This is a genomic window from Streptosporangium canum (assembly GCF_900113865.1).
Classification (GTDB): Bacteria; Actinomycetota; Actinomycetes; order Streptosporangiales; family Streptosporangiaceae; genus Streptosporangium; species Streptosporangium canum.
In genome coordinates, this window is record NZ_FOQY01000012.1 from 115,344 (window position 1) to 228,940 (window position 113,597).

The following is a 113,597-nucleotide window of genomic DNA, read 5'->3' on the forward strand; positions in this document are numbered from 1 at the left end:
CGCCGCGACACCACGCCGGAGAAGATGGCCGCGCTCAGGACCCTGGTCGACGGCGGACGCCTCACCGCCGCGGTCTCCTCCCAGATCTCCGACGCCGCCGCCGCCCTGCTCATCGCCTCCGAGGAGGCGGTCCGGACCCATGGCCTGACCCCGCGCGCCCGCGTCCACCACATGTCCGTCCGCGGGGACGACCCGATCATGATGCTCTCCGCCCCCATCCCCGCCACCGCGCACGCGTTCCGCAGGACGGGCATGTCGATCGGCGACATCGACACCGTCGAGATCAACGAGGCGTTCGCCTCCGTTGTGCTGGCCTGGCTGAAGGAGACCGGCGCCGACCCCGCCAGGGTCAACCCCAACGGCGGCGCCATCGCCCTCGGCCACCCGCTCGGCGCGACCGGCGCCCGGTTGATGACCTCTCTCCTGCACGAGCTGGAGCGGACCGGCGGCCGGTACGGCCTGCAGACGATGTGCGAGGGCGGCGGCCAGGCCAACGTGACGATCATCGAACGGCTCTGAGAGGGCGCCCGGCGCGGGTGGGCGCCTGGCGGGCGTGATCTCGGACCGGCCGCCGGTGCCCCGGTCCCCGAGTCTCCGGGGGCGTCCGGGCCGCCGCCGGGTGCCGTTCAGGCGGGGGAGTCGCGCCTCCAGCGTTCGGTGAAGAGGTGCTCGCCGGGCGGCGGGCCGGGCAGCGGTCCGCGGTGGACGGCGCGCAGGCCGTCCAGGGTGATGGCGATGAGGCGCCGCCGGGCGGCCACGGCGGCCTCGACGAGATCCTCGCGGCCCTGCTTGCGGATCTGATCGAGCATCGGCGAGGAGCCGAGCTGCTCGATCAGGAGGGAGACGTCCGTGGGGGTGATCTCCGGCCGCAGGACCCCCGCTCCACGGGCTCGGGCGACGATCGCGGCCAGGAGCTCGTCGCCGCGCGCGCTCTTGGCCCACATCTCCGGGGTGACGTCGATGGTCCCCGCGATCGGGGCCAGGGACCCCTGGCCGAACTCGACGCAGGCGGTGACGAAGCCGGCCAGCCCGGCCCACGGGTCCTCGTGGGCGAGCCCCGCCTCCGCGGCCTCGTTCCACTGGTCGAGGGACAGTTCCGACAGGCGCTGGAAGAGCTCCTCCTTGGTGCGGTAGCGGCGGTAGAGGCTGCCGATCCCGACCCCGGCCCGGGCGGCGATCGCCGCCACCGAGGCGTGGGCGCCGTCGGCGGCGAGCACCTCCCGGGCGGCCCGGAGCAGCGCGTGGTCGTTGCGTTCCGCCTCGGCCTGCCTCCTGCCGCGCTTCCTGCCGTCGCTCATGCCCGCATCCTACCAGTTGCGGAGCGAATCGCTCCGGTATAACTTTCATAGCGGAGCGACTCGCTCCTTTTTGAGAGAAGGTGCGGACATGCGTGCTGTGACGATGGACCGGTTCGGCGGGCCCGACGTTCTCCAGGTCCGGCAGGTGGCGGACCCGGTGCCGGAGGCCGGCCAGGTGCTGGTGGCGGTCGAGTACGCCGGGATCACCTTCATGGAGACGCAGGTGCGGGCCGGGCGCGGTCCCGCGGCCAAGCAGCGGCCACCGCTGCCGCGCGTCCCGGGCAACGGCGTCGGCGGCCGGGTCGTCGCCGTCGGCCCCGGCGTCGACCCGGCACTGGTGGGCACGGTCGTGGTGGCGACGACGGGCGGCACCGGCGGTTACGCCGAACTCGCCGTGGCCCGGACCGAGGACGCCGTCCCCGTCCCGGCGGGCGTGAAGTTGCGCGACGCGGTGGCGCTGCTCGCCGACGGCCGTACCGCCGTGCTGCTGCACCGGCGGGCCGAGGTGGGGGCGGGCGAGTGGGTGCTGGTGGAGGCGGCCGGGGGTGGCGTGGGCAGCCTGCTGGTGCAACTCGCCGCGGCCTCGGGCGCCAGGGTGATCGGCGCCGCGCGCGGCGCGGGCAAGGGCGGGCTCGTCCTCTCCCTGGGCGCGGTCGCCTACGTCGACTATTCGCGGTCCGGCTGGGAGCGCGAGGTCGCCGAGCTGAGCGGGGGCGTCGACCTGGTCTTCGACGGCGTGGGCGGCGAGGTCGGCGCGCAGGGCATGCTGGCCGTACGGCCGGGCGGCAGGGCAAGCGTGTACGGCATGGCCTCCGGCTCCTGGACCGAGCCCGCCGGCCACGTGCGGGCCGTCCCCGACGGCGGGGTGCCGAGCGCCGCCGAGATCCGCGCGTTCACCGAGGAGGCGCTCGCCCTCGCGGCGGCCGGTCGGCTCCGCCCGACCATCGGTCAGACCTACCCCCTGCACGAGGCCGCCGAGGCGCACCGCGCGATCGAGGCGCGGGCCACCACCGGCAAGACCCTGCTGATCCCATGAGCGCGCCGACCGTGACGAGGGCGCCGGACGGGAGCATCGTCCCGCTGGCCGCGACGCTGCTGATCGGCGCGATCGCGGCGCTGCTCGACACCACGATCGTCGCGGTGGCCCTCGACGGCCTGGGACGGGAGCTGGCCGCGCCGGTTTCGACGATCCAGTGGGTCACCACCGCGTACGTGCTGGCGATGACCGCGGTGATCCCGCTGGTGGGCTGGTCGGTCGGCCGGTTCGGCGCCCGTGCGATGTGGCTGGCCGCGCTGGGGCTGTTCCTGCTCGGGTCGGTGCTGTCCGGCCTCGCCTGGTCGGCGGGCTCCCTGGTCGGCTTCCGGGCGCTGCAGGGACTGGGCGGCGGCATGATCCTGCCGTTGACGCAGCTCACCCTGGCCCGCGCCGCGGGACCGGACCGCCTGGGCCGGGTGATGGGCGTCGTCGGGCTCGTCGGCCAGCTCGCGCCGATCTCCGGGCCGATCCTGGGCGGTCTGCTGATCGACGGCTGGGGCTGGCGGTGGATCTTCTTCGTCAACGTGCCGATCGTCCTGGTCTCCATGGTCATGACCTGGCGGTGGTTCCCCCGCGAAGAGGAACGCGCCGACCGGCGACTTGACCTCGGCGGGCTGGTCCTGCTGCCGGCCGGACTGGTCGCCCTGCTGTACGCCCTGACCGAGGGCGGGGCGCCGGTGATCGCGGTGGCGGGGGCGGCGCTGCTGGCCGTGTTCGTCGTGCGCTCGCTCCGCCGTGCCGGAGCGGGCCTGCTGGACCTGCGACTGTTCGCCGACCGCTCCTTCCGGGGCGGGACGGTGATGATGTTCGTCATCGGCGTCACCACCTGGGGTCCGATGTTCCTTCTGCCGCTGTACTTCCAGCAGTCCCGCGGATTGTCGGCGTTCGACGCCGGGCTCGCGCTCGTCCCGCAGAGCGTCGGCCTCGGCCTGGCCGCCCTGCTGGTCGGCCGCTACGCCGACCGCGTGCCGCCCCGCCCGCTCGCGGTCGCCGGGCTGGCTGTCGCCGTCGTGGGCACGATCCCGTTCCTGCTGACCGTCGATCCGCCGCTGCTGGGCGCGGCGCTGTTCGTCCGGGGCGTCGGGTTCGGCGTCGCCGGCCTGCCCATCAGCGTGGCCATCTACCGGACGCTGAGTCCCGCGGCCATCCCCGGCGCCACCAGCGCCTCCAATGTCGTTCAGCGCGTCGGAGCCGCCACCGGCACGGCGCTGATGGCCGCCATCCTCCAGACGAGCGGCTTCGGCGACGCCCTGACCTGGATGCTCGTCCTCACCGCACTCGGCCTGGCCGGGACCGTGTTCCTCCCCTCCTGGGAAAGAAGAGGCAAATCATGATCAAAGTAGCAATCGTCATCGGCAGCACCCGCCCGGGCCGCAACGGCGAAGGCGTGGCCCGCTGGGTCCACGACCTCGCCACCCGGCGCGACGACGCCGTGTTCGAGATCGTGGACCTCAGGGACTACGACCTGCCGCACCTGGATGAGCCGATGCCGCCCGCGATGGGACAGTACGAGCATCCGCACACCATGGCCTGGGCCGAGAAGATCGCCTCCTTCGACGCCTACGTGTTCGTGACCCCCGAGTACAACCGCTCGATCTCCGGCGCGCTCAAGAACGCCATCGACTTCCTGCACGCCGAATGGGCCAACAAGGCGGCCGGTTTCGTCGGCTACGGCTCCGTCGGCGGCACCCGGGCGGTCGAGCACCTGCGCCTGGTGCTGGGCGAGCTCCAGATCGCCGTCGTGAGCAGCCAGGTCGCGCTGACGCTGGCCGCCGACTTCGAGCACTTCAGCGTCGTCCGCCCGGCCTCCCACCAGGCGGGCAGGCTCACCGCCATGCTCGACCAGCTCATCCCCTGGGCGGGCGCGATGAAGGCACTGCGGAGCGAGGCCGTCCCGGCATCGTGACGAGGGCCTCTCCCGGCCGGGGGTTCCGGCCCCGTCGGGATTCTCCTGTTCCATGAACGACTCTGATGTGTAAACCTGGAGTCAAACCCCCATGGTCAGCCCACTAGCAATTAGGAAAGTTTCCTATTAGATTGGCGCCCAAGCCTCTGAGAGCGCTTTCACGGGGGTGCCGGAACAACAGTTTGTCTGCGTGTCTTCGGCCGGTGAGGCCGGCCGGCCGTCAGGCGAGGAGGGTGCATGGAGCGCGGCCCAGAGCTGCTTCGTCTGGCGGACACGGTAGTTCTTCCGGGGTTCGAGGGAAAGTCTCCGCCTGACTGGATCCGTCGGCGTCTCGCCGACGGCCTGACCGGGGTGGTGCTCTTCTCCCGGAACATCGCGACCCCGTCCCAGGTCGCCGACCTGACGGCCGCGCTCCGCGCGGAGAACCCGCAGGTCCTCGTCGGCATCGACGAGGAGTCGGGGGAGGTCACCCGTCTGGAGGCGGCGGCCGGGAGCACCCGGCCGGGCAGCTTCGCCCTCGGTGTCGTCGACGACCTCGACCTCACCGAGGAGATCGCCAGGGACCTCGGCCGCGACCTCGCCGCGGCGGGGATCAACCTCGACTTCGCCCCCTCGGCGGATGTCAACTCCAACCCGGACAATCCGGTCATCGGTCTGCGTTCCTTCGGTGCCGACCCCGACCTGGTCTCCCGGCACACCGCCGCCTGGGTCCGGGGCCTGCAGTCCTCCGGCGTCGCCGCCTGCGCCAAGCACTTCCCCGGTCACGGTGACACCTCCGTCGACTCCCACCACGGCGTCCCGCTGGTCGCGGCCACCGCCGAGGAGCTCCACGAGGTGGCGCTGCGGCCCTTCCGCGCGGCCATCGCCGAGGGCGTGCGCACGGTCATGACCGGTCACCTGCTGGTCCCCGCCTTCGATGACGCGATGCCCGCCACGCTCAGCGGCCGGGTGCTGCACGACCTGCTCCGGGTCGAGCTGGGCTTCGACGGCGTCATCGTCACCGACGGCATCGAGATGGCGGCCGTCTCCGGCCCCTACGGCATCGGCGGCGCCTCGGCGCGGGCCATCGCCGGGGGCGCCGACGCGATCTGCGTGGGCGGAGAGCACGCCGACGAGCACACCGCCCTCGCGGTCCGCGACGCCATCGTGGACGCCGTGATCGAGGGGTGGCTCCCCGAGGAGCGGCTGGCCGACGCGGCCCGCCGGGTCTGCGAGCTGGCTCTGTGGGGCGCGTCCACGGGGCACGTCCGCCGCTCCGCGCCCGCCCGCCCCGATGACGTCCCGATCGGCCTGGCCGCCGCCCGGCGCGCCCTGCGGATCACCCGCCGCTCCGCGTCGGCGGTGCTCCCGCTGCCCGCCCCGCCCCACGTGGTCGAGCTCGCCCCGGAGATGAACCTCGCCATCGAGAAGGACACCCCCTGGGGTGTCGGCGAGCCGCTCGGCAAGCTCCTGCCCGGCACCACGGTGACCCGCCTGAGCGTCTCGACCGCCACCGGCGGGGCGGTCGAGTCCGTGCTCGCCTCCGCGGTGGACCGCCCCCTGGTCGCCGTCGTCCGCGACGCCCACCGCCACCCCTGGCAGACGGACGCCCTGAACCACCTCCTGGCCGCCCGGCCGGACGCCGTCGTGGTCGAGATGGGCCTGCCCGGCCGCTCCGACCTCGGCGCCGTCCATATCGCCACCCACGGGTCGGCCAAGGTCTGCGGTCAGGCCGCCGCCGAGATCCTCGCCGGGGACCTCCGGCTCTGACGTCCGTACGGCCCGCGCCGGCCGGCCGCGCCTGGCGGCGGGAGGGCCCGTCACGGCGGGCCGGGGCAGGCGGTCGCGGGTCAGTACTCCTAAAACGGGTTGATTCATCCAAAAAACAGACATACTTCGTAAAGGCGATCCCCGGCCCGGTCACGGACGCGGCAGGCGGTCCAGTACGGCGTGCGCCTCGGACATGATCCGGCCGATCAGCTCCGCGCAGCTCGGCAGGTCGTCGATCAGTCCGACGACCTGTCCCGAGGCCATGACGCCGAGGTCCGCGCGCCCGTCCACCATGGCGGCACGCAGCAGCATCGGGGTGTTGGCGGCCTGCAGGACCTGGGCCCAGGTCAGGTCGCGGCCGTGTCTCATCCGGCGGCCCTCGCGCACCATCCCGGCCCAGGACATGCCCGACAGCCGCCTGAACCGGGCTCCGTTGGCGACCGCGCGGAGCAGGCGCAGGCGGGAGCGTTCGAGGGAGTCGACGAAGGGGGTGCGCAGGACGCGGTGCGGGACGCCGTCCACCCGGGTGGTGACCACGGTGTCGGACATGCCGAGGTAGACCTCCTTCACCTGGTCGCCGACCGTGGAGTCGGAGGTCAGCAGGAAACGGGTGCCCATCGCGATCCCGCAGGCGCCGTACGACAGGGCGGCGACCAGCCCGCGCCCGTCGAAGAAGCCGCCCGCCGCGATCACCGGGATGTCCACCGCGTCCACGACCTGGGGGAGCAGCACCGTGGTCGGGACCGCACCGGTGTGCCCGCCGCCCTCGCCGCCCTGCACGATCACCGCGTCCACCCCCCAGGCGGCGACCTTCTCGGCGTGCCTGCGCGCGCCGACCGAGGGGATGGTCACCACCCCGGCGTCCTTCAGCCGGGCGATGAGCTCCTGTTTGGGAGCCAGCGCGAACGACGCGACCCGGACCCCCTCACGGATCATGACGTCGATCCGCTCGCGGGCGTCGTCGGCGTCGGAGCGGATGTTCACCCCGAAGGGGGCGTCCGTCCGCTCCTTGACCGCGCGGATCGCGCCCGTCATCTGCTCGACCGTCATCGTGGCCGCCGCGATGATCCCCAGCCCGCCCGCGCCGGAGGTGGCCGCGGCCAGCCGTGCCCCGGCCACGTATCCCATCCCGGTCTGCACGACGGGATACCTGCAGCCGACCAGCTCGGTCAGCCGGGTGGCCAGGGTGGGCGGCGAGGCGGCAGCGGGGGCGTCGGACGGGTCCGGGGCGCCGGCGGAGGCGGCCGGTTCCGGGCCGGAGGTCATGCCGGGGTCTCCCGGCCGGACCGGCGACCGGCGTCGGGGCCGGGAGCCCCGGGGGTGCTTGGGCCGGGGTCGGGGACCTCGCGCTCGCGCAGGGAGCCGGGATCGAGGACCTCGCGGAGGATACGGAGCTCCTCGGCGGTCGGCATCCGGGTCTGGGGCACCGTGTCCGGCACGGCGAGCGGGAAGCCGGTCCTGTCCACGACCTCCGCCACGGTGACCCCCGGGTGGACCGAGGCCAGCCGCATCGAGTGGTCGGGGCTGTCGAAGTCCAGAACCGCCAGGTCGGTGACCACCCGGCGCAGGTCGTGGTGGCGGTAGGCGCTCGGCCCCGCCTCGGCCGCGCGGTCGTGGCCGACGCCGCTGACCATGTCCACCCTCGGGACGAACACCCGGGGCGAGTGCCGGGGGATCCAGTAGCTGGTCGGGTCGCACACGGTGTTGCCCGGCGCGCCCCGCACGCCGAGGAGCTGGGAGCGGGGCCGGGCCCAGTCGCCGATGCAGGAGATGTTGCTGTTGCCGTACCGGTCGATCTGGCTGGCCCCCAGCATGACGTGCCTCCTGCCGTTGAGCACCAGCCACAGATGGTCCCGGAACGGCAGCCAGCCCTCGACCACCTCGGGCGTCCCGCCCAGCGGCGGCACGTCCCCGGTCAGCAGGCAGGTCCCGTCGTGGGTGATCAGGTCGGGCTCGAACGTGAGCCGGGCCAGCCGGGCGGCCAGCACGGTGATCGCGCCGCCGATGCCCGCGGCGAGGATCTCCCCGTCCCCCCGGAACGCCTCCGCGCACGCGACGACGCACACCTCGGCGCGCGTGGCGGTGATCGTCGTCACAGGTCCCTCCTGAGATCCGATGTCGTGTGCGCGGCGCCGGAGCGCCGCGGCGGCCGTGGCCCGGCGCTCACGCGCTCTCCCGCGACAGCCGTACGGCCTCCTGGTAGGCGGCCTCGTCGCCGGACAGGTAGCGCTCCCGGAACGCCTTCCACGCCTCCGGATCGGAGGCCGCGGCCACGTAGGCCCGCTGGAAGGTCTCGTCGCGGTCGTAGTCGGGCTCGCAGCTGGAGAAGTGGGCGCCGCCGGGCGTCTCCACCACGCCGGTCACCATGGACCTGCTGATCAGCAGCGACTGGACCGGCCCCTCCTTGAGCAGGTCGGCGGTGTCCACCAGGCGCTCGCAGGAGACGTAGCAGCGCTCGGCCGCCTTGGCGTAGAGGTCGTCGAAGTAGGGGTCGGGGCCCAGATACTGGGCGTTGCCGCGATGGTCGGCCCGGTTCAGGTGGACGAGGGCGACGTCCATGGTCAGCGCGGGGACCGCGATCAGCTCCTCGCCGTCGGGGTAGGGCGAGCGGACGGTCCGCAGGCCGGGGTTGACCCGCGTCACGTCCGAGCCGAGGCCGGCGCGGGTCGGCAGGAACGGCAGCCGGTGCGCGGCCGCGAGCAGGCCGAACATGAACATGCCCTCGTCGTACTCGGTGAAGTCCACGGCGGCGCTCTGCCGGGCGATCCGGAAGTGCGGTTCGAGAGGGATCGAGTCGAGCGTGACGAACGGCGCGATCACCCTGCGGACCTTGCCGTGGGCGCACAGCAGCCCGACGTCCGCGCCGCCGTAGGAGACGATCGTCAGGTCGTCGAGCGGGGAGCGGCAGATCGCCCGGACCAGGGCCATCGGCTTGCGCCGCGAGCCCCAGCCGCCGATCCCGACCGTCATGCCGCTCCGCAGTGACCCGACGACCTCCTCGACCGTCATCACCTTGCCGGTCATCGCCCCTCCTCGCCCGGTGTCCCGTCCGTCCCGGAGACGAACGCCTCGCGGTGCCTGTCGCCGGCGCCCATCAGGTTGAGCTCGAAGGTGAAGCCCTGCTCGAACCGGTAGCTGCGCCTGACGTCGACCGGGTCGATGCCGTTCAAGGATTCCTTGGCCCGGCGGATGACGTAGGGGTCCTTGCCGGCTATCACGGAGGCGACCTCGAAGGCGGCGTCGCGCAGCTTGTCGCGGGGGACGACCTCCAGCACCGAGCCGAAGGCGTGCAGTTCGGCGGCGGTGACGTTGCGGCAGGTGTAGACCATGGCGCGCATCAGGTGCTGGGGGACCAGCCGGGCCAGATGGGTGGCCGCGCCCAGCGCGCCGCGGTCCACCTCCGGCAGGCCGAAGTAGGCGTCCTCGCTGGCCACGACGATGTCGGCGTTGCCCGCCAGGCCGACGCCGCCCCCCAGGCAGAACCCGTGCACGGCGGCGATCACGGGGACCTCGCACTCGTACACCGCCGCGAACGCCGCGAAGCACCCCCGGTTGGCCCCGACCAGCGCGGCGTGCCCGGGGGTGGCCTGCATCTCCTTGACGTCCACCCCGGCGTTGAATCCCCGGCCCTCCGCGCGCAGCACCACGGCGCGGGTGCCGGGGTCGTGCCCGGCCTCCCGCACGGCACGTGCCAGCTCGAACCAGCCCGAGACGGTCAACGCGTTGACCGGGGGCACCTCCACGACCACCTCGGCGACCGGTCCGCCGCCGTGCAGAGTGATTCCCATCGCGCCTCACTGTTCGCACCTAACGCTTGCTTGGTACGGTAGCACGCGACGGGCCGGGCGGAAGATGGTGAGGCGTCATGCGGATCTCCTACGACTACGCCGGGTCGGTCGTGCTGGTGACCGGCGGGACCAAGGGGCTGGGCGCCGGGATCGCCGGGGCCTTCCTGGCCGCCGGGGCCCAGGTGGTCGTGTGCGCGCGCAAGGAGCCGCGGGCGCTGCCCGAGGGCGCCCGGTTCGTCGCCGCCGACGTGCGGGACCCGGCGGAGGTGGACCGGCTGATCGGGGAGATCGAGGAGCGGCACGGGCGGCTCGACACGGTGGTCAACAACGCGGGCGGCTCGCCGTACGCGCCGCTGGCCGGGACCTCGCCGCGGCTGCACGCCCGGATCGTCGAACTCAACCTGACCGCCCCGCTGCTGGTCGCCCAGCGCGCCCACCCGCTCCTGGAAGCGGCCGGCGGCTCGGTCGTCATGATCGGCAGTTCGAGCGGCGCGCGCCCCTCGCCCGGCACCTCCGCCTACGGCGCGGCCAAGGCCGGCCTGCACCATCTGGCCGCCTGCCTGGCCGCCGAGTGGGCGCCGCGCGTCCGCGTCAACACGGTGGTCGTCGGCCTCGCCGAGACCGAGAGCGCGGCCGGTCACTACGGCGGCCCCGAGGGGGTCAGGCGGATGGGCGCCACCATCCCCGCCGGCCGGATGGCCCTGCCCGGCGACGTGGCCGGGGCGTGCCTGTGGCTGGCCGCCCCCGGCTACGTGACCGGGGCCGAGATCCTCCTGCACGGCGGCGGCGAGATCCCCGCCTGGCGGGAGATCGCATCTGGACACGACGGGTGAACTCCCGGAAAACTCTGCATGATCACGACGAAAGGGACCTGCTTGACTCCCTCCCTGAGGCTGACGCCCGGGGTCTCCACACCCAAGGAGATTTGATGAGCGGTATCTGCGACGGACGTGTGGTGATCGTGACCGGGGCCGGGCGCGGCATCGGGCGGGAACACGCCCTGGAGTTCGCCAAACAGGGGGCGAAGGTCGTGGTCAACGACCTCGGCACCGGACCCGGGGGAGACGGCCGGTCCGGCGGGCCCGCGCTGGAGGTGGTCGAGGAGATCCGCGACCTGGGAGGCCGGGCGGTGGCCAACAGCGACGACGTCGCCGACTGGGAGGGCGCGGAGCGGCTGGTCAAGGTGGCGCTGAGCGCCTACGGGCGGCTGGACGTGCTGGTGAACAACGCCGGGTTCCTCCGTGACCGGATGCTCGTCTCGATGACCGAGCAGGAGTGGGACGAGGTGATCCGGGTCCACCTCAAGGGCCACTTCCTGCCGCTGCGGCACGCCGGGGCGCACTGGCGGGAGCGGGCGAAGGCGGACGGGCCCGTCGACGCCCGCGTGATCAACACCTCCTCCGGCGCCGGACTGCTCGGCAGCGTCGGACAGGGCAACTACGCCGCGGCCAAGGCGGGCATCGCGGCCCTCACCCAGGTGGCCGCCGCCGAGCTCGGCCGCTACGGCGTCACGGTGAACGCGATCGCCCCGGCCGCGCGGACCCGGATGACCGAGGAGGTCTTCGCCGCGACGATGGCCAGGCCCGAGGGCGGGTTCGACGCCATGGACCCGGCCAACGTGGCGCCGCTGGTGGCCTGGCTCGGCTCGGCCGCCTCCGCCCACGTCACGGGGCGGGTGTTCGAGGTCGAAGGGGGTGTCGTCTCGCTCGCCGACGGCTGGCGGCACGGCCCCCGCGTGGACAGGGGCGCCCGCTGGGAACCCGCCGAGATCGGCGAGGCGGTCGCGAAACTCCTGAGCGAGGCGGCCGACCCCGAGCCGGTCTACGGAGCGTAGTCACCGACCGGACCGCAGGAGCGGCCTTCGGTGAGAGGCGAGCGCTCAGCTCATGTCCTCCGGATCGAGCAGTCCGAGGCGGAGCGCCGCCCGCTCGTAGACGTCCATCTGAGCGCGTGGGCCGACGGCCAGCACCTGGATCACCGGAAGCGCGCCCGGACGGGCAGCGGGAAGTTCGCGGTAGACGATGCGCCAGCGTGCGAGCCTGGGGATCTCATCGAAATAGAGGCGGCGGCACCCGGTGAGATCGGGGTCGGCCGTACCCATGAGTTCCGTTCCGCGTTCGTCGCCGTAGACAAGATTCTGAATGCGGAGAATCGCGATCTTTTGGAGGCGATGCGTCGGAAGGTTCTTGAGGTCGTCGTGGACCTCTGGTCTCAGGCGTGCGTCGAAGGTTCGTTCACGAGGGGACATATGTCGAAAAGTAGCGAGGCAACTACTCTTCGGAGTTGATGTTTTGGTTTTGCGTCATGCGGCCGACCCGCGCTCTTGTGAGGCTGGGGGCGCCGGCTCCTCGATGTCGATTCCGAGCGATTCGGCGACTTCTTCGAGGCTCAGGTCCTGGTCTGTCGCCGCCTTGGCGAGGCGCTCCCGGATCAGTGGGGCAAGTCGGATCTCGTCGATGAGGTCCGCGAGCTTTTCGTAAAGCTCAAAACTGATGAGAACGGCCTCGGGCTTATATCGACGGCCGATGACGACCGGCTCGGCCTGGACGCCCTGCTCGCCGATGCGGGCGACGGTCTCGCTGAGCTGGGCGCGGGCCGATGAGATGGGCTCGACGCGTACGAACTTCGTCATGCTGTGAGGTTAACACTACCTACAGTGACTGACGCAAGAGTTGTACGGATACTTGTACAAGTTGTCTCTCGTGTCGTGAGCCGAGCGACGACGATGCGACTGATCCTCGGGCTCGACCATCCCCTTGCGGGCACGGCGTTGATCGGCGGCGTCCCGTACCGTGAGATCGGGAACCCGCTGCGGACGGCGGGCGCGGCGCTGGACGCACGGGCACCGCACCCCGGACGGGGGTGACGGGCCCTCTCCGGCGATCAGGGGCGCGTGTCGAAGTCTCCGGCCTTCACCCGGCCGAGGAAGGCGGCCCAGTCCGCCGAGGAGAAGACGAGCTTGGGCCCGCCGGGGTCTTTGGAATCCCGGACGGCTACCACATCGTCCATGTCTGCGACTTCTACGCAGTCCCCGTTGCCTCCGCTGCGCGAGCTCTTGCGCCACACGGCGTTCGTCAGGTCTACCGGGTCGGACATCGCGGTTTCCTTCCAATGGACACTCACGACAGATTCTTCGACGCGTCCATCAGCATAGCTGTGGTGTCCGCCGGGCTGAGGGCCGCTGCTCGGAGGTAATCGAACACCGTCACGTACCGTCGAACATCTGCGGCATCCTCCAGATACAAGCCGCTGGACATGTTCTCCAGGTAGATGACGTCCAAGTCGCTCGGGGCCGGAAACCCCACGATGGTGAACGATCCCGTCATCGCCGGATGCGCCCCGGCTCGGTAGGGGAGTATCTGAATCATGACGTTAGGGCGCCGGTTGGCTTCGGCGAGATGGTGGAACTGGTCGGCTGTGATCTGAGCTGTTCCCACGTGCTGATGTACCACCCCTTCGCCAAGAATGACGGACAGTTCCAACGGATCTTGACCTGTGAGTCGTTTTTGACGCTCCATTCGTACGGAGGCCCTGCGTTCGACGTCTTCCGGAGCGTCTCCGGGACGTGAGGCCGCAATCACCGATCGTGCGTACTCTGCGGTCTGCAGCAGTCCGGGAACCAGTGTCTGCTGGTAGGTCCTTGTGGATGCGGCTTCGGCTTCCAGCCCGATGAGCGTCGCGTACTCGCCTGGCAGCACGTCTCCGTAGTTCTGCCACCATCCCCGCTGCCGCGCCTCCTTGGCCAGAGCCAGCAGCGGTTCCCGGCCAGTCTCGACAACGCCGTACATGTCCAGGAACGCGCGGAGGTCTCTCGGCCGGATGCCCCTGCGGCCGGTCTCCATCCGGCTGATGGAGGCCGCCGTGAGATCCATGCGCTCGGCGACTTCCTGCATGGACAGCCCGTGCTCGATGCGCAGCCGTCGCAGCTCCGAAGCCAATCGGCGTCTACGCACGGTGGGGCTCGTGTCGGCGGCCATGGCCGTACCTTCTTTCGGCTCTCGGGTTTGGAAACTGCCGATGGAAACTTCCTGAGGTAACTACCAAAGAGATGCGGCCTGCGGTAGCTTCCACGGAGTGTAGCCGAATGATTACGAAGGGGGAGTGGTGATACCAACGCCGATACGAAAGCACGACTCGCGAGAAGCGGGGTTCATCCACCTGGTGCGGCTCGGCCTGGATCTGCGAGGTCTCGGCGTCCGTACCTCGCTGGCGGTGCCCGTCGGCGGGCGGCCGGTCCTGGAGATCATGTCGGCGGGTGAGACCCGCACCCGCATCACGGTCATCCGCCGTGCCTGCGGATGGGCCTTCACCTGGCGCCCCTGGTGGGCGCGGCTGTGGCGGCCGGGCCAGTGGATATGGGCCGAGGCGGACAACGCGGCCGACGTCATCGTCTCGGCGGTGATCGCATGAGCGGGTCTCAGCGGACCGTCTGCCGGCACGAACGTCAGCGAGCGACCTCCACCCGATGGGGCGCCCTGCGGCTGCTCGGCCACGCGGAGTTCCCCGGCACGCCGTACTCGGTGTCCACGGCACGTCTGTGGGTGCGCGACCTGCTGTCCGGGAGGATCGCCGACGCCGTCCTCGACGACGTGGTGCTGCTGCTGAGCGAGGTGGTCACCAACGCCGTCGTCCACTCCGACTCGGGACGCGCGCCCGGCGGCTCGGTGATGGTCTGCCTGGGCGTCGGCGGCGGCCTGGTCCACGTCGAGGTGATCGACGACGGGTCCGCGACGAGCGTTCCCTTCATCCACGCCGCCAACGCCGACAGCGACGGCGGGCGCGGTCTGTTCCTGGTGGAGGTGATGGCGGCCGGGTGGGGCACGCACCACGACGACGAGGCGGGCAACGCGGTCTGGTTCCACCTGGCCGACGCCACGTCGGGCACGTCCGCGCCCGCCGAAGGCCGCCTGCCGGGAAGCGCGTGCCGCTGAGGCACTCCGGCGACACGTTCCCGGCGAACGATCGCGGCCGTCCCCCTACGGCGGCCGGCCCTGCGCTCCTTCCGGCAGTGACGCGTCAGCAACGGTGGCCACTCCGAACGGCCCCGCCGCGATCGCTTCAGCGTCACCGAGCCCGCCGGGCGGCCGGAAAGGGAGCGGCTACGGCCCGCACGCCGTACGGCGGAGCAGAGAGGCGCGGAGGTGGGCGGGTGTTCCGGCCGGCGTATAAAAGCCCGCAACCATCGCGCCCGCCAGGCCGGAGGCCTGAACCACGAGACGGTGACTGAGACGGCCGGCCGGAACACCCGCCCGCCGCAGCGCGCGCCGGGCGGTGGCGGCGGCACCGTTCAAACCCGCTCCGGCCCAGGACCGCTCCTCCGTGCGATGCCGTACGGGGAAGGTCAAAAGCGCGGCGAGGGCCGGTGGGGGGTCAGGACCGCGCATCCGTGCGATGCCGTACGGGGTGGAAGGTCAAAAGCGCGGTGAGGGCTGGTGGGTGGTTCAGGACCGCTCATCCGTGCGGCCCCGTAACGCCTGCACTGACGATCCGCAGGATGTGGTTAATGTCTAGGTATGCACCTTGTGTAAGGTCCCTCCTATTCAGTTGGTACTGACATAAGAGGCATTCCATGAGCGTTTCCGCAGCCTACGTGACCTTTGCCGACCCGGACGGGGTCGACGACGAGCAGGAGGCCGCCCTCGCCGCCTGGGCCGGGGCCGGGGTCACCGGACATGTCGTGCGCTGGGACGACCCCGAGGTCGACTGGGCCGCGTTCGACGCGGTCGTGGTCCGCAGCGTCTGGGACTACGTGGACCGGCGGGCGGAGTTCCTCGACTGGGCCCGCCGGGTCGAGTCCGTCACCCGGCTGCTCAACCCGGCCGCCGTGCTGGAGCGCAACACCGACAAGACCTACCTGCGGGATCTGAAGGCACCGGCCATCCCCACCTACTGGGTCGGCCCGGGCGAGGCCGTGGACTTCCCGGTCCTCGACGAGTACGTGGTCAAGCCCACGGTGTCGGCCGGGGCCCGCGACACGATCAGGACCGGGGACCGGGGGGAGGCCGAGGCCCACGCCGCCCGGCTGGCCGCCGAGGGGCGGACCGCGATGATCCAGCCCTACCTGGACATGGTCGAGACCGAGGGGGAGACCTCGCTGCTCTACTTCGGCGGCCGGTTCAGCCACGCCATCCGGCGCAACCCGATGCTGGCCGGCACCGCCACCGCGCCGGGGGAGGGGGACGGCCACGGCGAGCTCCGCACCCCCGACCCGGACCAGGTCGCGCTGGCCGAGCAGGTGCTCGCCGAGTTCCCCGGCGTGCTCTACGCCCGTGTCGACCTGGTCCGCCTCCCCGACGGCAGCCCGGTCCTGATCGAGCTGGAGCTCACCGAGCCCTACCTGTTCCTGCGTTACGCCCCCGACGCGGCGGCCAACCTGGCCCGCGCGCTGGCCGAAGCGCTCTGACCGCAGGGTCACCATACGACCGGCCGGAGCCGCCCGCCGGAGACCACCCGCGTGCGGCGCCGTACGGCACGCGGATGTGCCGTCACCTACGGCACACGGATGCATCGGTACGGCGTGCGCCCCGTTTCCAGGGCGCACGCCGCGCCGGTCACTGCGGCAGGACGACCGCGAGCGGGGACACTCCGGCGGTGCGCAGCGCGCCCGGGAGCCTGCCCGCCCAGGGGTGCTCGTGCAGGCCGAGGCCGCCGGGGTTGGCGACCGTGAACCGGACCGCGCCGCCGGTGGCGGCCTGCTCGGCCCAGGTGGCCCCGAAGCCGTTCAGGGCCGTGCGGACCTTGTCCCCGTCGGCGGCGGGGACCGTGAGGCGGATCGGCGACTCCCGGTCCGGGATGGCCGCCGCGGCACGGGAGGCGTCGGGCGCGGGGACGAGCGCCCGCGCCCGGGTGGCGGGCAGGTCGGCGGTGATCGCGTTGGCGACGATCTTCGCCGTGCCGTCGGTGAAGGCGCGGAAGTTCGGCTCCGCGGCGAACAGCACCGCGTGGCCGCTGCCCACCGGCTCGTCCACCACGGCCGCCGTCCCGCCGAGCTCCCCGGCGCCCAGCGCGAAGCCGGACAGGAACCAGTCGGGCGAGTCCGCCGCCGGGTAGGACGCCACCACGTGCGCGGGGTCGGCGGCCCGCATCACCAGGTCGTAGGCGTAGAACTGCATGACGCTCGACCCGACGCCCTCGCTCAGCGGCCCTCCGGCCACGGTGGTCCGCAGGAGCGAGCCGGGCACGTCGGAGGAGGGCTCGGCCAGCGTCACGCCGGAGACTCCCGCCAGCGCGGCGAGCTGGGCGCCGCCCGACCAGCCGACGTACCGGCCGCCCCGGCCGACCCAGTCCTTCAGCGCGGTGCGGCCCGCCTCACCGAGGGCGGTCGCGGCCGCGTTGGCCGGGCCGTCCGGCACCAGCAGCACGTCGACGTCGCCGAGCTTGCCCGCGGCGACGTCGGCCGGGACGAGCACCTGGTAGGGCAGCTTCCAGTCGCGGTCCAGGCGGTGGCGGAGCCAGCCGCTGGACTCGCCGGCGTTCTGCGCAGCGCTCGCCATCTGCAGCACGCCGACCCTGCGCGGGGTGGTGAGCCGGGTCGAGGGGGCGTCCACCGGCCGGACCGGGGTGGCGGCGGGCAGCAGCACCTGGCCGGAGGAGCCGCCGGAGACGTTGCCCAGCAGCGGCAGGCTCCAGGCGGTCACGTCGTAGAAGTAGGGGAACGGGGTGTAGGTGTCCTCGTTCAGCATGCCCTGGATCCAGTGCTTCTGGCCCTGGGCCAGCGGGATCCAGTAGGTGCCCCGGGGCAGGGTGGTGCGCGCCTCGGGCCTGCCGTACGCCTTGAAGTCCTTGACCGTCAGCGGCCTGGCCAGTTTGTACACCTGGACGTCCATGCGCTGCAGGCGACGGACGACGAGGTCGGTCTCGGCCTTCTTGGCCGGGTCGTCGGCGCGCAGGAAGTAGTGGCGCACCCTGCGGTCGGGCACCTGGGTGATGACCTCGTTGCCCGGGTTGTAGACCTGGTTCGGCTCCAGCCGGCCTTCGAGGCCCTGCTTCAGTGCGTCGGCGTACATGCCGTGCCAGGTGGTGAGGATCTCGGTCTTCCTGGCCGCCGCCGCCGACAGGGAGACCCACTGGGTGAGCCACTGCTCGAAGGTCCGGGCGGCGATCGGCGAGGCGTTGCCCTTCTCGAAGGTCATGCCCGCCGCGTTGAAGCCGGTCGTCGGGACCGTGTCGCCGTAGCCCATGTAGAACATGTCGTAGACGTCGCGGTTGAAGAACGGGATCCCGCGCCGGGTGAACTCGCCGATCATCGCGGCGCCGTAGGTGTTGTTGATCCAGTCGACGGCCGGCTCGGCGATGTCGTGGTAGATCGGGTCGGCGTTCGGCGGGAAGAAGTATTCGGTGCCGCCCATCTCGTGGGCGTCGATGAAGAGCTGCGGCGGATACTTCCGCATGAGCTCGATCTTGCCGTCGGTCTCCGGCTGGGTGCGGGCGAACCAGTCGCGGTTCATGTCGAAGGCGTAGGCGTTGCGCCGGGTGTCGGCCTCGCGGCCGTCGGGGTTCTGCGTCGGCAGGATCACCACGACGGCGTTGTCCAGGATGCGGCCGGCCGCGCAGTCGTCCCGTCCGGCCAGGTCGTAGAGGGTCTTGAGGGCGGCGTCGGTGCCGCTCTCCTCTCCGCCGTGCACGTTTCCGGCGACCCAGAGGATCGCGGGCGTGTTCCTGGCGAGGGCCCTGGCCGCGGGGGCGGGGGTGAGCGGGTCGCGCAGCAGTTTGATCGAGGTCTCGATCGCGCGCAGGTTGCGGATGTTGCGCGGGGTGCCGACGATCGCGTACTTCAGCGCGCGTCCCTCGGCGCTGGTGGCCAGCGTGCCGGAGGTGACCCGGTCGCTGGCCCGGTCGATCGCGGTCAGCAGGGTGTCGGACTCCGCCGTGGTGACCTCGCGTTCGCCGAGGTCGAAGCCGAGCACGCTCTTGGGCGTGGGCACCTTGCCGTGGTAGACGGGGGTGGTCCGGGTGGCGTCGCAGGTGGTGGTGGGGGATGTGACCGGGGCGGGCTCCGCCTGAGCGGCCCCGGCGGGAAGGGCGATGGCGACGGCCATGACGGCCGGTGCGATCACCTTGAGGCGGTTCACCATGTGATCACGCTGTCATCTGGGACGAATGACAACAAGATATGAAATTTTACACTTGTGTTACGGGTGAGGCTTCAAGGGCACAGCGCAGAGGTCAGCAGGGTCATGGCCGCCTGATGAGGGTCCCCGGAGAACGGGGTGATCGACAATGTGACCTGGCGCGAACCGTCGGCCGAGCCGGCCTGGTGATGCCGACCATTGGGCGCGATGACGCGCTGACAGCGGCGGGGGCGTTCCGCCGGAAGCCTGTTCCGTGGATCGGCTCAGTCAGGGCTGTGATCGTTGATGGGACGAGGGCCGATCTGGCGCGCTGCTCGGGCGAAGGCGCGAATGAGCGGGCTCTCCGCCCCGGTGCGCCAGACGAGTACCCATTCGGTCAGCGGGGCGTCCAGGATCGGCAGCAGGACGATGCCGGGGTGGGTGTAGTAGCGCGCCACATGCGCGTTGAGCGGGCACATGCCCTGCCCGGAGGCGACGAGGGCGAGAACCTCGTGAAAGGTCTTGGCGGCGGGACCGCGAGGTACGGGGCGTCCGCTCGGCGTGTGAGCGGGCGCCATGGCCTCGATCCAGTAGTCCGGCGGCCCTGCCGCGGGAGCGATGGTGGGGTGGTCGCCGAAGTCCTCCATCGAGGCCGCCTCCTTGACGGCCATCGGATGGTCGGCCGCGATCGCGAGCACGCGGCCCTCGGTCAGTGTGACGGGGCCGACAGTCATGCCGGGTTCGCGGACGGGCGACCACATCAGTTGCATGTCGACGGCATTTTCGCGCAGGGGGGTGAAGGCGTCGGCGAAATGGAACTCCTGGAGCTGGACGTCGCAGTTGAGATGGCGGGCGCGGAACGCGTCGATCACCGGGCGCAGTTCGTTCCCCAGCGCGCCCATGACACCCAGCCGGAGTGTCCCACTCGCTCCGAGGCCCGAGGCGGTCGCGCGGGCGAGGCCGGCCTGGATCAGGTCGTATCCCTGCCGGAGGTCGTCGCGTAGCCGGCAGCCGATCGGGGTCAGGGTCACCGTACGGCTGGTGCGGTCGAACAGGGCGGCGCCGATGCGTCGCTCCTGTCTTTTGATCGACTGGCTGACCCGCGCCGAGGACACGTGCAACCGCTCGGCGGTCCGGCCGAAGTGCAGCTCCTCGGCCAAAGTCAGGAAGATCTCGATGTCCCGAAACTCCATGAACGCCCATATTTCGTTAAGTGCCAGGTTACGGAACGCTACCTGATCTGGCATTGATCCCGATCAGGGTGATGCCCGACGCTGGGGGCTGCCTGAAAACACCTTTTCGGCTTGCTTTGTAAGGAAACCGCAGATGTCCCTGATCGTTCCGGACTTCGACGAGTCCGTGATCGTCCGCTCCGCCGAGGCCGAAGTGATCGGCCGGGCCCCGACCACCATCCGGCTGCTGGCCGACAGCGGCTCCACCGGCGGCGCTCTGTCCGCGCAGCGGGTCACCCTGCTCAACGGCGCCGACGGCGCCAAGCCGCACCACCACGCGGGCTCGGCGGAGCTGTTCTACCTGCTGGAGGGCACCGCCCAGCTGCTGTCCGGCGACCAGGTCGTCACCGCCGAACGCGGCGACCTGGTCATCGTGCCGCCCGGCCTGGCGCACGCCTTCGCGGCCGCCCCGGGTGAGGACGCCGACATCCTCATCGTCATCACCCCCGGCGTCGAGCGGTTCGAATACTTCCGCCACCTGGAGCGCGTCGCCTACGGCAAGGTGCCGCCGGAGAGCCTGCTGGAGGTCCAGGAGCTCTACGACACCTACTTCCGGGACAGCGCCGCCTGGAAGGACCGTCCTTCGGCATGAGGAAGATCCTTCACACGGCCCACATCTACATGATCGTCGGTGTGGTCAGCGGCCTGTACTACCGCGAGATCACCAAACTGAACGACTTCACCGGCGACACTCAGCTCGGGGTCGTGCACACGCACCTGCTCACGCTCGGGATGTTGTTCTTCCTCATCGTGCTGATGCTGGAAAAGACCTTCACCCTGACCGCCGGCAAGCTCTTCACCTGGTTCTTCTGGGTCTACAACGCGGGCCTGGCGCTGACCGTGCTCATGATGACCGTCCACGGCACCCAGACCGTGCTCGGCGTCCAGACGAGTCCAGTGATCTCCGGTATCGCCGGACTCGGCCACATCCTGCTGACCGTCGGCCTGATCCTGCTGTTCACCGACCTGGGCAAGCGGCTCCCGGCCAAGACCGGCTGACCGGGACCCTAGGACGTCGTCCCGTGGGCGGAGATGCCGCCGTCCACCGGGATGATCGCCCCGGTCACGTAGGCGCCGGCCCGTGACGACAGGAAGATCGCGGTTCCCGCCATGTCCTCCGGAGTGCCGATCCGGCCCAGCGGCACGTGGGACTCGATCGCCGAGCGGGTGGCCGGGTCGTCGAGCGCGAAGGCCATCATCTTCGACTCGAACGGGCCCGGCGCGATGGCGTTGACCGTGATCGACTCCCGGGCCAGCCGCTGGGACAGGTGCCGGGTGAGCATGTGCACGGCGGCCTTGGCGGCCGAGTAGGCGTAGTTCTCCATGGAGGGCACCCGGATCCCGTCGATCGACCCGATGTTGATCACTCTGGCCGGGTCGCCGGGGCTCGCGGCGGCGCGCAGCAGCGGCAGGAACCGCTGGGTCAGGTGGAACACGCCCTTGACGTTGATCCCCCAGAGCTTGTCGAAGGCGTGCCCGGGATAGTCCTCCAGCGGTGCGCCCCAGGTCGCTCCGGCGTTGTTGACCAGCACGTCCAGCCGTGACTCCCGCGCGGTGACGGCGTCGACGAGCGCGCAGACGCCCTCCTCGGTCGACAGGTCGGCCGGCACGGCCACGCATCCCAGCTCGGCCGCGGTCTTGCCGACCTCGGCGGCCTTGCGCGAGGAGATGTAGACCGTCGCCCCGGCCGCCACGAACCCGGCCGCGATCATCCGGCCGATCCCGCGCGATCCGCCGGTGACGACGACGGTCTTGCCTTCCACCGAGAACAGAGTCATGTTCCGCAGCATGCCGCACCTCCGGCGACCCGTCCATACCGAGCGGTTGGTTGAAAAATAATGTCATGTAAAGAAACGAGAATGAAACAATCTTCCATCACTCGTTGACATGCCCCGTCTCTATGGTGTGCCTTCATCTACAACGGTTCACCGGCTCGAAGATGGGGCACCACCATGACGAGAATGGGCGCGCGGCTGGCCGCGCTTGGACTGACGCTGCTGCTGGCGATACTCCCGGCGACGCAGGCACTGGCCGGAAAGGCGCCCGAACCGGGGACGCAGGCACTGGCCAGACAGGCGCCCGAACCGGGGAAGAAGACCGTGCGGCTGGGCGTGACCCAGGCCGTCGACTCGATGAACCCGTTCCTGGCGGTCCGGATAATCTCCTCGTCGATCCACCGCTGGATGTACGGGTTCCTCACCGTCCCCGACCCCAAGACCCTGCAGCCCAGCCCCGACCTCGCCGAGTCGTGGGAGACGTCGGACGACAAGCTGACCTGGACCTTCAAGATCCGCGCCAACGCCAAGTGGTCGGACGGCAAGCCCGTCACCGCGCAGGACGCGGCGTGGACCTTCAACACGGTCATGACCGTCGACGCGGCCAAGCAGGCCAACGGCCCGGCGGTGGAGAACTTCGAGAGCGTCACGGCGACCGACGACCGGACCCTGGTCATCAAGACCAGGAAGCCGCAGGCCTCGATGCTGGAGAACCCCATCCCGATCGTGCCCAAGCACGTCTGGGAGGCCGTCGGCGACATCGGCAAGTTCGAGAACGACACGTCTCCGGCCGTCGGCGCCGGCCCGTTCATCGTGGCCGAATACAAGAAGGACACCTACGTCAAGCTGAAGGCCAACCCCGGCTACTGGCGCGGCGCCCCCAAGATCGACGAGCTGCACGTCCTGTTCTACGAGAACCCCGAGGCCGCCAACGCGGGCCTGAAGAAGGGCGAGATCGACCTGATCGGCCGGCTGGCCGCTCCCCAGTTCGAGGCCCTGGCGGGCGACCCGAACATCGTGCAGTGGAACACCCAGGGCCGCAGGGCCGTCTACCTGCAGCTCAACCACGGCGCGCAGACGATCGACAACAAGCCGGTCGGCGACGGGCACCCCGCGCTGAAGGACCCGAAGGTACGGCAGGCCATCCACTACGCGATCGACAAGAAGGCCCTGGCCGACCAGGTGCAGAGCGGTCTGGCCGTGCCGGCCGACGGGTCGATCGTCCCGCCGATGTACCAGGAGTTCTTCTGGAAGGCCGAGGGCGACGACCTCGTCACCCACGACATCGCCAAGGCCAACGAGATCCTCGACGAGGCCGGCTACAAGAAGGGCGCCGACGGCGTCCGGACGACGCCCGACGGCAAGCGCAAGCTGGAGATGCGCTTCAGCATCCACACGGACACGCCCGTCGAGGACAAGATCGCGCAGTTCCTGACCGGCTGGTTCAAGGAGATCGGCATCCCGCTCTCGACCAGGAAGCTCGACGCCAACAAGTTCACCGAGGAGACCGGCTTCACCGGCCTGTTCGACATCGCGATCAGCGGCTGGTCGGTCAACCCCGACCCCGAGGAGGTCCTGGCCACCCACCTGTGCAGCCGCAGGCCCACGGCGAGCGGCGAGGGCGGCGGCACCGAGTCGTTCTACTGCGACCCGGAGTACGAGAAGCTCTACCAGGAGCAGCTGAGCGAGCTCGACCGGCCCAAGCGCGCCGAGATCATCAAGCTGATGCAGAAGCGCCTCTACACCGACGCCCCGGTCATCGCCGTCTACTACCCGAACAACCTTGAGGGCTACCGCAAGGACCGCATCACCAGCATCACCCCGATCCCCGAGGACAAGGGCATCCTGTACGGCGGAAGCGGCTACTGGCCCTTCTACTCCCTGGACGCGGTGGCGGCCCCGGCCGGCTCGACCGGCGGCGGCTCCGGCACCGGCCTCGCCGTGGGCGTCGCCGTGGCCGTGGTGCTCGTCGGCGCGGGCGGGTTCCTCCTGGTCCGGCGGCGTCGCTCCGTAGCGGACGAACGCGAGTGACGTCCCGATGACAGTCCCTCCCGACACCCTCCTCGACCCCGGGCCCGCCGCCGACCCGGCGGCGGGCCCGGGGAAGGGGCGCGGCGCCCGCCGGCCGGTGCTGCGCTACGCGCTGGCGAAGATCGGCGGGGCCGCGCTCAGCATCGGCATGGTCATCGTCGCGACGTTCTTCCTGTTCCGGCTGATCCCGGGTGACCCCGCGATCGCCTACACGCGCGACGTGCCGCTCAGCCCCGAGCAGCTCGACCTGCTCCGCCGCCAGATGGGGCTCGACAAACCCCTGACGCAGCAGTTCCTCGACTTCGTGACGCGGACCCTCCGGCTGGACCTCGGCACCTCCTACGAGTACAAGCGCCCGGTCACCGAGCTCATCGCCGACCGGGTGGGCCCCACCCTGGTGCTCGTGGGCACCGGGCTGGTCATCGCGGTCAGCCTGGGCCTGTGGCAGGGCACGAGGGCGGCGTGGAACCACGGCAGCCGGTTCGACCGCTTCTCCACCGGCCTGTCGCTCGTCCTGTGGTCGGTGCCGACCTTCTGGCTGGGGCTGCTGCTCCTGATGGTCTTCGCCGCCGGGGTGGGGCCCATACCGGGGATCTTCCCCACCCGGGGCATGGAGGACGTCGACGCGCCCGGCGGGCCGATGTACCTCCTCCACGTCGCCCACCACCTGGTGCTGCCGTGCCTCACCCTGGTCGCCGTGGTCTACGCGCAGTACCTGCTGGTCATGCGCTCCTCGCTGCTCGACGAGATCGGCCAGGACTACGTGACCACCGCCAGGGCGAAGGGATTGCGCGACGACGAGGTGCGGCGGCGTCACGCCGTGCCCAACGCGCTCCTGCCGACCGTCACGCTGGTCTTCATCCACATCGGGTTCGTGGTGGGAGGGGCGGTGTCGGTGGAGACCGTCTACTCCTGGCCGGGCCTCGGCCTGCTGTTCTACGAGGCGATCAAGGGCCCCGACTTCGCGGTCATGCAGGGGACGTTCATGGTCGTGTGCACCGCGGTGATCGTCATGAACACGCTGGCCGACGTGGCCTACCACGTCCTGGACCCGAGAGTGAGGTCGGCGTGAGCGTCACCCGGACCCGCCGCAGGGCGGCGTTCTCGCGCTTCCGGCGGGAGTACCGCCGGCAGCGGGCCGGACTGTACGGCGCGGCGATCCTCGTCGCGGCCGTCGTCCTGGCCCTCCTCACCCCGCTGATCACCGACCCGGCCGGCATGGACGTCACCAAGGCGACGGGCGCCAAGATGTCCCCCCCGAGCCTGGACTTCCCGATGGGCACCGACGAGTCGGGCCGCTCCGTCCTGCTGATGGTCCTGTGGGGCTCGCGCGTCTCCCTGCTGATCGGCTTCATGTCGGCCCTGCTCAGCATGACCATCGGCACGGTGATGGGCATCGCGGCGGGGCACTTCCGCGGCTGGGCGTCGGCCGTGCTCATGCGGATCACCGACTGGTTCCTGGTCCTGCCGTCGCTCGTGCTGGCCCTGGTGCTCGCGGCCATCCTCGGCGGCGGCACCTCCACGATCATCCTGGCGATCGGCGTGACCTCCTGGGCGTCCACGGCGAGGCTGATCAGGGCGCAGACCCTGTCCGTCGAGGCCAGGCCGTACATCGAACGCTCCAGAGCCCTCGGCGCGGGGCACTGGCACATCATGACCAGGCACGTCCTCCCGAACGTCGCCCCGCTGGTGCTGGCCAACACGACCCTGCAGGTGGCCAGCGCCATCGTCGCCGAGTCGACCCTGGCCTTCCTCGGCGCGGACTCGGGCAGCGTCTCGTGGGGCGGCATGCTGCGCGGCTCCTACGACTGGGGAGCCGCCACCTCCGGCGCGTGGTGGTACGTCCTCGCGCCCGGCCTGTGCATCGTCGCGGTCGTCATGGCGTTCACGCTGTGCGGCCGGGCGCTGGAGGCCGTACTCAACCCACGCCTGCGGGGGGCCTCCCGATGAGCCTGCTTCAGCTGCGCGACGTCGCGGTGACCTACCGGGCCGCCGCGGGCGAGGTGCCCGCCGTGCGGGGGATCTCCCTGGACCTGGCCGCGGGCCAGGCCCTCGGCGTGGCGGGGGAGTCGGGGTCGGGCAAGTCGACGCTGGCCATGGCCCTGCTGCGGCTGCTCCCCAAGGACGCGCGGGTGACCGGGGAGATCCTGCTGGACGGCGAGGACGTCCTCACGATGAAATGGGGGCGGCTCCGCGCGGTGCGGTGGGCGTCGGCCTCGGTGGTCTTCCAGGGAGCCCAGCACGCCCTGAACCCGGTGCGGCGGATCGAGGACCAGATCGCCGAGCCGCTGCTGGTCCACGGGCTGGCGACCCCGGCCGCGGCGCGGCGGAAGGTGGCGGAGCTGCTGGAGCAGGTCGGCCTGCCCGCCTGGCGCGCCCGGAGCCACCCGCACGAGCTGTCCGGCGGGCAGCGCCAGCGCGTGATGATCGCCATGGCCCTGGCCTGCTCGCCACGCCTGATCATCGCCGACGAGCCGACGACCGCTCTGGACGTGATGATCCAGGCGCAGGTGCTCGCGCTGATCCGCTCGCTCATCGCCGAGCACGGCATCAGCCTGATCATGATCTCTCACGACCTGTCGGTCCTGGCCTCGATGTGCGACCGGCTGGCGGTCATGTACGCGGGCCGGGTGGTCGAGTCGGGGCCCTCGCACGAGGTCTTCCAGGCCCCCCGGCACCCCTACAGCCGGGCGCTGGCCGCGGCCTTCCCCACGGTCGGGGACCCCGCCTCCCGGCTGGCGCCGAAGGGGCTGGGCGGCGACCCGCCCGACCCGATGCGCCTGCCGGGGGGCTGCTCCTTCCACCCCCGGTGCCCGGTGTCGCTGCCGTCGTGCGCGTCGGCGGACGTCGAGCTGTGGCCCGCGGGCGAGAGCCGTACCGCCGCCTGCGTGCACGTCCTGCCGGCGGAGGAGAAGACCGAAACCCCCGGCATCTCGGTCATGCGACCGGCGAAGGAGGACGCATGACCCTGCTCGAAGCACGGGAGCTGCACATGGAGTTCGCCTCGCGCGGGCGGCGCGCCCGCGCCGTGGACGGGGTGAACCTCACGGTGGGGGAGGGGGAGATCGTCGCGCTGGTCGGCGAGTCCGGCTGCGGCAAGACGACGCTGGCGCGCACCCTGCTCGGCCTGGAACGGCCCACCTCGGGATCGGTCCTGTACGGCGGGACGCCCCTGTCCTACTCCTCGCGCGCGCTGAAGGCCTACCGCCGCGAGGTGCAGCTCGTGCTGCAGGACCCGACGGGTTCGCTCAACCCCCGCCACACCGTCTACGAGGCGGTGGCCGAGGGGCCGCGCATCCACGGCATGCCGGACGAGGAGGAGCGGGTCGCGTCGGCGCTGTCGCGTGCCGGGCTGCGCCCGCCGGAGCGGTTCTTCCACTCCTACCCCCACGAGCTGTCCGGCGGCCAGCGGCAGCGCGTCGTCATCGCCGGGGCGCTGGCGCTGGACCCCCGGGTCCTGGTCGCCGACGAGCCGGTGGCCTCGCTGGACGCCTCGGTCCGCGGCGAGATCCTCGCCCTGATGCTGCGGCTCCGCGACGAGCTGGGGCTGTCCGCCCTGGTCGTCACCCACGACCTCGGCCTGGCCTGGAACATCGCCGACCGCGTCGCGGTGATGTATCTCGGCAGGATCGTCGAGTCGGGGCCCGTCGAACAGGTCCTGACGTCGCCGTCACACCCCTACACGCGGGCGCTGCTGTCGGTCCTGCCGGAGTCGCCGTCGCCCGTGGTGCTGGGCGGTGAGCCGCCGGACCCGACCCGGATCCCCCAGGGTTGCCGCTTCCACCCGCGCTGTCCGGTCCTCGCCGCCGGTGCGGCGGCCGAGGCAGGGGTCGACGGCCGGTGCAGGTCACAGCGGCTTCCGGTGCTTCCCGCCGCGGCCGGCCCCCAGGTCGCCTGCCACTACGCCGCGGTACGCCAGGGGTAACCGTCGTCCGACCTCCGTCCCGACGCCCGGACCCACGGGCGCGATGGGCGGTTCATCCGCACATCGCAACTTTGTCGCCACGCCGCGCATCCAAGAGGGGGAAGATCACAAGACGGGGAGGACGACGTGGCGACGGCGTTGATCGACGGGGATCCTCAGCGGCTGGGGAAGTACTGGCTGGCCGGCCGGCTCGGCGCGGGCGGTCAGGGGGTCGTCTACGAGGCCTACGGCGAGGACGGCCGCCGGGTGGCGGTCAAGGTGCTGCACGGGGACCCGGCGAGCGATCCGGAGCTGCGGGACCGGTTCGGCAAGGAGGCCGCGGCGGCGCAGCGGGTGGCCTCGTTCTGCACGGCGGGTGTGATCACGGCCGATCTGGACGGGGACAGGCCGTACATCGTCAGCGAGTACGTCGAGGGGATGAGCCTGCGCCAGGCGGTCGCCGGCGGTCGCAGGTTCGCCGGGGACGACCTGCACCGCCTGGGCACGGCGATCGCCACCGCGCTGACCGCGATCCACGACGCCGGGGTGATCCACCGGGACATGAAGCCGGACAACGTGCTGCTCGGCCCGGACGGTCCCCGGGTGATCGACTTCGGGGTGGCCCGCACGCTGGAGATGTCGCTGACCGCCACCGGACTGGTGACGGGCACGCCGACCTACATGGCGCCCGAGGTGTTCACCGGGCAGCGGGCCGGCACCCCGGCGGACGTGTTCGCCTGGGGCGGCATCATGCTGTTCGCCGCGACCGGCCAGGACCCGTTCGAGGGGGAGAGCCTGGGCGGGGTGATGCACCGGGTGCTGTCGTCGGATCCCGACCTGAGCGTGCTGCCCGGCTCGCTGCGCGGCCTGGTCGGCGCCGCACTGGACAAGGACCCGGCCGCCAGGCCGACAGCGAGGCAGCTGCTGCTCGCGCTGATCAGCGGCGACGGACGGCTGGACACGGTCCGGCTGCTCGCCGAGGGCAGCCGGGAGGGCGGCCGCGTCCACGTGGCCACCGACGACCCGGGGCTGGGCATCCTCGCGGAGGAGTCCTACGCGATGCTCGACCCCGCGGAGCGGGCACTGGCCCCCGAGGTGTTCCTGCGGCTGATCACCGTCGACGACGGCGGACTGCGGGCACGGCGGGCAGGGCGGGCCGAGTTCCCCGACGGGGCCCGGCGGCTGCTGGAGGTGTTCGCCTACCTGATCACCGGTGACGGCCGGGAGGTCTGGCTGACCAGGATCGCGCTGCTGCACGCCTGGCCCCGGCTGCGCGCGTGGGTGGAGGCCAACCGGGACGGCCTGGCCGCGCACCGGGAGGTCTGGACCGCTATGCGGCGTTGGGAGACCCGCGGGCGCAGGGACGCCGACCTGCTGCAGGGCCACAGCCTGCGGGCGGCCGTCCGGTGGGCCGCCACCGAGCGCCGCGACATCGTGCTCAGCCCGGCCGAACGCGACTTCCTCGACGAGGGGACGGCGCTTGCCCGGCGCCGGTCCAGGCGGGCCCGCCTGCTGACCGTCGCGCTGGCCGGACTGCTGGTCGTCGCGCTGGCCGCGGGGGCGCTCGCCGTACGGCAGAGCGGGGTCGCCGACGAGCGCAGCGCCACGATCGCGGTCCAGCACGACCGGTCCGAGGCCAGGCGGGTCGCGACGCTCGCCGACACCCTGCGGGTCACCGAGCCGGTGAAGGCGATGCTGCTCAGCGTGGCGTCCTGGCGGATCGCGCGGGTCCCGGAGGGCAGGGCGGCGCTGAGCGGCTCGCTGACCCAGCAGGAGACGGCGGCCTTCCAAGATCCGGCGACGGTCGCCCAGACCCTCAGGGCGCTCAGCCGCGACGGTCGCACGCTGGTCAGCGTCGGCGAGGATTCCGTACGGGTGTGGGACATGCGGACCGGCCGGAAGACCGGCGGTTTCACCGGCGTCGGGAAGAACGTGCGCGCCGTCGCGCTCAGCCCGAGCGGACGGACCCTCGCCGTGCTGGGCGGCGGAGGGGTGCGGGTCTGGGACGTGCGGACCGGCAGGGTGAGGGGTGCGCGCCTGCCCCTGCGCGTCCTGGAGATCGAGACGGTCCCGACCGGCCTCCTGTTCGGGCATGCCGAGGACCTCCTCGTCGTCACCCACGACGAGGAGCAGACGATCTGGAACCTCAGAACGGGAGAGAGGAGGAGACCGCCCGTCCACGTGCTCGACACCGCCCCGGACGGGCGGCACATCGTGGGTGACAGCCCGGCCCGGGAGATGGAGATCCGGGACCTCGCCGGCCCGGGGAAGATCTCGCTCGGCAGGGTCTGCGACGCCTGCGCGTTCAGCGGCACCTACAGCGCCGACGGGAAGCTCGTCGCGGTCACCAAGGGCAGCTCCGTCGAGGTCAAGGAGACCGCCACCGGCGGGACGGCCGCCGACACGCTCAGTGACGGCAGCCGCGGTGAGCTGCTCTTCAGCCCCGATGGGCGGCACCTGGCCTCGTATACCGGCAGTTCCATCACGATCTGGTCGGATTTCAACCTCGTCCCCGTCCTGGTCCGCAAGATCGACACGATCACGCCGTCACTCGCCTTCGACCCGGACGGGCGCACGGTCCGCTATCTCGACGAGAACACGGTCGTCACCCTCGACCTCGGCGCCCTGCTCAGACCCGTCCGGCTCAAAGGAGCGGACGGCGGGGCGGTGCTCAGCCCCGACGGCCGCCTGCTCGCCACCCGCCAGGAGGGGACCCACCGGGTCACGCTCTGGGACGTACGGCTCCGCAGGCCGGTCGGCGCGCCGCTGGACGTCGGCCGGGGTTCCTTCTTCCACCTGGCCTTCACCCCCGACGGCCGGAGGCTCGCCGTGAGCAGGCAGGGCGGCGGCGGGGGCGGCTCCATCATCGGGATCTGGGACACCTCGTCCCTCAAGCGGGTCGCCACCGTCTCCGCCAAGGGGCAGGGCGGGGTGACCGCGATGGCGTTCAGCCCGGACGGCACGGCGCTGGCCGCCTCCGTGGAGGAGACCGCCGCGACCTCGGACAGCGCCGTCCACCTGTGGGACCTGCCCGGTGGCAGACAGCGCTGGGTGCTCCGCCAGGATGCCGTGACCGGCCTCGCCTTCCATCCCGACGGCAGGTCCCTCGGGGTCGCCGGCGGCGAGAACAGGCTGGTGGACGTCGCCACCGGCAAGGCTGCCGGCCGCCCCTACGGCGCGCCGGGGCCCAACGTCCGGGTCGCCGGCCTGGCGTTCAGCAAGGACGGTTCCCGCATCGCGGTCGGCGCAGGCATCGGCTCCGGCGGCGATGTCGACGCGGGACGGCTCTCGGTCTGGGACACGGCCACGCGGAGCAGCCGGGGCGAGCAGCTCCGCGCGGGTACGGCCGGGGTCTTCCTGCTGGCCTACTCGCCCCGTGGTGACGTGGTCGCGGCCGTGGTGGACAACAAGAAGGTGCTGCTGTGGGACGTGAACTCCGGGAAGCGCCTGGGCCAGGCGATCGCCGTGCACACGGACCGCATCGAGTCACTGGCCTTCACCGCCGACGGCTCGCGGCTGCTCAGCGTCGACGCGACCGGCACGCTGGCCGAGCATGCCGTCGACCCCGACCAGGTGGCCTCGGCCGTCTGTGCCCGCGCGGGCAGGACGCTGACCGGGGCCGAGTGGCACGCCTACCTGCCGTCCCTGGCCTACCGGGACGTCTGCCCGCGGTGACGGTCAGAGACCGGGCAGGCGGCCGTTGCGGAACAGGTCGACGAAGAGCTGGTGGTCGGTCCTGGCCTGCGCGCCGTAGGCGTGGGCGAAGCCGACGAGCATGCCGGTGAAGCCGTCGGCGTCGCCGTCGATCACGGCCACGATCGCGTCCTCGGTGGAGAAGTCGACCAGGTCGTGGCTGGACTCGTCGTCGGCCACCGAGTGCATGCGGGCCACGGCCCGGCCGAGGTCGCCGATCACCGAGGCGAGCTCGTCCGGCTCGTTGACGTCGCCCCAGTCCAGGTCGGCGGAGTAGGGGGACACCTCGGCGACGAGCTGGCCGACGCCGTTCAGCGTGGTGTAGCCGAGCCAGGGGTCGGCGTAGGCCTGCAGGGCCCGCTGCGACTCGGCGGTGCGGTGGCCCTGGTGCTTGAAGTAGCCGTGCACCTTCTCGTCGGTGATGTGCCGGGCCACGGCCGGGACCTGGGCCTGCTTCATGTAGAGGATGACGTCGTTCTCCAGGGCCTGGGTGTGGCCCTCCAGCAGCATGTTGTAGGAGGGCAGTCCCGCCGAGCCGATGCCGACACCCGTGCGGAGCGCGAAGTCCTTGATCTTGTGCTCGATCTCGGAGACCGCGGGGAGAGTGGTCAGGTAGTCCTGGAAGGCCGCCTCGACCGTGTGCCGGGTCTCCTCGTCCACCGGGAAGCGGCCGTCCATGGCGGCGAACCTGCGGTCGAAGTTGTCGATCGTGGTCTCGATGTCCAGCAGCGCCACCCGGGTGTTCAGCCGGGCCACCTGGAGCACCCGGTGGAGCACGCCGGTGGTGGTCTCCAGGGTCAGCGAGCCGATCGCGTCGTCTCCGCCCTCCGAGATGGCGGTCAGCTCGGCGAGGTAGGCGTGGGCGAACCCGGACACCAGCTCGGTGATCACTCCGTCCGACAGGGCCTTGGCGTACCCGATGAGCGCGACGCTGGCCGCGAACCGCTTGAGGTCCCAGACGTAGGGCCCGACGTAGGCCTCGTCGAAGTCGTTGACGTTGAAGACCAGCACGCCCGAGGCGTTCATGTAGGTGCCGAAGTTCTCGGCGTGCAGGTCGCCGTGGATCCACACCCGGCCCGTCTGGCCGTCGAGGAAGGCGTCGTCGGCGAAGGCCCCGGTCATGTCCGCGTAGAAGAGGCTGGCGCTGCCCCGGTAGAAGGCGAACGGCGAGGCCGCCATCTTCCGGAACTTGCGCCGGAAGGCGGCGGGGTCGCGCTTGATGGAGTCACCGAACTCGGTGATCAGGACGTCGAGAATGTGCGCCGAGCGCCCATCGGTGGTCATGATGCGCACGTTAGAGGTAAAGACCGGAATTCCGCCAGCTGTGGGACGTCACGGATGTGGAACGCGCCAACGAAGAGAGATCGTCCGACGGCCGTGGGGGTGCCCTGACCTTCACAACCCCCATCGCCACCGGCCGGCGGGTCACACGGCGATCACCGGGAAGTCCTGCGGAGCGATCCCCGGCAGCTGCTTGCCGGTGAAATCCTCGCCCACGTCCGTGAAGATCTTCCAGGCCATGACGGCGGCGATGACGCCGTGAACGGAGGCGATCGCCATGGCGAGGCGCCGGCCGGTGATCTCGGCCCCGAGCCGCGCCCCCGGATGGAACGCCTTCAGGAGGCTCAGGGCCAGCATGAGGCAGACCTCTTTGACCACTATCGCGAAGGCGAGGTCGTGCGCCCGGTTGAGATGCCGGACCGCCTCCTGAAGACCGTGGGCCTTGGCCACCGCACGGTCGGCGAGCTGGATGCCCGCGGTGACGAAGTCGCGGAGCTTGCGGTCGGCGGCGTTCTTCGCGTCCCCTTCCCAGGCCCTGGCGAGGGCCTCCCGGCCCGTGGGGTCGCCGGCGCCGAAGATGACGCCGAGCCGCTCGGCCCTGTCCCGCCAGGCCGACATGACACGGTTGACGCTGTCGTCGTCGAAGGTCATCGCGGTCATCCAGACCACGCAGGCGATCGCGGCGTTCCAGCTCGTCGTGGAGGCCACCCTGAGCATCGCGTGGGTCCGCCCGCTCATCTTCTGCAGGCGGGCCAGCTCGGTGGAGCCCGGGCTCCACCTCTTCATGTCCTCTTTGAACGCCCGCGACAGTCCGGACGCCCCCACGGCGAGGCCCGCCGAGGCGACGCCCCCGACCACCAGCGCGCCCCCTTTCCATGACTGCCCTTCCGGCCGGTGGTCGGGGTGGAGCCGCCGCCTCATCTCGTCGGAGTAGACGTCGAGCCTGCCCGTCCGGCCGGCGCGTTCGAGCAGGGCCTGGATGGCGGCGTCCTCCGCCGTGACGTATCCCTCGGCGGTGGCGCGCATCCCCGAGGAGAGGCTCCGCGCCGACTCCGCCCCCCTGCCGACCCTGCGGTGGAAGTCTCCCTGGCCGAGGTTGTGGCGCAGCACGGCGGGGAGGCCGATGATTCCCAGTGCCCCGGCGGACAGCCCGGCGAAGTCCGTGCCGCCGAGGGAGCTCAGGTCGGTTTGAACCTCTTTCGCGTTCAGGCCGGCACGTCGGATCGCATCCTGGCTGACGGAGAGGAAGGCGTCTGTCATAGCGCCAATTTGTAACGCAGTTCCCGGCGGGCCTCCGGGAGCACCGAGGGTGTTATGGATTCGTATCGCAGGATTTATCAACCTGTTCACGTCGGAGGCGGTGCGGCGGGACCGCTCCCGGCGCCGGTACGGCGGGCAGGGGAGCCGGAGGCGGGTCCGGCGACCGGGGTCTCCGCCACGGCGCCGGTCACCCGCTAAGGATGCCGGCTGGAGACCGAGACGACCTCGCCCGTCATGTACGTGGAGTACTCGCTGGCCAGGAAGACGATCACATTGGCCACCTCCCACGGCTCCGCCGACCGGCCGAAGGCCTCGCGGGCGGTGAGCTCGGCGAGCAGCTCGTCACTGGTGACCTTGGCCAGGAAGGGGTGCATGGCCAGCGACGGGGCGACGGCGTTGACCCGGATGCCGTGCGGGGCGGCCTCGACGGCGGCGCACCTGGTCAGGGCCATCACCCCGGCCTTGGCGGCGGCGTAGTGGGCCTGGCCCTCCTGGGCCCGCCAGCCGATCACCGAGGAGTTGTTGACGATCACCCCCGAGCCCTGCGGGATCATCCGCCGCAGGGCGGCCCGGGTGCAGCGCATCGTGCCGGTGAGGGTCACGTCGAGCACCACGTCCCACTGCTCGTCGGTCATGTCGACGAGCCTGGCCGTACCGCCCAGGCCGGCGTTGTTGACCACCACGTCCAGCCGCCCGTGCGCCTGCTCCACGGCCTCGAACAGGGCCTGGACCTCCGTCTCGGAGGTCACGTCGCACGGCACCGCGAGCGGCTTGACGCCGGTCAGCTCGGCCAGCGCCTCGGCGGCCTCACCCAGCCGCCGCTCGTGCCGGTCGGAGACGACCACGGTCGCGCCCTCCTCGGCGCAGCGCCGGGCGGCGGCGTAGCCGATGCCCGCCCCGGCCGCCGCCGTCACCAGCGTGACCTTCCCGTCGAGCAGGCCGTGGGCGCGGGGGTAGGGGGGAGGTGTCGCCATCTGGGCTCCATTCTCGCGACGGCGTTCTCGCGGCGGCGGGACAGGCGGGCATGACCGTCTCAGCCCTTGGGCAGGCCCAGGGTGCGCTCGGCGATGATGTTGCGCTGGATCTCGCTGGACCCGGCGTAGATGGTGTCGGCGCGGCTGAACAGGTAGAGCCGCTGCAGGTCGTTCAGCTCGTACGGCGGGCCGTCGGCGACCAGGCCCTCCCGGCCCTGGACGGCCTGGGCCAGCTCGCCCAGCCGCCGGTGCCACTCCGACCAGTAGAGCTTGCCGATCGACACCTCCGGACCCGGTTCGCCGGCCGACAGCGAGGTCATGGTGCGCAGCGCGTTCAGCCGCATGATCTGCAGCTCCAGCCACGACTGGACCAGCCGGTCGCGCAGCACCGGGTCCTGGGCGGCCCCGGTCCGTCTCGCGGTCTCCACGACCATGGCGTACTCCCGCTGGAAGCCGATCTGCTGGCCGAGGGTGGAGGCGCCGCGCTCGTAGCCGAGGGTGGCCATGGCGACCCGCCAGCCCTCGCCGGGAGGGCCCAGGACGTTGGCGGCGGCGGTGCGGGCGCCGTCGAAGAAGACCTCGTTGAACTCGCTGGTGCCGGTCATCTGGACGATGGGCCGGACCTCGACGCCCGGCTGGTCCATCGGGACCAGGAGGTAGGACAGGCCCCGGTGCCGTTGCGAGCCGGGCTCGGTCCGGGCGATCACGAAGCACCAGTCGGCCACGTGGGCCAGCGAGGTCCACACCTTCTGGCCGGTGATCACCCATTCGCCGTCCTGGAGGCGCGCGCGGGTCTGGACGCCGGCCAGGTCGGAGCCCGCGCCGGGTTCGGAGTAGCCCTGGCACCACAGCTCCTCGCCCCGCCGGATGGGGGGCAGGAAGCGCCGCCGCTGCTCCTCGGTGCCGTGGTCGATGACGGTCGGCCCGATCAGCCCCTCGCCGATGTGCCCGACCCTGGCCGGAGCCGCCGCGCGGGCGTACTCCTCGTGGAAGGCGACCTGGTCCTCCAGCGTCGCCTCCCGCCCGCCGTACTCCTTGGGCCAGCCCAGGCACGTCCAGCCGGCCTCGCCGAGCCGCCGCTCCCAGGCCAGGCGGATGTCGTGGCCCTCGTGCTCGCGGCCCGGCCCGCCCAGCCCCCGGGCGGCGGAGAACTCGCCGCTCAGGTGCTCGGCCAGCCAGGAGCGGATCTCCTCGCGCAGGGTCATGCGTGGAACCGGCCGTAGCCGCCCCGGAAGAACAGCAGCGGACCGCCGTCGCCGTGGACGCCGAGCTGGTGGACCCGTGCGACGACGATGACGTGGTCGCCCGCCGGGTGCTCCGCCTCGATCGAGCAGTCGATCCAGGCCAGCGCCTCGTGGATCACCGGGTTGCCGCCGGGGGACTCGGTCCAGTGCAGGTCGGCGAACTTGTCGCCGCCCCTGCTCGCGAGCGCGGCGCAGACCGGCTCCTGGTGTTCGGCGAGCACGTTGACGGTCTGGGTCTTGGCGGCGCGCAGGCGCGGCCAGCTCGTGCTGGTGTGCGCCACGCAGAAGGCCACCAGGGGCGGGTCCAGCGAGACCGAGGTGAAGGAGTTGGCGGCCAGGCCGCATGGCTCGCCGCTTTCGGGGTCGACGGCGGTGATGGCGACGACGCCGGTGGCGAAGTGGCCGAGCACGGAGCGGAACCACTTGCCGTCCACGGCCTGGACGTGGTTCTCGGATCCGTCGGACAGGCCCTGGGGAAGGCCACTGTGCATGGCGACTCCGTTGGAGATGATGCCGTGCCCGTCGCGGGTGACGCGCAGGTGACCGTCCGGCTCCAGCAGCCGGGCCGCATGGGTGCTCATGGTCGCACTCGCCTCCTCGCTCGCGCCAGGTCGGCCCCCGAGGGAAGTTCGGCGGCGGACGGTGGTTCCCACCGTCTCGCTTCATATTACCAAGCGCTTGCTTGGATGACAGGGGAGCGCCGGAAAAAGTGACGGATCACCCGCTCCATTGACACCCGGGACCCGCCCCGCCTAGCCTTTGGCCAAGCGCTTGCTTGTATTCAGGGGGTGCGCGTGCGCGGTTTCCGGGACCGTACGGCTGTCGCGGGGGTCGGATACACGCGGCTGTCCAAGAACTCCGGGGTCAGCACGCTGACCCTGGCCTGCGAGGCCGTCCTGGCCGCCCTGGAGGACGCCGGCCTGACCGCCGACGACGTGGACGGCATCGCCACCCACCGGGTCGGCGACTCCGCCGCCCCCTCGGTGGTCGGCCCCGCGCTCGGCATCCACCGGCCGAGCTGGTACCTGGACCAGTTCGGCGGCGGCAGCGTCTCGCACGCGGTGGTCGGGCAGGCCGCGCTCGCGGTCGCGGCGGGGATGGCCGAGACGGTCGTCTGCTACCGGGCGATCAACGCGCGTTCGGAGTTCCGGATGGGCGGGACGGGCCGGGGCCTGCCGGCCGGCCCGGAGGTGCAGTACCAGGCGCCCTACGGCTACTTCGCGCCGCCGCAGCAGTACGCGATGTTCGCCCGCGCCCACATGGCGAGGTACGGCACGCGGCCCGAGCACTTCGGCCGGCTCGCGGTCACGCAGCGGGCCAACGCGGTGAAGAACCCCCGCGCGCTCATGCGCACCCCGATCACCCTGGACGACTACTTCGACAGCCGGTGGATCGCGGAGCCGTTCCGGCTGCTCGACTGCTGCCTGGAGACCGACGGGGCCTGCGCGCTCGTCATCACCCGCGCGGACAGGGCCCGGGACCTGAGACGGCCGCCGGTGCTGATCTCCGCGGCGGCGTGGGGCGGCGGTGACTCCTTCATGTCCGGCGGCGGCGCGGACACCACGGTGACCGCCGCGGCCGAGCTGGCCCCCCGCCTCTACCGGCAGGCGGGCGTCGGCCCCGCCGAGATCGACGTGGCCGAGATCTACGACTGCTTCACCTACTCGGTGATCGTGCAGCTGGAGGACTACGGGTTCTGCGCCAAGGGCGAGGGCGGGCCGTACGTCGCCTCCGGCGCCACCGAGCCCGGCGGCGAGCTGCCGGTCAACACGCACGGCGGGTTCCTCTCCGAGGGATACGTGCACGGCGTCAACCACATCGCCGAGGCCGTCTCGCAACTGCGCGGCGACGCCGGTGACAGGCAGGTCGACGGCGCCGAGGTGGCCCTGTCCACCGCCCAGCCCGGCTACATCCTGCCCGCCACCTCGGCCCTGATCCTCCGGAAGGGGTGAGCATGCGCCCGGTGACCGATCGCGACTCGGCGGAATGGTGGGAGCGGGTCGCCCGGCACGAGTTCGTCGTCCAGCGCTGCGACTCCTGCGGCACGCTGCGGTTCCCGGCCCGGGCCTACTGCCACCGCTGCCGGACCTGCCGGTGGCACTGGCAGCCGATCGGCCCCACCGGCCGCGTCGAGAGCTGGATCGTCAGCCACCAGCCCTTCCTCGCCGGGGTGACCGAGCCCTACGTCGTGGTGACGGTACGGCTGGCGGACGCGCCCGAATGCGTGATGTACGGCAACTGGGAGCGGCGGGAGCCGCCGGTCGCGGGCCAGGCCGTCCGGGCGGTCTTCACCGTCGTCGACGAGGAGCTCTCCCTGATCAACTGGCGGCCGCTGGAGTGACGCGGCCCCGGCGGGCCCGTGCCCCGGCGCCTGCGCGCCCTGAGCCGTGCGGACGGTCCCGCGTTCGGGCTGTTCCGTGTTCCGGCGGGTCCGTGTCCTGACGAGAGCGTGTTCCGGCGGGTCCGTGTTCTGACGAGAGCGTGCCCTGACGGGTCCGTGCCCTGGCGGGCGTGGGGGACCCGCCAGGGCACGTTCCGCCCCGGCGCGGCGGTGTGAGGACCCCGGCGAGGGTTGGGGTCCTGGCACCGGCTAGTCGCGCACGGAGTCGGTGGGGGGAGAGGCGTGGGCCTGGGGACCCGTCCTCTCCCCGGAGGGGCCGTCGCCGGCCGCCGGTCCGCGGTGGTGCCGTGAGATGAGGCGTGCCGCCCCGGCCGGGTCGTCGGCGGGGTGGACCGTCTCCCGGCCGTTCTCGCTCCACACGAAAAGGCCGCTCTTGCACCACACGGTCAGATCGGTCAGCACCGACAGCACGGACATGCCGTTCCCGTCGCTCTGGTAGGTGTGGGTGAATCCCTGGCGATGCAACGCGTAGCGCAGTAAACGTGTTGCCTCACAGGGGTCGCGCCAGGGCAGATATGGCGTGTCCGTGCGGACCGACAGCACCGGTCTTCACCTCCTACCGACCTTTCGATGGATTTGTACCAACGATTGGATAATGCGGCTCGCGGGAGGTTGGGTCAAGGGGCTGTTCCCCGCTAGAACCAGATCGTCTAGTTTTGTTGGCACAAAGGGGACTAAATGGCACGGTCAACGCTGTATCAGTTGGTGGCCTCCGAGCTTCGGAGAACCATCTACTCCGGTGCGCTCGGGCCGGGAGATCAGCTGCCGACCGAGGCGGAACTCATGCTGTCGCACCAGGTCAGCCGGAACACCGTGCGGCTCGCCCTCGGCGAGCTGGTCAACGAGGGCCTGGTCACCCGCACCCCGCGCCGGGGGACCGTGGTCAGGGAGCGCCGCCCGCTGCTCATCCACCCCCAGCGCGAGCTCCGGCCGCAGCGGGAGACCAGGGAGGCGTTCGCCTGGGCGGTCTCCCAGGAGGGCCGCGCCCCCAGCCAGGAGATCGAGGTCGCGATCGTCCAGCCGGTCGAGGAGATCGCCAGCAGGCTGGAGCTGCCCGACGAGGAGCTCGCCGTGGTCCGCCGCCGGCTGCGGTTCGTGGACGGCCAGCCGTACAACACCAACGACTCCTACTTCCCCCTGGCGCTGGTCGCCGACTCCGAGATCGCCCGCCCCGGCGACATCACGCGCGGCGCCAACAGGGTGCTGGAGGAGCTCGGCCATCCCCAGGTCCGGGTGGTCGACGACATCTGGGCCCGGATGCCCACCAGCTCGGAGACCGAGCGGCTCCAGCTCCAGTCGGGAACCCCCGTGGTCGTCTACGTCCGGGTCGGATACGACGAGAGCGACACCCCCGTACGCGTCGCGGTGTCGGTCCTCCCCGCCGACAAGCACCTGATCAGATACGAGCTGGAAAGCCGTTGACGTCCCCGTGGCCGCCCTGACGGGGCGGCCCCGTTCACGTCCGCGCCGCGGGCGGCCATCGGGTCGCACCCGCCGGACGGGCAGGCACGGCCTCTTCCCTCGCCCCGCCTCAGACCCCTAGGCGCCCCGCCTAGCCCGGCATGGATACCGTGCGCCACCGTTCGGCCACGCTCCGTGTCAACTCGCGCACCCAGTGCAACGAAGGGATGAACCATGCACTCGAACACCGTCAACCCCACCACGCGCCGGCTCACGCTGCGCGCCGCCACCGCCGCCGACCTCCCGGGAGTGCTCGCGCTCCTCGCCGAGACGGCCGGCTGGCTGAACGGCCGCGGCGTGCGGCAGTGGCCCGCCGGAGGCTTCCCCGCCGAGCGCATCGCCCCGCTGATCGAGGAGGGGACCATGTATCTGCTGGACGGCGAGGAGGGGCCCGCCGCCACCCTCGCCCTGGACGGTCAGGCCGACCCCGAGTTCTGGGCGGCCGGAGACGACCCGGGCTCGGCGCTCTACGTCCACAAACTGGCCGTGGCGCGCGCCCACTCCGGCCGGGGCCTGGGGGAGGCGCTGCTCGACTGGGCGGGCCTGCGGGTGCTGGGGATGGGCAGGAGATGGCTCCGGCTTGACTGCTCCAAGGACAACACGCGGCTGCAGGACTACTATCGGGACCAGCGTTTCGCCCACCTCCGCACGGTCGATCTGCCGCACCGTGCCTCGGGGGCGCTGTTCCAGCGGGCCGGTGGCCTGCGGGGCGGCGCTCTCGGCGCCGCGATGCCCTTCGTGGACTGGCGTGGATCTTCGGTACGGCAGCATGTCTGAACCACGGCGATCCTGGGACAAAGTCATCCGATAGCCTCACCCCATGACCGGATCCTTGCTTGAGGTGATCGCGCTCGACGTGCGTGACGCCGTCGCGGCGGAAGAAGGCGGCGCCGACCGCCTGGAGATCGTCGTCGACATGGCGTCCGACGGGCTCACCCCGGCGGTGGAGACGGTCGCGGCGATCTCCAAGGAGTGCGCGCTGCCGCAGATGGTGATGCTGCGCGGCGAGGCCTCGTTCCTGGCCACGCCCGAGTCGCTGGAGGGCCTGCGGCGTGACGCCAGGGCCCTCTCCGAGGCGGGCGCGGCCGGGTTCGTGTTCGGCTTCCTCGACTCCGCCGGAGTGGTCGACCTGGCCGCCACCGAGGCGCTCATCCACGCCGTCGCCCCGCTGCCCTGGACCTTCCACCGGGCCGTCGACCACGCGGCCGACATCCAGGCGGGCTGGCGGGCCGTCCGGCTGCTGCCCAACCTCGCCACCGTGCTCACCTCCGGCTCGCCCGACGGGGTGGGCGACGGCCTGCCGCTGCTCAAGACCCGCTGCGAGGCCGGCGACGGCCCGCTGATCATGGCGGGCGGCGGGCTCAGGCCGGGTCACGTCCCGGCGCTGCTGGAGTACGGCGTGCGGGCCTTCCACGTCGGCAGCGCGGTGCGGCACTCGTGGTCCGACCCGATCGACGCGCGCCTGGTCCGCCAGTGGCGGGCCCTGATCGACTGACGCGTACGGGGGACCCGCCGGTCACGCCTTCCCCAGGGCCAGGTCGGCGCGGCGGAGGGCGGCGGCCATCGTCCGGACCGTGGCGGGCTCGTCCATCACGCCGCCGGCCGCCTCGCGCCGCTCCTCCCAGGCGCGCACCCGCCGCGCGTACTCCTCGTAGCGCGACAGGTGGAAGTGGTAGACCGCGGCGTAACGGCTGACCAGGTGTGAGGGGTGCATGTCCCAGCCCTGGTAGAAGCCGTTGCTCAGGGAGTGCCTGACCAGCTCCGCGTGCCGCCGCCACAGCTCCCGCACGGCGTGCCCGTCGCCGGAGGCGGGCGAGGCGGCCAGCGAGCCGTCCGACAGCTCCACCCCGGTCCCGGCGAACGCCGTCCGCATGACGTGCCGGGCGTGGTCGCAGACCGGATGGTCCAGCCGCTGCTCGTGCGGGGGCAGGGAGCAGCTCGCCGTGTAGTCGAAGACGCCGAAGTGCGCGGCGGCCAGCCTGCCCCCGAGCGAGGCGGCCAGGGAGGGGGCGAGGAACAGCACCGTCTGGGGGGCCTCCACCTGCATCTCGAAGCGGAGCGTGCCGCCGGCGAGGCCGAGCCCTCCCTCCAGCGCCTCCAGGCAGTCGGCGAACTGGCCGAGATAGGCCCTCATCAGGACCTTGGGGAAGGTGACCACGAACCCCGCGGGCAGGTGCCCGGCCCGCTCCATCACCCCGGTCAGGAACCCGTCCAGCGTCCGGACGCTCCGGGCCGGATCGCCGTCGGCGAACGACTTCACCCGCAGGCCCCAGCGGCGGGGGAGCGTCCCGTCCGCGTGCAGGGCGGCGACGGCCGCCGCGGCCCGGACGGCGTGGCCGTCCTCCTCGCCGGGGCGCAGGCCGTAGCCGTCCTCGAAGTCCACCCGCAGGTCCTCGACCGGCTCCGTGGCGAGCTTCGCGGCGACCTTCTCGTGCACGGCCCCCGCCAGCCGCTCGTCCATGCCGAAGAACCTCGCCATGTCCTCGGCGGGCAGGTGCCGCCCGAACAGCTCCAGCGCCGCCCCTCCCCACTCCGCCACCGTCCCCGCGCCGAACCGGTCGGCCGGCACGTAGACGGTGTGCACCGGCTGCCACCGCGGCGCCGCCGCCGGATAGGCCGCCGACTGCTCGCGGTGGGTCTCCCCGAAGCCGGGGATCAGGGCCAGCGGGTCGGTGAGCGTGACGCGCATCGGGTGCTCCTCATGGAGGATCGGCGGCCGGAGGCGGTGGGCGGGCCGGCGGGGCGTGCCGTCCGGAGGGGCGGAGGGGCGTGCTGTCCGGAGGGGCGGCGGGCCGGAGGCGGTGGGCGGGTCAGCGGCCGGAGGCGGCGAGCATGGCGGCGAGGCCGAGGAGCTTGACGCGTTCGCCGCGGCCCAGGGTCCTGGCCAGGGCCGCCTCGGCCGCCTCGATGGCCAGCCAGTGCCGGTAGGTGATGGGCGAGACGCCCCGGGACGCGAGGACGGCGTCCAGGTCCGCGCGCCGTACCGGCTCGCGGCCGGCGAGGTCGGCCAGGAGGGTGCGGACCGTCTCGGCGGCGTCGGACTTGTTGGTGCCGATCACACCGGTCGGGCCGCGCTTGAGCCAGCCCGCCACGTACTCGCGGTCACGGACCCGGCCGGCCTCGTTCGGCACGGTCATGGTGGCGTCGGAGAAGGGGACGCCGGGCAGCGGCACGCTCTGGTAGCCGACCGAGCGCAGGACCATGCCGACCGGAAGGGTCTCGAACTCGCCGGTGCCCACGACGCGGCCCTCCACCAGCCGGGTGCGTTCGAGCCTGAGCGCCTCCACCCGGCTCTCGCCGAGGATCTCCACCGGGCGCATCCAGAACCGTACGTCCAGCCGTCTGGGGCGGCCCACGGGGCCGCGGGCGGCCCAGCTCTGCAGCACCTCGACGTTCCCCCGGATCTGCCGCGACGCCTCCGTGACGTCCGCCACCGCCTCCTCGGGCCGCACGCACACGTCCGCGTTGGTCAGCTCGCCCAGCTCCCGCAGCTCCTTCAGGGTGAACTTGGCGTGCTCGGGCCCCCGGCGGCCGATCATGTGGATGGCCTTGACCTGGCTGCCGGCCAGCCGGGTCAGCACCTCCTCCGGCACGTCCGTGGCGCGCAGCTCCTCGGCGGTCTTGGCCAGGACGCGCACCACGTCGACCGCCACGTTGCCCACGCCGATCACCGCGACCTCCGGGCTGTCGAGGACGAAGCGGTCGGCGGGAGTGTCGGGGTGGCCGCAGTACCAGTTCACGAAGTCGGTGGCCGCCACGCTGCCGGGCAGGTCCTCGCCGGGGATGCCCATCCGCCGGTCCACCATCGCGCCGGTGCAGTAGACCACGGCGTCGTAGCAGTCCAGCAGGTCGGTGACGCCGACGTCCTTGCCGAGCTCGACACCGCCCAGGAACCGCACGGCCGGCAGCTCCAGCACCCGGCGCAGGTATTGCGCGATCGACTTGATCGAGGTGTGGTCGGGGGCCACGCCGTAGCGCACCAGGCCGTAGGGGGTGGGCAGCCGCTCGATCACGTCCACCTCGACGGATCCGGGGGCCTGCTTCGTCAACGCCTCGGCCGTGTAGACCCCGGCAGGTCCCGACCCGACAATCGCGACTCGCAGTGACACGTCGCCTCCTAGGGCGCTGGCTGTCGTGAACGCGATTCTGTATCAACGGGGCCCGCCCTGCCAGCCTCGACAGGCCGAGATGATCCAGATGATCCGCGTGACCGGTGCGTGCCCCCGTTCCCGGCGGGGGATTCCAGGCTGCGCCGGATATATCCGTCGTACCCACTCGTGGCGGTTATCCCGTGGTGTCCCGCCCTCCGAGGCCGCTCCCGTCCCGCGTCTCCTGTCCCGCGTCAGGCCTCCCGCGCCCGCAGGACCCGCTTGGACCCGCCCGCCCGCGCCCGCAGGACCCGCTTGGTCCTGCTCGCTCGCGCGCAGGAGCCGCTTGGACCTGCCGGCTGACGCCGGTCACCTCTCCGCGGCCGCCCGCGCGCGCAGGACCCGCTTGTCCGTCTTCCCGTTCGCGTTGGCGGGCAGGCCGTCCACCACGATCACCCGCCGGGGCACCTTGTAGTTGGACATGTTCTCCCGGGCCCAGGCGAGGATCCTCTCCGGATCGACGGCGGCGCCCGGCCGGGGGACCACGAACGCCCACCCGGCCTCGCCCGACCTCTCGTCCGGCATCCCGACCACCGCGGCCTGGGCCAGCGAGCCCTCCCGCAGCAGCAGCCCCTCCACCTCGGCGGGGGAGACGTTGAACCCGCCGACGATGAACAGCTCCTTCTTGCGGTCCACGACCGCGAGGTTGCCGCCGGCGTCGAAGGTGCCGATGTCGCCGGTGTGGAGCCAGCCGTCCCTGATCACCTCGGCCGTCCTGTCCGGGTCGTTCCAGTAGCCGCGCATGACCCCGTAGCCCCGCATGACGATCTCCCCGCGCTCTCCGGCCGGCACCTCCGCGCCGTGGTCGTCGACGATCCTGACCTCGATGCCCGGCACCGGGCGGCCCGTGCTCGTGGCGACGACCTCGACGGGGTCCTCCGCCCTGGTCATGGAGACGACCGTGCCCTCCATCAGCCCATAGGCGTTGATCATGCGTTCCAGGCCGGTCCGCTCCAGCAGCCTGCGGATGAGCTCGGCGGGCACCGAGGCCGCGCCGCAGATCGCCACGCGGAGCGAGTGCTCCCCGACGTCGCCCTCCAGCAGCCGGTGGAACAGCGTCGGCGGACCGGCCAGGACCGTGATCCGCCTGTCGTGGATCAGCTCCGCCAGCAGCTCCGGGCCGAACACCGGGATCGGCATCATCGTGGCCCGGCGCATCACCGAGGCCAGCAGCCCGGCGTTGAGCCCGAAGCCGTGCGCGAACGGCGCGACGATCGGATAGCGGTCGCCTGGGCGGAGGGTGACGATCTCCGCCCAGTCCCAGTAGCCCCGCAGCGTGTGGCCGTGCTCCAACATGACGCCCTTGGGGGTCCCCGTGCTGCCGGAGGTGGACATGATCTCGCACAGGTCGTCCGGCCGTACGGCCAGCGCCCGCTCCTCCGCCTCGGCGTGGCCGACCCGGGACCCGGCCGAGAGCATCCGCGAGCGCCGCACCGTCCCCGGCCGCTCCAGCCCGTCGGGCACGACCGAGCACCGCAGCTCCGGCAGGCCCTCGAAGGGCCGATCCGCCGCGGGGCCGCCCGCCGCGCCGGCCAGCAGATCGGTGAAGACCGTGCCGTCCGGGCCGTGGCCGGTGATCAGCACGCTCGCCCCGGTCCTGCCGAGCGTCGCGGCGGCCTCCATGCCCTTGTAGCGCGCCGACAGCGGGACGAGCACCGCCCCGGCGTCCCAGACGCCGAACGCGCCCACCACCCAGTCCGGGTCGTTCAGGCCCCAGATCGCGACCCGGTCCCCGGGCCGCACGCCCAAGGCGATCAGGCCGCGGGCGACGGCGCCGGCCCGGTCGCGCAGCCCGGCGAGCGACAGCCGTACCCCGCCGCCGGCCACCACGACGTCGGAGGGGTGGCCGGCGGCCCGGTCGCGGAGCATCCGGGGGATCGTCCCCCAGTCGGGTACTTCCATGGCTGTCGCGCCTCCGGAGGGGGTCAGCGGGCGATGGCCGTACGGTCCCTGCCCAGGTGGTGGCCGCGCGCGTCGTTCACCACGCCCCGGAGGGCGGTCTCCGACGCCTGCGGGGAGATCTCGACGTCGATCGTGATCGGGGTGAGCGCCTGGAGCGCCTGCCGGACGCGCGCCTTCCACATGGGGTTGCCGACGAGGCTCTCCCGGTTGAACGTCACGGTCAGGGTCGCGGCGTCGAGCGTGCCCTGCCGTGACACGCCCAGCTCCCAGCCGGAGACGCCGTCGATCTTGCCGAGCGCCCTCTCGATCCGGTTCAGCGACAGCCACACCCCGCGGACCAGCACGTGGTCGCCGACGGTGTGCTCGGGCGCGGGGACCGCGTCCCCGGCGGCCAGCCGGACGACCTGTCCGGTGCGGAGCGTCGCGCCGGCCACCGGGTCGGCGACGACCACCTCGGCCAGGCCGGCGGCGTACGGAGGGACCAGCGACTCGTCCTTCTCCAGCGAGGCCAGGCCGACCGATCCCGGATCGAACAGGGTGAGCGGAGCCGGCTCCGAGGACCGCCAGCCCAGCGGCACCGCGGTGAACGGCGAGCAGTAGACCTCCGTCACCTCCGCCTCGAACTCGGCCGCCAGGTGCGGCATCGTCCGCCGTGAGGCGATCTCCCCGGTCAGGATGATGTGCCGCAGGCCCAGGTCGAGCGGGTCGAGCAGGAACTCCAGGTGCAGCCGGGCCAGCAGGTCCATGGCCCCGGTCGGCGTGATCACCAGGGTGGTCGCCCTCAGGGAGTCCAGCGCGTGGTGCAGCCGGAGCCGGCCGCGCGGCCCGACGGAGGCCGCCGCCCGGGCCACCTCGGCGGCGGCCTGGGCCCACTGCGCGCCCGCGAGCTCGCCGTCCCCGGACAGCGCCACCACCACCCGGTCCGTCGCGCCCACCCCCGCCGCCTCCAGCGCGGCGGCGTACGCCCCGGCCCGCTCGGCGTGGCCGCCCGCCGCGGCCACGCTGTCGGCGTCCGCCGAGACCAGCAGCAGGCCGGTCGCGGTACGGCCCGCCGAGGCGAGGTCGCTCCGGGTCCGCCACGCCGCCGCGTTCCCGTCCGCCGCCCCGTCGCCCCGGTCGCGGATCCGGGTCTGGGCCGGACCGGCCGTCATTTCGCCACCTCGGCCATGAACAGCCTCATCGACGCGCAGACCTGCTCGTGGGCGAGGCCGCCGACCTGGGCCTGGAGGATCAGGTCGGTGGCCCCGGCCTCGGCGATGCGGGCCGCCGCCTTGCGCGAGCCCTCCACGTCGTCCACCACGACCATGTGGTGCTCGCGGAGGGTGGCCATGGCCTCCTCCGGGGGCATCCCGGCCGCGAGCTGGCCGAGGACCTTGTGGGTGGCGTGCCGGGCGTCGTAGTAGCCGGGCGGGGTGACCAGGTTGACCTGGCGCCGGATGTACCACAGCACCGGGTCGGCGGCGATCTCGAACGCCTGCTCGCGGGTCTCCGCGACGTACCAGGGGATCATCAGCGCGACCCGGCGGCTGTCGGGGTCGAATCCGTTGTCGGCCAGGCACCGCCGGTACGCGGCGATGTCCTCGGCGACGTCGTCGATGCCCTTGAGCATCGTCATGCCGAGCAGGTTGTAGCCGTGCTTGGCGGCGGCCAGGTATCCCTCCAGGGAGGTCGACGCCACCCACACGGGAGGGTGCGGCACCTGCGCGGGGCGCGGGTAGACGGCGACGTCGGGGATCTCGAAGAACTCGTTGGACCGGCTGATCGGCTCGCCGTCGGCCTGCCAGATGGCGAGGGTCGCCTCCAGGGAGTCCTCCCAGATCTGCCGGGACTTCTCGAACGGCTTCTGGAAGGCCTGGTACTCCAGCGGGGAGGCGCCGCGGCCCGTGCCGAACTCCACCCGGCCGCCGGAGAGGACGTCGAGGGTCGCGACCCGCTCGGCCGTGCGGATGGGGGACTGGAACGGCAGCAGCACCACGCCGAGGCCCAGGTGGATGCGCTCGGTGCGCTGGGATATCGCGGCCAGGACCAGATCGGGCGCCGAGGAGTGGGAGAAGCCGCGGGTGAAGTGGTGCTCGACGAACCACGCGGTGTCGAACCCCAGCCGGTCGCCGAGGGTCACCTGCTCGATCACGTTCTGGAACGCCTGCTGTTCGACCTCGCGGGAGCGCCCGCGGACCTCCAGCTCATATCCCAGGCTGATCCGTAGGGACGTCATCCACGCCTCCGTTGTGTCACATCCGGTCCCCGGTCACGAGCCCTTCACTTAACCAAGCGCTCGCTTGGCGAGATTACCAGCCTGGTGGGACGGCAACAAGCCGCCCCCGTCCGGTGAAGCTCGGCGGGCCGGCGGCGTGGGTCAGGCGGGTGCGGTGCGCGTGCGAAGGGCCGGGCGCCGGGTCAGAGACCGGCGGCGAGGGCCAGGCGGGTGCGGTGCGCGTGCGGGGGGCCGAAGAGCTGGGCGTCGGCGGTGGCGCGCTTGAAGTGGCGATGGGCCGAGTGCTCCCAGGTGACGCCGGTGCCGCCGTGGATCTGGATGTTCTCGCCCGCGGCGGTCAGGTAGGCCTCGGTGCAGTAGGAGCCGGCGATGGCCGCCTGGACGGGGAGGTCCTCCGCCGGGGCCCGGGCGGCCGCCAGCGCGGCGGAGCGCGCGGACTCGGCCAGCAGGAGCAGGTCGGCGAGCTTGTGCTTGACGGCCTGGAAGGAGCCGATCGGGCGGCCGAACTGGTGGCGTTGTTTCGCGTGGGCCACAGCCGTCTCCAGGCAGCGGGCGGCGCCGCCGGCCTGCTCGGCGGCGAGGCCGGTGACGCCCAGGTCCCGGACCCGGCCGCAGGCCGTGCCGTCGCCCACCCGCACGACCGGGACGGCGTCGAAGGCGAACGCGGCGAGCGGGCGGGTCTGGTCCAGGGGCGCGTGCGGGGTGCGGGACGAGGGGACGGCCTCGACCAGCTCGCCGTCGACGAAGGCCAGCACCACCTCGGCGTCCAGCGCGTAGCGGGCGGTCCCGGTGAGCTTCCCGTCACTCAAGGTTAGATCGGCGTCATCGGGGAAGAGCACGGTTGCGGTGATGGAACCGTCGGCGATGCCCGGCAGCAGTCTGGCCATGGCGGACGGGTCCCCGGCGGCCTTGATCGCCTCTGCGGCCAGCACCACGGTTGACAGATAGGGGTAGGGCGAGAGCGCGCGGCCCAGCTCCTCACACACGACGGCGACCTCCGCCGTTCCGCACCCGGCTCCGCCGTACTCCTCGGGGACGGCCAGGCCCGCCACGCCCAGCTCGGCGGCGAAGCGGCTCCAGGGTGCTCCGGGGCGCTCGGTGAGGAAGGAGCGGACGGCCTCGCGGAGGTCGCGCTGCTCTTCGGTCAGGCTCACCCGGACAGCATAACCAAGCGGTTGCTTGTTAGACTACATTTGGCACATTTTGTGCATCCTTGCAGGTCACATATGCTTCACATGGCCACAAGCGAATGCAGATCGGAGGGATCGGTGGCTTCCGTTGACCAGAACCACACGTTGGACCAGAACTACACGGCCACTTTTCTCGCCGACGACCGCCAGGAGCGGGCGATCGTGCTCCACATGGTGCTCTCGTTCGTCGGCGGGATGCTGCTCGGCGCCCTCGGGGCCGTGCTCGCCGACGGTCCGGACCTGCTGTACGCGATCTACGAACCCTACGTCTACGTGCTGTTCGTCGTCATCGTGGGACGCACCGCCGCGAGCCTCGGCTGGGCGGCGCTGACCAGCCTGCTGGCCACCCTCGGCCCGATAATCTCGCTGCTGGCCGCCTCGATCTTCAAGTCGGGCGGCGAGTTCCTGAGCCTCGGCAGCAACGGCGCGACGCTGAACTTCACGCTTCTCACCCTCGCCTCCTTCGGCCTGCTGTCCTACTTCACCAAGCGCGACGACCTCTGGGGCGACGCCGCGGGCGGTGTGCTCGTCGGGCTCGTCGCCGTCGACGGCATGGACAAGGCGCTGCCCGCCGGCGCGGAGCACGTCGCCGGATTCTGGCCGGGAAGCGTCCTGGTCGTGACCGCCCTCGCGATGGCGGTGCTGTTCTCGCTGCGGCGGGGGAAGGGCCGGCTCCGCTCGGCGCTGGTGGCGCTGATCATCGGTTGCTCCTACTTCGTGTTCGCCGTCGGCATCTAATGGCAGACAACCGGCTTGCGCGAGTCGATAGCCTGTAGCCATCGATCCCTGCTAGCTAGGAGTAGCCGTGCTGCTGCGCATGTCGTCGTTGTTTCTTCGAACGCTGAGGGACGACCCGGCAGACGCGGAAGTCCCGAGCCACAAGTTGCTCGTCCGCGCCGGTTATGTCCGTCGTGTCGCACCCGGCGTCTACTCTTGGCTGCCGCTCGGCAAGATGGTTCTGGAGAACGTCACGCGCATCGTGCGTGAGGAGATGGACCGCATGGGCGGACAGGAGGTGCTCTTCCCCGCCCTCCTGCCCCGGGAGTACTACGAGACCACCGGCCGCTGGACGGAGTACGGCGACCTGCTCTTCCGCCTCAAGGACCGCAAGGGCTCCGACTACCTCCTCGGCCCCACCCACGAGGAGATGTTCACCGACATGGTCAAGGGAGAATACTCCTCCTACAAGGACTATCCGGTGACGCTCTACCAGATCCAGACGAAGTACCGCGACGAGGCCCGCCCCCGGGCCGGCATCCTGCGCGGCCGCGAGTTCGTCATGAAGGACTCCTACTCCTTCGATCTGGACGACGACGGTCTCAAGCGCTCCTACGAGCAGCACCGCGAGACCTACATCAGGACCTTCGACCGCCTCGGCATCAGCTACAAGATCTGCTTCGCCACCTCCGGTGCGATGGGCGGCTCCGCCTCCGAGGAGTTCCTCGCGCCCGCCGAGACGGGCGAGGACACCTTCGTCGCCTGCCACCAGTGCGGCTACGCGGCCAACGCGGAGGCGGTCACCACCCCCGCCCCCGCCGCGATCACCGGTGAGCGGCCCGCCCTGCGGGTCCTCGACACCCCCGACACCCCGACCATCGAGTCGCTGGTCGACCACGTCAACGAGCACCACGGCCTGGGCATCACCGCCGCAGAGACGCTCAAGAACATCGTGGTCAAGGTCACCACCCCCGGCTCCGGCAAGTCCGAGACGCTGATCGTCGGCGTGCCGGGCGACCGCGAGGTCGACCTCAAGCGGCTGGAGGCCTCCCTGGCCCCCGGCGAGCCCGCCATCTTCGAGGCCGAGGACTTCGCCAGGCACCCCGGCCTGGTCCGCGGCTACATCGGCCCGCAGGTGCTCAAGGACCTCGGCATCCGCTACCTCGTCGACCCCCGCGTGGTCGACGGCAGCGCCTGGGTCACGGGCGCCAACGAGCCCGGCAAGCACGCCGCCGGCGTGGTCGCCGGCCGCGACTTCACCCCCGACGGCACGATCGAGGCCGCCGAGGTCCGCGCGGGCGACGCCTGCCCGGTCTGCGGCTCCGGCCTGTCCATCGACCGGGGCATCGAGATCGGCCACATCTTCCAGCTCGGCCGCAAGTACGCCGACGCCGCGAAGCTGGACGCCCTCGGCCCCGACGGCAAGCCGATCCGCGTCACCATGGGCTCCTACGGCGTCGGCGTCTCCCGCGCCGTGGCCGTGCTGGCCGAGCAGCGGCACGACGAGCTCGGCCTGGTCTGGCCGCGTGAGGTCGCTCCGGTGGACGTCCACGTCGTGGGCACCGGCAAGGACGGTCAGATCGAGGCCGCGAGCCGGCTGGCCGAAGACCTTCAGGCCCGCGGCCTGCGCGTCCTGGTGGACGACCGCGCCGGGGTCTCCCCGGGGGTGAAGTTCAAGGACGCCGAGCTGCTCGGCATGCCCACGATCCTGATCATCGGCCGAGGGCTCGCCCAGGGTGTCGCCGAGCTGCGCGACCGCGTCACCGGCGTCAAGGAGGAGATCCCGCTCGACGAGGCCGCCGACCGGGTCGTGGCCGCCTGCCGCGCCTGATCCGCCGGCCCGCGGCCGTGCGCGCCGCGGGCCGCCGGGGCCCGCGCGCGTTTCCGCCGGCTGCCGTACGGGCAGGTCAGCCAGTGGGGATGAGCGAACGGGGGCCCCATGGCACAGGGTTTCGACGCGTCCGCGTACGGGCGGGCCATCGCTGACGTCTACGACGACATCTATGACACGACCATGGCGGACGCCTCCACGGAGTCCGCGGTGGACCGGCTGCACGAGCTGGCCGGGGGAGGGCCCGTCCTGGAGTTCGGCGTCGGCACCGGCCGGCTGGCCCTGCCCCTGGCGGCACGGGGGCTGACCGTCGCGGGCGTCGAGGGCTCCACGGAGATGGTGGAGGTCCTGCGCGCCAAGCCCGGAGGCGACCGCATCCCGGTGACGGTGGGCGACTTCGCCGGGACCCGGGTCGAGGGCGAGTTCGCCCTCGTCGTGCTGGCCATCAACACGATCTTCGCGCTGCCCTCGCAAGATGCCCAGGTCGCCTGCTTCCGCAACGCGGCGGCCCACCTGCGGCCGGGTGGCCGGTTCGTGGTCGAGGCGTGGGTACCCGATCTGGCGGCGTTCCGGAACGGGACGGCGCTGCGCCTGCTGTCGTTGCGCGAGGACAGGGTCTTCGCGGAGGCGGCACGGCTGTCCCCGGCCGACCAGATGATGTACACGACCAAGGTCAACCTGACCTCCGGCGGTCTGCGGCTCCTGCCCGCCAACCACCGCTACGCCTGGCCCGCCGAGCTCGACCTGATGGCGCGCCTGGCGGGCATGGAGCGCGAACACCGATGGGCCGACTGGCGCGGCGCCCCCTTCACCGACGACAGCCGGGCGCACGTGTCGGTCTACCGCCGCTGACCCGCCCGCCGGGGCCTTCGCGCCCCACCTCTCCGACCCTGACCGCCGCGCTTCTCACCGACGACCCGGCCGCCGAGCCTCTCCGCAGACGTCCCGGACCCGTCGGCCGCGCCGTCCGCCGTACTGGGAGAACGCGATGCAGCTACCCGCGCCCCGAGGGCCCGTCACCGCCCTGCTCTTCGAGGCGTTGACGGGCCCGCCGCACGAGATCGGCCCGCTGCCCGGACCCGCGGGGGGACGGGCCGTGGAGGACGAGGATCTGCAGCTCGCGCTCTTCGCCTGCTACGAGCTGCACTACCAGGGCTTCGACGGGGTCGACGACGGATGGGAGTGGGAGCCGTCGCTGCTGGGGGCCAGGCAGACGTTGGAGCGGCGGTTCGAGGAGGGCCTCGCGGAGGCCGTACCGCGCCCGTTCCCGGCGCCGCACCCGCTGCCCATGCACATGCGCCGGGCCCTGGCCGGGCTGGTGGCCGCCGACGGCGACGGGCCCTGCCTGGCGGCGTTCCTGGAGAGAAGGGCCGACCTCGGCCAGTTCCGCGAGTTCGTCACCCACCGGTCGATCTACCACCTGAAGGAGGCCGACCCGCACACGTGGGCGATCCCCCGGTTACGGGGCCGCGCCAAAGCCGCCCTGGTGGAGATCCAGGCCGACGAGTACGGCGGGGGCCGGCTCGAACGGATGCACTCGGAGCTGTTCCGGGCCACGATGCGCGAGCTGGACCTGGACGATTCCTACGGCGCCCACCTCGACCGGGTTCCGGCGATCACCCTGGCGATCGGCAACGTCATGTCGCTGTTCGGCCTGCACCGGCGGCACCGCGGCGCCCTGCTGGGTCACCTCGCGGCCCTGGAGATGACCTCCTCGCTCCCCAACCTCAAGTACGGCCGGGGCCTGAGGCGGCTGGGCGGCGACGCGACGGCCTGCCGCTTCTACGACGAGCACGTGCAGGCCGACGCCGTCCACGAGCAGATCGCCGCCCACGACATGTGCGGCGGGTTCGCCGCCGAGCACCCCGCCCTGGCCGGTGACGTCCTGTACGGGGCGGCCTGCGCCCTCACACTCGACCGGATCTTCGCCGAGCGCCTCCTGGACCGCTGGGCGCGCGGGGCCACCTCGCTGCGCGGGGCCGCTCCGGCGGTGGGCGGCCGATGATGGACCTCGACTACGTGCTGCCGCTGCGCTGGAACGAGGACTCGGGCCTGGAGGAGCTGACCTGCTACCTGCGCCGGCTCAGCCGGAGCGTGCGGGTCATCGTGGTCGACGGCTCCCCTGCCGAGCTCTTCGACCGGCACGCCGCCCTCTGGAGCGGTTCGGTCCGGCATGTGAGGCCCGACGGCGACCTGACCTACGCCAACGGCAAGGTCAACGGAGTGATCACCGGGATGCGCCGGGCCCGCGCGGAACACGTGGTCATCGCCGACGACGACGTCCGCTACGGCGAGGCCGAGCTGGCCCGGATCGACGCCCTGCTGTGCGCGGCCGACCTGGTCCGGCCGCAGAACTACTTCGACCCGCTGCCCTGGCACGCCCGCTGGGACACCGCCCGGGCGCTGCTCAACCGCAGCTTCGGCGCGGACTACCCGGGCACGTTCGGGGTGCGCCGGTCGGCCTTCCTGGAGATGGGGGGCTACGACGGGGACGTGCTGTTCGAGAACCTGGAGCTCATCCGCACGGTCCGCGCCCACGGCGGGCGCGAACGCCGCCCGCGCGGTCTCTACGTCCGCCGCCTTCCACCCGATCCGGCGAGGTTCTGGTCCCAGCGCGTACGGCAGGCCTACGACGACCTGGCGCAGCCCGCCCGGATGGCGGTCTTCCTGGCCGTCCTGCCCGCGCTGGCCGCCGGGTTGCTACGGCGGCGGCACGGGACGGTCCTCGCCTGCGCGGGACTGTCGGTGGGGCTGGCCGAGATCGGCCGCCGCAGGGCGGGCGGCCGGCGGGTCTTCCCCGCCGGCACCGCGCTGTTCGCCCCGGTGTGGCTGCTGGAGCGGGCCACCTGCAGCTGGCTGGCGCTGGGAGCCCGGTTCCTGCGCGGCGGGGTGCCCTACGCGGGGCGCCGGATGCGCGTCTCCGCGCATTCGGTCCGCCGGCTCAGGGCGCGCCGTCAGGGCGGGGCGTCGGGCTCGCTCCGGGCCTGGAACCCGGCCGGCCGGTGTGAGCCGTCGCAGAACGGTTTGGACGACGAGCGCCCGCAGCGGCACAGCGCCACCGTGGCCCTGCCGGGATCGATGACGGCCCCGTCCTGAGTCGTCAGCGTGAACGGGCCCCGCAGCAGCAACGGCCCGTCTTCGCACGGGGTCACTGTGACCGGATTGTCCGCTTTGTGTCGCATGTGAAGACTGTGCCCGGCGTCGCGGGCGAGAAACGCCGGCCGCCGGCTACCGGGAGCCGCTGCCGAGAGTCTTGCGCCAGTGGAAGCCGCCCGGCAGGTTCACACTCAGGGTGCGGCGGCCGTCGGCGGTCTTGGTGACCCGGAAGGCGCGGTTGCCCCAGCTGTGGCCGACCCCGCTCCGTGACAGGTTGAGACGGAACGGACCGAACTTCAGAGACTTCCTGTATCCCCAGCCCATCGCTTCCTCCCTTGACGTGTCAGCGGAGGTTCAACTACCCGTCAGCACCGCTCCAAACGTGAGCAAACAGGGAGGGTTCGTACGGCTACGGTGACGGGGTCGTCGCCGTGGGAGTGGGGCTGGGAGCGGGCCGCGCGGGCATGCCGGGAAAGGCGTCGATCTCCGGGCGCAGGCCGTACGCGCGGACCACGCACTCCTGCATGGCCAGCGCGGCCATCTTCCGCAGGGCCGGATCGCCGGACGCGGTCAGCTCCAGGTAGGCGCTGGTCACCCCCCGCTCGACCAGCACGGCCAGCTCCACGGCCTGGGCCGGGGTGGACGGGGTGACCGGCAGCTCGTAGCTCGCGTTCGGCTCGACCGGGGTGCCGCCGCGCGAGACGATCAGCGTACGGAGCCGGTCACGGCGGGCGCGGTGGGCGTCGAAGGCGTCCGTCGCGACGGCGCGGAGGTTCCCCGTGGACCTGGCGCCGATGACCCCGTAGGCGTAGACGGCCGCGTGCTCGGCCGCCAGGGCCGTGCCGAGCCCCTGGTCGGCACTCACCGCAGCCTCGACAGGGCCACGGCGTGCGCGGCCTCACAGGCGCCGATGGAGGCGATCAGCTGGGCCAGGGCGGGGGAGACCCCGTCGAGCTGGCGGGGACGGAGCGCCGCCGCCTTCTGCTCCAGTCTCTGCAGGCTCCGCACCGACGCCTTCGCGCCCGGCGAGCCGGAGGGCGAGGGGGACGGGGTGCCCGGGGACGCCGGGGCGGGCGTGGCGTCGGGGGGCAGCCTTCTGCGGAGCTCGGCGAGGTGGGCCTCGTGCCGCTTCCCGAAGGGCGCCAGCTTGGCGGAGGCGGCCGACGCGTAGAGCGCGACGGCCTGCTCCTTGCCCGCGATCAACTGCCTGAGCAGCACGGTCTCCGGATCGGGAGGCTCGGCCCGGAGCGGCTCGGGCTCCTCGGCGGCGCATCCCGCGACCGCCGCGGCCGCCACCCCGAGAGCACCGCCCCGCAACAGGGCGCGCCGGGACAGGGAACGCACGGACGACCTCCGGTTATGGGTGGGCTGCTGACGCCTCTAGCATCGTACGGGCTAGGAAACGCACTCACCGCGCTTCTCGGACGGGCTCGCCGTGCCGAGTGGCGCTCTTTCTACGCCCTGGTGTGGATAGGCTGGTGAACCACATGGGCGAGGTCCGCCCGGCTTGAGATCGTGACAATAGGAGGTCGGCATGGGCAGCGCCACATCCCGCGACCGCCTGATAAAGCTTCTGGAACCTGTCGTCGGAGCCGAAGGGCTCGACTTGGAGGACGTCACGGTCACACCGGCGGGCAAGCGGCGGTTGCTGCGCGTCGTCGTCGACCGTGACGGTGGCGTGAGCCTGGACGACGTCGCCGAGGTCAGCCTCGCCGTCTCCGCCACGCTCGACGCCGACGACGCGATGGGTGCCACCCCGTATGTGCTGGAGGTCTCCTCTCCGGGAGTCGACCGCCCGCTCACCGAGCCGCGCCACTGGCGCCGTGCGGTGAAGCGGCTGGTCAAAGCCGACCTTCGGGACGGCACCTCCGTGGAGGGCCGGATCGTCGTCACTGACGAGACCGGTGTGGAGCTGGACATCGCGGGCACACCGCGCCGCATTGATTTTGAGGACCTGACCCGAGGCCGGGTGCAGGTGGAATTCCGCCGGTTGGACGACGCCGAAGACGACGGCGAAGACGGCGACGAAGGCTAAGGGGGGAGCCTCGTGGACATCGACATGAGCGTCCTGCGCAGCCTGGAGCGGGAGAAGGACATCTCCTTCGACCTGGTCGTCAAGGCGATCGAGGACGCGCTACTGATCGCATACTTCCGGAGCGAGGGCGCCGCCGCCAAGGCGCGGGCCGAGCTCGACCGGCAGTCCGGGCACGTGACCATCTTCGCCGCCGAGATCGACGACGAGAGCGGGGAGGTGCTCAGGGAGTTCGACGACACCCCGGGCAACTTCAGCCGCATCGCCGCGACGACCGCCAAGCAGGTCATCCTGCAGCAGCTCAGGGACGCCGAGGACGAGATCAACTTCGGTGAGTTCGCCAGCCGTGAGGGCGAGCTCGTGGCCGGGGTGATCCAGCAGGGCAAGGACCCGAGGGTCGTCCTGGTGGACCTCGGCAAGATCGAGGCCGTGCTCCCGCACAACGAGCAGGTGCCCGGCGAGGAATACGTCCACGGCGAGCGCATCCGCTGCTACGTGGTCCAGGTCAAGAAGGGCCACAAGGGCCCCTCGGTGACCCTGTCGCGCACCCATCCGGGCCTGGTGAAGAAGCTCTTCGCCCTGGAGGTGCCGGAGATCGCCGACGGGACGGTCGAGATCGCCGCCATCGCGCGCGAGGCCGGCCACCGCACCAAGATCGCGGTGCGGTCGCGGCGTCCCGGCGTGAACGCCAAGGGCGCCTGCATCGGCCCGATGGGGTCGCGGGTGCGCAACGTGATGGCCGAGCTGCACGGCGAGAAGATCGACATCATCGACTGGTCGGAGGATCCCGCGGAATTCGTGGGGAATGCCCTCTCTCCCTCCCGTGTTTCCCATGTCGAGGTGATCGACGCCGAGGGTCGTGCCGCGCGGGTGACCGTGCCGGACTACCAGCTCTCCCTTGCGATCGGCAAGGAGGGGCAGAACGCCCGGCTGGCCAATCGCCTCACCGGATGGCGCATCGACATCCGTCCGGACACCCAAGCGGGGGATGCGGCCGGTTCCGCAGATGCGTCCACACGGTAAGCTGGAATATGGTGGCCAGGACACCCCACTGAGAACATGTGTGGGGTGCCGGGTTCGCACGGTCTCCTCCGAGCTGCTCCGCCTGGTGGTGGTCGAGGGCGTTATCGTCCCTGACCTGCGACGACGGCTCCCAGGGCGTGGTGCTTCACTGCATCCCTCCCTGAGCTGTCTCGATCTCGCCGAGCGTCGCCGAGCGTTTCCGCGCGCGTTTCGTGTCGCGGGCCCGCTTGACTCGTCGCGAGTGCGAGGGCACCTGGAAGAGGTTCACGAAAGGATCGGGTGAAATGGTTGCCAACTGTCATGTAGGACGCCGAGTTGATGGGCTGGTCAGATAGCTATGAGCGCCTGATGAGCATGCGGCGATGAGTACGTCTACGTAACGACGGTCCGGCGGCACTGCCTCCCGGGCCGAGTAAGGGAGTGCAGTGGCGAAGGTCCGGGTATACGAGCTCGCCAAGGAGTTCGGTGTGGAGAGCAAGGTCGTCATGGCCAAGCTCCAGGAGATGGGCGAGTTCGTGCGTTCGGCGTCCTCGACTATCGAAGCACCGGTAGTCCGCAGGCTCACGGAAGCTTTGGGCGGTCCCCCCAGGGGATCGTCCGACAGGGGCGGCAACAGGACGCCCAGGCCGCCGCAGGCGGCCCCCCGGCCGGCTGACAGCCAGGCCGGAAGCGGTGCCCCCGCGGCACCGTCCTCGATTCCCAAGCCGGGTCCGGCCCCCAAGCCGGGTCCGAGGCCTGGGCCCGCAGCGGCACGTCCCGTGGCCCCCGCGCCGCAGGCCCCGCCGCCCGCGGCGCCCGAGCCCCAGCAGGCTCCGCAGCAACCGCAGCAGCAGCCCTCACCGGTGCAGCCGCCGCGCTTCGAGGCTCCCCGCTCCGACGCGGGACGCCCCGCGGGTCCCGGCCCCAAGCCGGGTCCCCGCCCGGCTCCGCGTCCGGGTCCGGCGGCCCGTCCCGAGGCCGCGCGTCCGGAGGGCCGTCCCTCCGGTGGTCCGGGCGGAGCCCCCTCGGGTCCCCGCCCCGGTGCAGGCGCTCCCGGCGCTCCCGGCCCCAAGCCGGGTCCGCGTCCGGGCCCGCGTGGGCCGCGTCCCGGGAACAACCCGTTCTCGTCGAACGCCAGCGGCATGGGCCAGGCCCGTCCGCCGCGTCCCGGCGGCCCCGGCGGCCGTGAAGGCGGCCCCGGTGACAGGGGCCCGCGTCCCGGTCCCCGTGAGGACCGCGGTCCCCGCGAGCAGGGGCAGCGTGACAACGCCGGTCCCCGTCCGCCCGCGGCCCGCTCCGGCCCGCCCGGTGCGGCCGGTCCGCGTCCGGGTCCCGGCGCGGGTGGTCCCCGTCCCGGCGGTGGCGCCGGTGCCGGTGGTCCGCGTCCCGGTGGTCCCCGTCCCAGCCCGATGATGATGCCCCAGGGCCGTCCCGCCGGTCCCGGCGGCGGCGGCGCGGGCCGTCCCGGCCCGGGTGGCGGCGCAGGCCGTCCCGGTGGCGGTGGCGGTCGTCCCGGTGGCGGCGGTGGCCGTCCCGGTGGCGGTGGCGGTTTCGCCGGTCGTCCCGGTGGTGGCGGCGGCGCGGGTCGTCCCGGCACCGGAACCGGTGGTCCCGGTGGTGGCGGCGGCGGTTTCGCCGGTCGTCCCGGTGGCGGCGGCCGTGGCCGCGGCGGCGGTACGGCGGGCGCCTTCGGTCGTCCGGGCGGACGCCCGACCCGTGGTCGCAAGTCCAAGCGCCAGCGGCGTCAAGAGTTCGACAACATGCAGGCCCCGGCGATCGGCGGCGTGCAGGCTCCTCGCGGCAACGGTCAGACGATCCGCCTGTCGCGCGGCGCCTCCCTGGCGGACTTCGCCGACAAGATCGGCGCGATTCCGGCGTCCCTGGTGCAGATCATGCTGCACCTCGGCGAGATGGTGACCGCCACGCAGTCGGTCAACGAGGAGACGCTCCAGCTTCTGGCCGCCGAGCTCGACTACAACCTGCTTGTGGTCAGCCCGGAGGAGGAGGACCGCGAGCTCCTCGAGACCTTCGACATCGAGTTCGGCGAGGACGAGGGCGACGAGTCCGACCTCGTCGCGCGTCCGCCGGTGGTGACCGTCATGGGTCACGTCGACCACGGTAAGACCAAGCTGCTCGACGCCATCCGGAACACCAACGAGGTGGCGCGCGAGGCCGGTGGCATCACCCAGCACATCGGTGCCTACCAGATCGCCACCGAGCACGAGGGCGAAGACCGGAAGATCACCTTCATCGACACCCCGGGTCACGAGGCGTTCACCGCCATGCGTGCCCGTGGTGCCAAGGTCACCGACATCGCCGTCCTGGTGGTCGCGGCCGACGACGGTGTGAAGCCGCAGACCATCGAGGCGCTGAACCACGCCCAGGCGGCCGACGTGCCGATCGTGGTCGCGGTCAACAAGGTCGACAAGGAGGGCGCCGACCCGGGCAAGGTCCGTGCCCAGCTCACCGAGTACGGCCTCGTCGCCGAGGAGTACGGCGGCACCACGATGTTCGTCGACATCTCCGCCAAGAACGGGATCGGCATCGAGAACCTGCTCGAGGCCATCCTGCTCACCGCGGACGCCGAGCTCGACCTGCGGGCCAACGCCACGATGGACGCCCAGGGCGTCGCCATCGAGGCGCACCTCGACAAGGGCCGTGGCCCGGTCGCGACCGTGCTGGTCCAGCGCGGCACGCTCCGGGTCGGCGACTCCATCGTCTGTGGCGAGGCCTTCGGCCGCGTCCGGGCGATGCTGGACGACAACGGCGAGGCGATTCAGGAAGCCGACCCGTCGCGTCCGGTGCTGGTCCTCGGTCTGACCGCGGTGCCGGGTGCCGGTGACAACTTCATCGTCGTCACCGACGACCGGATGGCGCGCCAGATCGCCCAGCAGCGTGCGGCCCGCAAGCGCATCGCGGACATGGCCAAGTCCGGCCGTCGCCGCACCCTCGAAGAGCTCTTCAGCGAGATGGAGAAGGGCCAGGTCGACGAGCTCAAGCTCATCATCAAGGGTGACGTCTCCGGTTCGGTCGAGGCTCTCGAGGACGCGCTGCTCAAGATCGACGTCGGCGAGGAGGTGCGCCTGCGGGTGCTCCACCGTGCCGTCGGTGCGATCACCGAGTACGACGTCAACCTGGCTGTCGCCGACGACAACGCCGTCATCATCGGTTTCAACGTGCGCCCCGAAGTCCGGGCGCGCGACCTGGCCGAGCGCGAGGGCGTCGACATCCGCTACTACTCGGTCATCTACCAGGCGATCGAGGAGATCGAGGCGGCCCTCAAGGGCATGCTCAAGCCGGAGTTCGAAGAGGTCCAGATGGGCACCGCCGAAGTCCGCGAGGTCTTCAAGGTGCCGAAGATCGGCAACATCGCCGGTGCGCTGGTCCGTTCGGGCACGATCGTCCGCAACAGCAAGGCCCGCATCATCCGTGGCGGTGTCGTCATCTCCGACAACCTCACCGTGTCCTCGCTGCGTCGCTTCAAGGAGGACGCGACCGAGGTCCGTGACGGTTACGAGTGCGGTATCGGTGTCGGCTACAACGACATCAAGATCGACGACGTCATCGAGACGTTCGAGATGCGGGAGAAGCCGCGCGTCTGATGCTCTGGTCCGGTGCCGAGGCCGCTCGCCGGCCGGAGACGCTCACCCCACGGGTGGGCCCTCCGGCCGGGGGTGGCCCCGGCACCGCCGGCGCACGGCGACATCCGTGGCGAGTGACTCAATATGTATGTAGGTGCCCTGACAATGGACATCCTGCTCGGCGACGTTCACTCGCTGAAGCAGAAGCGCTCCGTGGTGCGTCCCATCATCGCCGAGGTGCAACGACGGTTCCCGGGTGTGGCCGTCGCCGAGACCGGCCATCTGGACCTGCACCGCCGTACCGAGATCGGGATCGCGGTCGTCTCCGCCACCGCCGCCAACTGCGGCGCGGTGCTGGACGACTGCGAGCGCCTGATCGCCTTCCACCCGGAGATCGAGCTGCTGTCCGCCCGGCATCGGCTCTACAACGAGGACGAGGACTAGTTACAGAGACGACCGGTCGCGGAGCCGCCCTTCGTGTCCGGTCGTTACTGTGAGAAGGGGGGAGCGAATATGGACGCCGCGCGCGCACGTAAGATCGCCGATCGGATCCAGCAGGTCGTGGCCGAGATGCTGGAGCGCCGCATCAAGGATCCGAGGCTGGGTTTCGTGACCGTGACGGACACGCGGATCACCAACGACCTGAGCGAGGCCACGGTGTTCTACACCGTGTTCGGCTCGGAGGCGGAGCGGGCCGACTCCGCCGCGGCGCTGGAGAGCGCCAAGGGACTGATCCGCTCGGAGGTGGGCCGTCAGACGGGCCTGCGCCACACCCCGACGCTGACGTTCACCCACGACCCGCTCCCTGACAGCGCCCGCCACCTCGACGGGCTGCTCGCCGAGGCGAAGGTCAGGGACGCCGAGATCGCCAAGCGTGCCGAGGGCGCCCAGCACGCCGGAGACGCGGACCCGTACCGCAAGCCCGACGAGGACGACGGCGAACTCGACGAGAGCGACGAAGAACCGTCAGAGCGCGCGGGATACCGCGCGAAGTGACACCCGACCTGCGTGGCGGTGGCCCGGTCCCGGTCAGTGACTGGGACCGGGCCGTCGGCCTGATCTCGTCCGCCGACGAGATCGCGCTGGCCTGCCACATCTCGCCGGACGGTGACGCGCTCGGCTCGATGCTGGCGCTCGGCCTGGCACTGCGCGCGGCGGGCAAGCGGGTCACGGCCTCCTTCGGGGAGCGCCGGTTCAGGGTGCCCCGGCTGCTGCGTTTCCTGCCCGGGCAGGAGCTCCTGGCCGAACCCGGAGACTACCCGGCCGTGCCCGAGCTGATGATCACTTTCGACGTCCCCATCGTCGACCGGCTCGGCATGCTCGCCGGGAACGCGCTCAAGGCCCGCGAGCTGATCGTGGTGGACCATCACCCGTCCAACACCGGGTTCGGCACGCTCAACCTCGTCGACCCGGCCGCCGCGGCCACCGCGGTGCTCGCCGAGGAGCTGCTCCGCCGGCTCGGCCTGCCGCTCGACCGGGCCATCGCGACCTGCCTGTACGCCGGGCTGGTCACCGACACCGGCTCGTTCCGGCATTCCTCCACCACTTCCGGGGTGCATCTCATGGCCGCGAGGCTGGTCGCCACCGGGCTGAACCCGGAGGAGATCGCCCGGGAGCTGTGGGACCGTTCCCCGTTCGGCTACCTCAGGGTGCTCGGCGTCGTCCTGGACCGGGTGACGCTGGAGCCGGAGGTGGGCGAGGGGCTGGTCTGGACGTTCGTCACCCGGGCCGACCGGGTCGCGTACGGCCTGCCGTACGACGAGGTGGAGGGGATCATCGACGTGATCCGGCGCACCGACGAGGCGGACACGGCTGTGATCCTCAAGGAGGACGACGACGGCGCCTGGCAGGTCTCCACCCGCTCCAAGGGCGCGGTGGACGTCTCCCGCGTCGCCACCGCGCTGGGCGGCGGCGGGCACACCAAGGCGGCGGGCTTCACCTCCCATCTGCCCGTCGAGCAGACGATGGCGAGCCTCCGCGCACTGCTGTAGTCTTCGGCGCCCGCTTGCGGCGCGGCCCGGTGATCTCCGCGCCCTCTCGCGGGCGTTCGTGGTCTCCGCGCCCTCTCATGGGTGTCACGTAGTCTCCATGCCCTCTCGCAGAAAGACTGTTCAAATGAGCACGGCTCGCGCCAAGCGCACCCCGCCGCCGAGCGGGCTGATCATCGTCGACAAGCCCGCCGAGTGGACCTCGCACGACGTCGTCGGCAAGCTCCGCGGCATCGCGGGCACCCGCAGGGTCGGTCACGCGGGCACGCTGGACCCGATGGCCACCGGGGTGCTGGTGGTCGGCGTGGAGAAGGCCACCCGCCTCCTGGGGCATCTCGCGCTCACCGAGAAGGGCTACGACGCCACGATCCGGCTCGGGCAGTCCACCAACACCGACGACGCCGAGGGAGAGATCATCTCTGCCTCCTCGGCGGCAGGGGTCGCCGAGGAGGCGATCAGGAAGGGCGTCGCCACCCTGACCGGCCAGATCATGCAGGTCCCGCCGCAGGTCAGCGCCATCAAGGTGAACGGCGAGCGGGCCTACAAGCGGGCCAGGGCGGGGGAGGAGGTCGAGCTCAAGGCGCGCCCGGTGACCGTGTCGGGCTTCGAGATCACCGGTATCCGCCGTGACGGCGACCTGATCGACGTCGACGCCTCGGTGACCTGTTCCAGCGGCACCTACATCCGCGCGCTGGCCCGTGACCTGGGGGCCGATCTGGGCACCGGCGGTCACCTGACCTACCTGCGCCGTACCCGCGTGGGGCCCTACGACCTGTCGATGGCGCGCACCATCGAGCAGCTCTCCGCCGAGTGCACGATCCTGCCGATGGCCGAGGCGGTCGCGGCGGCCTTCCCGCGCCGCGACGTGACCGCCGAGGAGGCGGGCGCCGTCGCGCACGGCGGGCGGCTGCCCTCGCTGGGGCTGGGCAAGGGCCCGATCGGCGTGTTCGGCCCGGACGGCACCCTGCTGGCGCTGGTCGAGGAGCACGGCAAGATCGCCAAGTCGCTGGCGGTGTTCGTCTCCTGACCCGGTGCTCGACGGGACACGACAGTGCTTTAAGGTTCGTAAACCGGACCATTTACCTCTGTTAGGAGTCGCCTCATGGAGGTGTCCCTCTCCCCCCTCCCCGCCGCCGAGATCGCCGCAGACCTGCTCGTCCTGCCGGTGCGCGAGGGACACGACCCCGGACTCGGCCTCGGCGGAGTGCTCGGCCAGGTCAGGTTCACCGGCCGGGCCGGGCAGGACCTGCTGCTGCCCCGCCGGGACGGCGACGCCTTCCGCGCCGCGGCGGTCCTGCTGGTCGGGCTCGGCGACGCCGACGACGAGCACGCGGTACGGCGGGCGGTGGGCCGCGTCGCGCCCCGGCTCGCCGAGTTCCCCACCGTGGCGATCGCCTTCCCCCACGTCCAGGCGGTCATCGAGGGCGTGCGGCTGGGCGGCTACCGGTTCGACGGCTACAAGAGCGAGCCGCGCGGGCGGGCCTTCCGCGAGCTGGTCATCCTGGCCGGTGCGGACCCCCAGGGGGTCGCGCGGGCCGGGATCGTCGCCGACGCGGTGACGTTCGCCCGCGACCTGGTCAACACCCCGGCCGGCGACCTGGTCCCGATGGACCTGGCCGAGCGGGCGCGGGCGATGGCCGGGGCGTGCGGGCTGGGCGTGCGGGTGCTGGACGCCGGCGCGCTCCGGGAGGGCGGCTTCGGCGGCATCCTCGGCGTCGGCGCGGCCAGCGCGAACCCGCCCTGCCTGATCGAGGTGAGCCACCCCGGTGACGGCGTGAGCGGCACGGTGGGCCTGGCGGGCAAGGGCATCACCTTCGACTCCGGCGGTCTCGCCATCAAGGGCCTCGGGGCGATGTCCACCATGAAGTGCGACATGGCGGGCGGTGCGACCATGCTCGCGGTCGTCCAGGCCGCCGCCCGGCTGGAGCTGCCGGTGGGCGTCACCGCGGTGGTGCCCGCCGCCGAGAACATGGTCAGCGGCTCCGCGATCCGGCCCGGGGACGTTCTCACGCACCGCAACGGGCGGACCACCGAGGTGACCGACACCGACAGCGAGGGCCGCCTGGTGCTGGCCGACGCGCTCGCCTACCTGGCGGAGGGCTCTCCGGACGTGCTGATCGACGCGGCCACGCTGACCTACTCGGTGATGCACGCCCTCGGCGAGGACATCACCGGGGTGATCGGCAGCGACCGGGGACTGGTCGGCGAGCTGATCGCGGCCGGTGCGCGGGCCGGCGAGCCGATGTGGGAGCTGCCGCTCTGGGAGCCGTACGCCGCCAGGCTCGAATCCGAGGTGGCCGACGCGAAGAACGAGGGCGGAAGCCTGGCCGACGCGACGATCGCCGCGCTGTTCCTGCGGCCGTTCACCGCCGGGCTGCCCTGGGCCCACCTGGACTTCGCCACGACCGCCTACCTGGACAAGGCCACCGACCTGGGCCCGGCGGGGGCGACGGGGGCGATGATCCGCACGCTGATCGGCTACCTGGAGAGCCGCTCCTAGACGGCGCCGCTCTCCCCGGGCGGCGCCGTCCTCCCGGGCGGGGCCCGTCCCGGGCGGGGGGCTCTCGGACGTCCGTACGGCCGTCCCCGGGGCTGTCCGTCCGCACCGGGCGGGGTTATCTGGCGGCGCGTTCCTGGGCGCGTTCGAGCATGGCGCGCATCATGTCGGAGGTGAGCGTGAAGTGCTCCTCCGCCAGCGAGCCCGCCTGCTCGGCGTCGCCGGCCGCGATGGCCTCGTAGATCTTCCGGTGTTCGATCAGCGCCCGCTGGTAGTCCTCCGGGTCGTCCTCCCCGTACGGCTCGACGGGGAATCCGAGGCTCACCCGCGTCAGCATGTCCCTGCTGAGCGCGCTGATCTTCGGGTTGCCCGTCGCGGCCAGCACGGCGCCGTGGAAGGCCGCGTCGGCGACCTGCTCCTGGCCCAGCGTGCGGGCCTGTGCGTAGCCGTCCAGCGCCACGCGCATGGCCGCCAGGTCCTCGTCGGTACGGCGGAGCGCGGCGGTCCGCGCCACCAGCCCCTCCACCAGGCACCGCAGGTCGAACAGCTGCTCCAGCTCGGGCCAGCGGGGCAGGAGCGTCCGGCGTACGGCCGAGGCCGTGGCCTCGGTCCAGCTCGCCCTGACGTAGGCGCCGCCGGTCCGGCCGCGCTTGATCTCCACGATGCCCACCGCCTGGAGCCGGCCGATGGCCTCGCGGACCGTCGCGCGGCTCACGTCGAGGATCGTGGCCAGCTCGCGCTCTCCGGGGAGGCGTTCGCCGGGCAGGTAGTCGCCTATCGCGACGGCGGTCATCAGCCGGTCTGCCACCTCCGTGGCCACCGACTGCACCTTGACGGGGCTGAGAACGGAGGGCTGGGCGGTGTCGCCCAGCACCTGTCCCAGCATGCGGGAGAGATCGTCGGTGGTCGGGGGTGTCGCGTCGGGGTGCACACCCGGAACGTTACACAACCACACGATTCCAAAAAAGGTATTGTGCTCAGGCCATTAATCCATAAGATGTCCACAACACGGACATTCGTCTCATCTGGTGGCATGTGCCCCACTTGTTATATGGAGGACTGCGGTGGCGATCCCCGAACCGACCACCCAGGGCCTGGCCCCCTTCAAGGACTGGCATACCTGGTACCGCGTCACGGGCGACCTGGACGCGGGCAAGGCCCCCCTCGTCGTGCTGCACGGCGGCCCCGGCGCGGCCCACGACTACACGCTGCGCATGGCGCGGCTGGCCGGGCAGGACCGGGCGGTCGTCCACTACGACCAGCTCGGCGTGGGGCTCTCCACCCACCTGCCCGAGCGCGGCGCCGACTTCTGGACCGTCGGGCTCTTCCTCGACGAGCTGGACAACCTGCTCGCCCATCTCGGCATCGCCGGCCGCTACCACCTGATCGGCCAGTCGTGGGGCGGCATGCTCGCCGCCGAGCACGCCGTACTGCGGCCCGAGGGCCTCAAGGGGCTGGTCATCGCCGACTCGCCCGCCTCGATGAAGCTCTGGCGCGAGGAGTGCGACCGGCTGCGCGCCGCACTCCCGGCCGAGGTCGAGCGGACGCTCCGCGAGCACGAGGCCGCCGGGACCACCGACAGCCCCGAATACCGCGCGGCGGAGAAGGTGTTCAACGCCCGCCACGTCTGCAGGATCGTCCCCAATCCGCCGGAGGTCCTGGCCAGCGACGCCAAGACCGCCGAGGACCCGACCGTGTACCACACGATGAACGGGCCGACCGAGTTCCACGTCGTCGGCACCCTGCGGGACTGGTCGGTCACCGACCGGCTGCACCAGGTGACCGCGCCGACCCTGCTCGTCTCCGGGCGGCACGACGAGGCCACCCCTCGCACCGTGCAGCCCTTCGCGGACCACATCCCCGACGTCCGATGGCAGATCTTCGAGCACTCCAGCCACATGCCGCACATCGAGGAAGAGGAGCTCTTCCTGCAGGTGGTCGGCTCATTCCTCGACTCCACGGACTAGGACCCCCATGAAGCGCAACCTCCCGATCGCAGCGGGCGCGGCCCTGCTCGCCCTGTCGGTCTCCGCATGTTCCGGCGCCTCCTCCCCGGCGGGCCCCGCCGGATCCGCCGGGACGGCCGGCGCCTCCCAGGCGAGCTCCGCGGGATTCCAGGAGCAGCACAAGGGCGGCACGCTCCGCCTGCAGGCCAAGTCCGGCGACGGCACGCTCGACCCGCACATCAACTACAGCAACGGCAACTGGCAGATCTTCCAGGCCATGTACGACGGCCTGCTGGCCTTCAAGAAGGTCGGCGGCGAGGCCTCCTACGACCTGGTCCCGGACCTGGCCGAGGCCATGCCGCAGGTCAGCCCGGACGGCAGGTCCTACACCTTCACCCTCCGCAAGGGCGTGAAGTTCGCCGGCGGCGGCGAGGTCACCGCCGACGACGTGGTGGCCTCCTTCGAGCGGATCTACAAGGTCTCCGGGCCCACCTCCGGCACCTTCTACGCCGGGATCGTCGGCGCCGCCGCCTGCGTCAAGAAGCCCAAGGAGTGCACGCTCGACAAGGGCGTGGTCGCCGACAAGGCCAAGAACACGATCACGATCAACCTGGTCGAGCCGGACTCGGAGTTCCCGCTCAAGCTCGCCCTGCCGCACGCGGCCGTCCTGCCGAAGGACACCCCGGACAAGGACCAGGGCACCAAGCCGATCGGCGGCACCGGGCCCTACACGGCGGTCTCCTACGACCCCAACAAGGAGCTCAAGCTCGTCCGCAACCCCCACTTCACCGAGTGGTCGCGCGAGGCGCAGCCGCAGGGCTACCCGGACGAGATCGTCTACTCCTACGGTCTCACCGCCGAGGCCGCGGTCACCGCGGTCCAGAACGGCCAGGCCGACTGGGTCTTCGACCCGCTGCCCGCCGACCGGCTCAGCGAGATCGGCACCAAATACGCCTCCCAGGCGCACGTGAACCAGCTGTCGGCCTTCTGGTACCTGCCGCTCAACACCAACCTCGCGCCGTTCGACAAGCCCGAGGCCCGCCAGGCGCTCAACTGGGCGATCGACCGCCAGGCCGTGGTGAAGATGTTCGGCGGGGCCAACGTGGCCCAGCCCGCCTGCACGCTCCTGCCGCCCGGCATCCCCGGCCACGCCGACTTCTGCGACTTCCCCCAGCCGGACCTGGCCAAGGCGAAGGACCTCGTCCAGCAGTCCGGCACCGCGGGCCAGGAGGTCGCCGTCGTCGTCTCCGACGACGAGGTGAGCAAGCAGATCGGCGAGTACGTCCGCAGCACCCTGGAGCAGATCGGCTACCAGGCCAAGCTCAAGGTCATCTCGACGAACATCCACTTCACCTACATCCAGAACGACAAGAACAAGGTCCAGGCCAGCGTCTCCCAGTGGTACGCCGACTACCCTGCGGCCTCGGACTTCCTGCACGTCCTGCTCTCCTGCGCGTCCTTCCGCTCGGGCAGCGACTCCAGCATCAACATCTCCGGCTACTGCGACAAGGACATCGACGCCCGGATGGCCGAGGCCATGACGCTGGACCGGACCGACAAGAACGCCGCGAACGCCAAGTGGGGCGAGATCGACCGCGACCTGACCAAGGCGAGCCCGATCATCCCGCTGTTCACCCCCAAGCAGGTGGACTTCGTCTCCAGCAGGGTCGGCAACTACCAGTTCCACAAGCAGTTCTTCATGCTCGTCTCCCAGCTCTGGGTCAAGTAGGTGAGCACGGTGAGCGGGGCCGAGCCCGTCCCCGCCGTCGCCGCCCCGGTCCGGCCCGGTGCCGGTCCGTGGCGGCAGGCCGCCACCCGGATCCTGCGCAACCGCTCCGCGATGACCGCCGGGGCCGGGCTGTTCCTCATCGCGCTCGTCTGCCTGCTGGCCCCGGTCTACGCGGGTTCGATCGCGCACACCGACCCGTTCGTCTCCAACATCTCCGGCACCACGGTCGTGGGCGGCCAGGAGGTCCAGGTCCTCCAGCAGAGCACCGAGGGCCTCGGCCTGGGCGTCACCCCGATCGGCCCGACCGGCGACCCGGGCCACTACCTGCTCGGCGCGGACAACCAGGGCCGCGACGTCATGGCCAGGCTCCTGTACGGCGGGCGCAACAGCCTGCTGATCGGCGTCTCCTCGGCGCTGCTCTGCTGCGCGCTGGCCACCGTGCTCGGCGTGGTCGCCGGCTACTTCGGCGGCTGGATCGACGCGGTGCTCTCCCGGTTCTTCGACGTGATCTGGGCCTTCCCGGTCTACCTGCTGGCCATCTGCCTGTCGGTGGTGCTGCTCACCAGCGGCCTGCACCTGGGGCCGGTCCACATCGACGCGGGCAGCCTCGCGCTGCCGATCGTCATCATCGCGCTGATCTACGTCCCCTACGTGGCCCGCCCGCTGCGCGGCCAGGTCATGGCGCTGCGCGGCAAGGAGTTCCTGCACGCGGCCGTCGGCCTGGGCGCGAGCGACCTGCGGATCATGCGCCGTGAGGTGCTGCCGAACATCCTGCCCACGGTGGTGGTCTTCCTGCCGCTGATGACCGCGCTCAACATGCTCACCGAGTCGGCGCTGTCGTTCCTGTCGGTCGGCGTCCAGTCGCCCGACGCGAGCTGGGGCACGATCATCAACGACGGCCTCGCCCTGCTCTACACCCGGCCGATGATCACCATCGCCGCCGGGCTGTTCGTCGCGCTGACCGCGGTCGCGCTCAACGTCTTCGGCGACGGCGTGCGCGACGCGCTCGACCCGAACGCCCGGCTGCGGGGAGGCGCCTGATGATCGGCTACATCCTGCGGCGCTTCGGCGCCGCGGTGCTCGTCCTCTTCGCGATCAGCGTGCTGGTCTTCCTGATCTTCTTCGCCACCCCGGGCGTGGACCCGGCGGCCCGCATCGCGGGCAAGAACGCCGACCCGGCCACCCTGGAGCAGGTGCGCGCCTCGTTCGGCTTCGACCAGCCGCTGCCCGTGCAGTACCTGATGATGATGAAGCACCTGTTCGTCAGCCACGACCTCACCTCGTTCGTGAACCGGGGCACGCTGGTCATCCCGCAGATCATGGACGCGGTCCCGGTCACGCTCTCGCTCGTCGTGGGCGCGGCGGTGATCTGGATGGTGCTGGGCGTGGCGATGGGCACCCTCGCCGGAGCCATGCGCGGCACGCTGGTCGACCCGCTGGTCATGCTGCTCGGCGTCTTCGGCGTCTCGCTGCCGGTCTACTGGCTGGGCGAGGTGGTCAACCTGGTCACCCAGAAGGAGCTGCACGACTCGGTCTTCTCCTGGGTCCCGCCGCTCGGCTACGTCCCGCTCTCGCAGAGCCCGGGACAGTGGGCGCTGCACCTGCTCCTGCCCTGGCTCACCCTGGCCCTGCTGTACGCGGGGATCTACGCCAGGCTGCTGCGCGGCGAGCTGATCCAGGCACTGAACGAGGACTACGTGCGCACCGCCCGCGCCAAGGGCCTGTCCGAACGGCGCATCCTGATCAGGCACGCCCTGCGCTGCTCGCTGATCCCGATCGTGTCGCTGTTCGGCCTGGACTTCGGCGCCCTCGTCGGCGGCGCGGCGCTGCTCACCGAGGTGGTCTTCGGCCTGCCGGGCGTCGGCAAGCTCACCTACCAGGCGCTGCAGAACCTCGACCTGCCCGTGATCATGGGCACGGTCCTCTACGCCGCCTTCTTCGTCGTGCTGGCCAACGCCGTGGTGGACGTCCTGTACGCCCGGCTCGACCCGAGGGTGCGCCGTGCCTGACCAACCGATTCTCGAAGTCGACGACCTGCGGGTGCGCTTCCGCACCGGCGGGGGCCATTTCACCGCCGTCGACGGGCTGTCCTTCTCCGTGCGGCCCGGCGAGGTGCTGGGCGTCGTGGGAGAGTCGGGCTCGGGCAAGAGCGTGTCGATGCTCGGCGTGCTCGGGCTGATCCGCACCCCCAACGCGGAGATCTCCGGAAAGGTGGTCTTCCGCGGCCGGGATCTGCTGGCCCTGAAGGACCGGGAGATGCGGGCCGTCCGGGGCCGGGAGATCGCCATGATCTTCCAGGACCCGATGACCGCCCTCACCCCCGTCTACACGGTCGGCTGGCAGATCGCCGAGCAGATCCGCGCCCACGAGAGGATCTCCAAGAGGGAGGCCCGCGACCGCGCGGTCAGGCTGCTCGACGAGGTCGGCATCCCGGCCCCCGGCAAGCGGGTGGACTCCTACCCGCACGAGTTCTCCGGCGGCATGCGCCAGCGCGTGGTCATCGCCATGGCGCTGTCGTGCAACCCCGGACTGCTGATCGCCGACGAGCCCACCACCGCGCTCGACGTCACCACCCAGGCGCAGATCCTCGACCTGATGCGCCGCCTGCGCACCGACCACGGCTCGGCGATCGTCATGATCACCCATGACATGGGCGTGGTCTCGGAGATCGCCGACGAGGTCCTGGTCATGTACGGCGGGCGGGCGGTCGAGCGGGGTGCCCGCAGGGACGTCTTCCACGCCCCCCGCCACCCCTACACCTGGGGACTGCTCGACTCGGTGCCCCGGGTGGGCGGCCCGCGCGTCCGGCGGCTGCCCACGATCCCGGGCACCCCCGGCGCCTCGGCCGGCGGCTGTCCCTTCGCCGACCGCTGCACCCACCGCCACGCGGCCTGCGAGGAGGTCCCCGCCCTCACCGGCGGGTCCGGCCACCTCGACGCCTGCTGGCTGCCCGAGGAGGGCAGGGAGCGGATCCGGCGCGGCGACCGGAGCGGACCGGAGGCGTCCCCGGCACGACAGAGCGCCCGCGCGGCGGATGAGGAGCGGTGAGCAACCCGTGAACACAACGGACACGACGACGGGCCCCCTGCTCAGGGCCACCGACGTGGTCAAGCACTTCAAGGCGCGCGGCGGCCGCGGCGTGCAGGCCGTCAACGGGGTCTCGCTGGAGGTCCGCGCCGGGGAGACCCTCGGGGTGGTCGGCGAGTCCGGGTGCGGCAAGTCCACGCTCGGCCGCTGCCTGGTCCGGCTGACCGATGTCACCGCGGGCAGGGTGGAGTTCGACGGGCAGGACATCACCGGCCTGTCCCGCCGCGCTCTCCGCCCGGTCCGCAAGGGCCTGCAGCTCGTCTTCCAGGACCCCTACGCCTCGCTCAACCCGCGCCGCACGGCCGGCGACGCCGTCGCCGAGCCGCTCAGGATCCACGGGTACGGCGACGCCGGCGCGATCAGGAACCGGGTCGGCGAGCTGTTCGACCTGGTCGGCCTGGCCAGGACACACCTGGACCGCTACCCCCACGAGTTCTCCGGCGGCCAGCGCCAGCGGATCGGCATCGCCAGGGCCATCGCCCTGTCGCCCAGGCTCGTGGTGGCCGACGAGCCCGTCTCGGCGCTCGACGTGTCGGTCCAGGCGCAGGTGCTCAACCTCTTCGCCGACCTCCAGGAGGAGCTCGGGCTCACCTACGTCTTCATCGCGCACGACCTGGGCGTGGTGCGGCACGTGTCGGACCGGATCGCGGTGATGTACCTCGGGGAGATCGTCGAGGTGGCCGAGGCCGAGGCCCTGTACGCGGCTCCCTCGCACCCCTACACCCACGCGCTGCTGTCGGCCGTCCCCGAGATCGACGACGGCTCCGGAGCGCCGCGCCGCGAGCGCGTCGTGCTGACCGGCGACGTGCCCAGCCCGATCGACCGGCCCACCGGCTGCTCCTTCCACCCGCGCTGCCCGATCGCCCAGGAGCGCTGCCGTACCGAGCGTCCCGCGCTGAACCTCGTCGGCGGACGTCAGGTGGCCTGTCACTTTCCAATGCGCTCCCCGATTGGAGAGATGGCCCGGGAGCATGGCAGGCTTTAGGGGTCGATCCGCTACAAGGGGAAGAGGCTGCGGTGCGAGGCTGGCACGGATTGGACGACGTGCCCGAAGACTGGGGCAGGTCCGTCATAACGATCGGCGTCTTCGACGGGGTTCACCGCGGCCATCAGCAGATGGTTGCCCGTGCCGTCGCGATGGCCGACGAGCTCGGACTGCTCTCGGTCGTGGTGACCTTCGACCCGCATCCGGAGGAGGTGGTGCGGCCCGGCACGCACCCGCCCCGGCTGACGACGGCCCGGCACCGCACGGAGCTGCTCGCCGCCCTCGGCGTCGACGCGGTGTGCGTGCTGCCGTTCACGCTGGAGTTCTCCCGGATGAGCCCGGACGAGTTCGTGCAGACGGTGCTGGTCGACCGGCTGCACGCGGGCGGGGTCGTGGTGGGGGAGAACTTCCGCTTCGGGCACAAGGCCTCCGGTGACGTCGAGACCCTGCAGACCCTCGGGGAGAAGTACGACTTCGTGGCCGAGGCGGTCCCGCTGGTGAGCAACGGGGAGACCATCTCCTCCACCCTCATCCGCGAGCGCCTGGCCGCCGGGGACATGGAGGCCGTGGCGGCGGCGCTCGGCCGTCCGCACCGGGTCGAGGGCGTGGTCGTCCGCGGTTACCAGCGCGGCCGCCAGCTCGGATTCCCGACGGCCAACCTGGAGTCGCCCGACTTCACCGCGATCCCCGCCGACGGCGTCTACGCCGGCTGGCTGCAGGGCATCCCGACGGGCAACCTGCCGGCCGTCTACGGCGGCGAGCGCTGGCCCGCCGCCATCTCGGTGGGCACCAACCCCACCTTCGAGGGCGTGCCGCGCACCGTCGAGGCCTACGCGCTCGACCGCGACGACCTGGACCTCTACGGCGCCCACATGGCCGTGGACTTCGGGCCGCGGCTCCGCGGCAACGTCAAGTTCGACTCGATCGAGGCGCTCGTCGACCAGATCCGCGCCGACGTCGACGAGGCCCGCCGCCTGACCTCCTGACCTTCCGGGCGCTCGGCGGGTCCGAGGATGTGCGGACGCGGGAGGGCTGATGGTAATCTGGCATGTCAGCTCTGTAACCGGTGGTGTCACAACCCCGGCGCTGATCTCGCCACGGCGACTGTAGGCACGCACGGTCGCTCGGGCAACTGAAAATCGCGCGTGCCCGTAGAAGTGCAAGGAGAGATGTGTCGCTCGACACCGCCGCAAAGAAGCAGATCATCGGTGAGTACGCCAAGGGTGAGACCGACACCGGTTCCCCCGAGGTGCAGATCGCGCTGCTGAGCAAGCGCATCAGCGAGCTCACCGAGCACCTGAAGACGCACAAGCACGACCACCACAGCCGCCGCGGTCTGCTGCTGCTCGTCGGTCGTCGTCGCCGTCTGCTCAAGTACCTGCAGAGCAAGGACATCGCGCGTTACCGTACGCTCATCGAGCGGCTCGGCCTGCGCCGATAGAGTTGTGAGGGAGCGGCGTCCGCGCCGCTCCCTCATCTCATATGGACGGGTGTCGGCGCGTCGCGCCACGGAGACACCGTCCCAGTGAGCAAACTGAATAGCCGAGACAGTGCCCCGCGTCCGCCAGCAAGCGCGCCCCACGGCGTCGGAGGGCCGGTCCTCGGTAGTGGCCCCCGGTCATCATGGCGTAAGCCGTACGGAACCGGGCGCTTCGATCGAAGACCGGCGCTGCACCTACGGGGAGCAGGCAACAAGACGACTCAGGCACGGAACGCGTGCCCGAGTGGACGCGGGCGACCTACCAAAGGAGGTCCCCCGTGGAGGGTGTCCACAGCAGTGAAGCCGTCATCGACAACGGCTCTTTCGGTACGCGCACCATCCGGTTCGAGACCGGGCGGCTCGCGCGCCAGGCGGCGGGTTCCGCCGTCGTCTACCTGGACGACGAGACGATGGTCCTCTCCGCGACCACCGCCTCCAAGAACCCCAAGGAGAACCTCGACTTCTTCCCCCTCACGGTGGACGTCGAGGAGCGGATGTACGCCGCGGGCCGCATCCCCGGCTCGTTCTTCCGCCGTGAGGGCCGTCCCTCCGAGGACGCCATCCTCACCTGCCGGCTGATCGACCGGCCGCTGCGCCCGTCGTTCGTCAAGGGCCTGCGCAACGAGATCCAGGTCGTCGCGACGATCATGGCGCTCAACCCCGACCACCTGTACGACGTGGTCGCGATCAACGCCGCGTCCCTGTCCACCCAGCTCGCCGGGCTGCCCTTCTCCGGCCCGATCGGCGGCGTCCGCGTCGCGCTGATCGAGGGCCAGTGGGTGGCCTTCCCGACCCACTCGGAGCTGGCGAACGCCACCTTCGACATGGTGGTCGCCGGCCGCGTCCTGGAGGACGGCGACGTCGCGATCATGATGGTCGAGGCCGAGTCCACCCGTGACACGCTCAAGCTCATCGCCGACGGCGCCGTGGCGCCGACCGAGGAGACCGTGGCCCAGGGCCTGGAGGCTTCCAAGCCGTTCATCAAGGTCCTGTGCGAGGCGCAGTCCAAGATCGCGAAGGTCGCGGCCAAGGCCACCGCCGAGTACCCGCTGTTCCTCGACTACCAGGACGACGTCCTGGAGGCCGTGACCGGCGCGGTCAAGAGCGAGCTCGCCGCGGCGCTGACCATCGCCGGCAAGCAGGAGCGCGAGACCGAGCTCGACCGCCTCAAGGCCCTGGCCCTGGAGAAGGTCGGCTCCGAGTTCGAGGGCCGTGAGAAGGAGGTCAGCGCCGCGTTCCGCTCGCTGACCAAGAAGCTCATGCGCGAGCGGGTCATCTCCGAGGGCGTCCGCATCGACGGCCGCGGCGTCAAGGACATCCGGCAGCTCAACGCCGAGGTCCACGTCGTGCCCCGCGTGCACGGCTCGGCCCTGTTCGAGCGGGGCGAGACCCAGATCCTGGGCATCACCACGCTCAACATGCTCCGCATGGAGCAGATGATCGACACGCTCAACCCCGAGCGCACCAAGCGCTACATGCACAACTACAACTTCCCGCCCTACTCCACCGGTGAGACCGGCCGCGTGGGCTCGCCCAAGCGCCGCGAGATCGGCCACGGCGCGCTCGCCGAGCGGGCGCTCGTCCCGGTCCTGCCGGCCCGCGAGGAGTTCCCCTACGCGATCCGCCAGGTCTCCGAGGCGCTGGGCTCCAACGGCTCGACCTCCATGGGCTCGGTCTGCGCCTCGACCATGGCGCTGCTCGACGCGGGCGTCCCCCTCAAGGGCATCGTCGCGGGCATCGCGATGGGCCTGATCAACGAGGGCGACCAGTACGTCACGCTGACCGACATCCTCGGCGCCGAAGACGCCATGGGCGACATGGACTTCAAGGTCGCCGGCACCAAGGACGTCATCACCGCGCTCCAGCTCGACACCAAGCTCGACGGCATCCCCGCCTCGGTGCTGGCCGCCGCGCTGAAGCAGGCCAAGGGCGCCCGCCTGGCCATCATCGACGTGATGCAGGAGGCCATCGACTCCCCGGCGGAGATGAACGCGACGGCCCCGCGCATCATCACGATCAAGGTCCCGGTCGACAAGATCGGAGAGGTCATCGGCCCGAAGGGCAAGATGATCAACCAGATCCAGGACGACACCGGCGCCGAGATCACGATCGAGGACGACGGAACCATCTACATCGGCGCGACCGACGGCCCGTCCGCCGAGGCGGCCCGGTCGGCGATCAACGCCATCGCCAACCCGCACATGCCGGAGGTCGGAGAGCGCTACCTGGGCACGGTCGTCAAGATCGCCGCCTTCGGCGCCTTCATCTCCCTCATGCCGGGCAAGGACGGCCTCCTGCACGTCTCCCAGATCCGCAAGCTGCACGGCGGCAAGCGCATCGAGAACGTCGAGGACGTCATGAACGTCGGCGAGAAGGTCCAGGTGGAGATCGCCGAGATCGACTCGCGCGGCAAGCTCTCCCTGGTCCCCGTCGAGGTCATCGAGAAGGAGGCCGCGGCCAAGGCCGAGGGCGGCGCCTCCGAGGAGGAGCCGGCGGCGCCCGCCGCCGCCGACGACCGTCCCCGCGAGGACCGGCCCCGCCGCACCCGCACCCGCACCAGCGGTGGCGGCAGCCGTGGGGGAGAAGACCGCAACTCGTGATGACCACCACTCTGCACCCCGGCAAGGACGGTGCCGGGGTCGTGCAGCGCACTGTCCTTCCCGGTGGGCTCCGGGTGGTGACCGAGTCCATGCCGACCGTGCGTTCCGTCGCGGTCGGCATGTGGGTCGGCATCGGATCGCGGGACGAGGCCCCCGAGCACATGGGGTCCTCGCACTTCCTTGAGCACCTGCTGTTCAAGGGCACCCCCACGCGGGACGCGCTGGAGATCTCCGCGGCGATCGAGGGCATCGGCGGCGAGATCAACGCCTTCACCGCCAAGGAGTACACCTGCTACTACGCGCGGGTCCTCGACGAGGACCTGCGGGTGGCGATCGACGTGCTCGCCGACGTGGTGACCTCCTCGCTGATCACCCCGGAGGACGTCGAGGCCGAGCGTGGCGTGATCCTGGAGGAGATCGCCATGCACGACGACGACCCCTCCGACATGGTGCACGAGCAGTTCTCCGCCGAGATGTACGGCGACACACCCATCGGCCGGCCGATCCTCGGCACGGTCGAGTCGATCAACGCCGCCAGCCGTGACCGGATCGCGGAGTACTACCGGCGCTACTACCTGCCGACGCACACCGTGGTGTCGGTGGCGGGCAACGTCACCCACGAGCAGGTCGTGGCGCTCGTCGCCGCGGCCTACGAGCGGGCCGGAGCCCTCGGCGGGGACGCCTCGCCGATCGCTCCGCGCGTCTCCGGCCCCGGCGCCGAGGCGCGTCCCGGCGTACGGGTGGTGCACCGGCCGACCGAGCAGGCCAACCTGGTCCTCGGCACGACCGGTCTCACCCGCACCGACGAGCGCCGCTTCGCGCTCGGGGTGTTCAACGCGGCCCTGGGCGGCGGCATGTCCTCGCGGCTGTTCCAGGAGATCAGGGAGAAGAGGGGGCTGGCCTACTCCGCCTACTCCTACACCTCCTCCTACGCCGACACCGGGCAGTTCGGCATCTACGTCGGCTGCCTGCCGTCGAAGATCGACGAAGTGCTGAAGATCTGCCGTGAGGAGGTCCTCCGGGTGGTCGCCGACGGCATCACCGAGGAGGAGATCGTCCGCGGCAAGGGCCAGATGCGCGGCGGCCTCGTGCTCGGCCTGGAGGACACCGGCTCCAGGATGTCCAGGATCGGCAAGGGCGAGCTCGTCTACGACGAGCTGCTCTCGGTCGACGACGTCCTCGCCAGGATCGAGGCGGTGACCCCGGAGCAGATCTCCGAGGTCGCCGGTGACGTCCTCAACCGCCCGATGACCCTCGCGGTCATCGGCCCCTACGAGGACAAGGACTTCGGCTGGGTCGTCAACGGCTGACCGTTCCGTCGTGAACGGCCCCGGCGTCCGCGCCGGGGCCGTTCCGCTGTCCAGGCACCGCCCGCGCCTGCTGTCCGCTGTCCGGCGCGGCCCGTGCCGTCCGTCCGCTGTCCGGGCACGGCTCGCTGTCCGGGCACGGCTCGTGGGGCCCGGGTGAGGCCGGCGGGGACGTACGGACGCGGCCTGCGCCGGAGCGCGGCCGGCGGGCTTCCGCGAGGTCGGACGGTATAACCTTGGGGCCGTGATCAGGGTTGGAGTTCTCGGCGCCCGAGGGCGCGTCGGTATCGAAGTGTGCAAGGCCGTCGAGGCGGCGGACGACCTGGAGCTGGTCGCGGCCCTCGACAAGGACGACCCGATCGAGGGTCTCACCGGCGCCGAGGTGGTGGTCGACTTCACCCACCCCGACGTGGTCATGGGCAACCTCGAATGGTGCGTCTCCCACGGCATCCACCCGGTGGTCGGCACCACCGGCTTCGACGCCGGGCGCCTGGCGACCGTCAGGGGCTGGCTGGACGACAACCCCGGCGTGAACGCGCTGATCGCGCCCAACTTCGGCATCGCGGCCGTGCTCATGATGCACTTCGCCCAGCAGGCCGCCCGCTACTTCGACTCCGTCGAGATCGTCGAGCTGCACCACCCGAACAAGGCCGACGCGCCCTCCGGCACCGCCCGCCGTACGGCGGAGCTGGTCGCCGAGGCGCGGCGCAAGGCCGGGGCCGGGCCGATGCCCGACGCGACCAGCGCGGAGCTGGACGGAGCCCGGGGCGCGGAGGTGGACGGCGTTCACGTGCACTCGGTACGGCTGGCCGGGCTGATCGCCCACCAGGAGGTGCTCATGGGCGGTGACGGGGAGACCCTCACCATCCGCCACGACACCATGAGCCGTTCGTCGTTCACGCCGGGCGTGCTGCTGGGCGTGCGCCGGGTCGGGGAGGTCCCGGGGCTGACCGTCGGCCTGGAGCCCCTGCTCGACCTCTAGCCGGGCGCGACCGGCGGCGCTCCGGGTCCGAGTGGAGGGGCGCGGCGATCAGGGGTAGCCTGATCGCCGCTCAATGCCGAAAAGTCCGGCATTCGCCGCCGACGGCGTCTTCCGGGTCCGCGGCGCCCGTCGCCCACCATGGAGATACAGCGTGTCAGCTCCCGCGGACGTCCTCGTCGCCGACCCGTCGCCGGCGCGGGCGGGCACCCGGAGCGGGCGCCGCCCGGAGATCGAGGGCCTGCGGGCGGTCGCCGTCCTGCTGGTGGTGATCTACCACATCTGGCCGCGACGGGTCTCCGGCGGCGTCGACGTGTTCCTCATGCTCACCGGCTTCCTCATCACCGGTTCCCTGCTGCGCACGGTGGAGCGCCGGGGCCGGGTGGAGTTCGGGGCGTTCGCCGCGCGTCTGTCGAAGCGGCTGCTGCCTCCCGCCGCGCTGGTGCTGCTCGGGGTGCTGGGCGGGACGCTGCTGTGGCTCCCGCGGACACGGTGGTACGACACGCTGCGCGAGGTGTTCGCCTCGGCGCTGTACTACGAGAACTGGAGCCTGGCGACCTCGGCGGTCGACTACCTGGCCGCCGGTTCGGCGGCCAGCCCGGTCCAGCACTTCTGGTCGCTGGCGATCCAGGGGCAGTTCTACCTCCTGTGGCCGCCGCTGCTGGCGCTGGTGGCCGTGCGCCGGCGCTGGGACCCCCGGATGGCGTTCCTCGGCGTGATGGGCCTGGTCTTCGCGGGCTCGCTCGCGTACTCGGTGCTGCGGACGGCGGCCGACCAGCGGTGGGCCTACTTCGACACCGGGGCCAGGCTGTGGGAGCTCGCCCTCGGCGGCATGCTCGCGGTCGCGTTGCCGTACCTGCGCCCGTCGCGCGCGGTCCGCGTCGCGCTGGGCTGGATCGGCCTGGCCGCGCTGGTCTCGTGCGGCCTGCTGCTCCAGGTCTCCACGGTCTTTCCGGGCTACGCGGCCCTGTGGCCGACCGGAGCCGGCGTGATGATCATCGTTGCCGGGGTGACGGGCAGCGCCTACGGAGCCGACCGGCTGCTCACCCTGCGCCCGCTGATGTACGTGGGGAAGATCTCCTACGCGCTGTACCTGTGGCACTGGCCGATCTTCGTCTTCTACCTCACGGAGACCGGCCGCACGGCGGCGAGCGCCAAGGGCATCGCCCTCATCCTGGTCGTCTCGTTCGCGCTCGCGGCCGTCACGACGCACCTGGCCGACCGGATGACGCCCCGCGGCACGGCGCGCTCGGCCGCGCTGGGCCTGGCGTGCCTGCTGCCGGTGCTGGCCACCGCCGCCGTGTGGACCGTCCGGCTGGAGGACCAGGCGGCGGAGAAGGGCGGCATCGTCCCCGCCCCGGCCATGGCCGCCCGCGACCGCCCGCAGACCTACGCCGACGGCTGCAACCAGGTCACGCAACGCGACGAGGTGCTGACATGCCGGTACGGCGCCGCGAACCCGAGCCGTACCATCGCGCTCGTCGGCAACTCGCACGCCGCGCACTGGTTCCCGGCGCTGCACAGGATCGCCGACGCCAACGGCTGGCAGGTGGTGAACCTGACGAAGGGGGCGTGCGCGCTCTCCACCGATCCGCAGCGCTACCAGGGCAAGGCATACCCGTCGTGCGACAGATGGCAGAAGGGGGTCATGGCGGAGCTCAGGCGGCTCAAGCCGGACCTCCTGGTCACCACCGCGACGATCTCCAGCCCCTTCGAGCGGGGTGAGACGCTCCCGGCCGGCTACGTCCGGCGGTGGCGGCAGCTCGGCGCGATGGGCATCGACGTCCTGGCGATCCGGGACACCCCGCGGATGTCCTTCGACCCCCCGGAGTGCGTCGAGGTCAAGGGGACGGAGGCGTGCGTGGACGACGAGCGGCGCAGCCTCGCCGCGGTCTCACCGGCCGCCCGGCTCCGCCGGCCACCGGCCAACGTGACGTTCGCCGACTTCAACCACCTGCTGTGTCCCGCGGAACGCTGCCGCTCGGTCATCGGCGACCTGATGGTCTACTCCGACAAGGGGCACATCACCGCCACCTTCATGCGGAGCCTGGCCCCCGCCGTGGAGAAGGAGGTCCGGCGGGCGCTCGGCTCCTGAGGCGGCCGTTCGGGCCGGCCGCCCCCGGGTCCTCCCGGTGGTCCGGGCGGCGCCGCTGTATCCTACGGTTCCATGACAGAGACCCGATCTTCGGCGCAGGCCGGGGTCCGCTGGGCCGAGGCCGGAGAGCTGGCCGGGCTGGCGGCGGTGGAGACCGCCGCGGACGGGGTGTTCGCGGCGGTGGGCATCACCTTTCCGCCGGGCACCACGATGATCGAGGAGACCGACGATCCGTCGCGGGTCCTGGTCGCCGGGACCCCGCCGGTCGGTTTCGCGATGATCGGCTGGGTGGACGGGCTGGTCCACCTCGACCAGCTCGCCGTCCACCCCGACCACGGGCGCAGGGGCGTCGGCGGGCGGCTGCTGGAGGCGGTCTGCGACCACGCGGCCTCGGCGGGGGTGGCCGCGGTGACGCTGACGACGTTCCGCGACGTGCCGTGGAACGGGCCGTGGTACGCCCAGCGGGGCTTCGGCGTGCTCGACCCGGCCGAGTGGGGCCCGGAGCTGGCCGCGCTGGTCGCCCACGAGCGGGAGCTGGGCATCGAGCTCGCGCCCCGCGTCGTGATGCGCCGGGCCCTGTGAGAGCCGTCCCCGGGGGCGTTTCTGGTGCCGTCATGGTCTTTCCGGTATCTTTGACTCTCAGGTCGAGAGGCGCTGCAACGGGTTCAGGCCCGCCACGCTCGGCCTTGGTCCTCTCTCCTTGACCTTTCATCAAGGGCGCCTCCCATAACGGGAGGTGGTCCGGTGGATACGTCTTTGAACCGCGGCGACGAGCACGGGCGGGGTGCCGTACGGCACGCATCCGGCGCCGGTGACTCCGGGGCGCCCGGCGCGCACCCGGCGGCAGGAGCGGGCGGCAGGACACAGGCCCTGCGGGAGCTGCTGGACCAGCGGATCGTGGTGCTCGACGGCGCCTGGGGGACGATGCTGCAGGGCGCCGCGCTCACCGCGGACGACTACCGAGGGGAGCGGTTCAAGGACCACCCTCGCGATGTGACCGGTGACCCGGACCTGCTGAACCTGACGCGGCCGGATGTCGTCCTCGACGTGCACCGGCAGTACCTGGCGGCGGGCGCGGACATCACCACGACGAACACCTTCACCGCGACGAGCATCGGCCAGGCCGACTACGGGCTGGAGTCACTGGTGCGGGAGATGAACCTGCGGGGCGCCCAGCTGGCGCGCCAGGCCGCGGACGAGGCGGGCGGGCGTTTCGTCGCCGGCTCGATCGGGCCGCTGAACGTCACGCTCTCGCTGTCCCCGCGCGTGGAGGACCCGGCCTACCGGGCGGTGTCGTTCGACGAGGTCCGCGCCGCCTACGCCGAGCAGATCCAGGCGCTGGCCGACGGCGGGGTCGACCTGCTGCTGATCGAGACGATCTTCGACACGCTCAACGCGAAGGCCGCGATCGCCGCCGCCCGCGAGGTCGCCCCGCACCTGCCGCTGTGGATCTCGGTGACGATCGTCGACCTGAGCGGGCGCACCCTGTCGGGGCAGACCGTCGAGGCGTTCTGGAGCTCGATCGAGCACGCCGACCCGCTGGTGGTCGGCGTGAACTGCTCGCTGGGCGCCGAGGAGATGCGCCCGCACGTCGCCGAGCTGTCACGGCTCGCCGGCGTCTACACCGCCTCCCATCCCAACGCCGGCCTGCCGAACGCGTTCGGTGGCTACGACCAGACACCGGACGAGACCGCGGGGCTGCTCGGCGAGTTCGCCGCGTCGGGAATGGTCAACGTCGTCGGCGGGTGCTGCGGGACGACCCCCGCGCACATCGCGCGGATCACGGCCGCGGTGTCGGCCCTCCCGCCGCGCCCGGTCCCGGCGCCGCCGGCACGCACCCGGTTCAGCGGTCTGGAGCCCTTCGAGATCGGCGCCGACACCGGGTTCGTCATGATCGGGGAGCGCACCAACGTCACCGGCTCGGCGCGCTTCCGGCGGCTGGTCGAGGGGGGCGACCACCAGGGCGCCGTCGACGTCGCGCTGGAGCAGGTCCGCGGCGGAGCCAACCTGCTCGACGTCAACATGGACGCCGACCTGCTCGACAGCGAGCGGGCCATGACCACGTTCCTGAACCTGATCGCGACCGAGCCGGAGGTCGCCCGCATCCCGGTCATGATCGACAGCTCGCGGTGGAGCGTGCTGGAGGCCGGCCTCAAGTGCGTGCAGGGCAGGGGCGTCGTCAACTCGATCAGCCTCAAGGAGGGCGAGGAGCCGTTCCTGGAGCAGGCGCGGCGCATCCGGGACTACGGCGCCGGCGTGGTCGTCATGGCCTTCGACGAGCAGGGGCAGGCCGACACCGTCGAGCGCAAGGTGGCGATCTGCGCCCGCGCCTACGACCTGCTCACGCAGCAAGCCGGGTTCCCCGCCGAGGACATCGTGTTCGACCCGAACGTGCTCGCCGTCGCCACCGGGATCGCCGAGCACAACGGCTACGCGAAGGCGTTCATCGACGCGCTGCCGCTGATCAAGCAGCGGTGCCCGGGAGCGCGGACCAGCGGCGGCATCTCCAACCTGTCGTTCTCCTTCCGCGGCAACGACGTCGTGCGCGAGGCGATGCACTCGGCGTTCCTCCTCCACGCCGTGCGGGCCGGACTGGACATGGGCATCGTCAACGCGGGGCAGCTCGCGGTCTACCAGGACATCCCCGCGGACCTGCTGGAGCTCGTCGAGGACGTGATCTTCGACCGGCGGGCCGACGCCACCGACCGGCTCGTCGCGTTCGCCGAGACGGTGAGCGGGTCCGGCACCCGCCGTACCGTGGACCTGTCCTGGCGCGACGCGCCGGTGGAGCAGCGCCTGGCGTACGCGCTCGTGCAGGGCATCGTCGACTTCATCGACGCCGACACCGAGGAGGCCCGGCAGCGGGCAGCCCGCCCCCTCGACGTGATCGAGGGACCGCTCATGGACGGCATGAAGACCGTGGGCGACCTGTTCGGCGCCGGGAAGATGTTCCTGCCGCAGGTGGTCAAGAGCGCGCGGGTGATGAAGCGCTCGGTCGCCTACCTGGAGCCCTACATGGAGGCCGAGAAGGAGCAGGCGCGGCTGGAGGGGCGCGTCGACACCGGCCGCGGTCAGGGGAAGGTGGTGCTCGCGACCGTCAAGGGCGACGTGCACGACATCGGCAAGAACATCGTGGGCGTCGTGCTCGGCTGCAACAACTACCAGGTCATCGACCTCGGGGTGATGGTCCCCGCCGCCGTCGTCCTCGACACCGCGATCGCCGAGGGCGCCGACGCCATCGGGCTCTCGGGGCTGATCACCCCGTCGCTGGACGAGATGGTCACCGTCGCGGCGGAGATGCAGCGCCGCGGGCTGAAGCTGCCCCTGCTGATCGGCGGGGCCACGACGTCGCGCCAGCACACCGCGGTCCGCATCGCCCCCGCCTACGACGGCACCACCGTGCATGTCCTCGACGCCTCCCGCGTCGTCGGCGTGGTCTCGGACCTGCTCCACGCGGACCGGGCCGAGAAGCTGGCGGTGAGCAACCGCGCCGAGCAGGAGCGCCTGCGCGAGCAGCACGCGACCAGGGAGCGGCGTCCCCTGCTGACCCTCGCGCAGGCCCGCGCGAACCGTGAGCGGGTCCCGTTCGACGACCTGCCGGTCCCCGACTTCACCGGCCTGCGCGCGGTCCAGCCGGACCTGACCACCCTCCGCGGGATGATCGACTGGCAGTTCCTCTTCCTCGCCTGGGAACTGAAGGGCAAGTATCCGGCGATCCTCGACCAGCCGGTGGCCCGCGAGCTCTACGACGACGCGAACACCCTGCTCGACCAGATCATCGCGGAGGGCCACTTCCAGGCCCGGGGCGCCTACGGCTTCTGGCCCGCCCACTCCGAGGGCGACGACATCCTGATCGACGCCGGGCCGCCGGCCGCGGGCGGCCGGGGGATTCTCCGGCTGCCGATGCTGCGTCAGCAGACGGCCAAGCCCGAGGGCCGGGCCAACCGGTGTCTCGCCGACTACGTGGCCCCGGCCGGAGACCACATCGGCGGGTTCGCCGTGGCCGTCCACGGCGCCGAGGAGCTCGCCGCCGCCTTCGAGGCCCGGCACGACGACTACCGGGCGATCATGGTGAAGGCCCTGGCCGACCGCCTCGCCGAGGCGTTCGCCGAGCACATCCACCTCCAGGCCCGGCGCGCCTGGTACGAGCCGGACGCCGACCCTCTGATCGAGGACCTGCACGCCGAGCGATTCCGCGGCATCCGTCCCGCGCTCGGCTACCCCGCGAGCCCGGACCACAGCCAGAAACAGGACCTGTTCGACCTGCTCGACGCCAAGCGGCTCGACATGGCCCTGACCGAGTCCTTCGCGATGACCCCCGCCGCCAGCGTCAGCGGGCTGCTCTTCGCCCACCCGGAGTCGCGCTACTTCACGGTGGGACGCCTCGGCAGGGACCAGATCGAGGACTACGCCCTCCGGCGGGGCCTCGGCCTTCCCGAGGTCGAGCGCTGGCTCCGTCCCAACCTCGCCTACGAGCCCGGCTGAGCCTCCGTACCCGGCGGGTGAGCCCTCCGTACTCGCGGGTGCCCCCGGTACTCGCGGGTGCGTCCCCCGTGCTCGGAAGGAGGCCGGCCGTCCCGCTCCCGGAGCGGGGCGGCCGGCGGGGGGCGGCACCCGCCTGCCGCCCGCCGCGATGCCGGTAGCATCGCTGGCGTGAGCCGGTTCCGTGATGAGTTGTGGCAGGTCGTCGAGGGCGTCTACGCCGAGATCCTGGCTCACCCGTTTCTCACCGGGCTGACCGACGGGACGTTGCCGCGCGAGGTCTTCCGATACTTCGTGGTGCAGGAGACGCACTTCCTGCCCGACTACGCGCGGGCGCTGGCGGCCTGTGGGGTGAAGGCGGCGGATCCGGCCGCGGTGCAGCGGTTCGCCGGGGACGCGGCGCGCACGGTCGAGGTGGAGCACAGTCTCCATGTGGAGCTGCTGGCCGCTTTCGGTATGGACGAGGGCGACGCGCGCGGCGAGGGCGCCGCCCCCACCACCGTCGGCTACGGCTCCTACCTGCTGCGCGCCTGCCATCTGGGCACCTTCGCCGAGGCGCTGGGCGCGATCGTGCCCTGTTACTGGATCTACGCGAGGGTCGGCGAGGAGTTGCTGAAGCAGTCGTCGCCCGACCCGCTCTACGCCTGGTGGATCGAGACCTACGGAAACGAGCACTACCAGGAGACCGTCGCCGGGGTGCTGGACCTGCTCGACGAGGTCGCCGCGACGCTGCCCGAGACCGACCGCGCGAGACTGTGCGAGCACGCACTGACCACCGCGCGCTACGAGTGGCTGTTCTGGGACGCGGCGTGGCGGCGCGAGTCCTGGCCGGTCTGAGCCGCGGCTAACCTACAGATATGCGCCTGCGGGACCTGTGCCAGGCCGACCACCTGGGGCTTAAGGTGCTCAGCGGTCACGATCTGCTCGATCGCCGGGTCCGTGGCGTCGCCACCACCGACCTGATCGAGCCGGGCCGCTTCCTCAAGGCCGGCGAGCTCGTCCTCACCGAGCTGACCTGGCACGACGGCCCCGAGTCCGCCGGCCGTTTCGTGGCCGCGCTGGTCGAGGCCAAGGTCGCCGCGCTCTGCTCCGGCACCGCGCTCAAGGTTCCGCCCGCCGACCTCATCGACGCCTGCGCCGACGCGGGGCTGCCGATGCTCGCGCTCGGCGTGGAGGTCTCCTTCAGCGCGCTCACCGAGTACGTGCTGCGCGCCCTGATCGACGAGTTCGGCTCCGCCCCGAGCCGGCCGTACGGCTCCCGCAGGAGGCTGGCCAGCACCCTCGTGGACGGCGGCAGCCTGAGCAAGGTCGTCACCACGGTGGCGGCGGAGCTGGACGTGCCCTGCTGGGTGCTGTCGGCGACCGGCCGGGCCGTGGTGGGCTCGCAGCCGCTGCCCGAGGGGGCCGGCGAACGGCTGGCGCACGCGTTCCTGTCCGCGCGGTTCCTCCCCGGTACGGCGGTGCGGGCCGACGGCACCGTGCTGTCGGTCTTCCCGGTCAGCAAGGGGGCGCCGCACCGGATCGCCAACTGGTTCCTGGCCTACGCCGGGGAGCAGGTGCGGGCCGGCGGCGAGCACGAGGACCTGATCGTGGAGCTGGCCGCGCTGGTGGCCCTGGAGCGCTCCCGGCTGGAGGCGGCGCAGCGGATCGAGCGGCGGGTGCTGGACCAGCTCCTGGGGCTGCTCGCCTCCGGGGACGCCAACCTGCCGGGCGTGGTCTCCCGGCTGCACACCCTGCACATCGAGACCGAGGACGGCCTGCTGGCGGTGGCGCTCGCGGTCGAGGGGACCGACCGGGCGGACGAGGTGGGCGTCGCCGTGCTCGACGAGCTGCTGCGCCCGCTGGCGCCGGGGGTCGCGACGGCGGTGGGCGCGGAGGCCGTCGCGCTGGTCCCGCTGGCGGGCAACAGCGCCGCCGAGCTGACCTCCCACATGCTGGCCGGGGCGGCCACGCTGGAGGCCGGGCTGGGCGACGCCCGGATCACGATCGGCGTCAGCAGCGTCACGACGGGACCGGCCGCGCTGAGCAGCCTGATCGAGGAGGCCAGGCACGCCCGCACGCTGGCCGAGCTGGGCGAGGGCCGGGTGTCGGCGATCACCGGTGACGACGTCAGCTCCCACCGCTCACTGATCGCCGCGATCCCGGGGGAGCTGCGGCGCTCGTTCCGGACGCGGCTGCTGGGGCGGCTGGAGGAATACGACGCGGCGCACCAGACGGAGCTGGTCGAGACGCTGGAGACGTTCCTGGAGGAGTCGGGCTCCTGGGCCGCGACCGCCGACCGGCTCCATGTCCACGTCAACACGTTGCGCTACCGGTTGAAGCGGATCGAGGAGCTGACCGGCCGGTCGCTGCACGCCCTGGACGAGCGGGTCGACTTCCTGCTGGCGCTCCGGATGCGCTAGCACGGCGTTCATCGGGCCAGTAGTGCTGCGTTCCTCATTGGACATACAGATCCCCACTGGCAGGGACGCTGAGAGCCGGAAGGCTCGGGCTCACGAGGATCCAGGCCGATCATCGGCGAGGGCGGCTCGATCGAAGCTCAGGCATCGATGCCTCGTCTCGCGAGATCGACTGCGATGCCGTCCAGGACACCGGCAAGACCTGAGGCGAACAGGGTGTCGAGATCCCAGGGGTCGGCGCCTGCGCGCATCGCGGGGGCGAGCCGGGGATACGCCCCGGGTGCGAAAAGCGGACTCTGTACGTGGTTCGAGGCTTTTGTCCCCTGTTTCATGGCGAGTGCCGATTGCCGTTCCGCCTCCACATCGCCGACGTAGGTCAGCGCCACGCCCTGCACGTATGAGGCGAACATGAACATGTACCGGAAAGCATCGGCAGGTTCGATGTCGAGCCCGTCGAATGCGGAGAAGGCGCTTTCACTGTCCGCCGCGAGAGCCGGGCTGAAGTATGCGCGGGTTGTCACCATGACCTTCGGCAGGATCCACGGGTGGCGGTGATACAGGTCCCAATCACGGTAGGCGGCGCGCTCGAGGCCGTGACGCCAGTCCCGCGGCGCCGAGTCGGGCAGGGGCACGTCGGCCATCGCGGCCTCCACCATCAGGGCCACCAGGTCGTCCTTGGATGCCACATGCCGGTACAAGGACATGGTGCTCGCTCCCAGGTCCATGGCGACCCGGCGCATCGACAGCGCGTCGAGCCCCTCCGCGTCCGCGACGACGATCCCGGCTCGCACGATGCGCTCAACGGTGAGATGCGGCGCACTGTCGTTGCCCTCCGGGGCATCGGCCGGCGCTTCCGCCCGGCGCGCCCGATACGCCCTCGCCTGGCATGCCCGGGAACAGTAGCGCCTCGGCCGGCCCCGATCCCCGGGCTCCAACGGCTTTCCGCACGCCCCGCACGCCAGCTGCACCGACACCACCGCACTCCTTTTCGTCACAGCACTACGTTGTGACGAAACCCTACCCCACTAGAGGGGCAGGTGTATGGAGAGAGTAGAGCAGCAGGTCAAAACGGTGTTGCATCGCGCTAACGTGTATGCGTATCTTGTACGCCAGACTGCGTACAAAGTACACGTCCGGGCGATTGACTCCGACCCGGCCGGCACGACTCAGGAACAAAGGAAATGACTGAAGAAGACAGAAGGGCCGGAGCCAAGGAGTGGGTCGGGCTCGCCGTCCTGGTATTGCCCTGCGTACTGGCGTCTATGGATATGTCCGTCATGTTCGTTGCGCTCCCGTCCCTGACGGCCGCCCTCGAGCCGAGCAGCTCCGAACTGCTGTGGATCATGGACGCCTACGGCTTCCTCCTCGCCGGCCTGCTCATCACGATGGGCACACTCGGTGACCGGATCGGACGGCGGCGGGTGTTGCTCGCAGGCGCCGCAGCCTTCGGCGCCGCCTCGATTCTGGCGGCCTACTCGACCAGCTCCGGAACGCTCATCGCGGCCCGCGCACTTCTGGGCATCGCCGGAGCATCGCTGGCGCCGTCCACCCTTGCCCTGATCCGGAACATGTTCCACGACGCCAGACAGCGGGCTACAGCGGTCGGCGTGTGGACGGCGGGCTTCGCGGGCGGCGCCGTACTCGGCCCCATCATCGGCGGGCTGCTGCTGGAGCGCTTCTGGTGGGGATCGGTCTTCCTGATCAACGTACCCGTGATGATCCTGCTGCTGGTCCTCGGCCCGCTGCTGCTCCCCGAATACCGTGACCCCAAGCCGGGCCGTTTCGACCTGCTCGGCGCCGTCCTGTCCCTCGTGGCCGTGCTTGGCGTCATCTACGGCGTCAAACGGATGGCGGAGCACGGCTTCGGGTGGATTTCCCTGGCGTACTGCGTCGCCGGACTCGTCGTGGGGACGGCATTCATCCGCCGCCAGCGCGTGGCCGCGAACCCGATGATCGACATCGCGCTGTTCCGTACCCGCCGGTTCAACCTGCCCCTGCTGATCGACGCGCTGGCGACGTTCGCACTGGTCGGCTTCTCCCTGTTCAACTGGCAGTTCATGCAGCTCGTTCTGGGCATGAGCCCATTCGAGTCAGCCCTGTGGTCGCTGCCCACCTTCCTCGTGATGCCCGTGGGCATCGCCCTGGCCACCGCGATCGCACCCCGCATCGGCAAACCCAACGTGATGGCCGCGGGACTGCTCGTGGCGGCCGCCGGCTACATCATGCTGTCCCTGATCCAGGCCGACTCAGGAGTCGTCTACCTCGTCAGCGCCATGACGGTCGTCGCGATCGGCATCGGCGGCGTCGCCGCCGTGGTCACCGACGTGATCCTGTCCGCCGCACCACCGGAGCGAGCCGGGATGGCCTCCGCCATGGCCGAGACCTCGGCCGAGTTCGGCGGGGCGCTGGGCATCGCGGTCCTGGGCAGCATCGGCACCGTCATCTACCGTTCGGAACTGGCGACCAAGGCCCCCGACGCCCTCACACCCAAGGAACTGGAGGCAGCGCGGAACACCCTCGGCGGCGCCGTCGACACCGCCGCGACCCTCCCGCAGGGCACCGCCGAAGCCCTGCGGAACGTGGCATTCGACGCCTTCGCGCGAGAGACGCGGATCGCCGCGCTGGTCAGCGTCGTTCTGACGGCGGGCACGGCCATCCTCGTCGCCACCCTGCTCCGCAACGCACGTATCCGGCCCGGATCCGAAGCCCTGGAATCCGCAGCAGAACACCACGACCGGGACCAGGCGGATGACCTGCCCTCCACGGCAACCTCATCGTGAGCAAAGATCTCGTGGGGCCGTACCGGCGGGTGATGACATCCGGCAGCTCCAACAGTGCCTCTTGCCGCTGGGCCTCCTCAGGTCGGCTGGCGACCAAGAAGGCGCAGACCGTAGGGGCTGCGCTGATCTCGAGGTAGGTCAGATCGGATCGGCTGAGGTGCGAGCGGGCGACCGCCGACTCGAACGTCGCACTGACCCAGGCCGCGTACATGGCCTTTCCCGCCTCGCGGGCGCGCCCCGGCGGTTCCGGCCGGGGCGCGCCGCCGGGGGCGGTCAGCCGGCGGCGTAGGCGTCCAGTTCGGCGAGGTAGGCGTCCTTCAGGTGGCGGGGGAGCCAGGTGATCTCGAAGGCGTTCCTCTCCAGCTGGACGAGGTCCTCCCGGGAGAGATCGAGCGCGTCGGCGAGGGCGACCAGGTTCTCCTGGACGTAACCCGCGAAGTAGGCGGGGTCGTCGGAGTTGACCGTGACGCGCAGGCCGAGGTCGAGCATCCGGCGGATGGCGTCGGCCTTCATCGAGTCGGTCACGTAGCCGTTGGAGATCGGGCACACGGTCAGGCCCAGCCCCCTCTCGCGGATCGCCTCGACGAGCGAGGGGTCCTCCAGGGCGTTGACGCCGTGGTCGACGCGGTTGACGCCGATCTCCTCGATGGCCTGGCGGATGTGCTCGGTGGAGTTCTCCTGGTCGACGTCGCAGTGCATCGTCAGCAGGTAGCCCTCCTGCCGGGCCCGCTCGTAGACGGCCTTGAACTTGACCGGCGGGTTGCCCTTCTCGTCCGAGTCGAGGCCGACGCCGACGATCCACTCGCGGTAGGGCAGGGACTCCAGCAGCGTCGCCATGGCGTACTCCGCCTGGAAGTCGCGCAGGAAGCACATGATGAGCTGCGCCCTGATCCCGAGCCGGCTCTCCGCGTCGATCAGCGCCCGGCGCAGGCCGCGGATGACGATGTCGAACGGCACGCCGCGCGAGGTGTGGGCCTGCGGGTCGAAGAAGATCTCCGCGTAGCGGACGTTCTGCGAGGCGGCCTTGCGCAGGTAGGCCATCGCCAGGTCGTAGAAGTCGGGCTCGGTGCGGAGCACGTCCATGCCCTCGTAGTAGATCTTCAGGAACGAGGGCAGGTCGTCGAAGGAGTAGGCCGCCCGGATCTCCTCGACGGAGGCGTAGGGCAGGTCGATGCCGTTGCGTCCGGCGAGCTCGAACTTGAGCTCCGGTTCCAGGGTGCCCTCGATGTGCAGGTGGAGCTCACACTTGGGCAGGCCCTCGATGAAATCCGTCAATGTCAGCTCCAGGAGAGAATCGGGTCGATGACCTCAAGTTTGACGCAGTCGACCAGGCCGAGGTCGGTGATGGCGTAGTCGGGGATCGCGGTGATCGACAGGAAGAACAGATACATCAGCGGGGAGGGCAGCGCGCAGCCCAGCTCGCGGGCCAGGTCGTCCAGGTGGCTCTCGGCCTCGGCCATCTCCCCGGCCGGCAGGTCGGAGACGATGCCGCCGACCGGCAGCGGCAGGAGCCTGCGGACCTCGCCGTCCACGACGACGACCTGGCCGCCGCCGGCCCGCACGACCTCGTTGACGGCCAGGGCCATGTCCGAGCGGGAGGCGCCGACGCAGATGATGTTGTTGTCGTCCGGCGCGGCGCTGGTCGCGATCGCGCCCCGGGTGATGCCGAAGCCGTTGACCAGGGCGACCGGCCTGTTGGCGGTCTTGCCGTACCGCTCGACGACCGTGATGTAGAGCGCGTCCTGCTCCACCGACGGCTCCACGATCCCGCCGGTGACCGGGAGCGTGACGTCGTGCCGCTTGCGGACGAAGACCTGCTCCGGAGACATCCTCATCGACAGCGCGGTGACCGTCGTGGCGCCCTCGGGGGCGCGGAGCACGATGTCGTCGGCGGTCAGCTCGGGGACGGGGAAGGGCCGGACCTCACCCCGGGCGGGCGGCGCGGAGGGGGTGATCATCGCGTTGTCCCTGGCGACCAGCGCGCCGCCGGCCACGACCTCGCGCACCCGGAAGTCCGCCAGGTCGTCCACGATCAGCACGTCGGCGAACCGGCCCGGGGCGATGCTGCCGACCAGGTGGTCGATCCGGTACATCTCGGCGCAGTTGACGGTGGCCATCTGGATGGCGGTCACCGGGTCCACGCCGGCCTTGACCGCCATCCGGACCAGCTTGTCCATGTGGCCCCCGGCGAGCACGTCGGCGGCGTGCACGTCGTCGGTGCAGAAGGCCACCCGGCGCGCGCCGACCTGGGAGACGACCTTGATGTTCTCCTCCAGGAAGTGGGCGACGCTCGACTCGCGCACGATGGCGTAGATGCCCCGGCGGAGCTTCTCCAGCGTCTCCTCGGCGGAGTAGGACTCGTGGTCCAGGCGGATCCCGGCCGCGGCCAGGCCGCTGATGCGGCGCGGATCCGACAGCGGGGCGCAGCCGAAGACCGGCAGCCGGTGCTTGGCGGCCAGGTCGAGCGCCTCCATGACGGCCTCGTCGCCGTGCTCGACGAACTCCTGGACGGTCTCCCAGATGCCGACGCACTCGGGCCACTCGTGCGCCAGCAGGTGCTCGGCCGGGCCGAAGGTGTGCCCGACGGTCGACTCGGGGACCGTGTAGGGGGCCTTGGCGGGCGCGCCCCACCAGACGCGCATGCCGGTCCGGGCGGCCTCGTCCAGGAAGCCCCGGACGCCGGGCAGGCCGTCCACCACGAGGATCTGGTCCAGGCCGGAGACGACGCTGGTGGTGCCGTAGGGGACGACCAGGTCGGCGAAGCTCGTCACGGAGAGCTTGCTGCACTCGATGTGCAGGTGGCCGTCGATCAGGCCGGGGACGAGGTAGCCGCCTCCGGCGTCGATGACCTCCGTCTCCGGGCCCCGGGGCAGGTCGGGGCCGACGACGGCGACGCGGGCGCCGCTGATGCCGATCTCGGCGGGGTAGGTCTCGCCGGTCAGCACGTTGACGAGGGTGCCGTTGGTGATGATCGTGTCGGCGGGACGCCGTCCGTAGGCGACGTCGAGCAGGATGCGGTCGACCATTTTCGCGGTGGTGCCTTTCGGGTCGGGGCGGGCGGCTCGGGTCAGGCGGCGACGGGGACGAGGGCGGGGCGGCGGTCGAGTGCGGCGTACACCAGGCCCGCCACGAGGAAGCCCGCGAAGATGCTGAAGTCGGAGCCGCCGGTGGCCTCGGAGAGCGGCCCGGTGAAGGCCGTGGAGTTGATCCAGAGCGCCGCCGCGATCATGCCCGCGACCTGCGCGAGGATGCCGTTCCAGCGGATGCCGCCGCTGCCGTGGTACGGCCCGCCGTCGGCGAACAGGCCCTCGGCGTCGTAGCGGCCCCCGCGCCGCAGCCAGTCGGTCAGGTAGATGCCCGCCCAGGGGGCCAGCCAGAGGATCAGCAGGCCGAGGAAGGTGTTGAGCATGGTGTTGAAGGAGTCGGAGAACACCGCCACGCAGGTGATCGCGACGCAGATCACCAGGTCGAGCACGACCGCGACGGACCGGCTCAGCCTGATCCCGGAGGCCTGCAGGTTCAGGCCGGAGGAGTAGAGGTCGGTGGTGTTGACCGCGAACAGTGTGACGATCGCCAGCAGCAGGTAGGGCACCACGAACCAGGACGGCAGCGCGCCGGGCAGGCCGGAGATGGGGTCGCCCGCGTCCTTGACCACGGTCGCGACGGCCGCGCCGAGCGTCATCAGCAGGATGTACGGCACGAGCCCGCCGAACATCGCGTAGCCGAAGACGGCCTTCCTGCTGGAGCTCGCCGGCAGGTAGCGCGAGTAGTCGCTGCCCAGCGGCGCCCATGACAGCCCGCCGGCCGACATCACCAGCGCCACGGCGATGGTGAACGTGGCGAAGTCGGCGCCGCCGGAGGAGGCGACCTGCACCTTCGGCCCGATGAGCACGCCCATGACGGCGAACATCGCGACGAACACCCAGGTGAAGTACTTCTGCGCCTTCATGACGGCGGCGTGCCCGATCAGCGGCAGCACGAGCTGGATCAGTGCCGCGACGACGATCACGGCGATCTTCAGGCCGGCGCTCTGGCCGGTGACGCCGGCCTGGTCGAGCAGGGCCAGCGAGGCGAAGGTGATCAGCACCATGCCGCCGGCCTCGAAGCCGACCATGTTGATCCAGCCGAAGAAGCTGAGCACCCGGGCGCCCTTGGGGCCGAACGCGGCCCGGGAGACCGCCATGGTGGAGGTGCCGACGGCCGGGCCCTGCAGGCTGGTCAGGCCGACCAGCGGGAAGGCCAGCAGGTTGCCGATGACGATGGCCAGGACGGCCTGCGGGAAGCTCAGCCCCAGGGAGACGACGACCGTGCCGTAGACCAGGGTGAAGATGCCGAGCGTGGTGCCGCTCCAGAGGAAGAGCAGATCACGCGGCCGGCCATACCTCTCCGACGGCGAGACCAGCTCGATCCCACGTTGCTCGACGGCCACGGAGCCTCCAACTTTGTCATGGAACATTCACATTCAGTGAACCAAAGGGGAGGGGGTGACCATGTTGTCGAAGAGCACGAGTCTGGGAGAGGCCGCCTGTAGCCGTCTCCAAGGTGATCGTTCCATCGGGCCGGGGCCGCGGGCCGGTGCTGCGGGGCTGAGGGTGCGGGGCCGGAGCTAGGGGGGCCGGCGCTAGAGGGCGTGCAGCGCCAGGCCGACGGTGAACAGCAGGCCGTAGACGAGCTGGAAGCGGCCGGTCTGCTGGAGCGTGGCGATCAGGGCGGGGCCGGTGGCGCCCTGCCTGACGGCCTTCACCGGGCCGATCGCGAGCGGTGTGGCGAGCACGGCCAGCGCCGCGAACGGCTGCCACGGCGTCAGGACCACCGCGATGACCAGGGGGAGCACCAGGCAGAGGGTGTAGAGGGTGCGGGTCCGGGTGTCGCCGAGCACCACGGCCATGGTGCGCTTGCCGGCCGGGCGGTCGGTGACGATGTCGCGCAGGTTGTTGACCACCAGCATCGCGCAGGCCAGCAGGCCCACCGGGACCGAGGCCGCCAGGGCCGTCCAGGGCAGCCATTCGAGCTGCACGAACGTGGTGCCCGCCACCGCGACCAGGCCGAAGAACACGAACACCGAGATCTCGCCGAGCGCGCGGTAGCCGTAGGGCCTGGAGCCGCCGGTGTAGAACCAGGCGGCCGCGATCGACACCGCGCCGACCAGCAGCAGCCACCACGCGCCGGTGGCGACGACCAGGACCAGTCCCGCCGCCGCGGCGGCCAGGAAGCAGCCCAGCGCCGCGCTGAGGACCTCGCGGGGCGCCGCCGCCCCTGAACCGACCAGGCGCATCGGGCCGACCCGCTCGTCGTCGGTGCCGCGCACGCCGTCGCTGTAATCGTTGGCGTAGTTCACGCCCACCTGCAGCGCGAGTGCCACGAACAGGGCGAGCAGGGCACGCCACCAGACCGCGCCGCCGTACCCGATCGCGACACCGGTGCCGACGGCGACGGGGACGACGGCGGCGGGAAGGGTGCGCGGACGGGCTCCGGCGATCCACTGGCTCGGGGTGGCCATGGTGTTGCGGGTTCCTCTCGGACGTTTGCTGCCGCGGGACCGGGAGCCGGCCGATGGCGGTGGTCCCGGCCGGTGTCCGCGGCTCTGTCTAGCTGATGTCGGTGGCCAGCCGGACCATCCGCACCGGCCGTCCCATGTTGAGGACCCGCTCGGCTCCGTCCTCGCCCCAACCGGCCGATTCCAGGAATCCGAGCGGACCGTGGTTGTCGGCGAACACCCACGTCACGATGGTGTGGTAGCCGTCGTCACGGAGGTAGTCGACCGTCGCGTTGAGCAGGCGGCTGCCGTGCCCGCGCCGGACGTGGTCGGGATCCACCAGGAAGGTGAGCATCTCGGCGGTGGTGGTCGGGTCCAGGTCGGGATCCTCCGCCGGGGCGTGTGAGGCGAGGCCCACCACGCGCTCGGCGCCGCGCATCGCCGCGGCGGCCTCGATGCCGCCGGGACCGAGCGCGGGGAACGCGTCGGTGTCGAGGACGACCTGCTCCACCGCGACCAGCACCCGGTGCCGCGAGGACGGCGGAGTGATGATCGCCTCGTCCCACTGGCGCCGCCACATCTCCTCGGCGGCGGGACCGGTCATCTGCTCCAGCGGTCCCTCGGGAAGGAAATCCCGGTAACCGTATTTCCAGGCGCGGATCTGGGTGCTCGTCACCGCGGCGACATCATCGTGCCGAGCCGCCCGCACGCCTACGTCTGCCATCTCGGCCCGCTCCTTCTCTGCCGTCTGCCGTCGCCTCAGGAAGCGCTGTCTCATGGGTCTCGTGCCACGCGAGCGGGCATCAGGCGGGTGGATCCCCGAGACAGGCTCCTACACCGTATCGGGGAATCCGACTCAGAGATGACGCGGACCTGTCTCCGTCTGACGGCGAGCCCGATATGCCCGAGTCTTGGTGCGGTTGCCGCAGACTCTCATGGAACACCAGGAGCGCGAGCGGTTCTTGGACGAGTCGACGAACGCCCACTGACAGGTGCTCTCGGTGCACACCTTCAGCCTCGGCCACATCCCGGCGGCGTGCGCGCCCATCACCGCCGCCGCGATCCTGGCCAGCCCGCCGGGCACGCCGGCCGCGACCGGTTCGAGGACGGGGCCTCCTGCGGTCAGGGCGACCCGCAGGGGGAGGCCGGTGAACAGGCGGGGCAGGCCGGGCTCGCGGTCGTCGCCGTCACGGGCGTGACCGTCGTGGTTGGCCCGGAGCGCCGCGCGGAGCGTCTCGCGGAGGTCGACGGCCAGGGCGAGGTCGTCGTCGCCGGCGGTGTCTCCGGGGCCGATCAGCTCCCGCCTGCCGAGCCACGCGGTCAGCGCGGCGGGGGTGGGGATGTCGTCGGTCCCGCCTTCGACGTCGTAGCTGTTGACGAAGTCGCACACCAGGTCGGAGGGGTTGCCCATGGTTAGATCACCTCTTCGCAACCACTGTATGCCATTAGGGGGTTGTATTCGCATCGACACCGCCATAATGCTTTCAGTGGTGTTGATTTGGAGGGGGGGCATGTGATATTCGGCCTGTCTCGCCTTCCGGGGTCAGGCGGCCTCCAGTGCCGTCGCCAGCCGCCGGACGCCCTCGGCCAGCTCCGGCAGGCGCAGGGCCGCCGAGTGGGTCAGCCGGAGCCGGGGGCCCGGCGGCTCGGCCGGGTAGTAGATGCGTCCCTGGCTCACCATGACGCCCGCCCGCCGGGCCGCCTCCACCACGGTCTCCTCGTCCCGGTCGGGCGGCAGCCGTACCCACAGGTGCAGGCCGCCCCGGGGGAGGAGATGGATCCCGGCGGCGGGCAGCCGGGCGGTCAGCGCGGCGGCGAGCGCGTTCCTGCGGGTCGTCAGCTCGGCGCCCAGCCCGGCCAGGTGGCGCGGCCAGGCGGGCGAGCCGACGAACTCCAGCGCCGTCTCCTGCAGCGGCCTGGCGACGAAGAACGACTCCACGACCTGGCTGGCCCTGAGCCGCCGCGCGGCCGGGCCGCGGGCGACGACTCCGGCGACCCGCATGCTGGGCGACAGGACCTTGGTGAGGGAGTTGACGTGCACGACCGTGCCGTGGGCGTCCAGTGAGATCATCGACGGCGGGACCGGCTCCGTCGCGAAATACCTGGCGTAGTCGTCCTCGACGACGAACGCCCCGGCCGCCCGGGCGATCGCGAGCACCTGCCCGCGCCGTTCGAGGGTCAGGGTCGCGCCGGTGGGGTTGTGCAGGGTCGGCTGGCAGAAGAAGACCCGCGCGCCCGTGACGGCGAAGGCCTCCGCGAGGAGCTCCGGTCGCACCCCGTCGCGATCCATGGGTACGGCCGTCGGGCGGAGTCCGGCGGCCCGCGCGGCGGCGAGCGCGCCCGGATAGGTCGGCGTCTCGACGAGGATCGGGGTGCCCGGGGCGGTGAGGGCGCGGAAGGCGTGGGTGAGGGCCGACTGCCCGCCGCTGACCACGAGGGCGTCCGACGAGGTGACGTCGCCCCCCGCCTCCTGCGCGAACCAGCCGCGCAGCTCGGGAATGCCGCTCAGCGGCGGCAGCGCCCAGACGTCCGGGCGGCGGAGCGCGCGGGTGGCGGCGGCGGACAGGGCCTTGGCGGGACGCAGGGCCGGGTTGAGGTAGCCGCCGGTGAGCGGGATGACGTCGTCCGGCGGGGGAGTGAGCAGGCCGCTCACCTCCGCGTCGTCCACCACCCGGTCGCCGAGCGCGACCGTCTGCCAGGACAGGTCCGCCGTGCCGCCGGCCCGGGTGACCGCGGGGGCCACGTAGGTCCCGCTGCCCGGCCTGGTGATCACTCGACCTTCCGCGGCAAGCCGGGCAAGTGCCCGCGACACGGTCACCGGGCTCACGCCGTGGAGCCGCATCAGCTCCCGGCTTGATGGCAGCCTGTCCCCGGGGCGCAGCCGCGCCGTCTCCTCGCGGATCACGGCAGCCAGACGGACGATACTGCTATCGTCATTCATGAATGATAAGGATAGCGCTATCGTCCCAGGTCGAGTAGCGGTCGGCTCCGCCTCGGCGCCCGCCGGGAGCGCGTCGTCCTCCGGTACGGCGTGGCGGGGGACCCTGCTGGCCGGACTCGGGGTGCTGTCGTTCTCCGGGTCGTTCCCGGCGACGGTCTTCGCGATGGAGGGGTTCGACCCCTACCTCGTGGCGATCGGACGGGCCGTGATCGCGGCGGTCCCGGCGCTGGTCTTCCTGGTGGCGGCCAGGGGGCCGTTGCTGCCGCCCAGATCCCACCTCCGGTCCTATCTCGTCATCGTGGCCGGGGTGGTCTTCGGCTTCCCGGTCTTCAGCGGGCTGGCGCTCGACGCCGGCGCCGGCGCCTCCCACGCCGCGGTGGTCATCGGGCTCCTTCCCGCCGCCACCGCCGCCTGTGCCGTCCTGCGCGGAGGGGAACGGCCGAAACCGGTGTTCTGGGCGGCCTGCGCCCTCGGAGCCGTCTCGATCACGGCCTTCACCCTCAGCCGGGACGGCGGCCACGCCACCGGAGCCGACCTGCTCCTCGTGGGGGCGCTGCTGTCGGCCGCGGCCGGCTACACCGAGGGCGGCCGCCTGGCCCGCGAGACGCCCGGCTGGAGGGTGATCTCCTACGCCCTGGTCGTCGCCGCCCCGCTCACCGTCCCCGTGACGGTCGCCCTGGCGCTGACCACGGACGTGCGGCCCACCGCGACGTCGCTGGCCGGGTTCGCCTACGCGGGACTGATCTCGATGTTCCTCGGCTTCATCCCCTGGTACGCGGGGCTGGCCGCGGGCGGGATCGCGCGCGCCGGGCAGACCCAGCTCGCGCAGCCGCTGCTGACGCTGCTGTGGGCCTGGCTCCTCCTCGACGAGCGGTTCGGTCCGGTGACCGTCGCGGCGGCGCTCGCCGTACTCGTGTGTGTCGCCATGAGCCAGCGGGCACGCTCTTGAAAGATGTGACATCCGGGCGCAGGATATGAGCTGTATCTGTCACAAAAGGGGTGGGCTCATGGCGGACCTGTCGATTCCCGAAGGCGGCTTCTGGCCCGCTCCGGAGATCCCTCAGCCGAACATCTACCCGATGGAATGGCGGGTCGAGACAGACAAGCTGGCGGCCATCTACGAGAAGTCCAAGCGCACGGTCTGGAACCCCGCCGACCTGCCCTGGGACGGCCTCGACCCCGACGACTTCACCGCCGAACAGCGGCTCGGGATCATGTACTGGTTCTCCGTGCTGGCCAACTTCGACGCCTCGGGCCCGGCCGTCTTCGCCCGCGCCACCATCCAGGCGTTCGAGAAGCACGAGGAGGACCCGGTCCGCAAGTGCTTCTTCTCGATCACGCGTGACGAGATGAACCACGAGGAGTGCTGCCAGCGGACCATCGCCCGGCTCTGGCCGGGCGGGCCGCTCGACTGGGTCCCCGCCACCGATCTGGAGAGGGCGGCCCACAACAACATCGGCTGGCTCTACCACAACGGCGGCCGCTACTGGACGGGCTACAGCAGTGCCGTCGGCAAATACAGCCTGCCGGTGCTGTTCACCAGCTTCATGATGGGTGAGATGGCCGCCTCCACCCTGTTCCGCGGCATGGCCACCGGCACCGAGCACCCGGTGTTCAGCGAGATGTTCCACCGCATCGGCCGCGACGAGTCGCGCCATCTCCAGATCTGCATGACCATCCTGGAGAACGAGTGGCCCGGCCTCACCGACGACACCCGCTCGCTGATCACCCGCCAGCTCCGCGCCGGGTTCGTCTTCCTCTCCATGATCCTCTGGGAGCCGCCGGGCGGCTTCTGGGAACTGCCCCCGTACTTCCTGCACAACCACCGCGTCCTGATGGACCACGCCCGCGACGCCGGGCTCGGCGTGCTCTCCTACGAGGATCAGGCGGAGAACTGGCGGGTCGCGATGGCCCGGATCCGCGCCATCGTGGAGCGCTGGGGGATCGAGTTCCCGGCCATCCCCGAACTCGACATCGAAGGCGTCGAGGTCGACTTCCTCGACCCCGAGGACATCATCCCGGTGTTCTGACCCCGGCGGGACGACAGGGAAGCGCTCCAAGACTCCATGGCCCACTCCGACGCGGAACCGCCTCCGCCACCCGCCCGCGGATCGCCTCCCGCCGCCTCGCCGGCGGGAGGCGATCCGCGCCGGTGGAGCTACGTCGTCCTGGTCTTCCTGACCCTGGGGGCGGGCGCGATGGACGCGGTCGCGTTCCTGGCGCTCGGAGGCGTCTTCACCGCCAACATGACCGGCAACCTGATCCTCGTCGCACTCGTCGGCGGGGAGAACTGGCAGATCCGCGTGATACGCTCCGGCCTCGCATGCGTGATCTTCTCCATCGGGGTCTTCATCGGCTTCAAGGTGCCCGACCGCGGCCGGGGGAACGAGTCGTGGCCCCTGGCCGTCACCCGCCTGCTCTGGATCTGCCTCGCCCTCCACGTCGTGTTCCTCACCGGCTGGATACTCTGCGACGCCGCACCCGGGCCGACCTCGACGCTCCTGCTGATCGCCGTGGCGTCCTGCGCCATGGGCCTGCAGGCCGCGGCGGCCCGGCGCGTCAACGTCGACGGCATCACGACCACCTTCGTCACCGGCACCCTCACCTCGCTGCTGCAGTCGCTGGCCTCGCGCAGGACCGCCGACGCCCTCCGCCGCGCGGTCATCGTCCTGGCTCTGGCCGCCGGCGCGCTCTGCGCGTCGCTGGTGGTGCACCTCGCACCGCTCTGGGCGGGCGCGGTGCCGCTGCTGTTCACGATCCTCGCGCCCGTCACCGTCGTGACCCGCCTGCGCCCGCGGAGGGCGCGGCGTCCGCCCACCGGTACGGCCGGCTGATCCGGGTCCCGTCCACGGGGTGTCCGGCGACGGTGCCGAGAGCCGGTGGTGGCGGTGCCGGGAGCCGGTGGCCGGCCGGTCAGCCGGTGGTGGTGGAGCCGGTGGTGGCGGTGCTGGGAGCCGGTGGTCGGCCGGTCAGCCGGTCGCGGCGCTGAGAGCGGGCAGGTAGCCCGAGGACTGCCCGCGCCGGTTCGGGTGGTAGGACTGCCAGGTGTTCGTCGGCATGATGCGGGTGATCCACTCCCGCTGGATCCCGCCGGGAGCGCACACCCCGTGCCCGGCGAAGGCGTCGCGCACGTCGACGTAGCGGAAACCGGCGTTCTCGGCCTGCTCCCGGATGACCGCGTTGAGGTGGTCGGCGAGCAGGTTCATGCGGTTGCGCCTCCATTCGGCGACGCCACAGCCGAACGGGTGGCCCGGCTCGAACAGGTGCGGGTAGCCGGCGACCAGGACCTCCGCCGCCGGGGCGGCGTCACGGATGGCGCCGTAGGTCCAGGCGAGCTTGCCGGGCAGCCTCTGGTCGATGAACCGCCCGGCGTCGTCGAGGACGCGGTCGCAGTCCTCGTCCTCGACGCCGACCACGGCGCAGTTGACGACGGCCGCCTCGAAGCTGGCGTCGTTGCCGCCGATCGTGACGGTGACCAGGGTGGTTTCGCCGTCCAGGGCGTCGGGGATCTGCCGCGCCACCACGTCGTCGGTCACCGCCCCGCCGCACGCCTCGTACCTGAAACCGTCGGGACGGTTGGCGCGGGCCCACAGGATCGGATGGGAGTTGGCGCTGCGCCGGCACAGCCCGCTGTCGGGGTCGTAGTCCCCGGCGCCGGAACCGGAGGAGAAGGAGTCGCCCAAGGCCGCGTAGTTCACCTGCGTCGCGGCGGGCCGGGCGGTGGCCGGGACGGCGCCGGCGCCGAAGGTGATCAGTGGGACGGTGACGAGGACTGCGAGAAGCTGGTGGCGCATGGTTCCTCCTGTGACTGATGCGACTGAACGTAACGATAAGCAATGTATTCGTCACTTTGAGTGGCGTCGCCTGGGCGCGCGGACGGAACGGCGACCCGCCACCGCCCCGGTCGAGCCGACAGGAACAGCGACTCGCCACCGCGCCGGTCGGTAGGGCCGGAACGGCGACCCGCCACCGCCCTGGTCGGGCCGACAGGAATGGCGACCCGCCACCGCGCCGGCCGGCCCGGTCGGCGCCCGCCCCCTGGTCCCCGTGACAGGCTCAGGCCCGCGCGGTGCCGCCCCTGTGGAACCGGCCCGTAGACGTCGTGCCCGGTTTCCGCGGCGGGACCGCCGGGGGAGGTGTCCCTTGAGTGATGACTCGACCCACAATGGGGGGTCGGAGCACCAGCCTCCGGTCCCGCCGGTCACGAAGTACGGAGGCGGGAGCCGTTCGGTGGCACAGGGAGGACATGTCGTGGGTGGAAGTCTCGCGGTGGGAGACGTGGTCGAGGATTTCGAGCTGCTCGACGAGACCGGGACGTCACGGCGGCTCAGCGACCTCGTGGCGGCGGGGCCGGCGGTGCTGTTCTTCTACCCGGCCGCCATGACGTCGGGATGCACGGCGGAGAGCTGCCATTTCCGGGACCTGGCGGCCGAGTTCGCCGCCGTGGGGGCGACCCGGGTCGGGATCAGCCGTGACGCGGTCGACCGCCAGCGGCGGTTCGCCGACACCTACGACCTGGGCTTCCCCCTGCTGTCGGATCCGGACGGCGCCGTCGCCCGGCAGCTCGGCGCCCGGCGCAACATCGCGGTGGGCCCCTTCCTCACCCGCCGGATGACCTTCGTCGTCGACGTGGACCGCCGCCTCCTGGAGGTGATCCACAGCGAGACGAGCATGCAGGCCCACGCCGATCGGGCCCTGGAAGTCTTGCGGTCGCGGACCGGAGCGTGACCGGACAGGGGGAGTGGCGTCTTTTCGCGTAGAGGTCCCGGGGCGACCCGCGGTGTAATCGTGCCCTTGTGACGGAGACGCTGAGGTGAGACAGCGAAACCCTCTGAAGCCGGCAGGAGCCCGCATGGTCACCCTGGGATTTCTCATTCCGCTCGAAGCCAAGCCCGGCAAGGAGGCCGAGGTGGAGAGCTTCCTCAGGGAAGCGCTCCCGCTCGCCGAGGCGGAGCCCGCGACCACCGCCTGGTTCGCGATCCGCATGAGCCCCTCGCTCTACGCCATCGTCGACTTCTTCCCCGACGAGCCGGGCCGCGAGGCCCACCTGCAGGGTGAGATCGCCAAGGCCCTGACGGAGCGGGCCCCCGATCTCTTCGAGAAGCCCCCGAACATCATCAAGACCCAGGTCATCGCCGCCAAGCCGCCGGACTAGCGTGGCAGCGGAACCGGGGGACCCGCCCGATCCGGCCAGGGGCGGCCGCTCCCCCGGGGAGGGCTCGCCCGCCGGGATCGGCGCGGCCCTTCGGAAATCCGCGCCCGGCCTCCGACGAAAGCCCCGTCAGGTCGGCATCTGAGGGCCTGTCCCGGCGATCGACCCTTTAGTCTCCAAGGCATGGCGACCCTTCCAGACCGGGATCCGCGGGAAATACGAGCCGCTGACAGTGACCGCGATCAGACTTCCGCAATTCTCCGCAACGCGGTCGGCGACGGCCGGCTGACCATGGACGAGTTCGAGGAAAGGCTGGCGGCGGTCTACACCGCCAAGACCTACGCCGACCTGGAACTGCTCACCGTCGATCTGCCGGACGTCTCCCGGTCGACGGCCACGCCGAGCCCCATCGATTATGACGCGGACGCGCCGACCAGCGGCGTCGCCGTCGGGATCATGAGTGGCTTCAAGCGCGCCGGCCGCTGGCGGGCTCCCCGGAACTTCACCGCCCTGGCCTTCTGGGGCGGCGGCAAGATCGACCTCCGCGAGGCGGTGTTCACCGGGCGGGAGATGAAGATCCGGGCGTTCGCCGTCATGGGGGGTGTCGAGGTCGTCGTGCCCGACGACGCCGAGGTGTTCGTCACCGGGCTCGGCTTCATGGGCGGGTTCGGCCATGAGGCGAGCGGGGTCGGCCGGCCCGGCGCGCCCCGGATCGTGGTGACGGGGTTCGCCTTCTGGGGCGGGGTCGAGGTCAAGCGCAAGGCCCGCAAGAAGAAGAGCAGGTAGCGAGCGGCCCGCCGTCGCGGGCCTTCTCCGCGTGCCGTGGGACGAGGCGCGGATAGCTTCACATTGGTATGAAGCCGAGCGCCGCAGCTGCCTGGGTCTGAGCGGTGTCGCGGCTGGCGAAGCCGAGTTTGTCTCCGGGTTCTTCCAGGAGCGGTGTGGCGACCAGTTCGGCGATGGCGAGATGGATTCCATCGAGCGCACGTAACGCGTGCGTATAGACGATTTCGGTAGCCCTGCGTTCCACCGAATCACGTGGGGCCGCCAGGAGAGTGACCGGGCCGTCTTCTCCGAGGTCTGCGGCCAGGGTAGCGAGAGTGGTGTTCAGGTCGATCAGGCGGTGGGAGCGGGCGGCGCGCACAAGCACGCCGGTGACTTCCACCACGGTCAAGGTGCCCGTGACGAGAAGGTGGTCGTGATTTTCGAGGAGGTCACGTGCTCGGGCGTGACCTGGTTCGGAGCGGAGGTAGGCGCAGGCCAGAACGGAAGAGTCGATATAGGTGAGCACGCCGGTCAGCGCCCCTCGGCCCAGAGTTCGTCGAGGATGGGCCCGATGCCCTCGGTGCTGGCGAGTGCCCGCTCTCGCTCCGCTTCGGTCACGGGAGGGGCGGGGGGAGATTCGGCGAGGACGTTGAGGCGGCGCGCACGCGCACGCAGCTCCGCTCGGGCATCGAGGACTTCCTCTGATACGCCGCGAGCGAGGATCTCTCCAGCGGTCGCATTGATGGAGCGGCCAGTGCGACGGGCCCTGCGCGTGATGCGCTGGTGCAGATCGTCATCAATGCGGAGCAGTAACTGTTTCACGACTTCACGATATCATTTTGCTGCAAGAAAATGATATCATCTCCTTGTTGATCTGCTCTGGCTTCTCGGCCATCTCTGATCTGTCTGGCGGTTCGGGGCAGCCGCGTCCGGCAGTCGGGCGGCTGTGAGAGCCATCCGACCGGGGTATCCGGCGGGACACGGGCCGCCGTTCCTCCTGCTTGAGAAGGCTTGCCTGCCAGACTTCGGGCGGTGCCGCGCTGAGCCGGTGGGCCGTGATCAGCAGGTCCCGGCCCGTCCCGGTGCCCAGGGGCTGGACTTCGGCCGCCAACTCCAGGACCCGGGGATGCCCCCAGTCGAGGATGGGCGTGGCCGCCAGCCCGCCTCCGGCCGTCGCCCGACGGGCAACGGCGGCGCGACGGGACCGCGATGGTGAGGGCATGGGCTCCATTCCATGGTCGTGCCTTAGGCCCATGATGCATCCGGTGACGCCCGCCGCGCGTGCCGGCGCCCGGATCGGGCATGCTCGACCGGCCGGCTACCGCGGGCGCACCGTACGGAAGAACCGCCGGATGTCCGAGACCAGCAGATCCGGAGCCTGGAGCGACGCGAAGTGCCCCCCGCTGGGGAACCGTGACCAGTGGGTGATCGTGTTCGACAGCTCCGCCAGCCCGCGGATCGCCCGGTCGCCGAGGAAGTTCGCCACGCCCGTCGGAACCGGCGAAGGTGCGGGACGTCGGCCCCACGCCTCCGATCCGGACTCCAGGTAGAGCCGCGCGGCCGATCCCGCGGTCGCGGTCAGCCAGAAGATCGTGACGTTGGTCAGGACGGTGTCCCGGTCGACGGGGGTCCGCTCCGTCTGAGTGGGGTCCCAGTCCACGAACCATTCCAGGTTCCACGCGAGCTGCCCGGCGGGGGAGTCGTTGAGCGCGTAGGCGACGGTCTGCGGCCGGGTGGACATCTGGGTGGCGTAGCCGGAGCGGCCGTACCACCACCTCTGGTTCTGCGCGGCCTGTTCCCGATCCGCCTCGGAGAGCGTGTCCAGCTCGCCGGGGTCGACCGGGGTCGCGGCGTTGGCCAGCGCGTTGACGTGGACGCCGATGACGTGCTCCGGGTCGAACCGGCCGAGCTCCGGGGAGACGATGCTGCCGAAGTCGCCGCCCTGGGCGCCGTAGCGGTGGTATCCCAGCCGTCGCATCAGCTCGGCCCAGGCCCGCGCCGTACGGTTGACGCCCCAGCCGGTCTCCCGCGTCGGCCCGGAGAACGCGAAGCCCGGTACCGACGGGGCGACCACGTGGAAGGCGTCCGCGGGATCCCCGCCGTGCGATCGAGGGTCGGTCAGCGGTCCGAGGACGTCGAGGAAGTCGTACACCGTACTCGGCCACCCATGCGTGATGATCAGCGGGGTGGCGTCCGGCTCGGGCGAGCGCGCGTGCAGGAAGTGGACGTTCTGACCGTCGATCTCCGTGGTGAACTGCGGGATCTCGTTGAGGCGGGCCTCGTGCCCGCGCCAGTCGTAGCCGGTGCGCCAGTGCTCGACCAGCTCGACGAGGTAGTCCTTGTTCACCCCGTAGGTCCAGCCGACGCCGGGGAGCTCGTCCGGCCAGCGGGTGCGGGCCAGCCGGTCGCGCAGGTCGTCGAGTTCGGCCTGCGGGACGTCGATGCGGAAGGGCTCTGCTGTGCTCATGCCGCCCACCATGTGCCCTGTATAGGACAGCTCCGGTCCTATACAGCGGTGACAGTGGGGGAATGCTGGAAACCGTTACCTGCGAGTGTGCTTCGGTAAGCGCGCTCTCAGGCGGCTTCCGGCTTGCGCCGGAGCGTTCCCCGTTTCCGGGGTTCCCGTTTCGCCGGTGCGACGACGAGCCTGCCACTGTTCCACGTGGTTTTGGTCGTCATCGACCTCGGCGGGGTCGATAGACGAGCAGGTGGCGGCCTTGGGCGCGCAGGGCCGCCTCAACGTACTCGGCTGCGAACCGGGCGAACCGGTCGCGGTGTTCGACCACGATCGCAGCCGGGACCCGGTGGCTCGCCCTCACCCGCATGCGACATGCAGGGCTTCGGCGGCTCCGGTGAAGAGCGGCAGAAGTCGCTCTGTCTCCGGATGCGGGATGGATTTCCGTGGGTACGGAGCCGAGCTTGTCTCTTCAGCGCCCTTCGGCCCAGAGTCCGTCGAGGATGGGCCCGATGCCCTCGGTGCCGGCGAGCGCCCGCTCTCGCTCCGCCTCGGTCACGGGAGGGGGGAATTTCGCCGAGTCGGGCCACTCCTCGGGCTGTGACACGTACGTACCGCGATGAGGCACCGTGTAGACCCATCCCTGTTCCCGGAGAAGACCGATCGCGCGACGCACCGTCTCCCGGGCGACACCGTGCTGCTGCATCAAAGCGCTTTCGCTCGGTATGGGGCGCCGGGGTTTGAGATCACCGTGTCTGATGCGGCGGACCAGGCTCTTGGCGATCATCTGGTAGAGCGCTGTCTTGTGCGGTTTACGCCGGGTCTGACCGGCCGGGCCGACGAACGTGCCCTCGCCCTGTGCCGTATGGATGAGACCCTCGTCCCGGAGCACTCTGATCGCTCGCCGGGCAGTGGTCCTGGCGACGCCGAACTCGCGCCGCAGCTCGGTCTCACTCGGTACGGCGTCGCCGGGAGCGAGCCCACCTGCCAAGATGCGCCGCCGAATGACGTCGGCTATCTGAACGTACAGATGGGTGTCGCCCTCGTGATCCAGCACAGCCACACGGTAACGGGGCGTCAGGAACCGGAGTGGTGAACCACACCAATTGATATGGGTGGTAGACCTATGGTGACTGGTTTGCGGGCATCTTGGCTATTTTGTCGGTCGGGGCCAGCTCTCGGCGGGTGACACGTACGTGCCGCGATACTCCACGGTGAACACCCATCCCTGATCGCGCAGGAAGGCCATCGCCTGGCGCACGGTGGCTTTCGCGACGCCGTGCTTGCGCATCAGCTCCTTCTCGCTGGGGATGCGCCGGTTCGGCAGCAGTTCACCCGCCTCGATCCGGCGCTGAATCCCCGCCGCGATCTGCTGGTACACCGGAATCTGATCGGCCGGCCTCGGGGTTCCCGGCTCACCGACGAAGGTGCCCTCTCCCTGGACCGTGTAGGCGAGTCCCTGCTCGCGGAGTTCGCGGGCGACCCGGCGTGCCGTCGTCTTGGCGATGCCGTACTCGATCTCAAGCTCGGCCTCGCTGGGCACGGCTTCGCCGGGTCCGAGATCACCGGCCATGATGCGCATGCGAATCATCTCGGCGACCTGCTTGTACACCGGTACTGGGCCCTCACGGTCAAGCATGCCCTGCATGATAGACCAAAAGGTACGTCTAGCCAGAAACCAGACGTCTGGTCAACTAATGAATAGGTGTAGTAGACCACTGGGATTAATGTGAACTATGATCCTTGAGTGATCGGGCGGGAGCGAGGGGTGAACGGTGGTCGTGGCGTGGGGGGAGCGGCATCACGGGCACCATCTTGCGCCGTTGCAGGCGACGCATGAGGTGATCGACTGGCGGCCGGAGGTGCCGAGGGCCGATCGGGTGAAGGTGAAGGAGCACACCTGTGACTGCCGGGCGACTTTCTACGAGCTGTGCCGGGCGGGTGGGTTGATGTTCGTACGGCGGACGCACCGGCTGAGAGGAGTGGCGACCGTGCACGAGTCGCCCTGGGCGCTTTCGGGCCGGGTAGAGGCGTTGTGGCTCCGCCTGCTGATCGGCAGTGCCCGTTGACGGCCGGCCAGGCACGCCCGGCAGGAGAGCCCGTGCGGCTCTGTCAGGGCATTCCATAAGCTCCCTGCCTCTCCGATGGGCCATGACGGTCGGGGAGGCAGGGCGGTGGTCCCACATCCGTTGAAGGGCGGATGCGGGACCACCATCCAAGTTCCCGGCGGGCATCTCTTCCCCACCGCCCGCCGGGTCTCGCTCCCGGCGGGCCATCCCATGAATCCGCCCGCCGGGGGCAGGCGGTGGTCCCGCGCCAACCGGGTGGCGCGGGACCACCGGCAAGAGAGCTCCGTCGAGGGGGCCGCTGGCGAGTCACCGTCAAATGAGCCACGGTCAAACGACTTGCAGCCGCGCGAGCCGCTGTCAGGCGGGAGCGCCGTCAGGTGGAGGCCGCCTCAGGCGGCGATGCGGCGCCAGGCGGTGTCGGTGACGATCACGTGGTCGAGGAGGCGGAGGCCGACGGTCTCGGCGGCCTCGCCGAGGCGGGCGGTGACCTCCAGGTCGGCCGGGCTGGGGTCGAGGGAGCCGCTGGGATGGTTGTGGGCCAGGCCGAACGAGGAGCCGCCGGAGGTGAGGACGGTGGTGATGATCTCGCGGACCGGGGCCGGGGCGTGGTCGCTGCCGCCCTCGCTGACGATCGTCTTGCGGGTCACCGCGCCGGCCGGGTCGCAGACCACCACGACCACGCGTTCGTGGCTGAGGCCGCGCAGGAGCGGGGAGGCGACGGCGGCGAGATCCCCCGAGCAGGTGATCCGGCGGCGCTCCGGCTCCGACTGCGCCTGCCGTACGAGGTGGAAGGCGGCGACGACCCGGGCGGCCTTGGCCGGGCCGATGCCGGGGACCGACATCAGGCGGTGGGCGTCGGAGCGGGCCAGCCCGCGCAGGTCGCCGCAGTGGGCGATCAGATGGGAGGCGAGCTCGACCGCGTTGGCGCCCCGGCTCCCCGAGCCGATCAGCAGGGCGAGCAGCTCCCGGTCGGCCAGGGCGGTCGCGCCACTCGACAGGAGCCGCTCGCGCGGCTGGTCGTTGGGCGGCATGTCCTTGACGCGCAATCGGCACCTCCGGCTCGGGAAATCAGGTCGGTTCTACCAGGGCGCACCGACAGTCCGGCCTTGGCCGTCGCGGTCACCGCTGGACCGCGTCCGGCTGTGATGCACGTCACAGTTCAGGTTGGCGAGAACCAGTGGTGACCCCGTCGGCTACCTACCGGACAGATCCGGCACGACAAGGGATCACCGCAGTCGTGTGGGCCGAAAGCCCGCCGTGAAGGAGTCGCCATGCGCAAGAAGACGATCGCCGTGCTCCTCGGAGCGAGTTTGACCGCCGGGGTGCTCGGGCTGGGCGCCGGCGGTGCGTTCGCCGGTGACAAGGTCGGCACGACCGGCACGACCGGCACGACCGGCACGACCGGCACGACCGGCACGACCGGCACAACCGGCACGACCAGTGCGGCCGGCACGATCACAACCGAGGCGGCTGCGCCGCGGCCGCCGAAGGGCGCCAGGGCGGTCGTCCAGGTCAGCCCCAACCCCACCGCCAGGCGAGGCGAAGAGGTGACGATCACCGGCCACTGCGGCGGAGGCAGGAAGCTCAACGCCGTGCTCAGCGGGTTCGGCGGCAGGCCGGTGCTGAAGAACATCCGCATCATCGACGACAACCCGGACGGATTCGTGGCGAAGGCGACCCTCTCCCGCGAGATCGGCAACGGCATCGGTCCTGTTTTCGTCGACTGCGGGGGCGAGGCGGGCGTGACCCTCCTGGTCACCCACGTCTGATCCGAACCTTCCTCCGTGGGGCCGTGGGCGGGCCTGGCGCTCACGGGCCCACGGAGGGCCCCGAAGCGGTCCGTCGGCGGCCGTCGGGGAGGGGCGGGCGTCCGGGCCGGGCCGGGACCGGCCGGGCTGTGGCGGGACCACCCGCGCTGCGTTCCGGGACCGCCCGCGCTGCGTGCCGGATCGGCCGGGCTGCGTGCCGGGACCGCCCGTCCGGGCCGCTCAGGGGTGCAGGGAGTGGGCGTAGACCAGGCGGAAGCGGTCGCCGGGGATGACGATGTCGCTGGTCTCGACCGGGCGGTCGCCGGCCCAGTGGGTGCGCTCCACGTGCAGGACGTGGACACCCGCGGGGAGGGCGAGGGTGTCGCTCTCGGCGGGCTGGGGGACGCGGGTGTAGACCTGCTCCACTATTTCGGTGACCTTGACGCCGAGGGCGGACAACCGGGCGACCAGGCCGCGGGGGCTCTCCTCGGCGGGAGGCCCGCTGAACTCGGCGGGCTCGTAGGAGGTGGCGAGCTGGACCGGCCTGCCGTCGCCCCGGAAGACGTAGTGGGTGCGGGTCACCGGGGCGGAGTCGTCCAGGCGCAGGCGCTGGGCGATGTCCGGAGAGGCCTCGGCGGGCTCGCTCCGCCACTCCCAGGTGGCACGGGCGCCCTGCGACTGGATGTCGGCTCCGAAGGGGGCATGGTGGTCGTGGAAGCGCCAGCGGTGCAGGGGGAGCAGCACGGGACGGTCGCGGACGTAGTGGCCCGAGCCGACGCGGCCGACGATCAGGCCCTCGGCCGCGAGCACGCGCAGCGCGTGGCGGGCGGCCGTCTCGCC

At 71.5% G+C, this 113,597-nt stretch carries 107 protein-coding genes, 2 pseudogenes and 1 riboswitch (2 of these 110 cut by a window edge); of the genes and pseudogenes, 63 read left to right on the forward strand and 46 right to left on the reverse strand.

Going from position 1 to position 113,597, the window contains the following annotated elements:
* Positions 1-519, forward strand: the 3' portion of a protein-coding gene (locus BM085_RS19435) for an acetyl-CoA C-acetyltransferase (protein WP_093888368.1). 633 nt of this gene lie to the left of the window's left edge; the window shows 519 of its 1,152 coding nt (coding positions 634-1,152); its start codon lies off the left edge, out of view; it ends in the stop codon at positions 517-519.
* Positions 520-626: 107 nt separating this feature from the next.
* Here BM085_RS19435 and BM085_RS19440 read toward each other — a convergent pair whose 3' ends face one another.
* The gene (locus tag BM085_RS19440) at positions 627-1,298 is read right to left on the reverse strand and encodes a TetR/AcrR family transcriptional regulator (RefSeq protein ID WP_093888369.1); all 672 of its coding nucleotides are present in this window, start codon (positions 1,296-1,298) and stop codon (positions 627-629) included.
* 88 nt (positions 1,299-1,386) lie between these two features.
* Here BM085_RS19440 and BM085_RS19445 point away from each other — a divergent pair, with 88 nt between their 5' ends.
* From BM085_RS19445 to BM085_RS19460, 4 genes are all read left to right on the forward strand, one after another.
* The gene (locus tag BM085_RS19445; RefSeq protein WP_093888370.1) at positions 1,387-2,334 is read left to right on the forward strand and encodes a zinc-binding dehydrogenase; all 948 of its coding nucleotides are present in this window, start codon (positions 1,387-1,389) and stop codon (positions 2,332-2,334) included.
* Positions 2,331-3,668: a DHA2 family efflux MFS transporter permease subunit gene (locus BM085_RS19450; RefSeq protein WP_093888371.1), complete on the forward strand. Its 1,338-nt coding sequence runs from the start codon at positions 2,331-2,333 to the stop codon at positions 3,666-3,668. The genes BM085_RS19445 and BM085_RS19450 overlap by 4 nt, the downstream gene beginning before the upstream one ends.
* Complete coding sequence (locus BM085_RS19455) at positions 3,665-4,240, forward strand: NADPH-dependent FMN reductase (protein ID WP_093888372.1); 576 nt, start codon at positions 3,665-3,667, stop codon at positions 4,238-4,240. The genes BM085_RS19450 and BM085_RS19455 overlap by 4 nt, the downstream gene beginning before the upstream one ends.
* A gap of 237 nt (positions 4,241-4,477) precedes the next feature.
* A complete protein-coding gene (locus BM085_RS19460) occupies positions 4,478-5,989 on the forward strand; it encodes a glycoside hydrolase family 3 protein (protein ID WP_093888373.1) in 1,512 nt (503 codons plus the stop codon).
* A gap of 150 nt (positions 5,990-6,139) precedes the next feature.
* Here the strand turns inward: BM085_RS19460 and BM085_RS19465 are convergent, their stop codons facing one another.
* From BM085_RS19465 to BM085_RS19480, 4 genes are all read right to left on the reverse strand, one after another.
* The gene (locus BM085_RS19465) at positions 6,140-7,255 is read right to left on the reverse strand and encodes an NAD(P)H-dependent flavin oxidoreductase (protein WP_245789440.1); all 1,116 of its coding nucleotides are present in this window, start codon (positions 7,253-7,255) and stop codon (positions 6,140-6,142) included.
* Positions 7,252-8,085, reverse strand: coding sequence for a CoA-transferase subunit beta (locus tag BM085_RS19470; RefSeq protein WP_245789442.1), 834 nt, complete (start codon positions 8,083-8,085; stop codon positions 7,252-7,254). Before BM085_RS19470 ends, BM085_RS19465 begins: the two co-directional genes overlap by 4 nt.
* Positions 8,086-8,152: 67 nt before the next feature.
* Positions 8,153-9,013 carry a CoA transferase subunit A gene (locus BM085_RS19475; protein ID WP_093888374.1) on the reverse strand — a complete coding sequence of 287 codons (861 nt, stop codon included), beginning with the start codon at positions 9,011-9,013 and terminating at the stop codon, positions 8,153-8,155.
* Entirely contained in the window at positions 9,010-9,777 is a 768-nt protein-coding gene (locus BM085_RS19480) for an enoyl-CoA hydratase family protein (RefSeq protein WP_093888375.1), read from the reverse strand. Before BM085_RS19480 ends, BM085_RS19475 begins: the two co-directional genes overlap by 4 nt.
* Positions 9,778-9,854: 77 nt before the next feature.
* Here BM085_RS19480 and BM085_RS19485 point away from each other — a divergent pair, with 77 nt between their 5' ends.
* Positions 9,855-10,610, forward strand: a complete 756-nt coding sequence (locus BM085_RS19485) for an SDR family oxidoreductase (RefSeq protein WP_093888376.1) — start codon at positions 9,855-9,857, stop codon at positions 10,608-10,610.
* Positions 10,611-10,705: 95 nt separating this feature from the next.
* Entirely contained in the window at positions 10,706-11,611 is a 906-nt protein-coding gene (locus tag BM085_RS19490; protein WP_093888377.1) for an SDR family oxidoreductase, read from the forward strand.
* 45 nt (positions 11,612-11,656) lie between these two features.
* Here BM085_RS19490 and BM085_RS43175 read toward each other — a convergent pair whose 3' ends face one another.
* Positions 11,657-12,025: a hypothetical protein gene (locus BM085_RS43175; RefSeq protein WP_143120986.1), complete on the reverse strand. Its 369-nt coding sequence runs from the start codon at positions 12,023-12,025 to the stop codon at positions 11,657-11,659.
* A gap of 54 nt (positions 12,026-12,079) precedes the next feature.
* Positions 12,080-12,409: a type II toxin-antitoxin system Phd/YefM family antitoxin gene (locus BM085_RS19500; RefSeq protein ID WP_093888379.1), complete on the reverse strand. Its 330-nt coding sequence runs from the start codon at positions 12,407-12,409 to the stop codon at positions 12,080-12,082.
* A gap of 75 nt (positions 12,410-12,484) precedes the next feature.
* Between BM085_RS19500 and BM085_RS43180 the strand changes: the two genes are divergently transcribed.
* Positions 12,485-12,643 carry a hypothetical protein gene (locus BM085_RS43180; RefSeq protein ID WP_245789444.1) on the forward strand — a complete coding sequence of 53 codons (159 nt, stop codon included), beginning with the start codon at positions 12,485-12,487 and terminating at the stop codon, positions 12,641-12,643.
* 17 nt (positions 12,644-12,660) lie between these two features.
* Here BM085_RS43180 and BM085_RS19505 read toward each other — a convergent pair whose 3' ends face one another.
* Together BM085_RS19505 and BM085_RS19510 are read right to left on the reverse strand one after the other, a co-directional pair.
* Entirely contained in the window at positions 12,661-12,873 is a 213-nt protein-coding gene (locus tag BM085_RS19505) for a DUF397 domain-containing protein (RefSeq protein WP_086576061.1), read from the reverse strand.
* Between the two features lie 23 nt (positions 12,874-12,896).
* The gene (locus tag BM085_RS19510; RefSeq protein WP_093888380.1) at positions 12,897-13,754 is read right to left on the reverse strand and encodes a helix-turn-helix domain-containing protein; all 858 of its coding nucleotides are present in this window, start codon (positions 13,752-13,754) and stop codon (positions 12,897-12,899) included.
* 124 nt (positions 13,755-13,878) lie between these two features.
* Here BM085_RS19510 and BM085_RS19515 point away from each other — a divergent pair, with 124 nt between their 5' ends.
* From BM085_RS19515 to BM085_RS19525, 3 genes are all read left to right on the forward strand, one after another.
* Complete coding sequence (locus tag BM085_RS19515) at positions 13,879-14,187, forward strand: hypothetical protein (protein ID WP_245789446.1); 309 nt, start codon at positions 13,879-13,881, stop codon at positions 14,185-14,187.
* Positions 14,184-14,708 carry an ATP-binding protein gene (locus tag BM085_RS19520; RefSeq protein WP_177245170.1) on the forward strand — a complete coding sequence of 175 codons (525 nt, stop codon included), beginning with the start codon at positions 14,184-14,186 and terminating at the stop codon, positions 14,706-14,708. Before BM085_RS19515 ends, BM085_RS19520 begins: the two co-directional genes overlap by 4 nt.
* Before the next feature lie 638 nt (positions 14,709-15,346).
* The gene (locus BM085_RS19525; protein WP_093888382.1) at positions 15,347-16,180 is read left to right on the forward strand and encodes an ATP-grasp domain-containing protein; all 834 of its coding nucleotides are present in this window, start codon (positions 15,347-15,349) and stop codon (positions 16,178-16,180) included.
* A gap of 148 nt (positions 16,181-16,328) precedes the next feature.
* Here BM085_RS19525 and BM085_RS19530 read toward each other — a convergent pair whose 3' ends face one another.
* Both BM085_RS19530 and BM085_RS19535 read right to left on the reverse strand, forming a co-directional pair.
* Complete coding sequence (locus BM085_RS19530; RefSeq protein ID WP_093888383.1) at positions 16,329-18,851, reverse strand: M14 family zinc carboxypeptidase; 2,523 nt, start codon at positions 18,849-18,851, stop codon at positions 16,329-16,331.
* 260 nt (positions 18,852-19,111) lie between these two features.
* Positions 19,112-20,020 carry a LysR family transcriptional regulator gene (locus BM085_RS19535; RefSeq protein ID WP_093888384.1) on the reverse strand — a complete coding sequence of 303 codons (909 nt, stop codon included), beginning with the start codon at positions 20,018-20,020 and terminating at the stop codon, positions 19,112-19,114.
* Between the two features lie 133 nt (positions 20,021-20,153).
* Between BM085_RS19535 and BM085_RS19540 the strand changes: the two genes are divergently transcribed.
* Positions 20,154-20,651, forward strand: coding sequence for a cupin domain-containing protein (locus tag BM085_RS19540; protein WP_093888385.1), 498 nt, complete (start codon positions 20,154-20,156; stop codon positions 20,649-20,651).
* A complete protein-coding gene (locus BM085_RS19545) occupies positions 20,648-21,058 on the forward strand; it encodes a DUF2871 domain-containing protein (protein ID WP_093888386.1) in 411 nt (136 codons plus the stop codon). Before BM085_RS19540 ends, BM085_RS19545 begins: the two co-directional genes overlap by 4 nt.
* Before the next feature lie 8 nt (positions 21,059-21,066).
* On the opposite strand, the gene BM085_RS19550 is transcribed toward BM085_RS19545, so the two are convergent.
* Positions 21,067-21,837, reverse strand: coding sequence for an SDR family oxidoreductase (locus BM085_RS19550; RefSeq protein WP_093888487.1), 771 nt, complete (start codon positions 21,835-21,837; stop codon positions 21,067-21,069).
* Between the two features lie 174 nt (positions 21,838-22,011).
* On the opposite strand from BM085_RS19550, the gene BM085_RS19555 reads away from it, so the two are divergent.
* From BM085_RS19555 to BM085_RS19580, 6 genes are all read left to right on the forward strand, one after another.
* Positions 22,012-23,865, forward strand: coding sequence for an ABC transporter substrate-binding protein (locus BM085_RS19555; protein ID WP_093888387.1), 1,854 nt, complete (start codon positions 22,012-22,014; stop codon positions 23,863-23,865).
* A 7-nt stretch (positions 23,866-23,872) separates the two neighbouring features.
* Positions 23,873-24,937 (forward strand): ABC transporter permease, encoded by a 1,065-nt coding sequence (locus BM085_RS19560; protein WP_093888388.1) that lies wholly within the window; start codon positions 23,873-23,875, stop codon positions 24,935-24,937.
* Positions 24,934-25,815 carry an ABC transporter permease gene (locus BM085_RS19565; RefSeq protein WP_093888389.1) on the forward strand — a complete coding sequence of 294 codons (882 nt, stop codon included), beginning with the start codon at positions 24,934-24,936 and terminating at the stop codon, positions 25,813-25,815. The genes BM085_RS19560 and BM085_RS19565 overlap by 4 nt, the downstream gene beginning before the upstream one ends.
* On the forward strand, positions 25,812-26,831 hold the full coding sequence (locus tag BM085_RS19570; protein ID WP_093888390.1) for an ABC transporter ATP-binding protein: 1,020 nt from the start codon (positions 25,812-25,814) through the stop codon (positions 26,829-26,831). Before BM085_RS19565 ends, BM085_RS19570 begins: the two co-directional genes overlap by 4 nt.
* Positions 26,828-27,790, forward strand: coding sequence for an ABC transporter ATP-binding protein (locus BM085_RS19575; protein WP_093888391.1), 963 nt, complete (start codon positions 26,828-26,830; stop codon positions 27,788-27,790). Before BM085_RS19570 ends, BM085_RS19575 begins: the two co-directional genes overlap by 4 nt.
* A 126-nt stretch (positions 27,791-27,916) precedes the next feature.
* Entirely contained in the window at positions 27,917-31,444 is a 3,528-nt protein-coding gene (locus BM085_RS19580; RefSeq protein ID WP_093888392.1) for a serine/threonine-protein kinase, read from the forward strand.
* Positions 31,445-31,447: 3 nt separating this feature from the next.
* On the opposite strand, the gene BM085_RS19585 is transcribed toward BM085_RS19580, so the two are convergent.
* The 5 genes from BM085_RS19585 to BM085_RS19605 all read right to left on the reverse strand — a co-directional run bounded on the left by BM085_RS19585 (position 31,448) and on the right by BM085_RS19605 (position 36,802).
* Positions 31,448-32,746 carry a DUF2252 domain-containing protein gene (locus tag BM085_RS19585; RefSeq protein WP_093888488.1) on the reverse strand — a complete coding sequence of 433 codons (1,299 nt, stop codon included), beginning with the start codon at positions 32,744-32,746 and terminating at the stop codon, positions 31,448-31,450.
* Positions 32,747-32,887: 141 nt separating this feature from the next.
* Entirely contained in the window at positions 32,888-34,003 is a 1,116-nt protein-coding gene (locus tag BM085_RS19590; RefSeq protein WP_093888393.1) for a hypothetical protein, read from the reverse strand.
* 194 nt (positions 34,004-34,197) lie between these two features.
* Positions 34,198-34,977 (reverse strand): SDR family oxidoreductase, encoded by a 780-nt coding sequence (locus BM085_RS19595; RefSeq protein WP_093888394.1) that lies wholly within the window; start codon positions 34,975-34,977, stop codon positions 34,198-34,200.
* A 59-nt stretch (positions 34,978-35,036) separates the two neighbouring features.
* Complete coding sequence (locus tag BM085_RS19600) at positions 35,037-36,182, reverse strand: acyl-CoA dehydrogenase family protein (RefSeq protein WP_093888395.1); 1,146 nt, start codon at positions 36,180-36,182, stop codon at positions 35,037-35,039.
* Positions 36,179-36,802 carry a flavin reductase family protein gene (locus BM085_RS19605; RefSeq protein ID WP_093888396.1) on the reverse strand — a complete coding sequence of 208 codons (624 nt, stop codon included), beginning with the start codon at positions 36,800-36,802 and terminating at the stop codon, positions 36,179-36,181. The genes BM085_RS19600 and BM085_RS19605 overlap by 4 nt, the downstream gene beginning before the upstream one ends.
* Before the next feature lie 213 nt (positions 36,803-37,015).
* Between BM085_RS19605 and BM085_RS19610 the strand changes: the two genes are divergently transcribed.
* On the forward strand, positions 37,016-38,173 hold the full coding sequence (locus BM085_RS19610) for a thiolase C-terminal domain-containing protein (RefSeq protein ID WP_093888489.1): 1,158 nt from the start codon (positions 37,016-37,018) through the stop codon (positions 38,171-38,173).
* 2 nt (positions 38,174-38,175) lie between these two features.
* Positions 38,176-38,562 (forward strand): Zn-ribbon domain-containing OB-fold protein, encoded by a 387-nt coding sequence (locus BM085_RS19615; RefSeq protein WP_093888397.1) that lies wholly within the window; start codon positions 38,176-38,178, stop codon positions 38,560-38,562.
* Positions 38,563-38,811: 249 nt separating this feature from the next.
* Here BM085_RS19615 and BM085_RS19620 read toward each other — a convergent pair whose 3' ends face one another.
* Positions 38,812-39,087: a hypothetical protein gene (locus BM085_RS19620; protein WP_093888398.1), complete on the reverse strand. Its 276-nt coding sequence runs from the start codon at positions 39,085-39,087 to the stop codon at positions 38,812-38,814.
* A 213-nt stretch (positions 39,088-39,300) separates the two neighbouring features.
* Here BM085_RS19620 and BM085_RS19625 point away from each other — a divergent pair, with 213 nt between their 5' ends.
* The 3 genes from BM085_RS19625 (at position 39,301) to BM085_RS19635 (ending at position 41,578) form a co-directional block, all read left to right on the forward strand.
* Entirely contained in the window at positions 39,301-40,044 is a 744-nt protein-coding gene (locus BM085_RS19625) for a GntR family transcriptional regulator (protein ID WP_093888399.1), read from the forward strand.
* A gap of 213 nt (positions 40,045-40,257) precedes the next feature.
* Positions 40,258-40,860, forward strand: coding sequence for a GNAT family N-acetyltransferase (locus BM085_RS19630; protein ID WP_093888400.1), 603 nt, complete (start codon positions 40,258-40,260; stop codon positions 40,858-40,860).
* A 43-nt stretch (positions 40,861-40,903) separates the two neighbouring features.
* Positions 40,904-41,578, forward strand: a complete 675-nt coding sequence (locus tag BM085_RS19635) for a copper homeostasis protein CutC (protein ID WP_093888401.1) — start codon at positions 40,904-40,906, stop codon at positions 41,576-41,578.
* A 21-nt stretch (positions 41,579-41,599) separates the two neighbouring features.
* Here the strand turns inward: BM085_RS19635 and BM085_RS19640 are convergent, their stop codons facing one another.
* From BM085_RS19640 to BM085_RS19665, 6 genes are all read right to left on the reverse strand, one after another.
* The gene (locus BM085_RS19640) at positions 41,600-42,772 is read right to left on the reverse strand and encodes a DUF6986 family protein (RefSeq protein WP_093888402.1); all 1,173 of its coding nucleotides are present in this window, start codon (positions 42,770-42,772) and stop codon (positions 41,600-41,602) included.
* A 121-nt stretch (positions 42,773-42,893) separates the two neighbouring features.
* The gene (locus BM085_RS19645) at positions 42,894-44,192 is read right to left on the reverse strand and encodes an FAD-dependent oxidoreductase (RefSeq protein ID WP_093888403.1); all 1,299 of its coding nucleotides are present in this window, start codon (positions 44,190-44,192) and stop codon (positions 42,894-42,896) included.
* Between the two features lie 348 nt (positions 44,193-44,540).
* Positions 44,541-46,133, reverse strand: a complete 1,593-nt coding sequence (locus BM085_RS19650; RefSeq protein ID WP_093888404.1) for an AMP-binding protein — start codon at positions 46,131-46,133, stop codon at positions 44,541-44,543.
* A 23-nt stretch (positions 46,134-46,156) separates the two neighbouring features.
* Entirely contained in the window at positions 46,157-47,284 is a 1,128-nt protein-coding gene (locus BM085_RS19655; protein ID WP_093888405.1) for a class I adenylate-forming enzyme family protein, read from the reverse strand.
* Positions 47,281-48,348: an LLM class flavin-dependent oxidoreductase gene (locus BM085_RS19660; protein ID WP_093888406.1), complete on the reverse strand. Its 1,068-nt coding sequence runs from the start codon at positions 48,346-48,348 to the stop codon at positions 47,281-47,283. The genes BM085_RS19655 and BM085_RS19660 overlap by 4 nt, the downstream gene beginning before the upstream one ends.
* A 182-nt stretch (positions 48,349-48,530) precedes the next feature.
* Positions 48,531-49,502 carry an acyl-CoA dehydrogenase family protein gene (locus BM085_RS19665; RefSeq protein WP_093888407.1) on the reverse strand — a complete coding sequence of 324 codons (972 nt, stop codon included), beginning with the start codon at positions 49,500-49,502 and terminating at the stop codon, positions 48,531-48,533.
* A gap of 114 nt (positions 49,503-49,616) precedes the next feature.
* Between BM085_RS19665 and BM085_RS19670 the strand changes: the two genes are divergently transcribed.
* The 5 genes from BM085_RS19670 (at position 49,617) to BM085_RS47195 (ending at position 55,182) form a co-directional block, all read left to right on the forward strand.
* The gene (locus BM085_RS19670) at positions 49,617-50,276 is read left to right on the forward strand and encodes a hypothetical protein (RefSeq protein ID WP_143120987.1); all 660 of its coding nucleotides are present in this window, start codon (positions 49,617-49,619) and stop codon (positions 50,274-50,276) included.
* Positions 50,277-50,343: 67 nt separating this feature from the next.
* Positions 50,344-52,086 (forward strand): proline--tRNA ligase, encoded by a 1,743-nt coding sequence (locus tag BM085_RS19675; RefSeq protein ID WP_093888409.1) that lies wholly within the window; start codon positions 50,344-50,346, stop codon positions 52,084-52,086.
* Between the two features lie 108 nt (positions 52,087-52,194).
* On the forward strand, positions 52,195-52,938 hold the full coding sequence (locus BM085_RS19680; protein ID WP_093888410.1) for a class I SAM-dependent DNA methyltransferase: 744 nt from the start codon (positions 52,195-52,197) through the stop codon (positions 52,936-52,938).
* A 136-nt stretch (positions 52,939-53,074) separates the two neighbouring features.
* The gene (locus BM085_RS19685; protein ID WP_093888411.1) at positions 53,075-54,091 is read left to right on the forward strand and encodes an iron-containing redox enzyme family protein; all 1,017 of its coding nucleotides are present in this window, start codon (positions 53,075-53,077) and stop codon (positions 54,089-54,091) included.
* A complete protein-coding gene (locus BM085_RS47195) occupies positions 54,088-55,182 on the forward strand; it encodes a glycosyltransferase family 2 protein (protein ID WP_143120988.1) in 1,095 nt (364 codons plus the stop codon). Before BM085_RS19685 ends, BM085_RS47195 begins: the two co-directional genes overlap by 4 nt.
* Here BM085_RS47195 and BM085_RS47200 read toward each other — a convergent pair.
* The 4 genes and pseudogenes from BM085_RS47200 to BM085_RS19710 all read right to left on the reverse strand — a co-directional run.
* Positions 55,146-55,268 (reverse strand): annotated as a pseudogene (locus tag BM085_RS47200) (hypothetical protein); the annotation flags it as partial. The gene BM085_RS47195 and the pseudogene BM085_RS47200 sit on opposite strands and share 37 nt — an antisense overlap.
* A 46-nt stretch (positions 55,269-55,314) precedes the next feature.
* Positions 55,315-55,506 carry a DUF4236 domain-containing protein gene (locus BM085_RS19700; protein ID WP_012888841.1) on the reverse strand — a complete coding sequence of 64 codons (192 nt, stop codon included), beginning with the start codon at positions 55,504-55,506 and terminating at the stop codon, positions 55,315-55,317.
* Between the two features lie 85 nt (positions 55,507-55,591).
* Positions 55,592-56,047: a ferritin-like domain-containing protein gene (locus BM085_RS19705; RefSeq protein ID WP_093888413.1), complete on the reverse strand. Its 456-nt coding sequence runs from the start codon at positions 56,045-56,047 to the stop codon at positions 55,592-55,594.
* Entirely contained in the window at positions 56,044-56,526 is a 483-nt protein-coding gene (locus BM085_RS19710; protein WP_093888414.1) for a hypothetical protein, read from the reverse strand. Before BM085_RS19710 ends, BM085_RS19705 begins: the two co-directional genes overlap by 4 nt.
* Before the next feature lie 190 nt (positions 56,527-56,716).
* On the opposite strand from BM085_RS19710, the gene rimP reads away from it, so the two are divergent.
* From rimP to BM085_RS19755, 9 genes are all read left to right on the forward strand, one after another.
* Positions 56,717-57,217: a ribosome maturation factor RimP gene (gene rimP / locus BM085_RS19715; protein ID WP_093888415.1), complete on the forward strand. Its 501-nt coding sequence runs from the start codon at positions 56,717-56,719 to the stop codon at positions 57,215-57,217.
* A gap of 24 nt (positions 57,218-57,241) precedes the next feature.
* Positions 57,242-58,237 (forward strand): transcription termination factor NusA, encoded by a 996-nt coding sequence (gene nusA, locus BM085_RS19720; protein ID WP_197048560.1) that lies wholly within the window; start codon positions 57,242-57,244, stop codon positions 58,235-58,237.
* Complete coding sequence (locus BM085_RS19725) at positions 58,221-58,520, forward strand: YlxR family protein (protein WP_086579091.1); 300 nt, start codon at positions 58,221-58,223, stop codon at positions 58,518-58,520. Before nusA ends, BM085_RS19725 begins: the two co-directional genes overlap by 17 nt.
* A gap of 142 nt (positions 58,521-58,662) precedes the next feature.
* Positions 58,663-61,818 carry a translation initiation factor IF-2 gene (gene infB, locus BM085_RS19730; RefSeq protein WP_093888416.1) on the forward strand — a complete coding sequence of 1,052 codons (3,156 nt, stop codon included), beginning with the start codon at positions 58,663-58,665 and terminating at the stop codon, positions 61,816-61,818.
* Between the two features lie 123 nt (positions 61,819-61,941).
* Positions 61,942-62,241 carry a DUF503 domain-containing protein gene (locus BM085_RS19735; protein ID WP_012888847.1) on the forward strand — a complete coding sequence of 100 codons (300 nt, stop codon included), beginning with the start codon at positions 61,942-61,944 and terminating at the stop codon, positions 62,239-62,241.
* A 69-nt stretch (positions 62,242-62,310) separates the two neighbouring features.
* On the forward strand, positions 62,311-62,793 hold the full coding sequence (gene rbfA, locus BM085_RS19740; protein ID WP_093888417.1) for a 30S ribosome-binding factor RbfA: 483 nt from the start codon (positions 62,311-62,313) through the stop codon (positions 62,791-62,793).
* The gene (locus tag BM085_RS19745; RefSeq protein WP_093888418.1) at positions 62,790-63,788 is read left to right on the forward strand and encodes a DHH family phosphoesterase; all 999 of its coding nucleotides are present in this window, start codon (positions 62,790-62,792) and stop codon (positions 63,786-63,788) included. The genes rbfA and BM085_RS19745 overlap by 4 nt, the downstream gene beginning before the upstream one ends.
* Positions 63,789-63,912: 124 nt before the next feature.
* Positions 63,913-64,812, forward strand: a complete 900-nt coding sequence (gene truB / locus BM085_RS19750; protein ID WP_093888419.1) for a tRNA pseudouridine(55) synthase TruB — start codon at positions 63,913-63,915, stop codon at positions 64,810-64,812.
* A 75-nt stretch (positions 64,813-64,887) separates the two neighbouring features.
* Positions 64,888-66,285, forward strand: coding sequence for a leucyl aminopeptidase (locus BM085_RS19755; RefSeq protein WP_093888420.1), 1,398 nt, complete (start codon positions 64,888-64,890; stop codon positions 66,283-66,285).
* Positions 66,286-66,400: 115 nt separating this feature from the next.
* Here BM085_RS19755 and BM085_RS19760 read toward each other — a convergent pair whose 3' ends face one another.
* Positions 66,401-67,213, reverse strand: a complete 813-nt coding sequence (locus BM085_RS19760; RefSeq protein ID WP_231509724.1) for a FadR/GntR family transcriptional regulator — start codon at positions 67,211-67,213, stop codon at positions 66,401-66,403.
* Between the two features lie 133 nt (positions 67,214-67,346).
* Here BM085_RS19760 and BM085_RS19765 point away from each other — a divergent pair, with 133 nt between their 5' ends.
* The 16 genes from BM085_RS19765 to BM085_RS19840 all read left to right on the forward strand — a co-directional run bounded on the left by BM085_RS19765 (position 67,347) and on the right by BM085_RS19840 (position 89,374).
* Positions 67,347-68,249, forward strand: a complete 903-nt coding sequence (locus BM085_RS19765; RefSeq protein WP_093888421.1) for a proline iminopeptidase-family hydrolase — start codon at positions 67,347-67,349, stop codon at positions 68,247-68,249.
* Between the two features lie 7 nt (positions 68,250-68,256).
* Positions 68,257-69,957 (forward strand): ABC transporter substrate-binding protein, encoded by a 1,701-nt coding sequence (locus BM085_RS19770; protein ID WP_093888422.1) that lies wholly within the window; start codon positions 68,257-68,259, stop codon positions 69,955-69,957.
* Positions 69,958-70,998 carry an ABC transporter permease gene (locus tag BM085_RS19775; protein ID WP_245789448.1) on the forward strand — a complete coding sequence of 347 codons (1,041 nt, stop codon included), beginning with the start codon at positions 69,958-69,960 and terminating at the stop codon, positions 70,996-70,998. It begins immediately after the preceding gene.
* A complete protein-coding gene (locus BM085_RS19780; protein ID WP_031163093.1) occupies positions 70,998-71,966 on the forward strand; it encodes an ABC transporter permease in 969 nt (322 codons plus the stop codon). The genes BM085_RS19775 and BM085_RS19780 overlap by 1 nt, the downstream gene beginning before the upstream one ends.
* Positions 71,959-73,005 (forward strand): ABC transporter ATP-binding protein, encoded by a 1,047-nt coding sequence (locus BM085_RS19785; protein WP_093888424.1) that lies wholly within the window; start codon positions 71,959-71,961, stop codon positions 73,003-73,005. Before BM085_RS19780 ends, BM085_RS19785 begins: the two co-directional genes overlap by 8 nt.
* Before the next feature lie 7 nt (positions 73,006-73,012).
* Positions 73,013-74,029 carry an ABC transporter ATP-binding protein gene (locus BM085_RS19790; RefSeq protein WP_386437937.1) on the forward strand — a complete coding sequence of 339 codons (1,017 nt, stop codon included), beginning with the start codon at positions 73,013-73,015 and terminating at the stop codon, positions 74,027-74,029.
* Positions 74,030-74,061: 32 nt separating this feature from the next.
* Positions 74,062-75,015, forward strand: coding sequence for a bifunctional riboflavin kinase/FAD synthetase (locus tag BM085_RS19795; protein WP_177245171.1), 954 nt, complete (start codon positions 74,062-74,064; stop codon positions 75,013-75,015).
* A gap of 185 nt (positions 75,016-75,200) precedes the next feature.
* Positions 75,201-75,470, forward strand: a complete 270-nt coding sequence (gene rpsO, locus BM085_RS19800; RefSeq protein WP_093888427.1) for a 30S ribosomal protein S15 — start codon at positions 75,201-75,203, stop codon at positions 75,468-75,470.
* Positions 75,471-75,787: 317 nt separating this feature from the next.
* The gene (locus tag BM085_RS19805; protein WP_093888428.1) at positions 75,788-78,109 is read left to right on the forward strand and encodes a polyribonucleotide nucleotidyltransferase; all 2,322 of its coding nucleotides are present in this window, start codon (positions 75,788-75,790) and stop codon (positions 78,107-78,109) included.
* The gene (locus BM085_RS19810; protein ID WP_093888429.1) at positions 78,109-79,419 is read left to right on the forward strand and encodes a M16 family metallopeptidase; all 1,311 of its coding nucleotides are present in this window, start codon (positions 78,109-78,111) and stop codon (positions 79,417-79,419) included. The genes BM085_RS19805 and BM085_RS19810 overlap by 1 nt, the downstream gene beginning before the upstream one ends.
* Before the next feature lie 241 nt (positions 79,420-79,660).
* Positions 79,661-80,398: a 4-hydroxy-tetrahydrodipicolinate reductase gene (gene dapB / locus BM085_RS19815; RefSeq protein WP_093888430.1), complete on the forward strand. Its 738-nt coding sequence runs from the start codon at positions 79,661-79,663 to the stop codon at positions 80,396-80,398.
* A gap of 151 nt (positions 80,399-80,549) precedes the next feature.
* Positions 80,550-82,490, forward strand: coding sequence for an acyltransferase family protein (locus tag BM085_RS19820; protein ID WP_093888431.1), 1,941 nt, complete (start codon positions 80,550-80,552; stop codon positions 82,488-82,490).
* Between the two features lie 72 nt (positions 82,491-82,562).
* The gene (locus tag BM085_RS19825; RefSeq protein WP_093888432.1) at positions 82,563-83,072 is read left to right on the forward strand and encodes a GNAT family N-acetyltransferase; all 510 of its coding nucleotides are present in this window, start codon (positions 82,563-82,565) and stop codon (positions 83,070-83,072) included.
* Between the two features lie 58 nt (positions 83,073-83,130).
* Positions 83,131-83,220: riboswitch (S-adenosyl-L-homocysteine riboswitch) on the forward strand.
* A gap of 14 nt (positions 83,221-83,234) precedes the next feature.
* Positions 83,235-86,975, forward strand: coding sequence for a methionine synthase (gene metH, locus BM085_RS19830; RefSeq protein ID WP_218158762.1), 3,741 nt, complete (start codon positions 83,235-83,237; stop codon positions 86,973-86,975).
* Between the two features lie 168 nt (positions 86,976-87,143).
* The gene (tenA, locus tag BM085_RS19835; RefSeq protein ID WP_093888433.1) at positions 87,144-87,809 is read left to right on the forward strand and encodes a thiaminase II; all 666 of its coding nucleotides are present in this window, start codon (positions 87,144-87,146) and stop codon (positions 87,807-87,809) included.
* Positions 87,810-87,829: 20 nt separating this feature from the next.
* A complete protein-coding gene (locus BM085_RS19840) occupies positions 87,830-89,374 on the forward strand; it encodes a PucR family transcriptional regulator (protein ID WP_093888434.1) in 1,545 nt (514 codons plus the stop codon).
* A gap of 137 nt (positions 89,375-89,511) precedes the next feature.
* Here BM085_RS19840 and BM085_RS19845 read toward each other — a convergent pair whose 3' ends face one another.
* Positions 89,512-90,345 (reverse strand): TetR/AcrR family transcriptional regulator, encoded by an 834-nt coding sequence (locus BM085_RS19845; RefSeq protein ID WP_245789449.1) that lies wholly within the window; start codon positions 90,343-90,345, stop codon positions 89,512-89,514.
* 207 nt (positions 90,346-90,552) lie between these two features.
* On the opposite strand from BM085_RS19845, the gene BM085_RS19850 reads away from it, so the two are divergent.
* On the forward strand, positions 90,553-92,151 hold the full coding sequence (locus BM085_RS19850) for an MFS transporter (RefSeq protein ID WP_093888435.1): 1,599 nt from the start codon (positions 90,553-90,555) through the stop codon (positions 92,149-92,151).
* Between the two features lie 273 nt (positions 92,152-92,424).
* On the opposite strand, the gene BM085_RS19855 is transcribed toward BM085_RS19850, so the two are convergent.
* From BM085_RS19855 to BM085_RS19885, 7 genes are all read right to left on the reverse strand, one after another.
* Complete coding sequence (locus tag BM085_RS19855; protein ID WP_093888436.1) at positions 92,425-93,426, reverse strand: adenosine deaminase; 1,002 nt, start codon at positions 93,424-93,426, stop codon at positions 92,425-92,427.
* A gap of 2 nt (positions 93,427-93,428) precedes the next feature.
* Positions 93,429-95,177: an adenine deaminase C-terminal domain-containing protein gene (locus BM085_RS19860; protein WP_093888437.1), complete on the reverse strand. Its 1,749-nt coding sequence runs from the start codon at positions 95,175-95,177 to the stop codon at positions 93,429-93,431.
* Between the two features lie 41 nt (positions 95,178-95,218).
* Entirely contained in the window at positions 95,219-96,580 is a 1,362-nt protein-coding gene (locus tag BM085_RS19865; protein ID WP_093888438.1) for a purine-cytosine permease family protein, read from the reverse strand.
* Positions 96,581-96,772: 192 nt separating this feature from the next.
* Positions 96,773-97,651: a 1,4-dihydroxy-2-naphthoate polyprenyltransferase gene (locus BM085_RS19870; protein ID WP_093888439.1), complete on the reverse strand. Its 879-nt coding sequence runs from the start codon at positions 97,649-97,651 to the stop codon at positions 96,773-96,775.
* Between the two features lie 88 nt (positions 97,652-97,739).
* On the reverse strand, positions 97,740-98,351 hold the full coding sequence (locus tag BM085_RS19875) for a GNAT family N-acetyltransferase (RefSeq protein ID WP_012888873.1): 612 nt from the start codon (positions 98,349-98,351) through the stop codon (positions 97,740-97,742).
* A 132-nt stretch (positions 98,352-98,483) separates the two neighbouring features.
* Positions 98,484-99,038, reverse strand: coding sequence for a CGNR zinc finger domain-containing protein (locus BM085_RS19880; RefSeq protein WP_093888440.1), 555 nt, complete (start codon positions 99,036-99,038; stop codon positions 98,484-98,486).
* 132 nt (positions 99,039-99,170) lie between these two features.
* The gene (locus tag BM085_RS19885; protein WP_177245172.1) at positions 99,171-100,568 is read right to left on the reverse strand and encodes an aminotransferase-like domain-containing protein; all 1,398 of its coding nucleotides are present in this window, start codon (positions 100,566-100,568) and stop codon (positions 99,171-99,173) included.
* Here BM085_RS19885 and BM085_RS19890 point away from each other — a divergent pair.
* Genes BM085_RS19890 through BM085_RS19900 form a run of 3 tightly spaced genes read left to right on the forward strand, consistent with a single transcriptional unit; the run spans position 100,567 to position 103,402 of the window.
* Positions 100,567-101,517 (forward strand): DMT family transporter, encoded by a 951-nt coding sequence (locus BM085_RS19890; protein WP_093888441.1) that lies wholly within the window; start codon positions 100,567-100,569, stop codon positions 101,515-101,517. The two genes, BM085_RS19885 and BM085_RS19890, sit on opposite strands and share 2 nt — an antisense overlap.
* A 58-nt stretch (positions 101,518-101,575) precedes the next feature.
* Positions 101,576-102,598, forward strand: a complete 1,023-nt coding sequence (locus BM085_RS19895) for a hypothetical protein (protein ID WP_093888442.1) — start codon at positions 101,576-101,578, stop codon at positions 102,596-102,598.
* Between the two features lie 36 nt (positions 102,599-102,634).
* Entirely contained in the window at positions 102,635-103,402 is a 768-nt protein-coding gene (locus tag BM085_RS19900; RefSeq protein ID WP_093888443.1) for a YoaK family protein, read from the forward strand.
* A 135-nt stretch (positions 103,403-103,537) separates the two neighbouring features.
* On the opposite strand, the gene BM085_RS19905 is transcribed toward BM085_RS19900, so the two are convergent.
* Positions 103,538-104,362, reverse strand: coding sequence for an SGNH/GDSL hydrolase family protein (locus BM085_RS19905; protein WP_093888444.1), 825 nt, complete (start codon positions 104,360-104,362; stop codon positions 103,538-103,540).
* A 457-nt stretch (positions 104,363-104,819) separates the two neighbouring features.
* On the opposite strand from BM085_RS19905, the gene BM085_RS19910 reads away from it, so the two are divergent.
* The 3 genes from BM085_RS19910 to BM085_RS19920 all read left to right on the forward strand — a co-directional run bounded on the left by BM085_RS19910 (position 104,820) and on the right by BM085_RS19920 (position 106,506).
* Positions 104,820-105,296: a peroxiredoxin gene (locus BM085_RS19910; protein WP_093888445.1), complete on the forward strand. Its 477-nt coding sequence runs from the start codon at positions 104,820-104,822 to the stop codon at positions 105,294-105,296.
* A 124-nt stretch (positions 105,297-105,420) separates the two neighbouring features.
* Entirely contained in the window at positions 105,421-105,723 is a 303-nt protein-coding gene (locus BM085_RS19915; RefSeq protein ID WP_093888446.1) for a putative quinol monooxygenase, read from the forward strand.
* A 180-nt stretch (positions 105,724-105,903) separates the two neighbouring features.
* Positions 105,904-106,506, forward strand: a complete 603-nt coding sequence (locus BM085_RS19920) for a DUF1707 SHOCT-like domain-containing protein (RefSeq protein ID WP_093888447.1) — start codon at positions 105,904-105,906, stop codon at positions 106,504-106,506.
* Between the two features lie 58 nt (positions 106,507-106,564).
* Here BM085_RS19920 and BM085_RS19925 read toward each other — a convergent pair whose 3' ends face one another.
* The 6 genes and pseudogenes from BM085_RS19925 to BM085_RS19945 all read right to left on the reverse strand — a co-directional run bounded on the left by BM085_RS19925 (position 106,565) and on the right by BM085_RS19945 (position 110,579).
* A complete protein-coding gene (locus BM085_RS19925) occupies positions 106,565-107,011 on the reverse strand; it encodes a type II toxin-antitoxin system VapC family toxin (RefSeq protein WP_177245173.1) in 447 nt (148 codons plus the stop codon).
* A 5-nt stretch (positions 107,012-107,016) separates the two neighbouring features.
* Entirely contained in the window at positions 107,017-107,307 is a 291-nt protein-coding gene (locus BM085_RS44510) for a FitA-like ribbon-helix-helix domain-containing protein (RefSeq protein ID WP_177245174.1), read from the reverse strand.
* A gap of 496 nt (positions 107,308-107,803) precedes the next feature.
* Positions 107,804-108,952 carry an epoxide hydrolase family protein gene (locus tag BM085_RS19930; RefSeq protein ID WP_093888493.1) on the reverse strand — a complete coding sequence of 383 codons (1,149 nt, stop codon included), beginning with the start codon at positions 108,950-108,952 and terminating at the stop codon, positions 107,804-107,806.
* 204 nt (positions 108,953-109,156) lie between these two features.
* Positions 109,157-109,274, reverse strand: a pseudogene (locus BM085_RS19935) (IS607 family transposase); the annotation flags it as partial.
* Positions 109,275-109,412: 138 nt separating this feature from the next.
* Positions 109,413-109,997 carry a GntR family transcriptional regulator gene (locus BM085_RS19940; protein WP_093888494.1) on the reverse strand — a complete coding sequence of 195 codons (585 nt, stop codon included), beginning with the start codon at positions 109,995-109,997 and terminating at the stop codon, positions 109,413-109,415.
* Positions 109,998-110,093: 96 nt separating this feature from the next.
* Complete coding sequence (locus tag BM085_RS19945) at positions 110,094-110,579, reverse strand: GntR family transcriptional regulator (protein ID WP_093888495.1); 486 nt, start codon at positions 110,577-110,579, stop codon at positions 110,094-110,096.
* A 184-nt stretch (positions 110,580-110,763) separates the two neighbouring features.
* On the opposite strand from BM085_RS19945, the gene BM085_RS19950 reads away from it, so the two are divergent.
* Positions 110,764-111,009, forward strand: coding sequence for a hypothetical protein (locus BM085_RS19950; RefSeq protein ID WP_245789451.1), 246 nt, complete (start codon positions 110,764-110,766; stop codon positions 111,007-111,009).
* Positions 111,010-111,398: 389 nt separating this feature from the next.
* Here the strand turns inward: BM085_RS19950 and BM085_RS19955 are convergent, their stop codons facing one another.
* Positions 111,399-112,055: a JAB domain-containing protein gene (locus tag BM085_RS19955; RefSeq protein ID WP_093888450.1), complete on the reverse strand. Its 657-nt coding sequence runs from the start codon at positions 112,053-112,055 to the stop codon at positions 111,399-111,401.
* Positions 112,056-112,280: 225 nt separating this feature from the next.
* Between BM085_RS19955 and BM085_RS19960 the strand changes: the two genes are divergently transcribed.
* Complete coding sequence (locus BM085_RS19960; RefSeq protein WP_093888451.1) at positions 112,281-112,778, forward strand: hypothetical protein; 498 nt, start codon at positions 112,281-112,283, stop codon at positions 112,776-112,778.
* 219 nt (positions 112,779-112,997) lie between these two features.
* Here BM085_RS19960 and BM085_RS19965 read toward each other — a convergent pair whose 3' ends face one another.
* Positions 112,998-113,597, reverse strand: the 3' portion of a protein-coding gene (locus tag BM085_RS19965) for a GntR family transcriptional regulator (protein WP_093888452.1). Its footprint extends 126 nt past the window's final position; the window shows 600 of its 726 coding nt (coding positions 127-726); the start codon falls outside the window, past its right edge; the stop codon is at positions 112,998-113,000.

Excerpts from the sequence above, each read along its gene's own strand:
- BM085_RS19615 (WP_093888397.1), top strand. The coding sequence starts at position 38,176 with ATGCGCCCGGTGACCGATCGCGACTCGGCGGAATGGTGGGAGCGGGTC.
- BM085_RS19535 (WP_093888384.1), bottom strand. The coding sequence starts at position 20,020 with ATGGAGTTTCGGGACATCGAGATCTTCCTGACTTTGGCCGAGGAGCTG.
- BM085_RS19540 (WP_093888385.1), top strand. The coding sequence starts at position 20,154 with ATGTCCCTGATCGTTCCGGACTTCGACGAGTCCGTGATCGTCCGCTCC.
- BM085_RS19555 (WP_093888387.1), top strand. The coding sequence starts at position 22,012 with ATGACGAGAATGGGCGCGCGGCTGGCCGCGCTTGGACTGACGCTGCTG.
- BM085_RS19920 (WP_093888447.1), top strand. The coding sequence starts at position 105,904 with ATGGCGACCCTTCCAGACCGGGATCCGCGGGAAATACGAGCCGCTGAC.
- rbfA (WP_093888417.1), top strand. The coding sequence starts at position 62,311 with ATGGACGCCGCGCGCGCACGTAAGATCGCCGATCGGATCCAGCAGGTC.
- BM085_RS19440 (WP_093888369.1), bottom strand. The coding sequence starts at position 1,298 with ATGAGCGACGGCAGGAAGCGCGGCAGGAGGCAGGCCGAGGCGGAACGC.
- BM085_RS19960 (WP_093888451.1), top strand. The coding sequence starts at position 112,281 with ATGCGCAAGAAGACGATCGCCGTGCTCCTCGGAGCGAGTTTGACCGCC.
- BM085_RS19550 (WP_093888487.1), bottom strand. The coding sequence starts at position 21,837 with ATGACTCTGTTCTCGGTGGAAGGCAAGACCGTCGTCGTCACCGGCGGA.
- BM085_RS19685 (WP_093888411.1), top strand. The coding sequence starts at position 53,075 with ATGCAGCTACCCGCGCCCCGAGGGCCCGTCACCGCCCTGCTCTTCGAG.
- BM085_RS19455 (WP_093888372.1), top strand. The coding sequence starts at position 3,665 with ATGATCAAAGTAGCAATCGTCATCGGCAGCACCCGCCCGGGCCGCAAC.
- BM085_RS19755 (WP_093888420.1), top strand. The coding sequence starts at position 64,888 with ATGGAGGTGTCCCTCTCCCCCCTCCCCGCCGCCGAGATCGCCGCAGAC.
- BM085_RS19655 (WP_093888405.1), bottom strand. The coding sequence starts at position 47,284 with ATGACGGCCGGTCCGGCCCAGACCCGGATCCGCGACCGGGGCGACGGG.
- BM085_RS19490 (WP_093888377.1), top strand. The coding sequence starts at position 10,706 with ATGAGCGGTATCTGCGACGGACGTGTGGTGATCGTGACCGGGGCCGGG.
- BM085_RS19885 (WP_177245172.1), bottom strand. The coding sequence starts at position 100,568 with ATGAATGACGATAGCAGTATCGTCCGTCTGGCTGCCGTGATCCGCGAG.
- BM085_RS19630 (WP_093888400.1), top strand. The coding sequence starts at position 40,258 with ATGCACTCGAACACCGTCAACCCCACCACGCGCCGGCTCACGCTGCGC.
- BM085_RS19500 (WP_093888379.1), bottom strand. The coding sequence starts at position 12,409 with ATGACGAAGTTCGTACGCGTCGAGCCCATCTCATCGGCCCGCGCCCAG.
- BM085_RS19480 (WP_093888375.1), bottom strand. The coding sequence starts at position 9,777 with ATGGGAATCACTCTGCACGGCGGCGGACCGGTCGCCGAGGTGGTCGTG.
- BM085_RS47195 (WP_143120988.1), top strand. The coding sequence starts at position 54,088 with ATGATGGACCTCGACTACGTGCTGCCGCTGCGCTGGAACGAGGACTCG.
- BM085_RS19725 (WP_086579091.1), top strand. The coding sequence starts at position 58,221 with ATGCGTCCACACGGTAAGCTGGAATATGGTGGCCAGGACACCCCACTG.
- BM085_RS19880 (WP_093888440.1), bottom strand. The coding sequence starts at position 99,038 with ATGGGCAACCCCTCCGACCTGGTGTGCGACTTCGTCAACAGCTACGAC.
- BM085_RS19860 (WP_093888437.1), bottom strand. The coding sequence starts at position 95,177 with ATGGTCGACCGCATCCTGCTCGACGTCGCCTACGGACGGCGTCCCGCC.
- BM085_RS19875 (WP_012888873.1), bottom strand. The coding sequence starts at position 98,351 with ATGGCAGACGTAGGCGTGCGGGCGGCTCGGCACGATGATGTCGCCGCG.
- BM085_RS19915 (WP_093888446.1), top strand. The coding sequence starts at position 105,421 with ATGGTCACCCTGGGATTTCTCATTCCGCTCGAAGCCAAGCCCGGCAAG.
- BM085_RS19545 (WP_093888386.1), top strand. The coding sequence starts at position 20,648 with ATGAGGAAGATCCTTCACACGGCCCACATCTACATGATCGTCGGTGTG.
- BM085_RS19475 (WP_093888374.1), bottom strand. The coding sequence starts at position 9,013 with ATGACCGGCAAGGTGATGACGGTCGAGGAGGTCGTCGGGTCACTGCGG.
- BM085_RS19510 (WP_093888380.1), bottom strand. The coding sequence starts at position 13,754 with ATGGCCGCCGACACGAGCCCCACCGTGCGTAGACGCCGATTGGCTTCG.
- nusA (WP_197048560.1), top strand. The coding sequence starts at position 57,242 with ATGAGCGTCCTGCGCAGCCTGGAGCGGGAGAAGGACATCTCCTTCGAC.
- BM085_RS19445 (WP_093888370.1), top strand. The coding sequence starts at position 1,387 with ATGCGTGCTGTGACGATGGACCGGTTCGGCGGGCCCGACGTTCTCCAG.
- BM085_RS19575 (WP_093888391.1), top strand. The coding sequence starts at position 26,828 with ATGACCCTGCTCGAAGCACGGGAGCTGCACATGGAGTTCGCCTCGCGC.
- BM085_RS19625 (WP_093888399.1), top strand. The coding sequence starts at position 39,301 with ATGGCACGGTCAACGCTGTATCAGTTGGTGGCCTCCGAGCTTCGGAGA.
- BM085_RS19465 (WP_245789440.1), bottom strand. The coding sequence starts at position 7,255 with ATGACCTCCGGCCCGGAACCGGCCGCCTCCGCCGGCGCCCCGGACCCG.
- BM085_RS19870 (WP_093888439.1), bottom strand. The coding sequence starts at position 97,651 with ATGGCCACCCCGAGCCAGTGGATCGCCGGAGCCCGTCCGCGCACCCTT.
- BM085_RS19735 (WP_012888847.1), top strand. The coding sequence starts at position 61,942 with ATGTATGTAGGTGCCCTGACAATGGACATCCTGCTCGGCGACGTTCAC.
- BM085_RS19945 (WP_093888495.1), bottom strand. The coding sequence starts at position 110,579 with ATGCTTGACCGTGAGGGCCCAGTACCGGTGTACAAGCAGGTCGCCGAG.
- BM085_RS19850 (WP_093888435.1), top strand. The coding sequence starts at position 90,553 with ATGACTGAAGAAGACAGAAGGGCCGGAGCCAAGGAGTGGGTCGGGCTC.
- BM085_RS19780 (WP_031163093.1), top strand. The coding sequence starts at position 70,998 with ATGATCGGCTACATCCTGCGGCGCTTCGGCGCCGCGGTGCTCGTCCTC.
- BM085_RS19640 (WP_093888402.1), bottom strand. The coding sequence starts at position 42,772 with ATGCGCGTCACGCTCACCGACCCGCTGGCCCTGATCCCCGGCTTCGGG.
- BM085_RS19895 (WP_093888442.1), top strand. The coding sequence starts at position 101,576 with ATGGCGGACCTGTCGATTCCCGAAGGCGGCTTCTGGCCCGCTCCGGAG.
- BM085_RS19450 (WP_093888371.1), top strand. The coding sequence starts at position 2,331 with ATGAGCGCGCCGACCGTGACGAGGGCGCCGGACGGGAGCATCGTCCCG.
- BM085_RS19635 (WP_093888401.1), top strand. The coding sequence starts at position 40,904 with ATGACCGGATCCTTGCTTGAGGTGATCGCGCTCGACGTGCGTGACGCC.
- BM085_RS19825 (WP_093888432.1), top strand. The coding sequence starts at position 82,563 with ATGACAGAGACCCGATCTTCGGCGCAGGCCGGGGTCCGCTGGGCCGAG.
- BM085_RS19660 (WP_093888406.1), bottom strand. The coding sequence starts at position 48,348 with ATGACGTCCCTACGGATCAGCCTGGGATATGAGCTGGAGGTCCGCGGG.
- BM085_RS19605 (WP_093888396.1), bottom strand. The coding sequence starts at position 36,802 with ATGAGCACCCATGCGGCCCGGCTGCTGGAGCCGGACGGTCACCTGCGC.
- BM085_RS19700 (WP_012888841.1), bottom strand. The coding sequence starts at position 55,506 with ATGGGCTGGGGATACAGGAAGTCTCTGAAGTTCGGTCCGTTCCGTCTC.
- BM085_RS19595 (WP_093888394.1), bottom strand. The coding sequence starts at position 34,977 with ATGGCGACACCTCCCCCCTACCCCCGCGCCCACGGCCTGCTCGACGGG.
- BM085_RS19770 (WP_093888422.1), top strand. The coding sequence starts at position 68,257 with ATGAAGCGCAACCTCCCGATCGCAGCGGGCGCGGCCCTGCTCGCCCTG.
- BM085_RS19590 (WP_093888393.1), bottom strand. The coding sequence starts at position 34,003 with ATGACAGACGCCTTCCTCTCCGTCAGCCAGGATGCGATCCGACGTGCC.
- BM085_RS19680 (WP_093888410.1), top strand. The coding sequence starts at position 52,195 with ATGGCACAGGGTTTCGACGCGTCCGCGTACGGGCGGGCCATCGCTGAC.
- BM085_RS19585 (WP_093888488.1), bottom strand. The coding sequence starts at position 32,746 with ATGACCACCGATGGGCGCTCGGCGCACATTCTCGACGTCCTGATCACC.
- BM085_RS19905 (WP_093888444.1), bottom strand. The coding sequence starts at position 104,362 with ATGCGCCACCAGCTTCTCGCAGTCCTCGTCACCGTCCCACTGATCACC.
- BM085_RS19650 (WP_093888404.1), bottom strand. The coding sequence starts at position 46,133 with ATGGAAGTACCCGACTGGGGGACGATCCCCCGGATGCTCCGCGACCGG.
- truB (WP_093888419.1), top strand. The coding sequence starts at position 63,913 with ATGAGCACGGCTCGCGCCAAGCGCACCCCGCCGCCGAGCGGGCTGATC.
- BM085_RS19460 (WP_093888373.1), top strand. The coding sequence starts at position 4,478 with ATGGAGCGCGGCCCAGAGCTGCTTCGTCTGGCGGACACGGTAGTTCTT.
- BM085_RS19530 (WP_093888383.1), bottom strand. The coding sequence starts at position 18,851 with ATGGTGAACCGCCTCAAGGTGATCGCACCGGCCGTCATGGCCGTCGCC.
- BM085_RS19560 (WP_093888388.1), top strand. The coding sequence starts at position 23,873 with ATGACAGTCCCTCCCGACACCCTCCTCGACCCCGGGCCCGCCGCCGAC.
- BM085_RS19890 (WP_093888441.1), top strand. The coding sequence starts at position 100,567 with ATGAATGATAAGGATAGCGCTATCGTCCCAGGTCGAGTAGCGGTCGGC.
- BM085_RS19930 (WP_093888493.1), bottom strand. The coding sequence starts at position 108,952 with ATGAGCACAGCAGAGCCCTTCCGCATCGACGTCCCGCAGGCCGAACTC.
- BM085_RS19485 (WP_093888376.1), top strand. The coding sequence starts at position 9,855 with ATGCGGATCTCCTACGACTACGCCGGGTCGGTCGTGCTGGTGACCGGC.
- BM085_RS19600 (WP_093888395.1), bottom strand. The coding sequence starts at position 36,182 with ATGACCCTGCGCGAGGAGATCCGCTCCTGGCTGGCCGAGCACCTGAGC.
- BM085_RS19505 (WP_086576061.1), bottom strand. The coding sequence starts at position 12,873 with ATGTCCGACCCGGTAGACCTGACGAACGCCGTGTGGCGCAAGAGCTCG.
- BM085_RS19525 (WP_093888382.1), top strand. The coding sequence starts at position 15,347 with ATGAGCGTTTCCGCAGCCTACGTGACCTTTGCCGACCCGGACGGGGTC.
- rimP (WP_093888415.1), top strand. The coding sequence starts at position 56,717 with ATGGGCAGCGCCACATCCCGCGACCGCCTGATAAAGCTTCTGGAACCT.
- BM085_RS19520 (WP_177245170.1), top strand. The coding sequence starts at position 14,184 with ATGAGCGGGTCTCAGCGGACCGTCTGCCGGCACGAACGTCAGCGAGCG.
- BM085_RS43175 (WP_143120986.1), bottom strand. The coding sequence starts at position 12,025 with ATGTCCCCTCGTGAACGAACCTTCGACGCACGCCTGAGACCAGAGGTC.
- BM085_RS19570 (WP_093888390.1), top strand. The coding sequence starts at position 25,812 with ATGAGCCTGCTTCAGCTGCGCGACGTCGCGGTGACCTACCGGGCCGCC.
- BM085_RS19810 (WP_093888429.1), top strand. The coding sequence starts at position 78,109 with ATGACCACCACTCTGCACCCCGGCAAGGACGGTGCCGGGGTCGTGCAG.
- BM085_RS19900 (WP_093888443.1), top strand. The coding sequence starts at position 102,635 with ATGGCCCACTCCGACGCGGAACCGCCTCCGCCACCCGCCCGCGGATCG.
- BM085_RS19840 (WP_093888434.1), top strand. The coding sequence starts at position 87,830 with ATGCGCCTGCGGGACCTGTGCCAGGCCGACCACCTGGGGCTTAAGGTG.